The 115,343-nt window shown below is 69.8% G+C and carries 98 protein-coding genes, 1 tRNA gene and 1 pseudogene (2 of these 100 cut by a window edge); 51 read left to right on the top strand and 49 right to left on the bottom strand.

Annotation, left to right across the window (positions count from 1 at the left end):
- Positions 1-1,857, top strand: the 3' portion of a protein-coding gene (mutS, locus tag V2J18_RS14205) for a DNA mismatch repair protein MutS (RefSeq protein ID WP_336133116.1). The gene continues 687 nt to the left of window position 1, outside the view; the window shows 1,857 of its 2,544 coding nt (coding positions 688-2,544); its start codon lies off the left edge, out of view; the stop codon is at positions 1,855-1,857.
- Between the two features lie 106 nt (positions 1,858-1,963).
- Positions 1,964-5,326, top strand: a complete 3,363-nt coding sequence (locus V2J18_RS14210) for an AAA family ATPase (protein WP_336132079.1) — start codon at positions 1,964-1,966, stop codon at positions 5,324-5,326.
- 51 nt (positions 5,327-5,377) lie between these two features.
- Here the strand turns inward: V2J18_RS14210 and V2J18_RS14215 are convergent, their stop codons facing one another.
- On the bottom strand, positions 5,378-5,587 hold the full coding sequence (locus V2J18_RS14215; RefSeq protein ID WP_064750158.1) for a hypothetical protein: 210 nt from the start codon (positions 5,585-5,587) through the stop codon (positions 5,378-5,380).
- 507 nt (positions 5,588-6,094) lie between these two features.
- On the opposite strand from V2J18_RS14215, the gene katG reads away from it, so the two are divergent.
- Entirely contained in the window at positions 6,095-8,275 is a 2,181-nt protein-coding gene (gene katG, locus V2J18_RS14220; RefSeq protein WP_336132080.1) for a catalase/peroxidase HPI, read from the top strand.
- Between the two features lie 244 nt (positions 8,276-8,519).
- Complete coding sequence (locus tag V2J18_RS14225) at positions 8,520-9,149, top strand: DUF937 domain-containing protein (RefSeq protein WP_336132081.1); 630 nt, start codon at positions 8,520-8,522, stop codon at positions 9,147-9,149.
- A gap of 286 nt (positions 9,150-9,435) precedes the next feature.
- On the opposite strand, the gene V2J18_RS14230 is transcribed toward V2J18_RS14225, so the two are convergent.
- The gene (locus V2J18_RS14230) at positions 9,436-9,855 is read right to left on the bottom strand and encodes an RNA-binding S4 domain-containing protein (protein ID WP_336132082.1); all 420 of its coding nucleotides are present in this window, start codon (positions 9,853-9,855) and stop codon (positions 9,436-9,438) included.
- Positions 9,856-10,136: 281 nt separating this feature from the next.
- Here V2J18_RS14230 and V2J18_RS14235 point away from each other — a divergent pair, with 281 nt between their 5' ends.
- Complete coding sequence (locus tag V2J18_RS14235; RefSeq protein ID WP_336132083.1) at positions 10,137-11,654, top strand: MATE family efflux transporter; 1,518 nt, start codon at positions 10,137-10,139, stop codon at positions 11,652-11,654.
- 13 nt (positions 11,655-11,667) lie between these two features.
- On the opposite strand, the gene V2J18_RS14240 is transcribed toward V2J18_RS14235, so the two are convergent.
- From V2J18_RS14240 to ffh, 8 genes are all read right to left on the bottom strand, one after another.
- On the bottom strand, positions 11,668-12,033 hold the full coding sequence (locus V2J18_RS14240; RefSeq protein ID WP_141233645.1) for a hypothetical protein: 366 nt from the start codon (positions 12,031-12,033) through the stop codon (positions 11,668-11,670).
- Between the two features lie 233 nt (positions 12,034-12,266).
- Positions 12,267-12,665, bottom strand: coding sequence for a 50S ribosomal protein L19 (gene rplS / locus V2J18_RS14245; protein ID WP_064750152.1), 399 nt, complete (start codon positions 12,663-12,665; stop codon positions 12,267-12,269).
- A gap of 111 nt (positions 12,666-12,776) precedes the next feature.
- Positions 12,777-13,610: a tRNA (guanosine(37)-N1)-methyltransferase TrmD gene (trmD, locus tag V2J18_RS14250; protein ID WP_064750151.1), complete on the bottom strand. Its 834-nt coding sequence runs from the start codon at positions 13,608-13,610 to the stop codon at positions 12,777-12,779.
- Between the two features lie 85 nt (positions 13,611-13,695).
- The gene (gene rimM, locus V2J18_RS14255) at positions 13,696-14,211 is read right to left on the bottom strand and encodes a ribosome maturation factor RimM (protein WP_064750150.1); all 516 of its coding nucleotides are present in this window, start codon (positions 14,209-14,211) and stop codon (positions 13,696-13,698) included.
- 49 nt (positions 14,212-14,260) lie between these two features.
- A complete protein-coding gene (gene rpsP, locus V2J18_RS14260) occupies positions 14,261-14,518 on the bottom strand; it encodes a 30S ribosomal protein S16 (RefSeq protein ID WP_064750149.1) in 258 nt (85 codons plus the stop codon).
- Between the two features lie 536 nt (positions 14,519-15,054).
- Positions 15,055-15,984 (bottom strand): hypothetical protein, encoded by a 930-nt coding sequence (locus tag V2J18_RS14265; RefSeq protein ID WP_336132084.1) that lies wholly within the window; start codon positions 15,982-15,984, stop codon positions 15,055-15,057.
- 292 nt (positions 15,985-16,276) lie between these two features.
- A complete protein-coding gene (locus V2J18_RS14270; protein WP_336132085.1) occupies positions 16,277-17,191 on the bottom strand; it encodes a hypothetical protein in 915 nt (304 codons plus the stop codon).
- Positions 17,192-17,466: 275 nt separating this feature from the next.
- Positions 17,467-18,834, bottom strand: a complete 1,368-nt coding sequence (gene ffh, locus V2J18_RS14275; RefSeq protein WP_064750146.1) for a signal recognition particle protein — start codon at positions 18,832-18,834, stop codon at positions 17,467-17,469.
- Between the two features lie 147 nt (positions 18,835-18,981).
- Between ffh and V2J18_RS14280 the strand changes: the two genes are divergently transcribed.
- From V2J18_RS14280 to V2J18_RS14300, 5 genes are all read left to right on the top strand, one after another.
- Positions 18,982-19,773 carry a cytochrome C assembly family protein gene (locus V2J18_RS14280; RefSeq protein WP_064750145.1) on the top strand — a complete coding sequence of 264 codons (792 nt, stop codon included), beginning with the start codon at positions 18,982-18,984 and terminating at the stop codon, positions 19,771-19,773.
- Between the two features lie 329 nt (positions 19,774-20,102).
- The gene (locus V2J18_RS14285; RefSeq protein ID WP_064750144.1) at positions 20,103-20,561 is read left to right on the top strand and encodes a MarR family winged helix-turn-helix transcriptional regulator; all 459 of its coding nucleotides are present in this window, start codon (positions 20,103-20,105) and stop codon (positions 20,559-20,561) included.
- 3 nt (positions 20,562-20,564) lie between these two features.
- Complete coding sequence (locus V2J18_RS14290; protein ID WP_064750143.1) at positions 20,565-22,088, top strand: efflux transporter outer membrane subunit; 1,524 nt, start codon at positions 20,565-20,567, stop codon at positions 22,086-22,088.
- The gene (locus V2J18_RS14295; protein ID WP_336132086.1) at positions 22,085-23,278 is read left to right on the top strand and encodes an efflux RND transporter periplasmic adaptor subunit; all 1,194 of its coding nucleotides are present in this window, start codon (positions 22,085-22,087) and stop codon (positions 23,276-23,278) included. The genes V2J18_RS14290 and V2J18_RS14295 overlap by 4 nt, the downstream gene beginning before the upstream one ends.
- A 222-nt stretch (positions 23,279-23,500) precedes the next feature.
- Complete coding sequence (locus V2J18_RS14300; protein ID WP_064750141.1) at positions 23,501-25,078, top strand: DHA2 family efflux MFS transporter permease subunit; 1,578 nt, start codon at positions 23,501-23,503, stop codon at positions 25,076-25,078.
- 95 nt (positions 25,079-25,173) lie between these two features.
- On the opposite strand, the gene V2J18_RS14305 is transcribed toward V2J18_RS14300, so the two are convergent.
- A complete protein-coding gene (locus V2J18_RS14305; protein WP_336132087.1) occupies positions 25,174-26,901 on the bottom strand; it encodes an enoyl-CoA hydratase-related protein in 1,728 nt (575 codons plus the stop codon).
- A 372-nt stretch (positions 26,902-27,273) separates the two neighbouring features.
- Between V2J18_RS14305 and V2J18_RS14310 the strand changes: the two genes are divergently transcribed.
- Positions 27,274-27,486 carry a hypothetical protein gene (locus tag V2J18_RS14310; protein WP_064750140.1) on the top strand — a complete coding sequence of 71 codons (213 nt, stop codon included), beginning with the start codon at positions 27,274-27,276 and terminating at the stop codon, positions 27,484-27,486.
- Between the two features lie 385 nt (positions 27,487-27,871).
- On the top strand, positions 27,872-28,294 hold the full coding sequence (locus V2J18_RS14315; RefSeq protein ID WP_336132088.1) for a glutaredoxin family protein: 423 nt from the start codon (positions 27,872-27,874) through the stop codon (positions 28,292-28,294).
- A gap of 134 nt (positions 28,295-28,428) precedes the next feature.
- On the opposite strand, the gene V2J18_RS14320 is transcribed toward V2J18_RS14315, so the two are convergent.
- From V2J18_RS14320 to murJ, 13 genes are all read right to left on the bottom strand, one after another.
- The gene (locus tag V2J18_RS14320; RefSeq protein ID WP_336132089.1) at positions 28,429-29,037 is read right to left on the bottom strand and encodes a hypothetical protein; all 609 of its coding nucleotides are present in this window, start codon (positions 29,035-29,037) and stop codon (positions 28,429-28,431) included.
- Entirely contained in the window at positions 29,034-30,449 is a 1,416-nt protein-coding gene (gene radA, locus V2J18_RS14325) for a DNA repair protein RadA (RefSeq protein WP_336132090.1), read from the bottom strand. The genes V2J18_RS14320 and radA overlap by 4 nt, the downstream gene beginning before the upstream one ends.
- 152 nt (positions 30,450-30,601) lie before the next feature.
- Complete coding sequence (locus tag V2J18_RS14330) at positions 30,602-30,898, bottom strand: hypothetical protein (protein WP_141233643.1); 297 nt, start codon at positions 30,896-30,898, stop codon at positions 30,602-30,604.
- A 357-nt stretch (positions 30,899-31,255) separates the two neighbouring features.
- Positions 31,256-31,918 (bottom strand): hypothetical protein, encoded by a 663-nt coding sequence (locus V2J18_RS14335; protein WP_336132091.1) that lies wholly within the window; start codon positions 31,916-31,918, stop codon positions 31,256-31,258.
- A gap of 350 nt (positions 31,919-32,268) precedes the next feature.
- Positions 32,269-33,729 (bottom strand): hypothetical protein, encoded by a 1,461-nt coding sequence (locus V2J18_RS14340; RefSeq protein WP_336132092.1) that lies wholly within the window; start codon positions 33,727-33,729, stop codon positions 32,269-32,271.
- Between the two features lie 159 nt (positions 33,730-33,888).
- Positions 33,889-33,964 (bottom strand) — tRNA-Thr (locus V2J18_RS14345).
- A gap of 136 nt (positions 33,965-34,100) precedes the next feature.
- Entirely contained in the window at positions 34,101-35,099 is a 999-nt protein-coding gene (locus tag V2J18_RS14350; RefSeq protein ID WP_336132093.1) for a glycoside hydrolase family 16 protein, read from the bottom strand.
- 162 nt (positions 35,100-35,261) lie between these two features.
- Positions 35,262-36,416 carry a hypothetical protein gene (locus V2J18_RS14355; protein WP_336132094.1) on the bottom strand — a complete coding sequence of 385 codons (1,155 nt, stop codon included), beginning with the start codon at positions 36,414-36,416 and terminating at the stop codon, positions 35,262-35,264.
- 169 nt (positions 36,417-36,585) lie between these two features.
- Positions 36,586-37,536: a 4-hydroxy-3-methylbut-2-enyl diphosphate reductase gene (gene ispH, locus V2J18_RS14360; RefSeq protein ID WP_064750131.1), complete on the bottom strand. Its 951-nt coding sequence runs from the start codon at positions 37,534-37,536 to the stop codon at positions 36,586-36,588.
- Between the two features lie 112 nt (positions 37,537-37,648).
- Complete coding sequence (gene lspA, locus V2J18_RS14365; protein ID WP_336132095.1) at positions 37,649-38,161, bottom strand: signal peptidase II; 513 nt, start codon at positions 38,159-38,161, stop codon at positions 37,649-37,651.
- A gap of 109 nt (positions 38,162-38,270) precedes the next feature.
- A complete protein-coding gene (ileS, locus tag V2J18_RS14370) occupies positions 38,271-41,129 on the bottom strand; it encodes an isoleucine--tRNA ligase (protein ID WP_064750174.1) in 2,859 nt (952 codons plus the stop codon).
- Positions 41,130-41,215: 86 nt separating this feature from the next.
- On the bottom strand, positions 41,216-42,205 hold the full coding sequence (locus V2J18_RS14375) for a bifunctional riboflavin kinase/FAD synthetase (protein WP_064750129.1): 990 nt from the start codon (positions 42,203-42,205) through the stop codon (positions 41,216-41,218).
- A gap of 112 nt (positions 42,206-42,317) precedes the next feature.
- Positions 42,318-43,949: a murein biosynthesis integral membrane protein MurJ gene (gene murJ / locus V2J18_RS14380; RefSeq protein ID WP_336132096.1), complete on the bottom strand. Its 1,632-nt coding sequence runs from the start codon at positions 43,947-43,949 to the stop codon at positions 42,318-42,320.
- A 139-nt stretch (positions 43,950-44,088) separates the two neighbouring features.
- Between murJ and rpsT the strand changes: the two genes are divergently transcribed.
- A complete protein-coding gene (gene rpsT, locus V2J18_RS14385) occupies positions 44,089-44,361 on the top strand; it encodes a 30S ribosomal protein S20 (RefSeq protein WP_064750127.1) in 273 nt (90 codons plus the stop codon).
- A gap of 280 nt (positions 44,362-44,641) precedes the next feature.
- Here rpsT and cgtA read toward each other — a convergent pair whose 3' ends face one another.
- From cgtA to rplU, 3 genes are all read right to left on the bottom strand, one after another.
- The gene (cgtA, locus tag V2J18_RS14390) at positions 44,642-45,709 is read right to left on the bottom strand and encodes an Obg family GTPase CgtA (protein WP_336132097.1); all 1,068 of its coding nucleotides are present in this window, start codon (positions 45,707-45,709) and stop codon (positions 44,642-44,644) included.
- Positions 45,710-45,888: 179 nt separating this feature from the next.
- Positions 45,889-46,149 carry a 50S ribosomal protein L27 gene (gene rpmA, locus V2J18_RS14395; protein ID WP_064750125.1) on the bottom strand — a complete coding sequence of 87 codons (261 nt, stop codon included), beginning with the start codon at positions 46,147-46,149 and terminating at the stop codon, positions 45,889-45,891.
- Positions 46,150-46,161: 12 nt separating this feature from the next.
- Entirely contained in the window at positions 46,162-46,482 is a 321-nt protein-coding gene (gene rplU, locus V2J18_RS14400) for a 50S ribosomal protein L21 (RefSeq protein ID WP_336132098.1), read from the bottom strand.
- A 294-nt stretch (positions 46,483-46,776) separates the two neighbouring features.
- On the opposite strand from rplU, the gene V2J18_RS14405 reads away from it, so the two are divergent.
- From V2J18_RS14405 to V2J18_RS14425, 5 genes are all read left to right on the top strand, one after another.
- On the top strand, positions 46,777-48,249 hold the full coding sequence (locus V2J18_RS14405; RefSeq protein WP_336132099.1) for an OmpA family protein: 1,473 nt from the start codon (positions 46,777-46,779) through the stop codon (positions 48,247-48,249).
- 926 nt (positions 48,250-49,175) lie between these two features.
- Positions 49,176-51,266, top strand: coding sequence for a S8 family peptidase (locus V2J18_RS14410; RefSeq protein ID WP_336132100.1), 2,091 nt, complete (start codon positions 49,176-49,178; stop codon positions 51,264-51,266).
- Positions 51,267-51,365: 99 nt separating this feature from the next.
- Positions 51,366-52,265, top strand: coding sequence for an OmpA family protein (locus V2J18_RS14415; protein ID WP_336132101.1), 900 nt, complete (start codon positions 51,366-51,368; stop codon positions 52,263-52,265).
- Between the two features lie 267 nt (positions 52,266-52,532).
- The gene (uvrA, locus tag V2J18_RS14420) at positions 52,533-55,454 is read left to right on the top strand and encodes an excinuclease ABC subunit UvrA (protein WP_064750120.1); all 2,922 of its coding nucleotides are present in this window, start codon (positions 52,533-52,535) and stop codon (positions 55,452-55,454) included.
- A gap of 203 nt (positions 55,455-55,657) precedes the next feature.
- Positions 55,658-56,047, top strand: a complete 390-nt coding sequence (locus V2J18_RS14425; protein ID WP_261370249.1) for an acyl-CoA thioesterase — start codon at positions 55,658-55,660, stop codon at positions 56,045-56,047.
- A gap of 359 nt (positions 56,048-56,406) precedes the next feature.
- On the opposite strand, the gene V2J18_RS14430 is transcribed toward V2J18_RS14425, so the two are convergent.
- Positions 56,407-57,102, bottom strand: a complete 696-nt coding sequence (locus tag V2J18_RS14430) for a copper chaperone PCu(A)C (protein ID WP_261370246.1) — start codon at positions 57,100-57,102, stop codon at positions 56,407-56,409.
- A gap of 165 nt (positions 57,103-57,267) precedes the next feature.
- On the opposite strand from V2J18_RS14430, the gene V2J18_RS14435 reads away from it, so the two are divergent.
- Positions 57,268-58,026: an enoyl-CoA hydratase/isomerase family protein gene (locus V2J18_RS14435; RefSeq protein WP_336132102.1), complete on the top strand. Its 759-nt coding sequence runs from the start codon at positions 57,268-57,270 to the stop codon at positions 58,024-58,026.
- A gap of 127 nt (positions 58,027-58,153) precedes the next feature.
- Here the strand turns inward: V2J18_RS14435 and V2J18_RS14440 are convergent, their stop codons facing one another.
- From V2J18_RS14440 to V2J18_RS14455, 4 genes and pseudogenes are all read right to left on the bottom strand, one after another.
- Complete coding sequence (locus V2J18_RS14440; protein WP_336132103.1) at positions 58,154-59,497, bottom strand: substrate-binding domain-containing protein; 1,344 nt, start codon at positions 59,495-59,497, stop codon at positions 58,154-58,156.
- Between the two features lie 1,084 nt (positions 59,498-60,581).
- Entirely contained in the window at positions 60,582-61,448 is an 867-nt protein-coding gene (locus V2J18_RS14445) for a sulfurtransferase (RefSeq protein WP_425606111.1), read from the bottom strand.
- Positions 61,430-62,271: pseudogene (locus V2J18_RS14450) on the bottom strand (NUDIX hydrolase). The gene V2J18_RS14445 and the pseudogene V2J18_RS14450 overlap by 19 nt, the downstream one beginning before the upstream one ends.
- Before the next feature lie 148 nt (positions 62,272-62,419).
- A complete protein-coding gene (locus V2J18_RS14455) occupies positions 62,420-63,106 on the bottom strand; it encodes an FKBP-type peptidyl-prolyl cis-trans isomerase N-terminal domain-containing protein (protein WP_064750116.1) in 687 nt (228 codons plus the stop codon).
- 240 nt (positions 63,107-63,346) lie between these two features.
- Between V2J18_RS14455 and V2J18_RS14460 the strand changes: the two genes are divergently transcribed.
- The 17 genes from V2J18_RS14460 to V2J18_RS14540 all read left to right on the top strand — a co-directional run bounded on the left by V2J18_RS14460 (position 63,347) and on the right by V2J18_RS14540 (position 79,228).
- Positions 63,347-64,129 carry an enoyl-CoA hydratase/isomerase family protein gene (locus V2J18_RS14460; RefSeq protein ID WP_064750115.1) on the top strand — a complete coding sequence of 261 codons (783 nt, stop codon included), beginning with the start codon at positions 63,347-63,349 and terminating at the stop codon, positions 64,127-64,129.
- A gap of 11 nt (positions 64,130-64,140) precedes the next feature.
- Entirely contained in the window at positions 64,141-64,572 is a 432-nt protein-coding gene (locus V2J18_RS14465) for a hypothetical protein (RefSeq protein WP_336132105.1), read from the top strand.
- Between the two features lie 359 nt (positions 64,573-64,931).
- The gene (nth, locus tag V2J18_RS14470) at positions 64,932-65,564 is read left to right on the top strand and encodes an endonuclease III (protein WP_425606112.1); all 633 of its coding nucleotides are present in this window, start codon (positions 64,932-64,934) and stop codon (positions 65,562-65,564) included.
- 145 nt (positions 65,565-65,709) lie between these two features.
- Entirely contained in the window at positions 65,710-66,984 is a 1,275-nt protein-coding gene (locus V2J18_RS14475) for an OprO/OprP family phosphate-selective porin (RefSeq protein ID WP_064750113.1), read from the top strand.
- Between the two features lie 148 nt (positions 66,985-67,132).
- Positions 67,133-68,200 (top strand): phosphate ABC transporter substrate-binding protein PstS, encoded by a 1,068-nt coding sequence (gene pstS, locus V2J18_RS14480; protein WP_064750112.1) that lies wholly within the window; start codon positions 67,133-67,135, stop codon positions 68,198-68,200.
- 541 nt (positions 68,201-68,741) lie between these two features.
- Positions 68,742-69,824, top strand: coding sequence for a phosphate ABC transporter substrate-binding protein PstS (pstS, locus tag V2J18_RS14485; protein WP_336132107.1), 1,083 nt, complete (start codon positions 68,742-68,744; stop codon positions 69,822-69,824).
- A 332-nt stretch (positions 69,825-70,156) separates the two neighbouring features.
- Positions 70,157-71,131: a phosphate ABC transporter permease subunit PstC gene (pstC, locus tag V2J18_RS14490; RefSeq protein ID WP_336132108.1), complete on the top strand. Its 975-nt coding sequence runs from the start codon at positions 70,157-70,159 to the stop codon at positions 71,129-71,131.
- Positions 71,131-72,036: a phosphate ABC transporter permease PstA gene (gene pstA, locus V2J18_RS14495; RefSeq protein ID WP_064750107.1), complete on the top strand. Its 906-nt coding sequence runs from the start codon at positions 71,131-71,133 to the stop codon at positions 72,034-72,036. Before pstC ends, pstA begins: the two co-directional genes overlap by 1 nt.
- Positions 72,029-72,883, top strand: a complete 855-nt coding sequence (gene pstB, locus V2J18_RS14500) for a phosphate ABC transporter ATP-binding protein PstB (RefSeq protein WP_425606027.1) — start codon at positions 72,029-72,031, stop codon at positions 72,881-72,883. The genes pstA and pstB overlap by 8 nt, the downstream gene beginning before the upstream one ends.
- Before the next feature lie 127 nt (positions 72,884-73,010).
- Positions 73,011-73,715 carry a phosphate signaling complex protein PhoU gene (phoU, locus tag V2J18_RS14505; protein ID WP_064750103.1) on the top strand — a complete coding sequence of 235 codons (705 nt, stop codon included), beginning with the start codon at positions 73,011-73,013 and terminating at the stop codon, positions 73,713-73,715.
- Positions 73,716-74,027: 312 nt separating this feature from the next.
- Positions 74,028-74,543, top strand: a complete 516-nt coding sequence (locus tag V2J18_RS14510; protein ID WP_336132109.1) for an RNA polymerase sigma factor — start codon at positions 74,028-74,030, stop codon at positions 74,541-74,543.
- Positions 74,544-74,717: 174 nt separating this feature from the next.
- Positions 74,718-75,194, top strand: coding sequence for an HvfA family oxazolone/thioamide-modified RiPP metallophore (locus tag V2J18_RS14515; protein WP_064750098.1), 477 nt, complete (start codon positions 74,718-74,720; stop codon positions 75,192-75,194).
- A 16-nt stretch (positions 75,195-75,210) separates the two neighbouring features.
- Complete coding sequence (locus V2J18_RS14520; protein ID WP_486624507.1) at positions 75,211-76,068, top strand: HvfB family MNIO-type RiPP peptide maturase; 858 nt, start codon at positions 75,211-75,213, stop codon at positions 76,066-76,068.
- Between the two features lie 15 nt (positions 76,069-76,083).
- Positions 76,084-76,860, top strand: coding sequence for an HvfC family RiPP maturation protein (locus V2J18_RS14525; RefSeq protein ID WP_336132111.1), 777 nt, complete (start codon positions 76,084-76,086; stop codon positions 76,858-76,860).
- Between the two features lie 56 nt (positions 76,861-76,916).
- On the top strand, positions 76,917-77,597 hold the full coding sequence (locus V2J18_RS14530) for an HvfX family Cu-binding RiPP maturation protein (RefSeq protein ID WP_336132112.1): 681 nt from the start codon (positions 76,917-76,919) through the stop codon (positions 77,595-77,597).
- A gap of 102 nt (positions 77,598-77,699) precedes the next feature.
- Positions 77,700-78,347, top strand: coding sequence for a ribonuclease T (gene rnt / locus V2J18_RS14535; RefSeq protein ID WP_336132113.1), 648 nt, complete (start codon positions 77,700-77,702; stop codon positions 78,345-78,347).
- A gap of 263 nt (positions 78,348-78,610) precedes the next feature.
- Positions 78,611-79,228, top strand: a complete 618-nt coding sequence (locus V2J18_RS14540; RefSeq protein WP_064749941.1) for a glycoside hydrolase family 19 protein — start codon at positions 78,611-78,613, stop codon at positions 79,226-79,228.
- Between the two features lie 48 nt (positions 79,229-79,276).
- On the opposite strand, the gene sugE is transcribed toward V2J18_RS14540, so the two are convergent.
- The 3 genes from sugE to rnr all read right to left on the bottom strand — a co-directional run bounded on the left by sugE (position 79,277) and on the right by rnr (position 83,385).
- Positions 79,277-79,588, bottom strand: coding sequence for a quaternary ammonium compound efflux SMR transporter SugE (gene sugE / locus V2J18_RS14545; protein ID WP_064749942.1), 312 nt, complete (start codon positions 79,586-79,588; stop codon positions 79,277-79,279).
- A gap of 320 nt (positions 79,589-79,908) precedes the next feature.
- Entirely contained in the window at positions 79,909-80,664 is a 756-nt protein-coding gene (gene rlmB, locus V2J18_RS14550) for a 23S rRNA (guanosine(2251)-2'-O)-methyltransferase RlmB (RefSeq protein ID WP_064749943.1), read from the bottom strand.
- 285 nt (positions 80,665-80,949) lie between these two features.
- Positions 80,950-83,385, bottom strand: coding sequence for a ribonuclease R (rnr, locus tag V2J18_RS14555; protein WP_064749944.1), 2,436 nt, complete (start codon positions 83,383-83,385; stop codon positions 80,950-80,952).
- 343 nt (positions 83,386-83,728) lie between these two features.
- On the opposite strand from rnr, the gene V2J18_RS14560 reads away from it, so the two are divergent.
- Positions 83,729-85,102 carry a trypsin-like serine peptidase gene (locus V2J18_RS14560; protein WP_336132114.1) on the top strand — a complete coding sequence of 458 codons (1,374 nt, stop codon included), beginning with the start codon at positions 83,729-83,731 and terminating at the stop codon, positions 85,100-85,102.
- Positions 85,103-85,432: 330 nt separating this feature from the next.
- Here the strand turns inward: V2J18_RS14560 and V2J18_RS14565 are convergent, their stop codons facing one another.
- Entirely contained in the window at positions 85,433-86,383 is a 951-nt protein-coding gene (locus V2J18_RS14565; protein ID WP_336132115.1) for an MBL fold metallo-hydrolase, read from the bottom strand.
- A 299-nt stretch (positions 86,384-86,682) separates the two neighbouring features.
- Here V2J18_RS14565 and V2J18_RS14570 point away from each other — a divergent pair, with 299 nt between their 5' ends.
- Both V2J18_RS14570 and V2J18_RS14575 read left to right on the top strand, forming a co-directional pair.
- Entirely contained in the window at positions 86,683-87,306 is a 624-nt protein-coding gene (locus tag V2J18_RS14570) for a CGNR zinc finger domain-containing protein (protein WP_336132116.1), read from the top strand.
- Positions 87,307-87,350: 44 nt separating this feature from the next.
- Complete coding sequence (locus V2J18_RS14575) at positions 87,351-88,244, top strand: TolB-like translocation protein (RefSeq protein WP_336132117.1); 894 nt, start codon at positions 87,351-87,353, stop codon at positions 88,242-88,244.
- On the opposite strand, the gene V2J18_RS14580 is transcribed toward V2J18_RS14575, so the two are convergent.
- A complete protein-coding gene (locus V2J18_RS14580; RefSeq protein WP_336132118.1) occupies positions 88,241-90,061 on the bottom strand; it encodes a monovalent cation:proton antiporter-2 (CPA2) family protein in 1,821 nt (606 codons plus the stop codon). The genes V2J18_RS14575 and V2J18_RS14580 overlap by 4 nt on opposite strands.
- A gap of 170 nt (positions 90,062-90,231) precedes the next feature.
- Here V2J18_RS14580 and V2J18_RS14585 point away from each other — a divergent pair, with 170 nt between their 5' ends.
- Positions 90,232-91,398 (top strand): polysaccharide deacetylase family protein, encoded by a 1,167-nt coding sequence (locus tag V2J18_RS14585; protein WP_336132119.1) that lies wholly within the window; start codon positions 90,232-90,234, stop codon positions 91,396-91,398.
- A gap of 304 nt (positions 91,399-91,702) precedes the next feature.
- Entirely contained in the window at positions 91,703-92,173 is a 471-nt protein-coding gene (locus V2J18_RS14590; protein WP_064749949.1) for a hypothetical protein, read from the top strand.
- A 79-nt stretch (positions 92,174-92,252) separates the two neighbouring features.
- Here V2J18_RS14590 and asnB read toward each other — a convergent pair whose 3' ends face one another.
- Both asnB and V2J18_RS14600 read right to left on the bottom strand, forming a co-directional pair.
- Positions 92,253-93,938 (bottom strand): asparagine synthase B, encoded by a 1,686-nt coding sequence (gene asnB / locus V2J18_RS14595; protein WP_336132120.1) that lies wholly within the window; start codon positions 93,936-93,938, stop codon positions 92,253-92,255.
- Positions 93,939-94,064: 126 nt separating this feature from the next.
- The gene (locus V2J18_RS14600) at positions 94,065-94,196 is read right to left on the bottom strand and encodes a hypothetical protein (protein ID WP_261370241.1); all 132 of its coding nucleotides are present in this window, start codon (positions 94,194-94,196) and stop codon (positions 94,065-94,067) included.
- A 187-nt stretch (positions 94,197-94,383) separates the two neighbouring features.
- On the opposite strand from V2J18_RS14600, the gene V2J18_RS14605 reads away from it, so the two are divergent.
- Positions 94,384-96,801 (top strand): penicillin acylase family protein, encoded by a 2,418-nt coding sequence (locus V2J18_RS14605; RefSeq protein WP_336132121.1) that lies wholly within the window; start codon positions 94,384-94,386, stop codon positions 96,799-96,801.
- A 221-nt stretch (positions 96,802-97,022) separates the two neighbouring features.
- Here V2J18_RS14605 and dapE read toward each other — a convergent pair whose 3' ends face one another.
- The 6 genes from dapE to map form a co-directional block, all read right to left on the bottom strand.
- Positions 97,023-98,174: a succinyl-diaminopimelate desuccinylase gene (gene dapE / locus V2J18_RS14610; RefSeq protein ID WP_064749952.1), complete on the bottom strand. Its 1,152-nt coding sequence runs from the start codon at positions 98,172-98,174 to the stop codon at positions 97,023-97,025.
- The gene (locus tag V2J18_RS14615; protein WP_336132122.1) at positions 98,171-98,530 is read right to left on the bottom strand and encodes a Spx/MgsR family RNA polymerase-binding regulatory protein; all 360 of its coding nucleotides are present in this window, start codon (positions 98,528-98,530) and stop codon (positions 98,171-98,173) included. Before V2J18_RS14615 ends, dapE begins: the two co-directional genes overlap by 4 nt.
- A 67-nt stretch (positions 98,531-98,597) precedes the next feature.
- A complete protein-coding gene (locus tag V2J18_RS14620; RefSeq protein WP_336132123.1) occupies positions 98,598-99,092 on the bottom strand; it encodes a hypothetical protein in 495 nt (164 codons plus the stop codon).
- Between the two features lie 8 nt (positions 99,093-99,100).
- A complete protein-coding gene (dapD, locus tag V2J18_RS14625) occupies positions 99,101-100,075 on the bottom strand; it encodes a 2,3,4,5-tetrahydropyridine-2,6-dicarboxylate N-succinyltransferase (protein ID WP_336132124.1) in 975 nt (324 codons plus the stop codon).
- Entirely contained in the window at positions 100,002-102,647 is a 2,646-nt protein-coding gene (gene glnD, locus V2J18_RS14630; RefSeq protein ID WP_336132125.1) for a [protein-PII] uridylyltransferase, read from the bottom strand. The genes dapD and glnD overlap by 74 nt, the downstream gene beginning before the upstream one ends.
- A complete protein-coding gene (gene map, locus V2J18_RS14635; RefSeq protein WP_064749957.1) occupies positions 102,644-103,420 on the bottom strand; it encodes a type I methionyl aminopeptidase in 777 nt (258 codons plus the stop codon). Before map ends, glnD begins: the two co-directional genes overlap by 4 nt.
- Before the next feature lie 438 nt (positions 103,421-103,858).
- Between map and rpsB the strand changes: the two genes are divergently transcribed.
- Together rpsB and tsf are read left to right on the top strand one after the other, a co-directional pair.
- On the top strand, positions 103,859-104,677 hold the full coding sequence (rpsB, locus tag V2J18_RS14640; protein ID WP_064749958.1) for a 30S ribosomal protein S2: 819 nt from the start codon (positions 103,859-103,861) through the stop codon (positions 104,675-104,677).
- A gap of 171 nt (positions 104,678-104,848) precedes the next feature.
- A complete protein-coding gene (tsf, locus tag V2J18_RS14645) occupies positions 104,849-105,730 on the top strand; it encodes a translation elongation factor Ts (RefSeq protein ID WP_336132126.1) in 882 nt (293 codons plus the stop codon).
- A gap of 195 nt (positions 105,731-105,925) precedes the next feature.
- Here the strand turns inward: tsf and V2J18_RS14650 are convergent, their stop codons facing one another.
- Together V2J18_RS14650 and V2J18_RS14655 are read right to left on the bottom strand one after the other, a co-directional pair.
- On the bottom strand, positions 105,926-106,153 hold the full coding sequence (locus V2J18_RS14650; protein WP_141233616.1) for a hypothetical protein: 228 nt from the start codon (positions 106,151-106,153) through the stop codon (positions 105,926-105,928).
- A gap of 206 nt (positions 106,154-106,359) precedes the next feature.
- On the bottom strand, positions 106,360-107,052 hold the full coding sequence (locus tag V2J18_RS14655) for an AIM24 family protein (protein ID WP_064749963.1): 693 nt from the start codon (positions 107,050-107,052) through the stop codon (positions 106,360-106,362).
- A 296-nt stretch (positions 107,053-107,348) separates the two neighbouring features.
- Here V2J18_RS14655 and pyrH point away from each other — a divergent pair, with 296 nt between their 5' ends.
- Positions 107,349-108,071, top strand: coding sequence for a UMP kinase (pyrH, locus tag V2J18_RS14660; RefSeq protein ID WP_064749964.1), 723 nt, complete (start codon positions 107,349-107,351; stop codon positions 108,069-108,071).
- 91 nt (positions 108,072-108,162) lie between these two features.
- On the opposite strand, the gene V2J18_RS14665 is transcribed toward pyrH, so the two are convergent.
- A complete protein-coding gene (locus tag V2J18_RS14665; protein ID WP_336132127.1) occupies positions 108,163-109,878 on the bottom strand; it encodes a M56 family metallopeptidase in 1,716 nt (571 codons plus the stop codon).
- Between the two features lies 1 nt (position 109,879).
- Positions 109,880-110,266 (bottom strand): BlaI/MecI/CopY family transcriptional regulator, encoded by a 387-nt coding sequence (locus tag V2J18_RS14670; RefSeq protein WP_336132128.1) that lies wholly within the window; start codon positions 110,264-110,266, stop codon positions 109,880-109,882.
- 200 nt (positions 110,267-110,466) lie between these two features.
- On the opposite strand from V2J18_RS14670, the gene V2J18_RS14675 reads away from it, so the two are divergent.
- The 6 genes from V2J18_RS14675 to rseP all read left to right on the top strand — a co-directional run.
- On the top strand, positions 110,467-111,528 hold the full coding sequence (locus V2J18_RS14675; protein WP_336132129.1) for a cation diffusion facilitator family transporter: 1,062 nt from the start codon (positions 110,467-110,469) through the stop codon (positions 111,526-111,528).
- 203 nt (positions 111,529-111,731) lie between these two features.
- Positions 111,732-112,289: a ribosome recycling factor gene (gene frr / locus V2J18_RS14680; RefSeq protein ID WP_064748795.1), complete on the top strand. Its 558-nt coding sequence runs from the start codon at positions 111,732-111,734 to the stop codon at positions 112,287-112,289.
- A gap of 150 nt (positions 112,290-112,439) precedes the next feature.
- Positions 112,440-113,204, top strand: coding sequence for a polyprenyl diphosphate synthase (gene uppS / locus V2J18_RS14685; RefSeq protein ID WP_064748794.1), 765 nt, complete (start codon positions 112,440-112,442; stop codon positions 113,202-113,204).
- Positions 113,201-114,052: a phosphatidate cytidylyltransferase gene (locus V2J18_RS14690; protein ID WP_064748793.1), complete on the top strand. Its 852-nt coding sequence runs from the start codon at positions 113,201-113,203 to the stop codon at positions 114,050-114,052. The genes uppS and V2J18_RS14690 overlap by 4 nt, the downstream gene beginning before the upstream one ends.
- 7 nt (positions 114,053-114,059) lie before the next feature.
- Entirely contained in the window at positions 114,060-115,238 is a 1,179-nt protein-coding gene (locus tag V2J18_RS14695; RefSeq protein ID WP_336132130.1) for a 1-deoxy-D-xylulose-5-phosphate reductoisomerase, read from the top strand.
- Positions 115,239-115,276: 38 nt separating this feature from the next.
- Positions 115,277-115,343, top strand: the beginning of a protein-coding gene (rseP, locus tag V2J18_RS14700; RefSeq protein ID WP_336132131.1) for an RIP metalloprotease RseP. It continues 1,295 nt past the right edge of the window; the window shows 67 of its 1,362 coding nt (coding positions 1-67); it begins with the start codon at positions 115,277-115,279; the stop codon falls past the right edge of the window.

Below are 115,343 nucleotides of genomic sequence, written 5' to 3' on the forward strand. Positions count from 1 at the left end.
TATGTCGAGGAAACCCAGAAACAGCGCCTGCCGCATCTGACTTCGATCGCGATCGAGTCCGGCGACGGCGCGATCGCGATGAACGCCGCGACCCGGCGCCATCTGGAACTGGACAGCCGCATCGACGGCGACAGCCGCACCACCCTGCTCGGCGTGCTCGACAGCACGGTCACGCCGATGGGCGGGCGCTTGCTGCGGCGTTGGCTGCACCGCCCGCTGCGCGATCGCGACACGCTGCGCCATCGCCATCAGGCGGTAGCGACGCTGATCGAATCGCGCGTCGGGGACGAGGTGCGCGAGCGCTTCCGCGCGCTCGGCGACCTGGAGCGCATCCTCTCGCGCATCGCCCTGCGCAGTGCGCGCCCGCGCGACCTGTCGACCCTGCGCGACGGCCTCGGCCTGCTGCCGGACGTGCGCGGCCTGCTCTCGCCGCTGGACGCGCCGCGGCTGGCCGCGCTGTGCGCCGAACTCGGCGAGCACGACGAGCACGCGCACCTGCTGGCGCAGGCGATCGTGCCGCAGCCGCCGGTGCTGGCCCGCGACGGCGGCGTGTTCGCAGCCGGCTACGACGCCGAACTCGACGAACTGCGCACGCTGTCGACCAACGCCGACCAGTTCCTGGTCGACCTGGAAACGCGCGAACGCGCCAGCAGCGGCATCCCGACCCTCAAGGTCGGCTACAACCGCGTCCACGGCTATTACCTGGAAATCAGCAAGGCCCAGGCCGACAAGGCGCCGACCCACTACACCCGCCGCCAGACCCTCAGCAACGCCGAGCGCTACATCACCGAAGAACTCAAGCAGTTCGAGGACAAGGTGTTGTCGGCGCGCGAACGCGCGCTGGCGCGCGAGCGGCTGCTGTACGAACAGCTGCTGGACGCGCTCAACGAACGCCTGGAACCGCTCAAGCGCTGCGCCGCGGCGCTGTCCGAGCTGGACGTGCTGTGCGCTTTCGCCGAGCGCGCGGCGAGCTTGGACTGGTCGCTGCCGGAATTGAGCGAGCAGCCCGGCCTGCGCATCGAACGCGGCCGCCATCCGGTGGTCGAGGCGGTGCGCAAGGAACCGTTCGAACCCAACGACCTGATCCTCGACGAGGCCAACGGCCGCCGCATGCTGGTCATCACCGGCCCGAACATGGGCGGCAAGTCGACCTACATGCGCCAGAACGCGCTGATCGTGCTGCTGGCCCACATCGGCAGCTTCGTGCCGGCGGCGCGGGCGACGATCGGCCCGATCGACCGCATCCTGACCCGCATCGGCGCCGGCGACGACCTCGCCCGCGGCCAGTCGACCTTCATGGTCGAGATGAGCGAGACCAGCTACATCCTCCATCACGCCACCGACCGTTCGCTGGTGCTGATGGACGAGATCGGCCGCGGCACCTCGACCTACGACGGCCTGGCCCTGGCCGAGGCTTGCGCGCGCCATCTGGCCCACAGCAATCGCGCCTACACCCTGTTCGCCACCCACTACTTCGAGCTGACCGCGCTGGCCGAGCCTGGCAACGGCATCGCCAACGTCCACCTCGACGCGGTCGAGCACGGCGAGCAACTGGTGTTCATGCACGCGGTCAAGGACGGCCCGGCCGACCGCAGCTTCGGCCTGCAGGTCGCGGCGCTGGCCGGCCTGCCCAAGTCGGTGGTCAAGCAGGCGCGCGGACGCCTGGCCGAACTGGAACAGCAGGGCCGCGACACGCCCAAGCCTTCGTTCGCCCAGGCCGCGCTCGACGCGCCGCAGCAGTTCGGATTGTTCGCGCCGTCCTCGGCCGCGCTCGACGCGCTGGCCGCGGTCGATCCGGACGAACTCACCCCGAAGCAGGCGCTGGAAGCGCTGTACCGGATCAAAGCGCTGAGCTGAGCCGCCGCGCCCGGCTTGGCCCGGGCGGGGTTTCGCCTCCTGCGTTCGCAGTCCCCGGCGCGCGGCCACCGCTACACTGATGCCCGGAACGGACACCGGAGCGCTCGTGGAAGCCTTGTTATTCGTGGTCGGCGTGGTCGCCGGCCTGATTCTCGCCCGTCTCTACCGAACGCCGCCGCCGGCGAATGCGCAATCGGCCCTCGCCGCAACCGGCGACGCCGGCGACGACGACACCGCGCATGCCAGCGCCGATGAGGGCGAGAACGGCGATGCCACGGCGCCGGTCGCGCAGACCGGCGAGGAAACCCCGCAGGACCGCCTGTTCGCGCTGATCCGCCGCATCGATGCGGTCGACGAACGCATCCAGCGCCCGCAGGACCTGCTCGCCCTGGCCGAATTCCACCAGGGCGCCGACCTGCTCGCCGGCGAGGCCTTCAGCGCCGAGGAACTGCTGCGCCATCTCAACGGCAGCGGCTACGTGCTGCAGTCGATGATCGCCAAGGCCCTGCCGCGACGCACCGACGTGGCGCTGGACGCGGTCGTCGACCACGCCGGCCAGTTCGGCGGCTATCCGCTGCACTTCCTGCTCGAACACCTGCAACGGCAGCCGGACGCAAGCGCCTTGCCGCGGCTGATGCGGTACGCGCAGGCCTGGTGGTGGGACTTCGCCCCGACCCGGCAACAACTGCGCGACTACCTGCAATGGGCCGCCGCCTTCCCGCCGGCGCCGGCGCCCGAGGGCCTGGACGAACTCGACGAACAACAGGCCGCGCACTTGCGCGAGCTGCTGCAGAAGTTCCAGTCGCCGCTGCTGCAGCCCTTGCTGGACCGGCTCGACGGCATCGCCGGCGCGCGCCGCGAGACCCGCGTGCTCGGCGCCTTCGGCCGGGTCAATCCCAGCCCCAAGCCGGCCGTGCGCATCGTCCACGATGCGCTGGCGCAGCAATTGCAACGCCTGCGCGAGTCCTTCGACGGCGACGGCGGCGGCTCGGTGCTGGTGGTCGGCGAACACGGCGTCGGCAAGACCGTGCTGGTCGACTTGCTGGTCGAACGCCTGCAAGGCGACGGCTGGCTGGTGTTCGAAGCCTCGGCGGCGGAGGTGCTGTCCGGGCAGAGCTACATCGGCGAACTGGAAGGGCGCGTGCGCGAAATGCTCGCCGTGCTCGACCGCCGACGCGCGCTGTGGCGCGCGCCGGAGTTCTTCGACCTGCTGGCCAAGGGCGCGCACTCGCGCGACCCGCGCGGCCTGCTCGACCTGGTGCTGCCGGCGATCGAGCGCGGCCAGCTGCGCTTGATCGGCGAGGTGACCCCGCGCCAGTTGGCCGAACTGTTGGTCGCGCGTCCGGTGATCAAGCATCACTTCGAACTGCTGCAGCTGGCGCCGCTGGACCCGGCCGCGCTGGCGCCGATCGCCGGCGAATGGGCGCGCCTGGAAGCCGCGCGCCTGGGCCGCGAAGTCGCCGACGAACGCACCCTGGCCGAAGCCGCGCGCATGGCCGCGCAGTACTTCCCCGAGCAGCAGGAGCCCGGGCGCCTGCTGCGCCTGCTCGGCGACGCCCTGCAGGGCGCGCTGAACCAGCAGCCGCCGGCGCTGCCGCTGGACGGCGAGCGCCTGTTGGCGACGGTGGCCGAACGCAGCGGCCTGCCGCTGGACATCGTCGACGACCGCCAGAGCCTGGACCTGGAGCGGCTGCGCGGCTTCTTCCGCCAGCGCGTGCTCGGCCAGGACGAAGCCGTCGACGCCCTGCTCGACCGCATCGCCCTGCTCAAGGCCGGCCTGATCGACAGCGCGCGGCCGATCGGCGTGTTCCTGTTCGCCGGCCCCACCGGCACCGGCAAGACCGAGCTGGCCAAGGCGCTTGGCGAGCTGCTGTTCGGCAGCGACGAGCGTCTGCTGCGGCTGGACATGAGCGAGTTCCAGTCCGAGGACTCGGCCTGGCGCCTGACCGCCGACGACGGCGGCGGCAGCGGCGGCGTGCGTTCGCTGACCGCGCGCATCCGCGAGCAGCCGTTCTCGGTGGTGCTGCTGGACGAATTCGAGAAAGCCCACCCCAAGGTCTGGGACCTGTTCCTGCAGGTGTTCGACGACGCCCGCCTCAGCGACCGCAGCGGCCACACCGCCGACTTCCGCCACAGCATCATCATCCTCACCAGCAACGTCGGCTCGACCATCTCGCGCAACGCCGGCCCCGGCTTCACCGCGGTGCGCGGCGGCTACTCGCGCGACGCGGTGGAGAAGGCGCTGTTCGAGACCTTCCGTCGCGAGTTCATCAACCGCCTCGACCGGGTGGTGCTGTTCAACCCGCTCGACCGCAGCCTGATGCGCGAGATCCTGCACAAGGAACTCAAGCGCGTGCTGACCCGGCGCGGCCTGCGCAACCGCGACTGGGCGGTGGAATGGGAGCCCTCGGCGATCGAATTCCTGCTCGACCGCGGCTTCACCCCCGATCTCGGCGCGCGCCCGCTGCGCCGGGCCATCGAGCACTACCTGCTGGCGCCGCTGGCGCGCAGCATCGTCGAACACCGCGCGCCGCAGGGCGACCAGTTTCTGTTCGTGCGCAGCGCCGGCGACCGGCTCGAGGTGCAGTTCATCGATCCCGATGCCTCGGCGCAGACCGCCGCGGCCGGGCGCGACCGCGCGACGGCGGCGGCGCTTGGCGATCTGCGCGACCTGGTCTATTCGCCGGCCGCCGGCACCGAGACGGCCGCTCGCCTGGACGCGCACTTGCAGCATCTGGAAAACGCCGTCGACGACGGCGACTGGAGCGCGGCCCGCGACGCCGACTACGCCCGCATGGCCCAGGCCGAATTCTGGTCGGCGCCCGATCGCCACGGCGTGCTCGACCGGATCGAACGCCGCGACCGCATCGAGAGCGCGCTCGACACCGCCCGCCGCCTGCACCGGCGCCTGCACCAGGACGGCGGCAACGACGAGTTCGCCGGGCGCCTGGCGCAGTTGCTGTTCCTGCTCGACCCGGCGGTCGCCGCGCTGCGCGCGCAGCGGCCGCAGGACGCACTGCTGGAAATCGACGCCGACGCGGCCGCGCAGCAGCGCCACGGCGCCGAGCTGCGCCTGTGGTGGCAGCGCCTGCTCGGCATGTACCTGGCCTGGGCGCAGCGGCGCAATATGCGGGTGGAAGTGCTGCGCCAGGATGCCGAGCGCTGCCGGGCCTGGCTCGCGGTCAGCGGCTTCGGCGCCTACGACCTGCTGCAGGACGAATCCGGCCTGCACGTCTACGAAGAGCAGGACGATGGCGTGACCCAGCGGGTTTCGTTGTCGGTGCAGGTCGCGCCCGACCTGCCCGGCCGCGCACGCACGCCGCAGGCGGCCGGCGACGGCGAACGGCGCATCGTCCGCCGCTACCGCCACGCCCCGTCGCCGCTGGTGCGCGATGGCGTGCGCGGCTGGCGCAGCGGCCGTCTCGACCGCGTGCTCGGCGGCGAGTTCGACGTGATCCAGAACGGTTGAGCCGCGACGGCGCGGCGCGCGGCGGACGCGGACGTCCGCCGCGCCGGTACATCAGCCGGTCTCGCAACCGGCCAGGCACTCGCGGTAGGCGCGGCTGCAATGGGCGCTGCTGCCGCCCGGCGGGACCTGCGCGCGGCAATCGTTCATCAATTCCTGGCAGGCGCTGTAGCAGTCGGGGTCGTAGGCCAACGCGGTGGCGCCGAAGCCCAGCCCGAACACCAGCGCGACGAACGCCGCCCGGGTCGCATCGATACGCTTCATTCCTGATCTCTCCTTAGACAGGGTCGGACGCCGGCCGGCGCCCGCGCCAGTATCGGCACCCGCCGCACCGCGATCCGCGACCGACTGCGCGGCCTGCGACGACGACGCGGCGACGCGATTCCCGCGCACGGTCACATCGCCGCAAACGCGGCGCTCGCATCATCGCCCGACGACGCGACCCGGCAAGTGTGCTCTGTCATAGCCCAGCCCTATCGGATACGTCGAAAGGATCGATTTCACATCGAGATCGCGCCGCCCTATCGTCCCGTTGTCCCCAAGACACGGACCGCCAGCGATGAGCCAGCAGGACGCACAACGTGTGTTTGCCCCGAACGCGGCTGTCGCCGTCGCTACGTGCTGCGCCGCAGCGAAACGCAGCGCCGCCGCGTCTATCGACGTCCTCCCTCCCCCCTCCTAGAACAACCGCGAGCGCGGCGTGCCGCCCGCTCGTCGGCGTCCGCTGCAACGATTCCCACCGTCGTCCCTTCACCGTCAAAGGCCTACACCATGTCGACTGAAAGCAAATGCCCGTTCAACCACGCCGCCGGCGGCGGCACCTCCAACCGCGACTGGTGGCCGAACCAACTCAACCTCAAGATGCTGCACCAACAGGGTCCGCAGTCCGATCCGATGGGCGAGGAGTTCGACTACGCCGCGGCGTTCAAGAGCCTGGACCTGGCCGCGGTGAAGCAGGACCTGCACGCGTTGATGACCGATTCGCAGGAATGGTGGCCGGCCGACTTCGGCCACTACGGCCCGTTGTTCATCCGCATGGCCTGGCATAGCGCCGGCACCTATCGCATCTCCGACGGCCGCGGCGGCGCCGGCGCCGGCCAACAGCGCTTCGCCCCGCTCAACAGCTGGCCGGACAACGGCAACCTGGACAAGGCGCGCCGCCTGCTGTGGCCGATCAAGCAGAAGTACGGCAACAAGATCTCCTGGGCCGACCTGATGATCCTGGCCGGCAACGTCGCCCTGGAATCGATGGGCTTCAAGACCTTCGGTTTCGCCGGCGGCCGCGCCGACGTGTGGGAACCGGAAGAACACGTTTACTGGGGCGCCGAAACCACCTGGCTGGGCGACAAGCGCTACAGCGGCGACCGGGTGCTGGAAAACCCGCTCGGCGCGGTGCAGATGGGCCTGATCTACGTCAATCCGCAGGGCCCCAACGGCAATCCCGACCCGATCGCCGCCGCGCGCGACATCCGCGAGACCTTCGCCCGCATGGCGATGGACGACGAAGAGACCGTGGCCCTGATCGCCGGCGGCCACACCTTCGGCAAGACCCACGGCGCCGGCCCCGAGTCGCACGTCGGCCGCGAGCCCGAAGGCGCCGAACTGGAGCAGCAGGGCCTGGGTTGGGCCAGCAGCTACGGCAGCGGCCTCGGCGGCGACGCCATCACCAGCGGCCTGGAAGTGACCTGGACCAGCACCCCGACCCAGTGGAGCAACGGCTTCTTCGCCAATCTGTTCGGCTACGAGTGGGAGCTCAGCAAGAGCCCGGCCGGCGCCCACCAGTGGGTGGCCAAGAACGGCGCCGGCGCCGACACCATTCCCGACGCCTTCGACCCGAACAAGCGCCGCGCGCCGACCATGCTGACCACGGATCTGTCGCTGCGCTTCGACCCGGCGTACGAAAAGATCTCGCGCCGCTTCTTCGAAAATCCCGACCAGTTCGCCGAGGCCTTCGCCCGCGCCTGGTTCAAGCTGACCCACCGCGACATGGGCCCGCGCGCACGCTACCTCGGCCCGGAAGTGCCGGCCGAAGCGCTGATCTGGCAGGACCCGGTGCCGGCCGTCGACCACGCGCTGATCGACGAGCAGGACGCGGCGGCGCTGAAGGACAAGATCCTCGCCTCCGGTCTGCCGATCGCCCACCTGATCTCCGCCGCCTGGGCCTCGGCCTCGACCTTCCGCGGCTCCGACAAGCGCGGCGGCGCCAACGGCGCGCGCATCCGCCTGGCGCCGCAGAAGGACTGGGAGGTCAACCAGCCGGCGCAGCTGGCCAAGGTGCTGTCGGCCCTGGAAGCGATCCAGCGCGACTTCAATGCCGCGCAGTCCGGCGGCAAGAAGGTCTCGCTGGCCGACCTGATCGTGCTGGCCGGCGCGGCCGGCGTCGAACAGGCGGCCAAGAACGCCGGCGTCGCGGTCAAGGTGCCCTTCACCCCGGGGCGCACCGACGCGACCCAGGAGCAGACCGACGTCGATTCCTTCGCCGTGCTCGAACCGGTCGCCGACGGCTTCCGCAACTATCTCGGCGGCAAGTTCGGCGCCAGCGCCGAGTCCTTGCTGATCGACAAGGCGCAGCTGCTCAACCTCAGCGCACCGGAACTCACCGTGCTGGTCGGCGGCCTGCGCGTGCTCGGCGCCAACGCCGGGCAGAGCCGGCACGGCGTGTTCACCCATCGCGCCGACACGCTCAGCAACGACTTCTTCGTCAACCTGCTCGACATGGGCACGGTGTGGAAGGCGACCTCCGACGCCAAGGACAGCTTCGAAGGCCGCGACCGCAAGAGCGGCGAACTGAAGTGGACCGCGACCCGGGTCGACCTGGTGTTCGGTTCGCACTCGCAGCTGCGCGCGCTGGCCGAGGTCTACGCCAGCGGCGACGCCAAGGAGAAGTTCGTGCACGACTTCGTCGCCGCCTGGAACAAGGTGATGAACGCCGATCGTTTCGAGCTGGCCTGATCGGGCCGCGACGGCGGGCGCGCTCATCGCGTCCGCAGCGCTTCCCCGTCGCGGAGCCGTGTCCGCGACCTCCGACGCCCGGCTCCGGCCGGGCGTCGGTTTTTCAGTCGACGCGAACGCCATCGATCATCGTCGAATGCCCGTCCATCGGCCGACTAATGTGCCAGCGAAAAAAAACCGCAAATCTCACCCCGCGCTCACTGGCGGGCGCTAGCATCTGGATTCCTCGCAACGGACCACCCCGATGAGCGCTTCGCTGACCGACGATCTCCTCAACCAACTCCAGGGCCAGCCGCTCGCGCAGCTGGGCAGCCAGCTCGGCCTGTCGGGGCCGCAAACCCAGAGCGCAGTCGGCGCGGCGCTGCCGTTGCTGCTCGGCGCGCTGGGCCGCAACGCCAGCCAGCCGCAGGGCGCGGAAGCGCTGTTCGGCGCCCTGCAACGCGATCATGCGGGCGGCGGCGGCAGCGGCCTGGACCTAGGCAGCGTGCTCGGCGCGGTGCTCGGCGGCGGCGGCGGCCGCCAGACCGACGGTGCCGGCATCCTCGGCCACATTTTCGGCGGCCGCGAAGAGGCCGCGGCGCAGGGCCTGGGCCAGAGCACCGGCCTCGGCGGCAACCAGGCCAGCGCCTTGCTGAAGATGCTCGCGCCGATCGTGCTGTCCTACCTCGCCCAGCGCATGCTTTCCGGCGGCAATCAGGCCGCGGCCTCGCCGCAGCAACTGGGCCAGGTGCTGGGCCAGGAGCATCAGCGCATCCAGCAGCAGGACGCCACCGGCGGCCTGCTCGGCGCGGTGCTCGACCAGGACGGCGACGGCCAGCTCGGCCTCGGCGACTTGCTCAAGATCGGCGGCAGCCTGCTCGGCGGCAAGCGCTGAGCCCCGCCTTCCGGCGCCCGCGCCGGAACTTGCCGAACGGCCGCCTTGCGCGGCCGTTCGCGCATCTGCGCGGCGCATGATCGGCTCGGCACGGTGCTGAAGTTTCTGGAGGCCGGCCGGCGCGGGCATGAGGGCCGGGGAGCGCGCAGGCGAACGAAAAGCGCGGCGAGCCCTGCCTACCGCCGTTCCGGCGAAGGCGCGAATCCAGGGCGCTATCGCGACATGGCTGCGAGGCCGGCGGATGCGCGCCGGCGCGGGCATCGCGGGCGAGACGCGCGGCGATGCCTCACATCGCGTCGATATCGCCCAACGCGCGGATCAACCGCCGCGCACGCTTGTCCGGCTTGGTTTCCGGCGCGCGATAACCGGTGCGCTCGGCCACGCGCATGGCGCGCGCCTGCTCGCGGGCCAGGCGCGAAGCTTCGCTTTCGGCGTAGAGCGTCTGCGCGACGCCGGCCGGGCCGCGGGTGTCGCTGAGGCCGAGCACGACGATCTCGAACGCTTCCTCGCCGCGCGCCACCCGCATCGCATCGCCGACGCGCACCGCACGCGAGGCCTTGGCGCGCTGGCCGCCGACCTCGACCTTCCCGGTCTCCACCGCCTGCCGCGCGAGACTGCGGGTCTTGAAGAAACGCGCGGCCCACAGCCATAGGTCCAGGCGGACCGACGCTTGCGGCGCGACTTTGGATTCGTGCTGGTCGCTCATCGTCGCGAACGATACCACCGCGATCGTGACCGGACAGCGGACACGCGACCGCAGGCGCGCCGCGGCGGACGACCGGCAATCGGGACGGCCGCCGCCGCGAGGGTCCCGCCGCCCCCGAGATCGCGCGCCATCGGCACGCAGCGCCGAAGACGAACGGTCGCGCGCCGCAGCCCGCGACGCCCGGTGAACACCGGTCACGTCCGCTCACGCATCGGCGCCTGCGGCCACGGTCCGCTCACCGCGTTGGCGGCATACTTCCGCATCCCCGCCCGGACCGCCTCATGTCCTCCAGCCACGCCCGCGGCAGCCATCTGCTGACCGAAGGCCCGATCGGCCGCACCATGATCTCGTTCGCGCTGCCGATCATGGCCGGCAACGCAGCGCAATCGCTCAACGGCTCGATCAATTCGATCTGGGTCGGGCGCTACCTCGGCGAGGCCGCGTTGACCGCGACCGCGAACGCCAACAACATCATGTTCTTTCTGATCGGCTCGATCTTCGGCATCGGCATGGCCGCGACGATCCTGATCGGCCAGGCCACCGGCGCGCGCGACCTCGCCCGCGCGCGGCGGGTCATGGGCACCAGCGCCAGCTTCTTCATCGGCCTGTCGGCGCTGATCGCCGCGGCCGGCTGGTTCCTCGCCGACCCGGTGCTGCGCGCGATGGGCACGCCGGCCGCGGCGCTGCCGCTGGCCGAGCAGTACCTGCAGGTGATTTTCCTGTCGATGCCGTTCCTGTACGCCTTCGCCTTCGTCTCCGCGGCGCTGCGCGGCGCCGGCGATTCGCGCACGCCGTTCCGCTTCCTGCTGCTGTCGGTGGCGCTGGACATCGCCCTCAACCCGCTGCTGATCTTCGGCTGGGGGCCGGTGCCGGCGCTGGGCATCGCCGGCTCGGCGGCCTCGACCTTCTTCGCCCAGGGCGTGAGCCTGGCGGCGATGCTGCTGCACCTGCGGCGCAAGCGCCATCCGTTGTGGCTGGGCCGGCAAGACGCGCACCTGTTGAAGATCGATCCCGACGTGCTGCGCGCGCTGATCGTCAAAGGCGTGCCGATGGGCCTGCAAATGGTGCTGATCTCGCTGGCGATGATCGCGATGATCTCGCTGGTCAACGCCCACGGCACCGTCACCGCCGCCGGCTACGGCGCCGCGCTGCAGTTGTGGACCTATGTGCAGATGCCGGCGATGGCGATCGGCGCGGCCTGTTCCTCGATCGCCGCGCAAAGCGTCGGCGCCGGGCGCTGGGACCGGGTCGGCGCGGCGGCCCGCACCGGCACGATGTTCAACTTCCTCATGACCGGCGCGTTGATCGCCCCGCTGATCCTGTTCGACCGCTATACCCTGGCGCTGTTCCTGCCCGAGGGCAGCGCCTCGTTCGAGATCGCCCGCCACCTCAACCACATCTCGGTGTGGTCGTTCCTGTTCTTCGGCGTCAGCTTCGTGATCTCCGGCGTGGTACGCGCCACCGGCGCGGTGATTCCGCCGCTGCTGATCCTCGGCTTCGCCCTGTGGGGCATCCGGGTGCCGTTCGCGACCTGGCTGCAGCCGACGCTGGGCACCGACGCGCTGTGGTGGAGTTTCCCGGTCAGCGCGCTGTGCTCGATGCTGATGTCGATCGCCTATTACCGCTGGGGCGGCTGGCGCAAGGCGCGGATGATGGCCGCGCCCGAGCGCGTCGCCGCACCAGCCGCCGCCCGCGCCATCGCCGCGCCGGCGGAAGTGCCGGCGCAGCCGCCGGCGCTGGTCGCCGACGCCAGCCCGGACGACGGCCGCATCGCCGCGGTAGCCGCCAAGGCCGACTGAAGCCGACGCGGATTCAGATCTCTTCCAGCGGCACGGTGAATACGCCGGCCTCGCCCTGCTCGTAAGCCGCGCGCCAGACCCGATAGCCTTCCAGGTCGTCCTCGCGCACCGGCATCGAGCCGATCACCCGCGGCTCGACCTCGGCCACGCGCGTGCCGACGATCGGGAAATGCCCCTCCAGCGGCCGGCTCTTGAGCTCGCGCACGTCCTCCAGGTGTTCGCGCAACACCTCGTCGCGGGCATGCACGGCGAACTTGCGCAGCGACAGGGCGTCGCGGCCGTCGGCCAACGCGTCGATGCGCAGCACCCAAAAGAAGCCCCACACGCCGTCGCTGCGCAGATAGGTGCAGATGTCGCCTTCGGACAAACCCGGATTCACGGTGCGCTCCTGCCGCGGGGGCGGCCTGATGGCGAACGCTGCGGGCGCAGACGCCGCGTCGGGAATCTAGCGCGAACCGGGGCGTCGCGCACAGCGTCCGCGCGCACCGGCCGTCGGCGCGGGCGCGCAGGCGAACCTTGGACGCCCGCCGCGGCCGCAAACGCGAACGGCCGCCCGAAGGCGGCCGTTGCGGGCGCCGCGCGATACGCGCGACGCAGGCTCTACGACGACGATTACTCGGCGGTCGGAGCGTTCTTGGCGCGCGCGTAGGCGGCCAGATCTTCCTTGATGCGCGCCTTCTTGCCTTCCAGGCCGCGCAGGTAGTACAGCTTGCCCGAGCGGACCTTGCCGCGGCGCTTGACGTTGACCGAATCGATCACGGCGCTGTGGGTCTGGAACACGCGCTCGACGCCGAAGCCGTGCGAGATCTTGCGCACGGTGAACGAGGAGTTCAGGCCGGCGTTCTTCTTCGCGATGACCACGCCTTCGTAGGCCTGGACGCGCTCGCGGTTGCCTTCCTTGACCTTCACGTTGACGACGACGGTGTCGCCGGGGCTGAACTCGGGCAGCTTGCGCTGGACCTGTTCGGCTTCGAAATTCTGCAGCAGGGTGTGGATCGACGGCTTGTTCATGGGTGCGGCCTGTTGGATTAGTTGTTGCGCGAGTGCACGTGGACCCGCGTCATGGCATGGGTACAGCTAAGCGGCTAATTATAGCGGCGTTTTTCCCCGGATGGCTAGGGCTCAGGCGCTTGCGCCCGGGTCCCGGCCGGTCTCGCCCGCGGCCGCGACGGCCGGATCGAGCCTGGAAACGGTTTCGGCCACGCCCGCGGCGGCCTGGGCAGCCAGTTCGGCCCGGTAAGCCGCCAGCAACTGGCGGTCGGCCTTGGACAGGGCAGCCTCGTCGAGCAGGTCCGGGCGGCGTTGCCAGGTCCGGCCCAGCGATTGCTGGCGGCGCCACTTGGCGATCAGGGCATGGTTGCCCGACATCAGCACCGCCGGCACCGCGCCCAACTCGTGCTCGACCGGGCGGGTGTAGTGCGGGCAGTCCAGCAGGCCGTCCTCGAAGCTGTCCTGGACCGCGGACTCGGCGTCGTTGAGCGCGCCCTCCTGCAGTCGCGCGACCGCGTCGACCACCACCGCCGCCGCCAGTTCGCCGCCGGACAGGACGTAGTCGCCGATCGACACTTCCTCGTCGACCTCGGCCTGGATCAGCCGCTCGTCGACGCCCTCGTAGCGTCCGCACAGCAGGATCAGGCGCTCATGCCCGGCCAGTTCGCGGACCTTGGCCTGGTCCAGGCGCGCGCCCTGCGGGCTCAGATAGACCACCCGCGCCGGCGTCGGGTCGGCCGCGCGCGCGGCGCGGATCGCCGCCCGCAGCGGTTCGATCAGCATCACCATGCCCGGGCCGCCGCCGAACGGGCGGTCGTCGACGCGGCGGTAATTGCCCTCGGCGTAATCGCGCGGATTCCAGCCGTGCAGCGCCAACAGCCCGCGCTCGCCGGCCCGGCCGACCACGCCGAACGCCGCGCATTGCGCGACGAACTCGGGAAACAGGCTGACGATGTCGATGCGCATAGGGCCAGGAGCCAGCGAAGAGGAGTCGGGAGACAGCCGCAGCGGAGCCGGTTTTCGCCGATTCCCGGCAGCCGTCCGCCGAGCGCTAGAAATCGGGGTCCCAGTCGACCGTGACCAGATTGGCCTCGAAATCGACCGACAGCACGTACTGCGGAATCACGAACGGAATCATGCGCTCGCGCTCGTCGTCGCGCGCGACCAGCACATCGTTGGCGCCGGTCGCGAACAGATGCGAGACGGTGCCCAGCGACACGCCTTCGGTGGTGACCACGCGCAGGCCTTCCAAGTCGACCCAGTAGTACTCGCCCGGCTTGGGCGGCGGCAGCGCAGAGCGCGGCACATAGATTTCGGTCCCGCGCATGGCCTCGACCGCGTCGCGGTCGGTCACGTCGGGAAAGGTGGCGATCAGGTACTTGCCGCTTTCGCGCCCGCGCACCCCGGACAATTCGCGCTCGCGCCCTTGCGGGTCGCGCACGGTCCAAGGCTGGTAGCGGAAGATCGCGGCGCGCGGCTCGGTCCAGGACTCGAGCTTGACTTCGCCGCGAATGCCGAAAGCGCCGAGCACCCTGCCCAACAGGATGCGGCGCGTCGTATCGCTCATGATGCGAAGGTCGGGCCGCGCCGCCGAAAACGGTGCGCGGCCCGCCGGATCAGGCGGCCGGAGCGGCCTTGGCGGCCTGCTTGTACAGGTCGGCGACCTTGTCGGTCAGCTGGGCGCCCTTGGAGACCCAGTGCTTGACGCGCTCGAGGTCGAGCTCGACGCGCTTCTCGTTGCCGGCGGCCACCGGGTTGTAGAAACCGACGCGCTCGATGTTGCGGCCGTCGCGGGCGCTGCGGCTGTCGGTGACGATGATGTGGTAGAACGGACGCTTCTTGGCGCCGCCGCGGGTCAGTCGGATCTTGACCATGAGGGTTGCTTTCCTGTGTTGCCCAGCCGTCGGAATGACGGGGTAAGCCGGAAAGTCTAACCGATTCGCGGGCTTAAGCAAACCTGCCGCCCTCGCCGGGGCCACAGCTCCGGTGCCCGCCTGCCGCCAACCGCCCGATGCCGGGCCCGGAGCGCCGGGCGTCCCTGCCCGGCCTCCCCGATCCACGCCCGGCCCACAGCCGCCGTCCCTGGCGCCCGTCCAGGCCGGGCGTCGCCGCCGGCTCCACTCCCTCGGAACCGGGCGGGCGGGTCTGCTGCCCCGCCCTCGCCGGCTCCCCCGGAGCCGGCGCATCGGCGTCCGCCCCCTCGCGGACGCCGACGCAGACCTGGCTGCGCCAGGTCGCGATGCTTTGGAGTCGCCGATGCAACGGCATTGCCGCGCGGTGCAGCGGCCTGGCCTGCGGCTGCGGTTCGATGACGACGCCCCCGATGCGCCCGTAGCCGCCGATGCAAACCATGCTGCGCGGACGCCGTTTCCGGGCACGAGAACCGCCGCGCCGCCGCGGCCGCGCGGGCTCAGGCCTTGTAGCGGAGGGTGCCGCGCAAGGCGGTGGCGCCGGCCTCACAGTGCTGCTCGAAATCCATCAGCAACTGGCTCACCAGGCCGCTGACCGGGTCGAGCTCGATCTTCTTGATCGTCGCGGTGCCGGAAATCCGGTTGCAGCCGCGGCCGTTGCCGCCGAAGTCGAAGCCCATCCGCACCGTATCGGCGAAACGCGCGATCGGGTACGTGCCCGGCGCCAGGGTCTTGCCGGTGGGCGCCTGCACGAACGCCATCCAGTCGTCGCGCTGGCCGGAGGCGGCATAGGTCAGATAGCGGTTGTTGCCCTGCAGGGCGAAAACGCTGGTGTCGCCGGCGTAGCTCTTCTTGATGCCGCCGCCGATGTAGTCGCCGACGTCGCTGTCCAGGCTCAGCGCCAGCGGTTGCACGTTGTAGCGCAGCACGCCCGCCAACAGCGGTGCGGTCTCGCGCTCGCAGCGCTGCAGCGCGGTGGCCTCCAGCGCGGTCACCGCGCCGTTGGCGTCGAACTCGATCTGCTGGATGTAGACCGAGCCCCAGGTTTCGTTGCAGCCGCGGCCGTTGCCGCCGATGTCGATGCCCGGCGACAGGCCGGTGCGGAACGCCGAGCGCTCGGCGTAGTAGTAACGGCCGCGCTGGAACTTCTGCCCCTGCGGCGCGGCCAGGTCGATGCGCCAGTTGTCGACGCCGGAGCGCACGTTCATCGACAACGCCTGGGCATTGCCGGACACGGTGATGGTCGAATCGGCGTGGGTGTAGACCTTGGACTGGCCGGCGCCGATGTAATCGCCGGCCTGGCTGACGTAGGAGTACAAGGCATCGGCGGCGGCGACCGGCGCGGCGGCGACGCCGATCAGGGCCAGCGCGAACGCGCCGGCCAGGCGGGAATTGCGGGAATTGCGGGAACTGCGCTGCTGCAAAGCCATGCGTACGACCTCCGTGTGTGTGCGCCGCGCGATGGCGGCGAGTGCATGCGGCTGCGAGACGACGGCGGGAAGAGGCGCGGCCTTGCCTGCGATGAGCGCGAAGGCCGGTGATCCGCGTCGTGCATGCACAGGATCGGTTGCGCGGGTCTCGCTGGCCGAGAACCGCACACCCGCTCGTCGGCGACCGCCGGCTTCGATGCGAAGCGCGGCCGCTACCCGCACGCCGCTTTCGATCAGGCACAAAAAAAGGCCGGCGCTTCCGCGCCGGCCTTCGACCGAGAGCCAGGGCCGGTCAGAGTTTGTGGCGGATGACGCCGCGCACTGCGTCGCCGTCCGCGCAGCGGTACTCGAAGTCCGCCCACAGCGCGGTCGCCGCGCCGGCGCTGCTGTAGCGCACGTCCTTGATCTGCAGGGTGCCGGACATGCCCTCGCACAGGAACGCGTGGTGGCCGCTACGCGAATACATATCCAGGCCCAAGGCATTGGCGCTGGCGACGGAAGCGAGCGCGTACGTACCCTTGAGCAGGCGCTTACCGGTAGGCGGCGTGAGTTTCAGACGCCAACGGTTCTGGCGTCCGTCGACCTCGTAGCTGAGCAGGCTGTCGGTTCCGTTCAGCGCGAACAACGACGTGTCGCCGGCGTAGCCCAGATCGACGTTCCTGACCGGATCGCTGAAGGTCCGCTTGAACTTAAACGACAGCGGCGCGACATTGTGGCTCATCACCACGGTCAGCAAGGGCATCACATCGTGGTCGCAGCGCTGCTGGACCACCGCCTCCAAACCCTTGATCGCACCGTTGCTGTCGAACGCGATCTGCCGGATCTGCACCGTACTCCAGGCATAGGTGCAGTAGCTGCGGTCGGTGGAAACATAAGCGCCGGCCGCGCGCCCGGTCCGCTCGCGGAAATGCTCGGCCAGGTAGTAACGCCCCGGCCGCAGCCGCTCGCCGGGCGGCGGCGCCAGGCGCACCGTCCACACCTTGTCGCCGGTGGAGATGTCGAGCGTCGCTTCGTAGGCCGTGCCGCGCAGTTGGAACTGGGCGTTGGCGTCGGTGTAGCTGCCGCGCTTGCCGTCGCCGATCACGTCGCCGGTTTCGCTGACATAGGCGAAGCTGGAAGCGGCCATGGCCGCCTGCGGCGCGCCGTACAGACCGGCGGCGGCGAAGCCGAGCGCGAGCGCGCCGCGGATGGGAAAGGATTGCATCATGCGTTGGATCTCCAAGTGAAATCGCTGCGATGCTTCGCGAGCGATGAAAGACGAACCGAAAGTGCGTCGGCGACGGCCGTCGCGGCGTCCCGAGCGAAGACGAAACGAGCGCGCCGTCGCGACGCGCAGCAAGTGTGCGCAGCGCGCGTCGCGACGCAAGCGACCCGACGCGTGCGGAGCGTGACGCCTCACCGATCGGCACAAACAAAAACGGCGACCCGAAAGCCGCCGTCGCGTTTTTGTAACGATGTGCGCCGGGTTCGCGGCGCGGCCGCTCAGCGGAACGGCATCCCGCCGCGGCCGCCCATCATCCCGCGCATGCCGCGCATCAAGCCCTTCATGCCGCCGCCGGAGAGTTTGCTCATCATCTTCTCCATCTGCTGATACTGCTTCATCAGCTTGTTGACGTCGGCCGGGGTCAGGCCGGCGCCCTTGGCGATGCGCGCCCGGCGCGAGCCGTTGAGCAGGGTCGGATTGCGCCGCTCCTTCTTGGTCATCGAGTTGATGATCGCGACCATCCGCGGCACTTCCTTGCCGGTGATCTGGTTCTTGACCGCATCGGGGATCTGGCCCATGCCCGGCAGCTTGTCCATGAGCCCGTGCAGGCCGCCCATGTTCTGCATCTGCTCGAGCTGGTCCTTCATGTCGTTGAGGTCGAACTTCTTGCCCTTGGCGACTTTCTCGGCGAGCTTCTGCGCCTTGTCCTTGTCGACCTGTTGCTCGACCTGCTCGACCAGCGACAGCACGTCGCCCATGTCGAGGATGCGGCTGGCGACGCGGTCGGGATGGAACACGTCCAGACCGTCGGGCTTCTCGCCGACGCCGATGAACTTGATCGGCCGGCCGGTCACGTAACGCACCGACAGCGCGGCGCCGCCGCGGGCGTCGCCGTCGGTCTTGGTCAGCACCACGCCGGTCAGCGGCAGCGCCTCGGCGAAGGCCTTGGCGGTGATCGCGGCGTCCTGGCCGGTCATCGAGTCGACCACGAACAGAGTCTCGACCGGCGCGACCGCGGCGTGCAGCGCCTTGATCTCGGTCATCATCGCTTCGTCGATGGCGAGGCGGCCGGCGGTATCGACCAGCAGCACGTCGACGAACGACTTCTTGGCGTCGGCGATCGCCGCGCGCACGATCTCTTCGGGCTTCTGCGATGCGCTGGACGGGAAGAACAGCACTTCGACCTGCTCGGCGAGCTGGCGCAGCTGTTCGATCGCGGCCGGACGGTAGACGTCGGCCGAGACCACCATCACCTTCTTCTTGCGCCGTTCGCGCAGGTGCTTGGCCAGCTTGCCGACCGTGGTGGTCTTGCCGGCGCCCTGCAGGCCGGCCATCAGGATCACCGCCGGCGCCGGCACGTTGAGGTTGAGGTCGGCGGCCTGCGAACCCATGACCGCGGTCAGCTCGTCGCGCACGACCTTGATCAGGGCCTGGCCCGGGGTCAGCGACTTGAGCACTTCCTGGCCGACCGCGCGCACCTTGATCCGCTCGATCAGGGCCTGCACCACCGGCAGGGCGACGTCGGCTTCGAGCAGGGCGATGCGCACTTCGCGCAGCGACTCGCGGATGTTCTCTTCGGTCAGACGGCCGCGGCCGCGCAGGCGCTCGATGGTGCCGGACAGGCGTTGGGTCAGGGATTCGAACATGGCGGAGCGGGGTCGCGGAATGGCGGGACCGGCAAGTATAGCGGCCCCGGCCCCTGGCCCGTGCGCTCGTGCTTGCCGCGACAACCGGCCGCCCCCGAATCGCGAATCCCAAATCCCGAATGCCCGCTCTTATGCCACACTCCGGCGATGACAATCGTTCTCATCGCGGTCGCCCTCTATCTCGTTGCGACCGGGCAGTTGGTCGCGGCCGTGCGCAACGGCGACGGCCGCAGCGCCCGGTGGTGGCTGCTGCCGGCCAATCTGGCCGTGCTCGGCCACGGCCTGGCGCACCTACTGGCCTGGCGCAACGCGGGTGGGGCCGATCTGCATTTCTTCGCCGCGCTGTCGCTGGTCGGCCTAGGCATGGCGGCGCTGACCGCGATCGTCGGCGCCTCCGGGCGCATGGCCGCACTCGGCGTGGTGGTGTTCCCGCTGTCGGCGCTGATGCTGGCCGGCTACCAGCTGTACGGCCATGTCCAGCACCCGGAGCCGCTGGACTGGCGCCTGCAATTGCACGCCTGGCTGGCCTTGCTGGCCTACGCCACCCTCGCCGTCGCGGCGCTGTTCGCGCTGATGCTGTGGCTGCAGGAACGCGCCCTGCGCCGGCGCGAGTTCCACCGCTGGTTGCGCGCATTGCCGCCGCTGGTGGAACTGGAAAGCCTGCTGTTCCGCACCATCGGCGTCGGCTTCGCGCTGCTGACCGCGACCCTGCTGACCGGGGTGCTGTTCGTCGAGAACCTGTTCGCCCAGCACCTGGTGCACAAGACCGTGCTCAGCGTGCTGTCCTGGCTGGCTTTCGGCGGTCTGCTGCTGGGGCGCTGGCGCTACGGCTGGCGCGGCACGGTCGCGGTGCGCTGGACCCTGGCGGCGATGATCCTGCTGGTCCTGGCCTTTTTCGGCAGCAAGTTCGTGCTGGAACTGGTGCTGCAGCGGGTCTGACCGCGGGTTCCGGCAGCCCGTGCCGGGGCAGCCCATGGCCGTGCGGTCGTGGCCGCCGAGGCAAACACCGCGGCCCCGCCCGCCCCCGACCTGGCCCGTTTTGGCGGTTCGGCCCTCCAGGAGCCGAGAGCGCTGCCGCCGGGGCCGGCGGCGGGCCGTCTTCGTCCCCGGCCCGGCCACACGAAATAATCGATTTAAATCAACACGTTAAAAGTAACGAAGCGTGTCGCGCAAATTAAGCACGATCGTTCGATGCTTGCTGAACGAGCCTATTGCAAGCTCAATATTTGCATTGACAAATATTTCGCGCGCACAGAACATGCCGCGCCATGACCACCCTGCCCCCGAACCAAGCCTGCTCGACCTCGAACCTCGGCCTGCTGTTCCGCCAGGTCCGCGATGCGATGTGGGCGCAAATGGAACGCGAGCTGGCCCAGGCCGGCCACGATCTGACCTTCAGCCAGTTCATCACCCTCAAGGAACTGGCCATCGGCACCGCCGGCGTCACCGAACTGGCGCGCGCCGCCCAGCTCAACCCCGGCGCCATGACCCGCCTGCTCGACAAGCTGGAAACGCGCGGCCTGGTCGCCCGCGTCGCCGATCCCGACGACCGGCGCGCGCTCAACATCCACCTGACCGAAGCCGGCGCCGCGATCTGGGCCGACATCGACGCCTGCGGCCGGCGCGTGCGCGAACGCGCCATGACCGGCCTCAGCGACGCCGACCGCGACCAATTGCACCGCCTGCTCGAACAGGTCCGCGACAACCTCACTTTCACCGGTTCCTGAGCCATGTCCCGCCACGACACTCGCCCGCGCCGCGGGCTGCCCTTCGTGTTCGCACCGCTCGCCGCGGCGCTGATCCTGGCCGGTTGCGCGAGCAGCCGCGGCCTCGCGCCCGAAGGCCGCGCGCTGGATGCCGACGCCCTCGTCGCGCAGCGCAGCTTCGCCGACGCCGCCCTGTCCGACGCCGCGTTCCCGCGCGCCGACTGGTGGACCGGGTTCGGCGACGCGCAGTTGAACGCGCTGATCGAAGAAGCCCTGGCCGGCAACCCCGGCCTCGACGCCGCCGACGCGCGCGTGCGCCAGGCCGTCGCCCAGGCCGGCCTCGCCGATGCAGCGCGCAAGCCGACGCTCGGCGCCAGCGCCCAGTACTCCGGCCTGCAATTGCCGGAGACCGTCGCTCCCGAACCGCTCGGCGGCAAGTACAGCGGCGTGGAAGTGCTGTCGCTGAGCTTCAAGTACAGCCCCGACCTGTGGGGCGGCCACCGCGCCCGTTGGCGGGCCGCGCTGGGCCAGGCCCGCGCCGCCGAGGTCGAAGCCCAGGCCGTGCGCCTGAGCCTGTCGTCGAACATCGCCCGCGGCTATGTCTCGCTGGCCCAGGCCTTCCAGGCCCAGGACGTGGCCCTGGCCGAGAAGCGGCGCGCCGAGCAGCTGCTCGCGCTCGGCCGGCAACGGGTCAAGGCCGGCCTCGACAATCAATTGCAGATCCGCAACGCCGAAAGCGCCAGCGCAGCCGCGGATCAACAGATCCAATCCGCGCAGCAGCAGATCGACTCGCTGCGCAACGCTCTCGCCGCGCTGCTCGGCAAGGGTCCTGACCGCGGCCTCGACATCGCCCGCCCCGGCGCGCTGGCCGCGCAGGCGCCGGCGGTGCCGGCGGTGCTGCCGAGCGAGCTGCTCGGCCACCGCCCCGACGTGGTCGCCGCACGCTGGCGGGTGGAAGCCGCTTCGCACGGCATCGAAGCGGCCAAAGCCGAGTTCTATCCCACCGTCAATCTCAGCGCGATCGTCGGCCTGGCCTCGGGCGGATTGTCCGACCTGTTCACCCGCGATGCGCGCTTGATCCAGGGCGGTCCGGCGATCAGCCTGCCGATCTTCGACGGCGGCCGACTGCGCAACCAGTTGGCCGGCCGCGACGCCGACTACGACCTCGCCGTCGCCAACTACAACCAGAGCCTGGTCGGCGCGCTGCGCGAAGTCGCCGACGCGTTGCAGGCGGCGCGTTCGCTCGACGGCCAATTGGCGTCCGCGCAGCAAGCGCGCGACGCCGCGCAGCAGGCCTGGCAGATCGCCAGCACCCGCTACCGCGCCGGCCTGGGCACCCAGCTCGATGTGCTCGCCGCGCAGCGGCCGCTGCTGCAGCTCGACCAGCAGCTCGCCGGCCTGCGCGCGCAGCGCCTGGCCGCCGGCATCGACCTCGACCGCGCGCTCGGCGGCGGCCTGCCGGTGCAGGCGTCCGATCCGGTCGCGCCGCTGTCCGAACGCAGCGATTCCTCTTCGATCCACGCCATCGCCAAGGCCCCCACGCCATGACTTCCGAAATCAACCCGCAAGCCGCGACCGCGGCCGTCGCCGCGCCGAACAACGGCAAGCGTCGCAAGGCGCTGCTGATCCTGCTCACCGTGGTGGTGGTCGCGGCGGTCGCCTGGACCGCGTACTACCTGCTGGTGCTGCGCTGGCACCAGGACACCGACGATGCCTACGTCCAGGGCAATGTGGTCAACATCACTCCGCAGACCCTGGGCACGGTGATCAGCATCGGCGCCGACGACGGCATGAAGGTGCGCGCCGGCCAGGTGCTGGTCCAGCTCGACCCCAACGACGCCCAGGTCGCCTACGACCAGGCGGTGGCGAATCTGGCCAACACCGTGCGCCAGGTGCGCGGCCTGTACAGCGCGGTCGACGCCGGCCAGGCCGATCTGGCGGCACGCCAGGTCGCGGTGCAGAAGGCCCGCGCCGACGTCAAGCGCCGCGAAGGCCTGGTCGCCGGCGGCGCGGTCTCGGCCGAAGAGCTGGCCCACGCCCGCGACGAGTTGGCTGCCGCCGAAGCGGCGCTGTCGTCCTCGCGCGGCACCCTGGCGCGCAATCGCGCCCTGGTCGATGCGACCACGGTCGCCAAGCAGCCGCAGGTCGCCGCCGCCGCCGCGCAGCTGCGCCAGGCCTATCTCAACCTGCAGCGCGCGGCGATCGTCGCGCCGGTCGACGGCTACGTCGCCAAGCGCAGCGTGCAGCTGGGCCAGCGCGTCCAGCCCGGCACCGCGTTGATGACGGTGATTCCGCTGGAGCAGGTCTGGGTCGAAGCCAACTTCAAGGAAACCCAGCTCGCCCACATGCGCATCGGCCAGCCGGTGGAGGTGCATGCCGACCTGTACGGCAGCGACGTGGTCTACCAGGGCAAGCTGACCAGCCTCGGCCTCGGCACCGGCAGCGCGTTCTCGCTGCTGCCGGCGCAGAACGCCAGCGGCAACTGGATCAAGATCATCCAGCGCGTGCCGGTGCGGATCGAACTGGACCCCAAGCAACTGGCCGACCATCCGCTGCGCCTGGGCCTGAGCATGCACGTCGACGTCAGCATCCGCGACCAGGCCGGCGCAGTGCTCGCCAGCGCGCCGCCGGCCAAGCCGGTCCTGAGCACCGACGCCTATGCCAAGCAACTGCACGACGCCGATTCGATGATCGACAAGATCGTGCGCGAGAACCTGCCGGGCGCGCAGCACGGCTGATCCCTTCCCCGCGGACGACGCCCTCCCCCTCGTCGCGCTTCGTCCGCCGTTCGCGCCGCATCGCGGCGAACCGGTCTCCTCCCCCGCCGGATTCGCCTTCCCCTGCGACAGCGCGCGAACTCCGAAGCCGCCGTTCCGGCCTCGCGCCGGAACGGCGGACTAAGGACCGCGGCGAAGCGCCTTCGCGTCCGCCCGCGCCCCTCCGACTGCACAGGCCGATCCATGTCCGCCACCACCGCCCCCGCCGGACCCGCCGCCGCCCCGGCGCCGCAAGCCGGCTTCCGGCCGCCGAACATGCCGCTGACCACGCTGGGCCTGGCCCTGGCGTCGTTCATGCAGGTGCTCGACATCACCATCGCCAACGTCTCGCTGCCGACCATCGCCGGCAACCTCGGCGGCAGCAGCAGCCAGGCGACCTGGGTCATCACCTCGTTCGCGGTCAGCAACGCCATCGCCCTGCCGCTGACCGGGTTCTTCACCCGCAAGTTCGGCGAGCGCAAGTTGTTCATGTGGGCGACCCTGCTGTTCGTGATCGCCTCGCTGCTGTGCGGCCTGGCCAACAGCATGGGCCTGCTGGTCGCCGCGCGCGCGCTGCAGGGCTTCGTCGCCGGGCCGATGTACCCGGTCACCCAGGCGCTGCTGATCTCGATCTATCCGCCGCACAAACGCGGCCAGGCCATCGCCCTGCTGGCGATGGTGACCGTGGTCGCGCCGATCGCCGGCCCGATCCTCGGCGGCTGGATCACCGACAACTACAGTTGGGAGTGGATCTTCTTCATCAACGTCCCGATCGGCATCTTCGCCAGCCTGGTCGTCGGCAGCCAGTTGCGCGGCCGGCCGGAGAAGCTGGAAAAGCCGAAGATGGACTACATGGGCCTGATCACCCTGGTGATCGGCGTCGGCGCGCTGCAGGTGCTGCTGGACCTGGGCAACGACGAAGACTGGTTCAACTCGAGCAAGATCGTGATCCTGGCCATCGTCGCGGCCATCGCCCTGGCGGTGTTCGTGATCTGGGAGCTCACCGAGCGCGACCCGATCGTCAACCTGCGCCTGTTCCGCCATCGCAACTTCGCCAGCGGCACCGCGGCGATGGTGCTGGCCTATTCGGCGTTCTTCGCGGTCGGCCTGCTGGTGCCGCTGTGGCTGCAACGCAACCTGGGCTATACGCCGATCTGGGCCGGCCTGGCGACCGCGCCGATCGGCATCCTGCCGGTGCTGTTGACGCCGTTCGTCGGCCTGTACGCGACCCGCTTCGACCTGCGCATCGTCGCCAGCCTGGCCTTCGTGGCGATGGCCTTCACCAGCTTCGTGCGTTCGGGCTTCAACCTCGACGTGGACTTCCAGCACGTGGCGATGGTGCAGTTGTGGCAGGGCCTGGGCGTGGCGCTGTTCTTCATGCCGGTGCTGACCATCCTGCTGTCCGATCTGGAACCGCACGAGATCGCCGCCGGCTCCGGCCTGGCCACCTTCGTGCGCACCCTCGGCGGCAGCTTCGCCGCCTCGCTGACCACCTGGGGCTGGAACCAACGCAGCACCATCCACCACGCCGAGCTCACCGAGCACATCGGCGCCTACGATCCGGCGATCCGCCAGACCGTGGACCTGCTCGGCCGCGGCGACCTGCAGCGCGGCGCGGTCTCGCTCAACCAGATGATTTCCCAGCAGGCGGCGCAGATCGGCTTCAACGAGATCTTCCACCTGCTCGGCATTCTGTTCCTGGTGGTGATCGCGTTCGTCTGGTTCGCCAAGCCGCCGTTCACCGCCAAGGCCGCCGGCGGCGCGGCGGCGGGCGGTCACTGAGCGCGCGCGTCCCACGAACCGCCGTGGGCGACGACCACGAAACAGGCCGGGCATCGCCCGGCCTGTTTCGTTTCGGCCGCGACCGCGCCGGGCGCCTAGGCCGGCACCTGCGCCGGCCGGGCCGACGTCGGCGCCGAATGCGCCGCGGCGGCCTCGCACGCGGCCGTGTTCTTGCGCACGAAACGCCGCCGCGCCTCGTGATAGCTGCGGTCGGCGCCGAAGAAATTGCGGTACATGTGCGCCAGTTCCTCGGCGCCGTAACTCTCCAACGGCTTGCGCCGTTCGTCGGCGGCGCGGTGGCGGCGCTTGAGCGCGACCGCCTTGCGCCACGCCGTCGGATCGGCCAGGCGTTCGGCGCGTTGTTCGACGTGCGCGGCGAAGTCGGCGACGCCGGTGCCGAACGCGGCATCGATCAGGCCGATGCGTTCGGCCGCGCCGGTGCCGAGCGGGCGCAGCTCTTCGGTGAGCTCCTGCGCCATCGCCTGGCCGACCCGGCGCGGCAGCAGGTAGGTCCAGTACTCCGAACCGTACAGACCGCCCATGCCTTTGTAGTGCGGGTTCATCACCGCACCGCGACGCGCCCAGACCTGATCGGCGGCCAGGGCCAGGATCACCCCGCCCGCCCCGGCGTTGCCCTGCATCGCCGAAATGACCAGGTGCGATTCGGTCAGCACGATCTCGCGCACCAGGGCGTTCATGGCCAGGATGTTGCGCCACGACTCCAGCGCCGGATCGGCCGCGGCCTCGATCGCGTTGAGGTGGATGCCGTTGGACCAGATGTCCTGGCCGCCCATCAGCACGATCGCCCGGGTCGGACGCCGCCGCGCCTGCAGGAAGGCGGTACGCAGGCGATCGCATTGCCCGGTCGACATGGCGCCGTTGTAGAAATCGAAATGCAGGTAGCCGACCGCGCCGATTTCGCGATAGCGGATCTGGCGATAGGCGCGGTCGCGGCGCGCAGCGACCGAAGTCGCCGGCCGCGGCGGACGCTGGGCGACGCCGGCCAGGCGGCGTTCGCCGAGTACCCGGGTGGCCGGCAGCTTGATCCCGTCCTTTTCGCGCAAATGGCTCAGCCACAACGCGCCGTCGCCGGTGCCGACGCAGACCGCGCCTTCGCGCCGTCCGAGCAATTCGCCCGGACGGCCGCGCAGCGAGGGTTCGATATGGGCGCCGAAGGCGTGGCAACGCAGCCCGGCCAGTTCGACCCGCGCGCCCGGCGCGCTGTCGGCGCTGCGGATGCGGTCGTGCAGACTCGCGGTATCGCCGTGCCAGTCGATCTCGCGGTCGCTGGCGCGGATGCCCGGGCGCAGCCGGCCGCGCACGTCGGCGCGAGCGTAATCCAGCGCCTGCGGCCGATAGTCGCCGCTCTCGAAGCGTTCCACCGCTAGCAGCAACGCGCGCAACGCCGCGTCGGCGACCTCGTGCCGGTACAGCTGGCTCTTGGGCACCGCGCGCATGGCGAAGCCGGCGCTGGCCCAGATGTCGCCGGCGTCCATTTCCTCGGCCGCCTGCAGCACGGTCACGCCCCAATCCGGCTCGCGTTCGAGAATGGCCCAGTCCAGCGAGGACGGACCGCGGTCGCCGACGATGCCCGGATGCACGATCAGGCACACGTGCCGGCGCCAGATGTCTTCGGGAATCGCCGACTTGAGCATTGGCGCGACGATCAGTTGCGGCCGTTCCCGCGCCACCGCCGCGCGCATCGTCGCCGCGTCGGCGGCGACCTGCACGGCGACCTGATGGCCGAGATCGCTCAGCTCGGCCCAGGCGCGTTGCGCCAGGCCGTTGTACGCGGTGCACAGGAACAGGATACGCAACGACATCGCACGCTCCTTGTCACGACGAAGGCTCGAATGTCCGCCAACTCTCGTTCACGATCCTGAGCGCCGATCACAAATCGCGCGCCTTGGCGTTTCGAACGCGATGACCGGACCGATCCGGTCGACGAACGCGATCGCGCTTGCGGCACGGTGCGCAGCCTGACCGTGCGCATCGCCATACTTCGTTTGCCGATCCGCCGCACCTATCGAAACTGACAGTAGCCAAACGCGGCCGCCCCGGCCGATGCTCGCCGGGCCCACACATCGTCATCCTCGCGGCGCCCGGGACGCAGCGTCGCGATCGTTCGGACCGCGTCCGGGAACCGGCCGCCACACGGCCCCATCGCCCACGACGGGCAATCAAGGAGAGCATCGATGTTGAAGCGTGCAAGCAAGCTGTTGGGCATCTGCGCATTCTGTTTCGGCGCGGCGTTTTCGATGAGCGCGTTCGGCGCCGGCGGCTGCCAGTCGTGCTGGGACAACTGCCAGGTGCAGTTCGACCAGTGCATGGATTCGGGCAGCCCGGCCTACGTCTGCCAGACCAACTGGCGCCACTGCGGCCTGTCCTGCGGCTGCGACATCCCCTGAGCCCGATCCGGCGCGGGAGGCCGCGCGCCTCTCGCGCCGTCGCGCGGCAGCGTGCTGCGGCGCAACGAAGCCGTATCGCGCCGCGGCGGCCGGCAACCACGCCGGCCGCCGCGGCGCACGCAACAGCCGACTGCGTCGCGGATCGCCGCGACCGCCGTCGCGAATCGGTGCGGCGGTGCTATAAACGCAGAGCCCGCCGACGGGCACAGGGAGCAAGCGCGATGTTCGAGTCAGGCCGGATCGCCGACGCCACGGGTCGTGTGCGCAGTCTCCGATCCATCCTGCCGCACGCCGCCACCGCGACGCCCGCAACGGCGCCGCCCCTCGCCCCTGACTCCACCACCCGCCGGCGCGCCGACGCGCCGGCTTCTCTTGAGGACAAGGAATGAGCTTCAAGTCGATACTCGGCACCATCGCCATCGTGGTCGTGGCGCTCGCGCTCGGCGTGGGCGCCGGCACCCTGGTCAAACGCACCGGCCTGATCGGCGACGGCGGCAACGGCGGCGCGATGGTGGAACAAGGCGATTACTCGCAGGTCTATGCCAATGCCGGCGGCGAAGTGGTGCTGTACTCGCTGTCGACCTGCCCCTTCTGCCACAAGGCCAAGGAACTGCTGCAAAAGCAGAACGTGCGCTTCGTCGAGCGCGTGATCGACCAGGACGAAGCCGCACGCAAGGAAGCCGACGGACTGAAGATCAAGAGCGTGCCGGTGATCTACGTCGGCAACCAGAGCCTGCACGGCTACGACGAGGCCAAGCTGGTCGAAATCCTGGCCGCGCACGCCAAGAGCGCCAAGCCGGCCGCCTGAGCCGGCCGCCTGAGCCGGCGCGCGCCTCGCGCCCCTGCGGGCCGCCGCGGACCGCGGGGCCCGCTGCGCGGCGAGGCCGCGGCTGCGTCGCCGCACGGGCCCTGCCTGGCCGCACCGCTATGTCGCCGGCGGCCTCAGGCCAGCCAGCGCAAGCCGAGTGCGAAACCCGCCCCCAGCGCGGCGCCGCCGATCACTTCGGCCAGGCGATGCCGGCGCATGCGCAACCGCGCCCAGCCCAGCAAGGGCAACGACGCCAGCCCGATCGCCGCCGCCGTCGGCGCCAGCGGCCACAATGCGACCGCCGCGAAACTCAGGCTGGCCATGTGCAGCGACAGCTTGATCCAGCGATTGAGCAGCGCGGCCGCGACCAGCATCGCCGCGACGGCGACGATGCCGTGGCCCAGCACTGCGGCGCGGCCGCGCATCCACCACCAGACCAGCGCCAGCACCCACAGCAAGAGCAGATAAAGCACCGGCCGCTCGCTCGGATGCGAGGCATCGACCGTGCTCCAGCGGCCGCTGCGGTGACGCTGCCAGACGAACAGCCACACCACCGCCACCGCCGCGCCGACCGCGGCCATCGCCGCGGCGAACGCCTGCGGCACCAGCGCGCGCACGCCCAACACGGTCAGGGCCAGGAACACCGCGAAGGGGTGCAATGCGATCGACACCGCGCGCGCCAGCGCGAACGCCGCGCCGGCGTCGGCGCGGCCGCCGTCGCGCGGGCCGGGCACCGGGTTCACGCCGCGTCCAAGGCCTCGGACAGCCGTTCGACCGCGATCACTTCCATCTCGCCGATGCGGCCGCCGCGCGGCGTGTTGCCCTTGGGCACGATGGCGCGCTTGAAGCCGTGGGTCGCCGCTTCCTTGAGCCGGTCCTCGCCGTTGGGCACCGGCCGGATCTCGCCGGACAGGCCGACCTCGCCGAAGGCCACGGTCTGCTCGGCCAGCGGCTGGTCGCGCAACGAGGACAGCACCGCCAGCAGCACCGGCAGGTCGGCGGCGGTTTCCTGCACACGGATGCCGCCGACCACGTTGACGAACACGTCCTGATCGCCGACCGCGATGCCGCCGTGGCGGTGCAGCACCGCCAGCAGCATCGCCAGCCGGTTCTGCTCCATGCCGACCGCGACCCGGCGCGGGTTCGACAGCGGCGATGAGTCGACCAGCGCCTGCACCTCGACCAGCAACGGCCGGGTGCCTTCGCGGGTCACCATCACGCAGCTGCCCGGCTGCGGCCCGCGGCTGCCGGAAAGGAAGATCGCGGACGGATTGGGCACCTCGCGCAGGCCTTTGTCGCTCATCGCGAACACGCCGAGCTCGTTGACCGCGCCGAAGCGGTTCTTGAACGCGCGCAGCACGCGGAAACGGCTGCCGCTCTCGCCTTCGAAGTACAACACCGCGTCGACCATGTGCTCGAGCACGCGCGGACCGGCGATGCCGCCTTCCTTGGTCACGTGGCCGACCAGGAACACCGAGGTGCCGGTCTCCTTGGCGTAGCGCACCAGCCGCGCCGCGCTCTCGCGCACCTGGCTCACCGAGCCCGGCGCCGCGCCCAGCTGCTCGGTCCACAGGGTCTGCACCGAGTCGGCGACGATCAGCGCCGGCCTCATCGAGGCGGCGTGCTCGAGAATGCGCTCGACGCAGGTTTCGGCCAGCGCATGCACACCGTCCAGCGGCAGGCCCAGGCGCGCGCCGCGCCCGGCCACCTGCGACAGCGATTCTTCGCCGGTCACGTACAGCCCGGGCATGCTCTGCGCCATGCGCACGATCGCCTGCAGCAGCAGGGTCGACTTGCCGATGCCCGGGTCGCCGCCGACCAGCACCACCGCCCCGGGCACCAGGCCGCCGCCGAGCACCCGGTCGAACTCGCCGATGCCGGTGCCGACCCGCGCCTCTTCGCTGTGGCGCACGTCCTTCAGCGCGGTCACCGCCGGCGCGTCGGCGCGGCCGGCCCAGCCGGCGCGGCGCGAGGCGGCAACGCTGGCCCCGGCGCCGGCCTTGGCCGCGGGCTCGACCACGAATTCGCTGAGCGTGTTCCAGGCCCCGCATTCGCCGCACTGGCCCTGCCACTTGCTGTAGTCGGCGCCGCACTCGGCGCAAACGTAGGCGGTGCGGGCCTTGGCGGCGGCGGATTTGAGCGGGGTCTTGGACATGGCGGACGGCAACGGCACGGGCGAAGCCGCACTTTAGCCGCTGCCGGTCGCAGCGCGCGAGACCGGCAGGCGCGGTCGCGGCAAAGCCTTACCCGGCGTCGGGCCGGATCGCCGCGGCGAGCGCCGGTCCGCGAAACGGACCGGCCTGCGGCTCAGGCCGCCATCGGCTGGTTCGGCCGGTGCTGTTCGGGATAGATCGCCTGCAGGTGCTGCTGCGGCATCGCCAGCAGACCGCTGACATCGTTGGAGGCGACGATGCTGTAGCCGCGCGCGTCGATGTCGTTGGCGATCGCATGCCAGTCCAGCTTGGGCATGGCCATGCGGGTGTCGATGGTCCAGCCGAAACGCAGCGCACCGAGCGCCTTCATTTCGTCCAGGGGCAGCCAGCTGTCGGACGGCGCGACCACATAGCCCTCGTCGTCGCCCACTACGAATACGTCTACGCGCATTTTTGTCGGTGCCTTTGCTGTATGCGTTGCAAGCCGGCGCATGGTGTCGATCCACCCGATAAAAAGGAGTGAAGAAGGAATGGCCAATTGGTGAATCCAGGCAGCCGCCTGAATGATGGATGCCGATTCAATGCAGACATGTGACAAGGCCGGCGGAAGCGTAGTGTGACCGTCGCGGCTCTCACCGGCCGCGACGGCGCGCGCCGCGCAGATGCGGATTCATCGTTCGCAACCGCCGATGAACCGGCGGCGGACGCAGCGCGCGCTGCCGCATGCCTGCCGGCCTGCGGCGGGACCGTCGCCGCGGCCGGTGCGCACGCCGCCGCAGCGCATCGCGGCGGCGTGCGCCCGCTCCCCTCACTCGATGCAGCTCTCGATCCGGGCGCGGCCGACGTCGAGAAATTCCGCCAGCGCATCCAGGTGTTCCGGGTGGTCGCGCAGCCGGGCTTCCTTCGGCGCGATCACCACCAGCTCGAAGCGGCTGAGGTAGGTCGGGTTCTGCACCAGTTTGTAGCCCCAGGTCAGGCCCGAGCCGGCGACTTTGCCGGTGCCGGTATCGAGCGCGTACTCGGCGAAGCGAGTGGCGGTGGGGCTGTCGAGTACTCCTTCCGACAGCCCGTCGGCCGCCTCGCGCGGCGTGTCGATCAACCAGCATTCGGTCGCCGCCAGGCGCCGTACCGGCTGCCCGGCGTAGTGCGGCGAATGTGCGCCGATGAACATGTTGGCCTCGCCGTACAGGCAACGCCCCAACAACGAGGCGCCGGGCTCCGGCTCGCGCTTGTGCACGCTCCAGCGCCCGGCCTGGGCGTGCGCGAACAACGCCACAGGCGACTGGATCAACTGGATCAGGCCGACCGCACTGGAATGCAGCGCCGCGCGCGTGTACGACACCCGGCCGTCGATTCCGTACTCGACCGCGGCGCCGGTCGCGAACACGTTCTCAGGCGCAGCGACATAGGGACGCAAGCGCAACCCGAACTTGCCGACTTGGTAAACCTGCTCGGAACCGTAGTGGCTCATGGGCGCGCCCGCCGTGGAAGTCGAAGACTCGGCCCGGCCGTCCAGGAATCGGGCACCTGGACGAGTCCGACCGCACTCCGCCTTAGCTAACGCCTGAGGCACACGGACGTGAATCGTGCGGACGGCGAGGGCCGCTGCGAACGGCGGCAAAGCTTGGCCGCATTGCCGCGACGTTCAGCCGAGCATTCGCGGGCGTGCCACGGTGCGGTTGACGATCAGCGGCGTACCGCGGAGACGGTGCAGCGCCGATCGACCGGCACCCGATGTCCGAATCGGCGGTCGATGCCGGCTCTGCGCCCGTCGGTCGTCCGCTGGACGCGCGCCCGGGGGCCGGAACGCTCGCTATCGTTCTACCGGCGATCCGCCGCAGCCGGTTCGCCGCTGCGGTATTCGAAGCGCACCTCGCGCATACCGTCCTTCACCTGCGGCAGCGAAGGCTCCGCGCCGGTGCAGCCACGGTAGAGGCGACCTTGCAAGGCCATGGCCAGCGTCTGCAGCTTGACTGCATCGACCTGCGACCCATCGCGCACCACGACGCGATCGGGCAGTACCCAGGCCACCGCGTTGCCCTCCACGGAAGACGTCGCCAGCGCTTTCCGCGGCGCTCGCGCGCTCTGGGCCAGGGTTTCGACCGGCGGCGGCGACCAGCAGCTGCCGCTGCTGCCGATGTCCAGCCGCGCCAGCATGTCGCGCGCGAGCTGCTCCAGCGCCTGGCGCACCTGGGCTCGTCCGTATTTGGCGGTCTCGGCGCTGTAGCGAAACTTGATGGCATACATCCGATCCACGGCGAACACCATCGCCGAACTGAGCGCCTTGCCGTCGCGGACATAGGCGAAATCCAGCGCATAGGCGGCGATGCCCTCGTCCGCGGCGCTGAGGCCGGGCCCGAGCCCGCCGCCGTCGTCGTGCTCGATCGGCACGGAGAATCTGCTCAATGCCGTCATATCCTGCGGACCGGCCATCGACTTGCCCCAGGTATCGAGCAACGCCTGGCGTTCGGCCTCGGCCATCTTCGCCGTATCGGCAGCGGACGACACGCCGACGGGATAGAAATACACGTCGATCCAGCCGCTGTCGTCGCCAACGCGCTCGAACCGCACCGAAGCGCCGGCCTCCTGCCGGTCGTAACGCTTTTCCGCCCGCATCTCCCACTCGCCGGAACGAAGCGGATACACCACATGCGAGTGGCGAAGGAAACCGCCCAGAAAGGCCGGGCTGGACGGCTCCGGCACGGCCGCCGATCCGCTCGGCGCGGCGGCGGCCGCCTCCGCGCTGCCGCAGTTCTGCTCCACCTTCGGCGCCAGATAGGCCCGCAGCGTGCCCGCCTCGCGCTGGGCGATCAACGCATCCAAACGCGGCACCTTCGCCCTTGCATCCCGGGCGACGAATGCGGCGTAGGCGCGCAACGCGCTTTCGACCCCCGCCACTTGCTTGGCGAGCTCGCCGGCGTCGGCGCCGGCTTCGATCTGGAATGCGGCATTGCCGTAAATCATCTGCACCAACAGCTCGCTCTCGTGCGGCACGCCATCGCCGCCCGCGGCGGCGAAATCGAGCAGATCGCAAACCGCGATGGAGTAGTCGCGCGTCTGGATCGCCCATCGGGTCAGCCATCGGCGAAGTTCGGACGCGTCGGCGCGGTCGGGTGCCGCCTCCAGCTCGCGGGTGTATCGCACGACCCGCGCCTCGTCCGATTCCGACGACACTGCCGCTGCGGCGCCCGGCATCTGCGCGCCGGCGCCCGCCGAGGCGAGCAGCAAGGAAAATGCCAGCCCTGCGTGCAGCGCAAAGCCGCCCAATCGGTGCGATGTCATTTTGTTCGTCCTTGCCGGCGCGGGCCGCTGTCCCGTGCGGGAGATTATCGATGGATGCTCGGTCGCGAGCCTGACCCGCGGCATCGGCGCTCGTATTCCGTACGCGCCAAACAAAAAGGGCCTGCAGTCCGGACGGACAACGCAAGCCCTTGATTTTATTGGTGCCGGAAACAGGAGTCGAACCTGCGACCTACGCATTACGAATGCGCCGCTCTACCAACTGAGCTATTCCGGCGAAGGACGGCAATTCTAGGCGGCCGGGGCTTGAGCGGTCAATTCTGGCGGCAACAGGTTCGCGTCGCCTCGCCCGCGATCGGACTCGGCGATAAGCGAAGCTGGCCAGCCTCCGCCCGCTCCTCAGGCCACGACGGTCACAGCCCGCAGGGCGACGGCAAAGCCGGGCTCCGCTCTTTCACGCGATCGACGTGCGCCACGTTCCGGGCCCGCAGGCCGGCGACTTTCGCCTCCACCTCGGCGCTGGCCAGGGCGACATCCTGCTGGAAGAACACCCAGTCGATGTCCTCCTGGTACTCGCGCAGTTCCGGGGAATCGACCGGGCCCAGCGAGCCGTCCGCGCCCTTGGGCATGAACCACAGGTTGAAGTTGATCGACATGAAGTCTTCCGGGTACACGGCGCTGCTGTGCTCGGAGAACAGCTGGCCGTCGACGTAGTAGCGGACCTTGTCGTCGGCGACCGTCAGCACCAGGGTGCGCCAGCCGGCGTAGCTGCCCTGCTTGCGCGAGAACTCGTTCACCTTGGTCCACGGCTCCAGTTGGAACGTTTCCCAAGTGGTGGTCCACATCGCCGGCATGGTGTTTTCGCCCCAGCCGCCATTGGGCAGATATTCGAAATCGGTCTCGCTGTAGTCCTTGTCCATCGGCGCCTTGAGCGGGCTGATGGCGTAGAAGGTCTGGATCACCTCGTCGCCGTCCGGGCCGAAGCTCGGCGCATCGCGGAAGAAGATCCGCGCGGCGTAGGTGCCTTCGCGATACTTGCGCGCGTGGCAGAACTGGGTGTGGCGGGTGTTCTCGCCCGTGCCGTCGGTGACCGAGCTCATCCTCACCGCGCCGGCCTGGGTATCGGGAATGTCCGAGTGGAACGACAGGCCTTGCGCGGACCAGGTCGCGCCCTTGATGCCCGGATGGCCGGTTTCCGTCCTCACCTTCCAGCCGTTGGCCTGGAGCGCGGCCAGATCCGGATAGCTGAAATCGTCGAAAAAGACTGCGTCCGCCGCCGGCGCCGGCTGCGGGGCCGACGTTTGCGCGGGTTCGGAGGCCTGTCCGGCCGGGGCGCCGGTGTTCGAATCGCAACCGGCGACGGCGATGGATGCAGCGACGATGCTCGCGAGGAAAGTACGGTGCAGCCCCATGGTGTCGTCCTTTGTCGGTGACCGGTCGATGGCGATAGATCGAGCGGAGCAATCTCCCGCACAGAAGACAACGTTGTCAAATCGAGACATCGAACGACGCGAGACCGCCGATTCCGGGCGAACCCGAGCGCCCTTCCCTTCGCCGCGGCCGGGCCGCCGGCGCTACAGGTCCCAGGCGTTCCCGGCCAAGATTCGCCCGGTCAGCGCGGTCCCCGAGCGAGGCTGCAAGCGGAGGATGTCGCCGTCGGCTTCGACGCCGAAGCACTCGTTCGCGGTGAATTCCAGGCGCCGCACGCTGGCGGGCACGTCGCTCAGGCACAGCAGCCCCAGGTCGTCGCGCAGCAGCCATTGCAGCGGACGCACGGTGCCGGCCGAGCCGGCGCCGCGCAGCGCGACCCGGCCCTCGCCGTCGGGCAGCAAGCGAATTCCGCGTTCCCGCTCCGGCCGGTCGCGATGGCGCACCACCAGGGTCTGCCCGACCAGCCGCGCCCGCAGCCGCCGGGCGGCCTCGCGGGCCGGGGCCGACAGCCGGCGCGGGTCGCCGGCCAGCACACGGCCGTACGCGCCGCCACCGTTGCTCATGCGCCAGGCCATGCGATCGCCGGTGAGCCGGACGCTGCGGCAATCGCCCTGCTCGGGCGAGCGTTCTTCCACCCCGATGCACAGGCCGCGCTCGGGCGTGAAGGTCCATCGGAACGAGCGCAGCGAGGCGCCGGCGATGCGATCCGCGCTATTGCCGGGGTCCGGCACCAGCATCTGCCCGCGGCCGCCGGGCTCGAAACGGTAGGCGCCGGATTCGGTACCGCTTGGTCTGTCGTCGCCCAGCACCGCTACGACGAAGGTGCGGCCGATCAGGGCTTCGACCGCGTCCCGTCCGGCGAGCGCGCGCACCGGACGCTGCAGCCAGCGCTGCTCCAGGTTCCAGGCATCGCCGGCCAGCACCTGTCCGGTACCGGCGCGCCCGTCTTCGCCGGTCCAGCTCGCCCGGTCGCCGTCGACCGCGACGACGCGGCAATCGGCCTCGCGGTAAGAACGTTCGGGGGCGTGGGTACAGAACCGGCCGTCCGAGCGCGAATACCACTTCAGCGGTCGCGGCGGTCCGATCCGATCGCCGTCGCGCGACGCGCTCCAGCCGCTGCCGTCGTAGGCGAAGAAGCTGGCCGTATGCGCTTGCACGCCTGCGGCTTCGACCAGGGTGTTCTCGGCCAGGGCGTAGACCGGCGCGATCGCCGCGCCGGGGGCGCGCTCGGCGGCGTGCAGCAGCGGCACGGCCGCAGCCAACAATGCCGCCATCGGCCGGCGCATCGCGTCGAACATCGGTCCTCTCCCTGGGCCATCGTGGTCGCGCCGCCGGTGCGGCGCCGATCGCGGCATTCTGCCGCCTGGCCGCTCCGCGGGGAAATCCGGCCTGCGGGTTGGGGCGATTCTTTGGCTCTTGCTTTTGCCAATCCCTAATCCCTAATCCCTAATCCCCAATCCCCAATCCTCAATCCACCAACTGCAGGCGCAATTCCTTGGGCAGGGCGAACACCATGTCTTCCGGTTCGCCGTCGAGTTCGGAAACCCGCTCCGCGCCGAGTTCGCGCAGGCGCTCGATCACCCCGCGCACCAGCACCTCCGGCGCGGACGCGCCGGCGGTGATGCCGATGCGGCGGCGGCCTTCGACCCACTTGGGATCGATCTCGACCGCACCGTCGATCAGATGCGCTTCGACGCCGTCGCGCTCGGCCAGTTCGCGCAGACGGTTGGAATTGGAGCTGTTCGGCGAGCCGACCACCAGCACCAGGTCGCAGTGCTGGGCCAATTCGCGCACCGCGTCCTGGCGGTTCTGGGTGGCGTAGCAGATGTCGTCCTTCTTCGGCCCCTGCAGCGCCGGGAACTTGGCGCGCAAGGCCTCGATCACGCCGCGGGTGTCGTCGACCGACAAGGTGGTCTGGGTGGTGTAGGCCAGATTCTCCGGCTGATCGACCACCAGCCGGGCGACGTCGTCGGCGTCCTCGACCAGATAGATCCGGCCCGAACCGGCCTCGCGCCGCCACTGGCCCATCGTGCCTTCGACTTCCGGGTGGCCTTCATGGCCGATCAGGACCACGTCGCGACCGGCGCGGCAATGGCGCGAGACTTCCAGATGGACCTTGGTCACCAGTGGGCAGGTCGCGTCGAACACCTTCAGCCCGCGCCGGTCGGCCTCGGCGCGCACCGCCTTGGACACGCCGTGGGCGCTGAAGATCACGGTCGCGCCGTCGGGCACTTCGTCGAGTTCCTCGACGAAGATCGCGCCGCGGTGCTTGAGGTCGTCGACCACGAAACGGTTGTGCACCACTTCGTGGCGCACGTAGATCGGCGCGCCCAGGGTTTCGATGGCGCGCTTGACGATTTCGATCGCGCGATCGACGCCGGCGCAGAAGCCGCGGGGGTTGGCGAGGATGACGTCCATGGGGGCGATTGTACTCCCGTCGGCAAGCGGGCGCTTTCGGCGGCCCGGCGGAAAGAAGCCGGGGGCGGGCAATCGGAAACGAGTCCGCCGTTCGCGGCCGACTCGTTTCTGCTTACTCGCTGCCCGCTTTCTCGGGCTTGCTGAACAACCCGTAAGCCGCGATCCCGATCGCGCCGGCGACGATCGCCGAGTCGGCGATGTTGAACGAGGGCCAATGGTAGTCGCGCCAGTACCACTGGATGAAGTCGACCACATGGCCGTGCATCAGCCGGTCGATCACGTTGCCGATCGCGCCGCCGATCACCAGGGCGTACGGCAGCGCGGTCTTCCAGTCGCCGCGGCGGGTGCGCGACAGCCAGAACCCGAGCAGGCCGCTGATCGCCACCGCCAGGACCATGAAGAAGTACTTCTGCCAGCCGCCGGCGTCGCTGAGGAAGCTGAAGGCCGCGCCGGTGTTGTAGCTGCGGTACCAGTTCCAGAACCCGTCGATCACCGGCACCGGCGTGTACTCGGGCAGCGAGGCCAGCACCCAGGCCTTGCTCCACTGGTCCAGGGCGATGACCGCGATCGAGACGATCAGCCACGGCAGCGCGCTCTTGTCGGGTCGGTGGGCGGTATGGGTCATCGGTGAGGCATCCGCAGAAAACGACTGAAAGGGTGGAGCTCGCAAGCGAGCGGCGAAAGCGGACCGGCCGTGCTCGCGCGCGCCCTCGGACGCGCGCGAGCACGGGGGCTCAGAACCAGCGCCGGTCCTCGCCCTCGCCGGCCACGTTGCTCACGCAACGGCCGCACAGCTCCGGATGCGCCGCGTCGGCGCCGACGTCGGCGCGGTAATGCCAGCAGCGCACGCACTTGCTCTTGGCGGTCGGCGCGGCCAGCACGGCGATGTCCTTGATGCCGTCGTCGGCGATCACTTCGACGTCGCCGCTGATGAACAGGAAACGCAGTTCGTCGGCCAGCGGCGCCAGCCAGTTCTGGTCGGCGACGCCACAGCGCAGCGAGATCTCAGCCTCGAGCGCGGCGCCGATCTCGCCGGCGGCGCGCATCGGCTCCAGCACCTTGGCCACGCCTTCGCGCAGCGCCAGCAGGCGTTCGAAATCCTCGGCCGACAAGGGCGCATCGGCCGGCAGCAGGGCCAGGCCGTCGTACCAGGTCGCGAACAACACGTTGCCGGCGCGCGCGCCGCGCTCGGTGGCCGCCGGCAGATGGCGCCACATCTCGTCGGCGGTGAAGGCCAGGATCGGCGCGATCCAGCGCACGAAGGCCTCGGCGATGCGGTACATCGCGCTCTGCGCCGAACGCCGGCCGAGCGAGTCCTCGCGCATCGTGTACAGGCGGTCCTTGGTCACGTCCAGGTACAACGACCCCAGGTCGACGCTGCAGAAATTCGACAGCAGCTGCACGATCTCGGCGAAGTCGTAGCGCTCGTAGGCCGAAGCGATGCGGTCCTGCAGTTCGGCGGCGCGATGGACGATGTAGCGGTCCAGCGCGACCATGTCCTGCAGCGCGACCAGGTGGTGCGCCGGATCGAAGCCGCTGAGGTTGCCGAGCAGGAAGCGCGCGGTGTTGCGGATGCGGCGGTAAACGTCGCCGTTCTGCTTGAGGATCTTGTCCGACACCGACATCTCGCCGCTGAAGTCGGTCGCCGCGACCCACAGGCGCAGCACGTCGGCGCCCATCGCGTCGATCACCTTCTGCGGCACGACCACGTTGCCCAGCGACTTGGACATCTTCTTGCCGTGCTCGTCGACGGCGAAGCCGTGGGTCAGCACCTGCCGGTACGGCGCCGCGCCGTCCATCGCCACGCCGCTGAGCAGCGCGCTGTGGAACCAGCCGCGGTGCTGGTCGGAGCCTTCCAGGTACAGGTCGGCCGGCTTGCGCAGGCCGTCCTGCGGCCGCTGCGCGAGCACGCACTCGTGGCTGGTGCCCGAATCGAACCAGACGTCGAGGATGTCGTTGACCTTCTCGTAGTCGCCGGCCTCGTCGCCGAGCAGTTGTTCGGCGGTCATCGCGTACCAGGCGTCGACGCCTTCGCGCTCCACCGCATCGGCGACCTGGCGCATGATCTCGACCGTGCGCGGATGCGGCTGGCCGCTCTCGCGATGGAAGAACAGCGCGATCGGCACGCCCCAGTAGCGCTGACGCGAGATGGTCCAGTCCGGACGCCCCTCGATCATGTTGTAGATGCGCGCCTCGCCCCAGCCCGGGATCCAGGTCACGCCCGGGATCGCCGCCAGCGCGTCGCCGCGCAGGCCGGCCTGCTCCATCGAGATGAACCACTGCGGGGTGGCGCGGAACACCACCGGCGTCTTGTGCCGCCAGCAGTGCGGATAGCTGTGCTTGAGCCGGCCGGCGGCGAGCAGCGCGCCGCCCTCGCGCAAGATCTGCAGCAGCAAGGCGTCGCTCTTGAAGATGTGTTGGCCGGCCAGCACGTGCTCGCCCACGCCCGGCGTCGACGGCAGGTACTTGCCGCGGCCATCGACCGGATTGATCTGGGCCGCGCTGTAGCGCTCGATCAGGCCGTACTTCAGCGACACCGCATAGTCTTCCTGGCCGTGGCCGGGCGCGGTGTGCACCGCGCCGGTGCCGGCGTCGGTGGTGACGTGGTCGCCGAGCAGCACCGGGATCTCGCGATCGGCGTAGAACGGATGCCGCAGGCGCAGGCCTTCGAAAGCCTCGCCCTTGTGCGAGGACCAGTCGCGGGTCTCGACGCTGTGGCCCTGCTTGAGCGCTTCCGGCGCGGTGATCGCGGCGAGCACGCCGCCGATCAGTTCGCTGGCGACCAGCAGGTACTCCGGACGCTGCGCCGACTCCTTGAACAAGGCCGCTTCGCTGGGCTCGATCCGCACCAACGAGTACTCGACCTGCGGCCCCATCGACACCGCCAGGCTGGCCGGCAGGGTCCACGGCGTGGTGGTCCAGATCGGCACCGACAGGGGCGCGCCGTCGTCCTCCAGGCCGAACACCTCGAACACGCGCTTGCGGTCGAGCACCGGGTAGCGCACGTAGATCTGGGTCGATTCCTTGTCCTGGTATTCGATCTCGGCCTCGGCCAGGGCCGAGCCGCAGTCGAAGCACCAGTGCACCGGCTTGGAGCCGCGCACCAGATGGCCGCGTTCGACGATCTTGGCCAGCGAACGCATGATGTCCGCCTCGTAGCGGAAATCCATGGTCCGATAGGGATTGTCCCAGTCGCCGATCACGCCCAAGCGCTTGAAGTCGCGGCGCTGCAGCTCGATCTGGCTGGCCGCGTATTCGCGGCACTTGGCGCGGAACTGGGCGGCGTCGAGCTTGTCGCCGACCTTGCCGAACTCCTTCTCGACCTTGGTCTCGATCGGCAGGCCGTGGCAGTCCCAGCCCGGCACGTAGGGCGCGTCGAAGCCGGCCAGCAGCTTGGACTTGACCACGATGTCCTTGAGCACCTTGTTGACCGCGTGGCCGATGTGGATCTCGCCGTTGGCGTAGGGCGGGCCGTCGTGCAGGACGAAGCTGCGCTCGCGGTCTTTGACCTGTTCGCGAATCCGCTGGTACAGGCCCTCGCTTTCCCAGCGCGCCAGGGTCTCCGGCTCGCGCTTGGGCAGGTCGCCGCGCATCGGGAACTCAGTCGCCGGCAGCAGCAGGGTCGCCTTGTACGGGTTGGCGGGGGCGGATTGGTTCGGATCGTTGGTCACAGCGGGTCTCAGGCAGGTGGGGTCGCGGCCGCGCGCACGGCCGGCGACGGCGCGCCGACGCGCGGAGCGTCCAATCGCAACAGCGCGCGGGCCTGTTCGGCGTCGCGGTGCATTTGCTCGGTCAGGGACGGCAGATCGGGGAACTTCAGTTCGGGACGCAGGTGGGCGACGAACTCGACCTCGATCCTGCGACCGTACAGGTCGCCGTCGAAATCGAACAGGTGCGCTTCCAGCAAAGGCTCGACCCCGGCCACGGTCGGCCGGGTGCCCAGGCTCGACACCGACGCCCGCGGACGGTCGCCGACGCCGTGCACCCAGGTCGCGTAGATGCCGGACAGGGCCGGCGTCTTGCCGGCGAAGCGCAAGTTGGCGGTGGGAAACCCCAGCGTGCGGCCGAGCTGCTGGCCGCGCACCACCCGCCCGCCGATCGCATAGGGACGGCCCAGCCAACGCGCCGCGGCGGCGAAGTCGCCGGCCAGCAGCGCCTCGCGGATGCGGGTGCTGGACACGCGCTCGCCGTCGAGCAGCACCGGCTCGATTTCGTGCGCGGAAAACCCGCCCGCCTCGCCCATCCGCCGCAACAGCGCGATGTCGCCGCCGCGGGCCTTGCCGAAGCGGAACTCCGGGCCGACCCAGACTTCGCGCGCGCCGACGCGCTCGATCAACACCCGGCGCACGAAATCCTCGGCGCTGAGGCTGCTGAGCGCGCGGCCGAAGCGCAGCAGGCCGACCCGGTCCACGCCCAGGTCGAGCAGGCCCTGCGCCTTGGCGCGCGGCAACAGCAGCCGCGGCGGCGGAGCGGCCGGGGCGAAGAACTCGCGCGGCAGCGGTTCGAAGCTCAGCGCGACTGCACCGAGGCCCTGCGCCCGCGCGCGCGCGATCGTGTGGCGCACCAGCGCGCGATGCCCGAGGTGCAGGCCATCGAAGGCGCCGATGCAGACCACACTGCCGTGCGGGCAGACCTGCCCGCCTTCGACGTCACGAAACAGCCTGCTCATTGGATCTGGCGTGGGGACCCGGGCCGGCCGGGTTCAGCTCGAAGGATGAACCCGGAAGTATAGCCGCCGGCCGCGACTCTCAACGGTACGGACTGCGGCGGCACGCGCGGGCTCAATGCCCGCGCAGATCGCGCGGACGGATGCCCTGCAGCCACAGCGCCGCGCCGTAGGCCGCGCCGCCGGCGCCGACCACCACCGCCAGCTTCCAGGCCCGCTCCCACCACGGCCAACCGGTCCAGCCGGTCCAGACCCACAGCAGCGCCAGCACCACCGCGCTCAGGGCCAGGCTGGCGACAGCGATCTGGCGCAGGAAGCGGCCCCAACCGGGCTGACGCCGATACACGCGGGCGCGGCGCAGATACCAGGCCAGTTGCAGCGCGTTGACCCAGCCGGCGATGGCGATCGCCGCGGCCAGGCCGGCATGCGCGCCGGGCACCCGCCCCAACGCCTGGGTCAGGCTCGCCCCGGACGCCAGCGCGGCGCGGCCGGCGTCGGTGCAGTACACCGCGGCCAGCAACAGACCGACCGTGCTCAGCAGGTTCACCGCCACCGACACCACCGCGGCCTTGACCGGGGTCTTGGTGTCCTGGCGCGAATAGAACGCCGGCGCCAGCACCTTGACCAGCAGGAACGCCGGCACCGCCAGCGACTGCGCCATCAGACTGAGCCGGATCATCGCGGTGTCGCCGGCATTGAGCCGGCCGTACTGGAACAGCGCGGCGATCAGCGCCTCGGCGCACAGCACCAGGCCCAGGCAGGCCGGCACGCCGATCAGCAGGCACAACCGGAATCCCCAATCCAGGCCCTTGGAATAGCCTTCGCTGTCGGTCGCGGCATGGCGCTTGGACAGGTGCGGCAGGATCACCGTGCCGATCGCGACCCCGAACATGCCCAGCGGAAACTCCAGCAGACGGTCGGTGAGATACAGCCAGGTCACGCTGCCGGCGATCAGGAACGAGGCCATCGCGGTGTTGAGCAGCAGATTGAGCTGGGCCACCGACGAACCGAACAGGGTCGGCACCATCAACCGCATGATCTTGCGCACACCCGTATGCGCCCCGCCCCAGCGCGGCCGCGGCAGCAGGCCGAGCTTGGCCAGCGCCGGCAGCTGGAACGCCAGCTGCAGCACGCCGGCCACGAACACGCCCCAGGCCAGGGCCAGCACCGGCTCGATCCCGAGCGGGGCCATGACCGTGCTGGCGCAGATCGCGGCGGCGATCATCGACAGGTTCAGCAGCACCGGCGACAGGGCCGGAATGGCGAACTTCTCGTAACTGTTGAGCACCCCGCCGACCAGCGAGGCCAGGGAGATGAACAAGGCATAGGGGAACGTGATCTGCAGCATTTGGGTCGCGAGGCGGAACTGCTCGCTGCCCGGCTCGAAGCCGGGGGCGAACACCGCCATGACCCAGGGCGCGGCGAGGATCACCGCCGCGGTCAGCACCAGCAGCGCCGCCGCCAGGGTGCCGGTGACCCGGTCGACCAGTTCCTTGACCGCGGCCTGGTCGTGCTGCTGCTTGTATTCGGCCAGGACCGGGACGAAGGCCATCGAGAACGAGCCCTCGGCGGACAGCCGGCGCATGAAGTTCGGAATCCTGAACGCGACAAAGAACGCGTCCATGGCCGGGCTGGCGCCGAATTGCCAGGCGTAGACCTGGTCGCGGACCAGTCCCGAAACCCGGGAAATGAAGGTCATCGCGCTGAACACCAGCGACGACCGCAGCAGCCCCCCGCCCCGGCTCATCGGCGGCCTCCACTGGAGTTGACGCAACCCACTGAATCGGCCATACTTTTGGGTCTGATTTTCCGCAACTGCGATTTCAACCGTAGTTCCTCGTCCAGTTTCATCACGCTTTCAACCAAATAATTCCAGGAATCCACCCGTGGCAAACATCAAGTCCGCCAAGAAGCGCGCCAAGCAGACTGTCGTGCGTAACGCCCGCAACGCCAGCCAGCGTTCGATGCTGCGTACCGCCGTCAAGAAGGTGCTGAAGGCCCTCGGCGAGAACGACGCCGCCGGTGCCAAGTCCGCGTTCGACGTCGCTCAGCCGATCCTCGACCGCTTCAGCGCCCGTGGCCTGATCCACAAGAACAAGGCCGCTCGCCACAAGAGCCGCCTGGCCGCGCGCATCAAGGCGCTGGCCACCGCCGCCTGATCCGCCGCCCATCCGGGCAGCGCGACGCAAAAACCCGGCCTCGGCCGGGTTTTTGTTTGCCCGATGCTTTTGCGCCCCACCCTCTGCCGCGCAGGCGCAAGCCGCCATCGTCGCGACGCATGCGCGACGAACGCCGACGCCCCGCCGAAGAAGCGCCGAGGCCGGCACCGCATGCCGCATCGCCGCTCTCGGTGCAGCGGAGTCGAAGCCGGGCGCGACGACGCCGCGGCGCGCGATGCGCCGCGACGGAGACGACGGATTGGAGCGCCGAGCCCGAGGCTCAGGGCACATGGCCGCCGGCGGCGTTCGCGGCCTCCAGGGCCTCTTCGCGCTGGCGGTCGAAGAACGCCATCACGTCCTTCATGATCGGCCAGGTCCCCTCGCGGCCGATCGCCGACACCAGGTACCAGCTGTCTTTCCAGCCGAGCTCGTCGATCACCGCCTGGGCCGCGGCCTGCCGCTCCTCTTCCAGCAACAGGTCGGCCTTGTTGAGGACCAGCCAGCGCGGCTTGGCCAGCAACTCGGGGTCGTGCTTGCGCAGCTCGCTCTCGATCGCGCGCACCTGCTCGGCCGGCGACACACCCTCCACCCCGCCCTCCATCGGCGCGATGTCGACCAGGTGCAGCAGCAGACGAGTGCGCTGCAGATGACGCAGGAACTGCGCGCCCAGACCGGCGCCGTCGGCGGCGCCCTCGATCAGGCCCGGAATGTCGGCGATCACGAAGCTGCGGTGCGCTTCGACGCTGACCACGCCCAGGTTCGGATACAAGGTCGTGAACGGATAGTCGGCGACCTTCGGCGTCGCCGCCGAGACCGCGCGGATCAGAGTGCTCTTGCCGGCGTTCGGGAAGCCGAGCAGGCCGACATCGGCGAGCAGCTTCAGCTCGAGCTTGAGCTCGCGCTCTTCGCCCGGCAGGCCCGGCAGCGCCTTGCGCGGGGTGCGGTTGACCGAGCTCTTGAAGTGCATGTTGCCGAGCCCGCCCTTGCCGCCGCGCGCGACCAGCAGGCGCTCGCCGTGCGCGGTCAGATCGCCGATGACCTCGTCGGTCTCGACATTGGTGACCACGGTGCCGACCGGCACGGTAATGACCAGATCCTCGCCGCCCTTGCCGTACATCTGCCGGCCCATGCCGTTCTCGCCGCGCTTGGCGCGGAACTGCTTCTGGTGGCGGAAATCGACCAGGGTGTTGAGGTTTTCGTCGGCCTGCAGATACACGCTGCCGCCGTCGCCGCCGTCGCCGCCGTCCGGCCCGCCGAGCGGGATGAACTTCTCGCGACGGAAGCCGACGCAGCCGTTGCCGCCGTTGCCGGCGATGACCTGGATTTCAGCTTCGTCTACGAGTTTCATTGGAGTGGCAATTCGGGATTGGGGATTCGGGATTCGTAAAAGCAAAAGCCTGCCGGAAACATTGTAGGGACACGGGCGCGGAGAATCGCTCTGCGAATCCCCAATCCCGAATCCCCAATCCCGGCCAAAAACGAAAAGCCCCGCCGAAGCGGGGCTCCTCGCGTCGCGTCGCGCCGGAATTACTCGGCGGCGACGATGCTGACGGTGCGGCGCTTCTTCGGGCCCTTGGTCGAGAACTCGACCTTGCCGTCGATCAGCGCGAACAGCGTGTGGTCGCGACCCAGGCCGACGCCGCTGCCGGCGTGGAACTGGGTGCCGCGCTGGCGCACGATGATGTTGCCGGCTTCGATGGCCTGACCGCCGTAGATCTTCACGCCCAGGTACTTCGGGTTGGAGTCGCGGCCGTTGCGGGTGGAACCTACGCCCTTTTTATGTGCCATGGCTGCTGCTCCTTACTTGTTGTCGCCACCGGCGATGCCGGTGATCTCGATTTCGGTGTAGTGCTGACGGTGGCCCATCTGCTTGCGATGGTGCTTGCGGCGGCGGAACTTGACGATGCGCACCTTGTCGGCGCGGCCGTGGCCGACGACCTTGGCGGTGACGCTGGCGCCCTTGAGCGCGTCGCCGATCTTGATGCCTTCGCCGTCGCCCAGCATCAGGACGTTGTCGAACTTGATTTCGCTGCCGGCTTCGACGTCCAGCAGCTCGACGCGGAGCGTCTCGCCTTTCATCACGCGGTATTGCTTACCGCCGGTGACCAGTACTGCGTACATGACCAGATTCCTCTGTAGTTATTTTGGTCCTGTCGGCCCGGACCGGGCGGACAGAAGCGGAATTTTAGTGGAACTCCCCGCCCCGGGTCAAACCCGGGAGTCTCCGGATCACACTACCCGGGAAAAAACCCTTGTAAAAAAGCACACTTACGGCGTTTTTGCGACCGTTCGTCCGCCCTCCGCCACCGTTTGGTAAAAAGCCCGTCGCCGCCCCCTTCAGCCCCCCTGCCCCGTGATACATCGGCGGCGCGCATCGGGGTTCGTGATGCGCATCCCACCTTTATGGAAAGCACTATGCGCATCGACCTTCTGAACTCCCTTGTCGGCGACGTCGCCCACCGCTTCGGCCTGAGCATGGACCAGGCCCGGCAACTCGCCGGCGTGCTCATCGCCCTGATCTTCGACGAGAAGCGCGGCGGTTTCGCCGGCTTCGTCCATCTGTTCGAGAGCAAGGGCCTCGGCAGCCTGGTGCAGTCCTGGATCGGCACCGGGCCGAACCAGCCGATCAGCGCTCCCCAGGTCGAGCGGGCGTTCGGCGCGCCGCTGATCGGCGCCATCGCCGGCAAGCTCGATGCCCCGGTGCCGGCCACCGCCGGCGCGATCGGCGCCCTGCTGCCGGGCCTCATCAACGAGCTGACCGAGGGCGGCAAGGCCCCGACCGGCATTCCCGAAACCCTGCGCTACTGGGTGGCCAGCATCGCCGACTGGCTCGGCGACCTCGGTCGCTTCGGCTGGGGCGCCCTCGCCGCGGGCGCGGCGGCGGTCGGCGGTGCGGTCGCCGGCGGCGTGCGCGCGGTCGGCCACGCCGCCGACACCACCGTCGACGCGGCGGCCGGCGTGGCGCGCAAGACCGGCCGCGGCCTGGCCGCGTTCCTGCCCTGGCTGATCCTGCTGCTGGCCTTGCTCGCGGCCCTGGCCTGGTTCAAGGGCTGCCAGCGCCAACGCGAAGCCGCGGCCGACGCCTCGGTCTCGACCAGCGCCCCGCTCGGCGCTGAGCCGGCCGCGACCGCGCCGGTCGCGCAAAGCAACGCGCGCTTCAGCTTCGAGAACGCCGAAGGCAAGGCCCGCATCGGCGGCCAGGTCGCCAGCGAGGCCGAAAAGACCAAGCTGCTCGATGCGATCAAGGCCACGTTCGGCGCCGGCAACGTCGAGGGCGACCTGGTCGTCGACGCCGGCACCGCGCCGGCCGGCTGGCTCGATCGCCTGATCGCCTTGCTGCCGGACCTGAAGGCGCGCGGGGTCAAGCTCGGCTTCGACGGCGACAAGATCGACATCGACACCTCCGCGTTGCCGGAAGCCGAGCGCTTCGCCCTGTCGCAGAAGCTGCGCAGCGGCTTCGGCGGGTTCGAGATCAGCGGTCTGTGGGACCAGGCGATGGCGGCGCTGTCTTCGCTCAAGGCCGGCTTCAGCGCCGACGACCTGGTCAAGGCGCTGAACCTGTCGGCGATCTACTTCGACACCGGCTCGGCCAGCATCACCCGCGACAGCTACGAAACCCTGCGCAAGGCCGCCGAAGCGATCAAGGCCGCACCGGCCGGAACCCGCATCGAAGTCGGCGGCCACACCGACGCCACCGGCGACGCCGCCGCCAATCTGCAGTTGTCGCTGGAACGCGCCAATGCGGTCACCGCCAAGCTGGTCGAGCTCGGCGTGCCCGGCGAACAACTGGTGGGCAAGGGCTACGGCCAGGACAAGCCGATCGCCGACAACGCCAGCGAAGAAGGCAAGGCGCGCAACCGCCGCATGGAATTCACCGTGCTGCGCTGAGCCGCGCATGCGCCGGCATCGCATCGATCGGTAGCCGGCGCGCGATCGCTGGTACCGCAGAGGGCGCCGCAAGGCGCCCTCTGCATTGGGGCGGACAGCGCATTCCCTGACGATCGACAGCGCATGCGCCTGCGCGACAGCGCAGACGCGCGCACCGAGATGTTCCCGCACGGACGCGGTTCGCGCCGCCGATCCGCTCGTCGCTCGCCGCCGCGCCGTCGGCTTGCGACGGATACGCCTAGGGTTTCCCCTAGATCGCCGTCGATCGCTTCGTCGACGCATCGCGCAGCGCGCTTCGCGGAGACGTTCGAGCGCACTCGCACGAGACGACGCAGTTCACAGATCCGAAAGAAAATTAGGCGATCCGGAAAAAGATTCGCGCCTTGTCGCCGCATCCTGACGGCCGCGAAAACCCCTTGTTTTCTCCTGTTCAAACGACGCCCGCGCGAGCCCGCGTTGCGCGCCCGATACGTCGCGGTGTGCGCTCAGTCGCATTCATGCGCGTTACACGATTTGCATGACACTTGCACGCGACCGAGAAGCTCCATTAGCTTCGGTCGCGAGCGACTTGCAAGGGGTCGCGCGACAAGGAACAGCGGCATCGAAGGCGCCCGCACGACCCGGGCGACGATGCGGCGGTCGCGTTGTCTCGGGGACTTCCTGCACGTGGCCCGATAGCCAGACCGCCATTCCGCATTGCGCGCGCAAGCACCGCTTGCGCGCAAGACGACGCACTCCGACGTGACGATTCCGCGCAGCGATGCGCGGCTACGGGCGCGTGCGTCCGCGATGCCATGCAGCCGCGACGGCGGCTGCGCAACGCAAACCCGCGACGGCGCGGATCCGTAGCGCCGCCGCGGTCCAAGGCCCGACGCTGATGGGGATGCGAAGGGGATCATGCACAACGAAGATCAAGGATGTTTGTCATGACTCGCAAAGCTCGTTCGTTGAAATGGACCGCGTTGGCCCTGGCCACCGCGGTCGTGGTCGCACCGGTGGCCTACTCCGGCGGCAAGCTGCAGGCCTTCAACAAGGTCCACGGCCCGGCCGCGACGACGTCGAAGAAGGCGGTTAAGAAGGCTGCCGCCGAGACCTACAACCGCTTCATCGTGACCCGCGCGCCCGGCGCGAACGCCAAGCTCAGCGCCGCCGCGGTGAACCAGCAGTACGCCGACGCCGCGACCAAACTCGGCATCGCGATCCGCCCGCTGCGCACCCTGGCCACCGGCGCCAGCCTGATCCGCACCGACAGCAAGCTCAGCGCCGCCCAGGTCAAGGACCTGGCGATCGAGCTGATGAAGGACCCCAGCGTGATCGCGGTCGAACCGGACGTGCGCGTGCAGCGCCTGGCGGTGCCGAACGATCCGGGCTATGCCCAGCAATGGCACTACAAGAACGGCCCCGGCGGCCTCAATCTGGAACCGGCCTGGGACCTCAGCGACGGCGACGGCATTGTGGTCGCGGTGCTCGACACCGGCATCACCCCGCACAGCGATCTGAACGCCAATATCGTGCCGGGCTACGATTTCATCGACCTGGATCCGGACGGCACCGACGCGACCGCGGTCGACGGCGACGGCCGCGATCCGGACCCGAACGATCCGGGCGACTGGCACGACGGCGAATGCAACATCTTCGGCATCCCCGAAGACAGCAGCTGGCACGGCACCCACGTCGCCGGCACCATCGCCGCGGTCAGCAACAACAGCCTCGGCGTGGCCGGCGTGGCCCACGGCGCCAAGGTCCAGCCGGTGCGCGTGCTCGGCAAGTGCGGCGGCTGGTCGTCGGACATCATCGACGCGGTGACCTGGGCGTCCGGCGGCACCGTCGACGGCGTGCCGGCCAACCCGACCCCGGCCGAAGTGATCAACCTCAGCCTCGGCGGCAGCGGCGCCTGCAGCGTGGCCTGGCAGACCGCTTTCGACGGCGCGCGCGCGCGCGGCACCACCGTGGTGGTCGCGGCCGGCAACTCCGGCGCCGACGTGGACGGCTTCTCGCCGGCCAACTGCAACAACATCGTCGCCGTATCCGCGGTCGGCCCGACCGGCGCGCTGGCGAGCTACTCCAACTTCGGCGTCAAGGTCGACGTGGCCGCTCCCGGCGGCACCGGCGCGGCCCCGGCCGCCGACAACATCCTGTCGACCCTCAACCTGGGCACCCAGGGCCAGGCCGGCGAAGGCTATGCCTGGATGGCGGGCACCTCGATGGCGGCGCCGCACGTCGCCGGCGTGGTCGCGCTGATGCAGTCGGCGGCGCCGTCGCCGAAGACCCCGGCCGAGATCGAGAAGATCCTGGTCAACACCGCCCACGTCGGCGGCCTGCCGGGCGCCTGCAGCTGGGACAAGTACTGCGGGTCGGGCATCGTCGACGCCCGCCTGGCGGTCGCCGTCGCCGCCGGCAGCGAACCGCTGCCGCCGGATCCGCAGGCGCCGGAACCCGAGCCGCCGACCGAGCTGGAGAACGGCATCACCGTGACCAACATCGAGGTCGCGGCCAACGGCACCGTCAAGTACCAGCTGCTGGTCCCGAACGGCGCCTCCAACCTGCTGTTCGCCATGTACGGCGGCACCGGCGACTCGGACATCTACGTCAAGTACGGCGCCGAGCCGACCAGCACGTCCTACGACTGCCGTCCGTTCACCGCTTCCAACAACGAGACCTGCTTCTTCCCGACCCCGAAGGGCGGCGTGTGGTACGTCCACGTGAAGGGCTACCGCGCTTCGGCCGGCATCTCGCTGTACCCCAGCTTCGTCGACGCGAATTGGCCGCGCCGGGTCGAGGCCAAGGCCAGCGCCCTGCCGAACCACCGCACCTCGGTCAACCTGTCGTGGGAGAAGGGCAAGAAGAACATCGACATCTACCGCAACGGCGCGATCCTCAAGACCGTGCGCAACACCGGCGCCAACACCGATACCTTCCGCATCATCGGCAGCGGCACCATGAGCTACAAGATCTGCAACAACCAGACCCAGGAATGCGCGGATCCGGTCGAGATCCAGTACAACTCCAGCAAGTGATCGCCGCCTAGGCGAGGCGAAGGGCCCGGATCGCCGGGCCCTTCGTTTTGCGGCCCCGCGCCGCCCTCACGAATTCCGTACCAGCACCGCGGAGATTTCATGCGCACCACCCCGCCCGTCTTCCGTTCCGCCCCCCTTTCCGTGGCCCGCTCCGGCCTGCTGCTGATCGCGCTCAGCGTCGCGCTGGCCGGCTGCAACCGCGCCCCGCGCGACGCCGAAACCGCCGCGGCCGCCGACAAACCCGCCGTCGCCGCGCCGGTTCCGCGCTTCGACGCCAAGCTCAGCCTGGTCAACAACAACGGCGCGATCCGCTACGACGGCGTGGTCGACAGCGAGGCCACCCGCAAGGCGCTCGGCGTCGCCCTGGCCCAGGCCTACGCCGGCCAGATCGGCGGCGACCTGCAGGTCGACAAGGCCGCCAAGCCCGCGCCGTGGCAGGACCAACTGCCCCAGTTCGCCGCCGCCCTCACCATGCCCGGCGCCGCGGTGCGCTTCGAAGGCAACCTCATCGAACTCAGCGGCCAGGCTTCCGACGCCGACCGCGCGGTCTTGCTCGAACAGGCCAAGCAGCGATTCCCGGGCTATCGCTACGCCGGCCTGTTCGAGGGCGTCGGCGATGCGGCCGCCTCGCCCGACGCCGCGGCCCAGGCGCTGGCCGCGCTGCAGCCGGGCAAGGCCGACGGCCCGGCCGTGGCCAAGGCCCTGAACCAGATGTCGGTGCGTTTCGAGGACGGCGGCGCGCGCATCCAGGCCTCCAGCCTCGACATCCTCAGCCGCGCCGGCAAGGCATTGCAGGCCGCGCCCAAGGACGCCCGCTTCCAGATCGTCGGCCCGGGCGGCGGCGCCGGCCAGCCGGCCGACAACGAGGCGCTGTCGCGCCAGCGCGCCGAAGCGGTCAAGGTCCAGTTGATCGTCGCCGGCGCCAACCCGGGCGCGCTGGAGACCCGCGGCGAACCCGGTGCCGCCGCGACCCCGCTGCGGTTCCAGGCCCTGCCCTGAGCCAGGCTGCAAACTGAACGAGACAGCCGGGCCGGCCCCCTCGCGGGCCGGCCCGTTCGCGCACTCGCGGCCGCTGCGGCGGACCCGCCGCCCCAGCCCTGCGCCGCCGCGCCGGCGCAAAGCCCGCCGCCACGGGCCCTGCGTGACATCGAGGGTGACGCCTGCGGACCTTCCGTTGCGCGGATTTGCCCCCATCTCCCCCACTCGATACGCTCCTCTGTTCGCCGTCGCGCCTCGCGCCGGCGACCCTCCCCTTGCAGGCACCCGATGGCGCTGGACTACATCCGCATCCGCGGCGCGCGGACGCACAACCTCAAGAACATCGATCTCGATCTGCCGCGCGACAAGCTGATCGTGATCACCGGACTGTCCGGTTCGGGCAAATCGTCGCTGGCCTTCGACACGATCTACGCCGAAGGCCAGCGCCGCTACGTCGAATCCCTGTCGGCGTACGCGCGGCAGTTCCTGTCGGTGATGGAAAAGCCCGATGTCGACCACATCGAAGGCCTGTCGCCGGCGATCTCGATCGAGCAGAAATCGACCTCGCACAATCCGCGCTCGACCGTGGGCACGATCACCGAGATCTACGATTACCTGCGCCTGCTGTACGCGCGGGTCGGCTCGCCCCGCTGCCCGGACCATCACTACCCGCTGGAAGCGCAGACCGTCAGCCAGATGGTCGACCAGGTCCTGACCCTGGACCCGGAGCAGCGCTACATGCTGCTGGCGCCGGTGATCCGCGAGCGCAAGGGCGAGCATGCGCAGGTATTCGAGCAACTGCGCGCGCAGGGCTTCGTGCGCGTGCGGGTCGACGGCGAGTTGTACGAGATCGACGCGGTGCCGCCGCTGGCGCTGCGGGTCAAGCACACCATCGAGGCGGTGGTCGACCGCTTCCGCCCGCGCGATGACATCAAGCAGCGCCTGGCCGAATCCTTCGAGACCGCGCTCAAGCTCGGCGACGGCATGGCCCAGGTCATGTCGCTGGACAAGGCGGATTCGGCGCCGCTGCTGTTCTCGTCCAAGTACAGCTGCCCGGTCTGCGATTACTCGCTGCCGGAGCTGGAGCCGCGGCTGTTCTCGTTCAACTCGCCGGTCGGCGCCTGCCCGACCTGCGACGGCCTGGGCGTGGCCGAGTTCTTCGATCCGGGCCGGGTGGTCACCCATCCCGAGCTGTCGCTGGCCGCCGGCGCGGTGCGCGGCTGGGACCGCCGCAACGCCTACTACTTCCAGTTGATCCAGTCGCTGGCCAAACACTACAAGTTCAGCGTCGACGCGCCGTGGCAGTCGCTGCCGGCGCCGGTGCAGAAGGCGGTGCTGTACGGCAGCGGCGACGAGACCATCACCTTCACCTACCTCACCGAGAACGGCGGGCGCAGCCAGCGCAAGCACCGCTTCGAAGGCATCGTGCCGAACCTGGAGCGGCGCTACCGCGAGACCGAATCGGCGGCGGTGCGCGAGGAGCTGGCCAAGTACATCAGCCAGCGCCCCTGCCCCGAGTGCGCCGGCGCGCGCCTCAACCGTTCGGCGCGCAACGTGTTCGTCGCCGAGCGGCCGCTGCCGGAGCTGGTGGTGCTGCCGGTCGACGAGGCGCTGTCGTTCTTCAAGGCGCTGGAACTGCCGGGCTGGCGCGGCGAGATCGCGGTCAAGATCGTCAAGGAGATCGTCGACCGCCTGCGCTTCCTGGTCGACGTCGGCCTGGACTACCTGACCCTGGAACGCAAGGCCGACTCGCTGTCCGGCGGCGAAGCCCAGCGCATCCGCCTGGCCAGTCAGATCGGCGCCGGCCTGGTCGGGGTGATGTACGTGCTCGACGAGCCCTCGATCGGCCTGCACCAGCGCGACAACGAGCGCCTGCTCGGCACCCTGACCCGGCTGCGCGACCTCGGCAATACGGTGATCGTGGTCGAGCACGACGAGGACGCGATCCGCCTCGCCGACCATATCGTCGACATCGGCCCCGGCGCCGGCGTGCACGGCGGCGAAGTCGTCGCCCACGGCAGCTTCCAGGACGTGCTCAAGGCGCCGCGTTCGCTGACCGGCCAGTACCTCAGCGGCAAGCGCAAGATCGAGATCCCCAAGCAGCGCCACAAGCCCAACCCGAAGTCGATGCTGCATCTGCGCGGCGCGACCGGCAACAACCTCAAGGACGTCGATCTCGATATCCCGGCCGGGCTGTTGACCTGCATCACCGGCGTGTCCGGCTCGGGCAAGTCGACCCTGGTCAACGACACCTTGTACGTGATCGCCGCCAACGAACTCAACGGCGCGGCGCAGACGCCGGCGCCGTACAAGTCGGTGGAGAACATCGAGCTGTTCGACAAGGTGGTCGACATCGACCAGTCGCCGATCGGCCGCACCCCGCGCTCGAACCCGGCCACCTACACCGGCCTGTTCACCCCGCTGCGCGAGCTGTTCGCGCAGGTGCCGGAAGCGCGCGCCCGCGGCTACTCGCCGGGACGCTTCAGCTTCAACGTGCGCGGCGGCCGTTGCGAGGCCTGCCAGGGCGACGGCCTGATCAAGGTCGAGATGCACTTCCTGCCCGACGTCTACGTCCCCTGCGACGTCTGCCACGGCAAGCGCTACAACCGCGAGACCCTGGAGGTCCTGTACAAGGGCTTCAACATCAACGACGTGCTGGAAATGACCGTCGAGGCCGCGCTGAGCCTGTTCGAGGCCGTGCCGAGCATCGCCCGCAAGCTGGAAACGCTGATGGACGTCGGCCTGAGCTACATCAAGCTGGGCCAGAGCGCGACTACCCTGTCCGGCGGCGAGGCGCAACGCGTCAAGCTGTCCAAGGAACTGTCGCGCCGCGACACCGGCCGCACCCTGTACATCCTCGACGAGCCGACCACCGGCTTGCACTTCCACGACATCGAGCACTTGCTGGCGGTGCTGCACCGTTTGCGCGACGACGGCAATACCGTGGTCGTGATCGAGCACAATCTCGACGTGATCAAGACCGCCGACTGGGTCGTCGACCTGGGTCCGGAGGGCGGCCATCGCGGCGGCACCATCCTCGCCACCGGCACGCCGGAACACATCGCAGCCCTGCCGCACTCGCATACCGGCCGCTTCCTCGCGCCCTTGCTCGGCCTGCCCGCAGCCGACAGCGCGCACAAGAAACCTGCCGCCAAGCCGGCAAAATCCGCCACCAGCGCCACGCGCGCCAAGAAGAAGTCCGCTGCATGACCGATACTCCGTCCACGCCGGCCGCCGGCAAGAAAAAGCCGGCGCCGCGCAAGCGCGCCCCGCGCAGCCGCAAGAAACCGGAAGCGGCGGTGGCCGGCGCCGAAACGGCGGCGCCCGCCGCGCCGGCGACCGAAACCGCCCCCGCTCCGGCCGCCGCGCCCGCAGCGCCCCTGTCCGCCGCCGTCGCGGCCGTACCGACGCCGCTGATCAAAGTGCCGCTGTCGGTGCGCTGGCGCGACCTGGACGCGTTCAACCACGTCAACAACTCCAAGTACCTCAGCTACCTCGAGGAAGCGCGCCTGCGCTGGATGATGACCCTGCCCGGCCACGGCATGGACGACCATGTCGCGCCGGTGGTCGCCGCCGCACACCTCAATTACCGCCGGCCGATCGAGTGGCCGAACGAAGTCGACATCGAACTGTTCGTCGAACGCTTGGGCACCACCAGCGTCACCGTCGGCCACCGCATCGTCGGCGCGCAGGACCCGACCGCGCTGTACTGCGACGGCAACGTCGTCGTGGTCTGGATCCATCGCGAAACCGGCCAGGCCGCCGCCCTGCCGGAAGCCGTGCGCACGGCCTGCAATTCCTGAGTCCGGCGGCGCTGCGCGGCCCCGCACCGCGCAGCGTTTGCGCCCAGATCGCGGCTGGCCCGCGCAGGAGCGGCGCGAGCCGCAATCGGGTCGCGTAGAACCGGCATCGCCGCCGTCATCGATCGACACGGCGGCGCCCGTCGAAATACGGATAGCGCAAACCGCGATCGCGCAACGCCGACGCCTAGCCGCGCCGTGTTTCCGCGCAATCGGCGCGGACGTGCCTCGCGTTCCCGCGACGCGCTCCGGGTTCAGCGATCCGGCCTGATCTTCGCGGGCGCGGCCGCAACAACGCGGTCGCGGCTGAGGCCGCGGCTACAGGCGAAGCACCGGGGGCCCTCGACGAGCCGGCGCCGCGCTCATGGCGCCGGTTTACGCACCTCGAACTCGCCGAACAGCGTACCGCCGTCCTTCAGCGCGAACTCCACCGCCACCCGGCTGCCCGCCTTCAACGGCGCGCGCGGCTGCATCAGCATCAGATGCAGGCCGCCCGGCTTGAGCACCGCCGCACCGTCGGGCGCGATGCGCAGTTCCGGCACCGGCCGCATCTTGCTGACCCCGTCGACCAGCCGGGTCTCGTGCAAGCTCACCTCGCCGAACGCCGCGCTCTTCGCGCCGACGATCACCACCGGCGCCGCGCAGCGATTCTCGATCCGGCCGAAGCCGGCCATCATCGGCATCTGCATCGGCGGCAACCGCAACCAGCCTTCGCGGACCTGCGCCGCGCAGCCCTTGGCCGGCGCGGGCGATTTGGCGAGCGTCGACAGCGGCGCCGCGAGCGCGAGCGCCAGACCGAGTCCGATAGCGATGCGAGAAGCGTTCATGGGGCCCATCATACCCGCGGACATCGTCGCGTCGATGAAGGCCGGCAGGCGGCGCCGGGCGGCGGTACGGCCCGCGGCGACGAACGCGGGGCCGCCCGTCGCTCCGGACATGGCGCCGCAACGGCGGCCACGGCGCGACGGCTTCGCGGCGGACCGTACCGAACAGCGCATCGCCGAATCGTTCGCGCGCAGCCATGTCGATGCGAAACCGCACCCCGCCACGGTTCGCATCACCGGACCCTTGCCGCGCCGAAGCGATTGGGAGATCGTGTCGTCCCGTCAGCCGGCGAGCAGAAAGGCCCGCGCCATACCGTGTCCGGGTGAGCCGCAACCGCCGACGGCAAAGCCGAACCGACCTACGCCGTGCGCCAGCGCCCGCCCCCAGGACATCACACCATGAGCTTCGTAGAGACCCAGACCCACGGCGACATCGTCGAGATCCGCCTGAACCGCGCGCCGGTCAATGCGCTCGATCCGCAACTGTGCAACGAGACCCGCGAAGCGATCGACAAGGCGGTCAGCCACGGCGCACATGGCATCGTCCTCAGCGGCGGGCCGAAGGTGTTCTCGGCCGGCCTCGACGTGCCGTATCTGCTCTCGCTCGGCGGGCGCAAGGACCACCTGCTGCTGGCCTGGCAGGCGTTCTTCGGCCTGGCCCGCGCCCTGGCCTCCTCGCCGGTGCCGGTAGTCGCCGCGATCGGCGGCCACGCTCCGGCCGGCGGCTGCGTGCTGGCGTTGTGTTGCGACTACCGGATCATGGCCTCCGGGCCGTTCCGCATCGGCCTGAACGAAACCGAGGTGGGCCTGGTCGCGCCGGAAGGCATCCAGCGCCTGATGCGGCGCGTGGTCGGCACCTACCGCGCCGAGCGCCTGTTGGTCGCCGGCGAGTTGGTCGATGCCGAAACCGCGCTCAACATCGGCCTGGTCGACGAACTGGTGGAGATCGAACACGTCGCCACCCGCGGCCGGGTCTGGCTGGAGCAACTGCTGAGCTTGCCGCGCAGCGCGATGCTGCACACCCGCGCCCTGGCCCGCGCCGACCTGGTCGATGCGCTGCGCCCCGAGCACATCGAACTCGACCGCTTCATCGAGGCCTGGTACGGGGTCGACACGCAGACGGCGCTGCAGGCCCTGGTGGCGAAGCTGCGCAAGTAACCAAGCCGGATGCCGGCGCAGCGGAATCGGCCGCCGCGAGCCGGCGATCGGCAGCAGCCAACCTCGCTTCCGAGCGTTTTCGGCTCCGTTCCTGCCGACGTCCTGCGTCCGTCCGCCAACGCCCGGCTCACAGCATCCAGATCTCGACCCGCTCGTTCCGGTAGCGCGCGCCGGGACTGCCGGCCGCGGCCAGCGGCAGCGCGGTGCCCATGCCGCGCGCCTGCTCCACCCGCAGCCCGCGCGTCATGAGCTCCTGCGCAACCAGATCGGCGCGGTCGTTGCTCATCATCATCGCCGCCATGCTGGAGCCCGCGCTGGCGTCGGCGAAGCCCACCACCAGCAAGCGCCGGCCCCGGTTCGGCGGCAGTTGCATGAAACGGCGCAGGCGGTCGAGGTCGCGCACCGTGCGGCTGTCGTAGACGCTGGCGGCCACTCCGCTTTCGCCGCCGCCGGCGAAATTGAAACGCAGGCTCAGCGGCAACCGGACCGCGTCGGCGACCAGTTGCCGGTACTCGGCCGGTCCCAGCATGGTGCGGCGGACACGGCCGGGAACCAGCGTCATCGCCACATGGCCGCTGCGCGCCACGGCGCGCTGGCCCGAGCGGGCCATCGCGTACAGGGCGAAGCTGCGGCTCAAGGCGCCCATCATCTGACCGCCGTAGAAATACAGGCGCCGAGTCAGCGGATAGTCCTCGGACAGTATCTCGGTCTGGGTCGGCGCCACCGCCCGGCCGCCGTCGGCGATCGCCAACGGACGCGTGCCGGCGCCGTAGTGCGCGCCGATCGGAATCAGGCCGATCGCGTTGCGGTCGGCGGCGACTGCGGCGACCAGGCGCTCGGCATCGACGTGCAGCTGCGCCTCGCCGAATGCGGCGCCGCGCATGACCCGCTCGTTCATCAGGTCGCGCACCGCGCCGGCGGCCGGAAGCAGATGCAAATGCACTTCGCCGGCCGCGGCGCCGAATTCGCGCCAGTCGCGCGCCTGCCCCGAAAACAGCCGCCGCAGCTGCGTCACGTCGAGACGAACCAGGGGGTGGTCGCGCGCGACCACCACCGCGACGCCGTCGAGCGCGACCGCGAACTCCTGGTCCTGCGACGCGAGGTCGCCGAGTTGCCAACCGGCCTCGAGTTCGGCCGCGTTCGGGCGCCGGGTCATCATCGCGATCTGCGCACGGCCTTCGACCAGGTCGGCGAAGCCGCGCGCCGAATCACTGGACGCGATCTCCACCACCAGCGGCAGCCCGTCGCGCACCGCGTGGATTTCAGTCAGCTCGACGCGCGGACGACTGCGGCGGATGCCGGTGTAGCCGATATCGCGCAGCCAGGACTCGGCCACCGCCGGCGTCAACGCATAAGCCAGCGTATGCGAACCGTGGATGCGGACGCGTTCGGCATCCTGGGCCTGCACGACGAGCGCCGGCGCGAATAACAGTGGCCACAACACGAACGAGCGCAAAAACGGGCGCAGCATGATGCGCACTCCCCCTGTAAGAGTGCGCGCAAGAATGGGCGTGGCCTGTGACGCAGCGATTACGCGACTCCAAGCACATTAATGACGAAATGGAATGCGCTTATTTCGTCAAGTCGCAACACAGCGCGGGTGGGGATGCCGTCAGGGCACGGCTGCGGGTTGTCGGCGATGCCGCGCCAAAATTCCGTCTTCGCACTGCGCTTGCTTGGCACGCCGACAGCGGCCGAAGAGTCGCTGCACAGTCCCTATCGCGACTTCCGTCGCTCTTGCAGAGACACGGGAAGCGCGCGGCAAGAACGAAGCATGACGGTCGCGGCTTGCGCCGCTCCTACCCCTCGAGCGGTAACGCAACGAAGTCCGTTGCGTTTGTGCTTCTGCTTCTGCTTCTGTTGTCGTTGTCGTTGTCGTTGTCGTTGTCGTAAAGAGCTTGGCGCCGCAGCGATCTCGCGAGAACGCCCTGAAGCCCCGCAGGGAGGCCCGCAGGGAGGCTGGCCGTGCGCAGCCAGGCCAGGGACGGCCTGTGCGAGCAGCCCCGCGCAAGCCACGTCCCATAGTGGCTCTTGATCCGAAAACAGCCACGGCGTTTTCTTTGGTTACTTTTGGCCGAGGAAATCCAGTAGGACGTTGTCGCCTTGGACAAAGAAAGTGATCCGGTCGTTGCGGACGGACGCTTTGTTTTGAAGCTTGTGTCCATAGACGCCGGCGCTACGGTTTCGGGCTTCGATCGATGGCGAAGGCGTCGATTTCTCTGCGCGCCCCGGGGTCGCGGCTTACGCCGCTCCTACAGGGGGGGGGCATAGGACGCGGACGAAGGGGTGCTTTGAAGCTTCAGAGGCCGGCGAACGATACGCGCCGCGAGACCGAAAGGGCGCGGTCGCGGCTTGCGCCGCTCCTACACAGGGGCAGGCGACAACGCGCGGCTAGAGTGAAGGATGGCGGTCGCGAGTTGCGTCGCTCCCAACCCGTCGCGACGGTTTCCGGCTTCGATCGATGACGTCGGCGTTGGGTTCTCTGCGCGTCCCTTGGTCGCGGCTTGCGCCGCTCTTACAGGGCGGGCAGGAACGGACGGAGAGCGGCCGCAAGCTCACTCGGCGCCGGTCGCGACCGGGCGCTGCGGGTCTTCGATCCAGCCGCTCCACGAACCGGTGTACAGCGCCGCGCCGTCGAAGCCGGCGTGCGCCATCGCCAACAGATGATGGCAGGCGGTGACGCCGGACCCGCACATCGCCGCAACCTCGCTCGGCTCACGGCCGTCGAGCAGCGGCGCGAACTCCTGCGCCAGCGCCTCGCGCGACTTGAAGCGGCCGTCGGCCAGATTGCCGGCAAAGGCCCGATTGCGCGCGCCCGGCACGTGGCCGGCGACGCGGTCGAGCGGTTCGACTTCGCCGCGGAAACGCTCGCCGGCGCGGGCGTCGATCAGCAGGCCGCCGGAATCCAGCAGCGCGCGCACGTCCTGCGCGTCGAGCAGGCGGCGATGGTCGTAGTCGGCCTGGTAATGCGTCGGCTGCGGCACCGGCACCTGCGCATCGGTCGGCAGGCCGAGCGCGGTCCAGCGCTGCCAGCCGCCGTCGAGCACGGCGACGTGCCGGTGGCCCAGCACGCGCAGCAGGAACCATAGCCGCGCCGCCGCCAACGCGCCGTCGGCGCTGTCGTAGGCGACGACCTGATGCTGCGGGGTGATGCCCCACTCGCCCAGGCGTGCGGTGAAATCGGCCGCGTCCGGCCAGGGATGGCGTCCGCCGCCGCGCTTGCGATGGTCGGACAGGTCGCGGTCCAGGTCGGCGTAGCGCGCGCCGGGGATGTGCGCATCGCGATAAGCCTGCTCGCTGGCCGCACGGTCGGTCAGCGAGGTGCGGGTATCGATCACGATCAGATCCGGGCGGCCGAGCGCGGCGGCGAGCTCTTCGGCCGATACCAGGGTGGTCCACTGCATCATCGGATCGTCTCCAATCGTTGCCGCAGGTTCAACAGCATCGAAGCGGTCGCACCCCAAATGCGCTGGCTCGGCCAGCGGTACTCGAGCACGTGACGCGCGCGCCCCTTGTAGTCGAGGGTGCGGGTGGTGAGGTTGCCGGGGTCGAGCAGGAACGCCAGCGGCACTTCGAACACCTCGGCGACCTCGTTCGGATCCGGCTGCGCGACATAGCCCGGATCGATCGTCGCCACCAACGGCAGCACGCGGAAACCGGTGATGGTGACCAGCGGGTCGAGAAAGCCCAGCGGCGCGATCAGCGCGCCCGGCACGCCGATCTCCTCTTCGGTTTCGCGCAAGGCCGCAGCCACCGCGTCGGCGTCGTCCGGCTCGATGCGGCCGCCGGGGAAGCTGACCTGGCCGCCGTGCTGGCGCAGGCCGTCCGTGCGCCGGGTCAGCAACACCTGCACGCCGTCGCCGCGCGGCACCAGGCCGACCAGCACCGCCGCCTGCGCGCGCAGCGCGTCCTCGGGCAGCAGACCGCTGAGGTCGTCGAGGTTCCAGCCGTCGCTCTCCGGCGCGGCATCCAGCGGATGCAGCGCCGCCAACAGGCGGATGCGGGCGCGCGAGTCGGCGACGAGGAAATCGGCGCCGAAGCCGCCGGCGGGCGCGGCCCCGCTCATCGCCGGCCCGTTTCGCGCAGCGGCAGCACCTGCTCCATCAGGCGCAGGCGCTCGTCGTCGTTCATTTGCGACCAGCGCGCGATCTCGGCCGTGGTGCGCAGGCAGCCCTGGCACAGGCCGTCGTCGCCGAGTTGGCAGATGCCGATGCAGGGGCTCAGCACCGCGCGGAAAGTCGTCATGTCGTCCACTCTGGCCATGCGGCCATTGTGCCTCGCGGCGCCGCCCGGAGCAGCCGGCGCGCTCGGCGAATGCAGCGGCCGGCCGGGCCGGCCGCAAAAACGACTTGCGCCGGACGAGCCGGCGCAAGTGGGTACTGCTGAGCGGGTCTTACTTGACGCTGACCAGCTTGATCTCGAACTGCACCGCAACGTTCGGCGGGAACGGGGTGCGCGGGTCGGCGCCGTAGGCCTTGTCGGCCGGCAGGGTCACTTCCCACTTCGAGCCGGTCGGCATCTGCAGCAGCACTTCGCGCATCGCCGCCATCTCGATCTCGCTGACCTTGATCGCCGGGATCGAGTTGGCCGGACGCGCCTGCGCCGGACGCTCGCCGAACGGGAACGGGCCGGCGACTTCCAGGGCCACGGTGCTGGCCTGGGTCGGCTTGGCGCCGGTGCCGTTTTCGATCACGCGATACTGCACGCCGCTCGGCAGGGCCTTCACGCCGGCCTTGGACTTGTTGGCGTTGATGAAGGCGTCGCTCTTGGTCTTGTTTTCGGCGGCGGCCTTGTCCCACTCGGCCTTGGCCTTGTCCTGCTGGCGCTTCTGCATGTTCTGCACCGCAGTGCGCAGTTGGTCGACCGGCACCGACGGCTGCTTCTTGGCGTAGCCGTCCTGCAGACCCTTGACGATGGTGTTCACGTCGACCTGTTCGCCGCTTTCCACGGCATTGCGGCCGAGGTCGTAACCGAGCGCATAGCTCAGCTTGCCCTTCTCGGTAGAAGTGTCCTGCGCGACGGCGTTGCCGGCGGTCAGAGCCAGGGCCGCAACGGCGGCAGCAATCAGACGCAACTTCATTCGGTGGAATCTCCGCTAATGGCACGGGGCGACCTGCGCCGCCCCGATCGGCTGGGGACATCGTCAACCTGTCCCGATTTGAAAGCCCTGGCTCGGTCGTATGCGGCCGACAGGACGGGTTAGGATACCGGCGGCAGCGCTTAACCGCCACTGACGCCGCCCCGCTGTGACCGCGCCGCGGGCGCAGAGTTCCGTGGCCGCCGCGCCCGTTCCCCTTTCCCGAACTCCAACGGCCATCACATGACCGAATCGCCCCTGCTGATCGCCGATCGCGGCGCCGTGCGCCAGATCACCGTCAATCGCCCCGACAAGCTGAACGCGCTCAACGCCGCGACCCTGGACGCCCTGCTGGCCGCCTTCGAAGCCGCCGCGGCCGATCCGGCGGTACGCGCGGTGATCCTGACCGGCGCCGGCCCCAAGGCCTTCGTCGCCGGCGCCGACATCGCCGAAATGAACGGCCTCAGCCCGGTCCAGGGCCGCGATTTCTCCCTGCGCGGGCAGAAGCTGATGCGCCGGATCGAGAAAATGCCCAAGCCCGTCATCGGCATGATCAACGGCTTCGCCCTCGGCGGCGGCCTGGAACTGGCGATGGGCTGCCATCTGCGCATCGCCGCCGACAGCGCCAAGGTCGGCCAGCCCGAAGTCAATCTGGGCCTGATCCCCGGGTTCGGCGGCACCCAGCGCCTGCTGCGCCTGGCCGGGCGCGCAGCGACCCTGGAGCTGTGCCTGCTCGGCGCGCCGATCGACGCGGCCCGCGCCCAGCAGTTGGGCATCGTCAACCGGGTGGTGCCGGCGGCGGAGCTGGAAGCGGAAACCTACAAGCTGGCCGACCAGCTCGCCGCCTCGGCGCCGCTGGCCCTGCGCGGCGTGCTCGACTGCGTCGCGGTCGGCGGCGAATGCGGGATCGAGGAAGGCCTGGAATACGAAACCGCGCAGTTCGGCCTGATGTTCTCGACCGAGGACATGCGCGAAGGCACCGGCGCGTTCCTGGAACGCCGCAAGCCGGCCTTCGCCGGCCGCTGAGCCGCGCCGCAATGACCGCGCCCGTGTCCTGCCGCTGCGGCTGCGTCGCCGACGCGGCCGCCGCGCACGCGATCGTCCTGGCCCTGACCGCGGACGATCTCGACCGGGCCCTGGAGCTGGGCCTGGCCGGCCCGCTCGCTCCCGACTGCGCGCAGTGCGCACCGGAGTGCCGCCAGCGCCTGCGCACCGCGCGCGACGCGCGCCTGCGTGCGCTGGCCGCGCGCGAGCGCTACCGGGCACGCGAAACCCGCTTGCAGCGCCGCGCCGCCGAACGGGCCGCGCAGCGCACCGGTGCACCGGCGGCGGCCGCCGCGGCCGCAGAAGCCTCTGCGCCGCAGGCCCCTGTGGCCACGGCCGCACCGCCACGCCCCGCGCTGCCCGCCGCGGCCGCCGCGGCCTTGGCCCGGGCCAAGGCGAAAGCCGCCGGCCGGCCGCCGGACTGAACCGTTCCCCCGTCCACTGCCTTCGCATCGACCGCATGCCCAAGCCCGCCTCGCGCCAGCGCCCCGCACGCCCCTCCGCCTCCGCCGCTGCCGGGCCGAAGGCCGCTCGCTCCGCCGAAGCCGCCGTGCCCCGGCCGGCGACGTCCAAAGCCGCAGGCTCCGGAACCGGCGCGGTCAAAGCGGCCGCGACGCGTGCTGCGCCGCCGAAGTCCCGCGCATCGCAGCCGAAGGCGGCGACAGCCCGTCCGTCAGGGCCGCGCACAGCGGCCAAGCCGGGCGGGTCGGCATCGAGCCCGGCCTCCGCCAAGCCGCGCGCCGCCAAGCGCGTGCCGCGGTTGAGCCCGATCGAAGCCGAGGAGATGTTCTCGCGTTTGCGCGAACTCAATCCGCACCCGACCACCGAGCTGGACTACGCCACGCCGTTCGAATTGCTGGTCGCGGTCGCGCTGTCCGCGCAGGCCACCGACGTCGGCGTCAACAAGGCCACGCGCAAGCTGTTCCCGGTCGCCAACACGCCGCAGGCGATCGCCGCGCTCGGCGTCGAAGGGCTCAAGCCGTACATCGCCACCATCGGCCTGTTCAATACCAAGGCGGCGAACGTGGTGGCGCTCTCGCAACAACTGCTGGAACGCCACGGCGGCGAGGTGCCGCGCGACCGCGCCGCGCTCGAAGCCCTGCCCGGCGTCGGCCGCAAGACCGCCAACGTGGTCCTCAATACCGCTTTCGGCGAACCGACCATGGCGGTCGACACCCACATCTTCCGCGTCGCCAACCGCACCGGCCTGGCGCCGGGCAAGGACGTGCGCGCGGTCGAGGACGCGCTGCTGAAAGCCGTGCCGGCGGAGTACCTGCAGGACGCGCACCACTGGCTGATCTTGCACGGACGTTACGTCTGCAAGGCGCGCAAGCCCGATTGCCCGCACTGCGCGATCCGCGACCTGTGCCGCTTTACCGACAAGACGCCGGGCGAGCCGGAGCCCGTAGCCGCCTGATTCGCAAGGGAATCGGATTCGACGCACGGCGGTTGCGCCGGCGTCATCGCGCGGTCACGCCGGCGAAATAAGTCAGATCTGTCACATTTACGCAACTTTCACACCCTAGCCTGCGCGCCATCACTCCACGCCTCAGGGCTAGACCATGAAACTCTCGCGTAACACCCTCGCCGTAGCGTTGCTCGCCGCGCTGGCCGCTCCGGCCGCGCATGCCGAAGTCGCGCTGGACGTCATCGGCGACTCCGAAGTCTCCTTCGAAGGCCTGCTGCAGGCGGATTACAACGATTTCAACAGCGACGTCCTGAACCTCAACGCCGACCTGCCGGACGGCAAGGACAACGACAACGAGCTGCGCCGCGCCGAACTGGTGCTCAAGGGCAAGGGCCCGGGCAACATCGAGTGGGTCGCCGGCTACGACGCCAAGGCCGACAAGTTCCTCGACGTCAACCTCAAGTACAAGCTCGGCGGCGACAGCAACCACTACATCCAGGTCGGCCAGTTCAAGCAGCCCAACAGCCTGGAAGAGCTGTCCTCGACCAAGAACAACGACTTCGTCTCCAAGGCGATGGTCACCAACACCTTCGGCGTCGCGCGCCGTCTCGGCGCCGCCTACAGCTACGGCAGCAACGACTGGAGCATCACCGCCAGCTATTTCGGCCGCGAGCTGACCCGCAACCTGGCGCACGGCGCCGGCTTCGGCCTGCGCGGCACCTTCGCCCCGATCAACGAGAAGGGCAACCTGCTGCACTTCGGCCTGTCCTACGTCGACCTCGACACCGACGCCGACACCGCGCGCATCCGCACCCGTCCGCAGGCCGACCTGGCCGCGGGCCGCCTGGTCGACACCGGCAACATGCTCAACGTCGACCGCCAGAACACCATCGGCGCCGAAGCGCTGTGGGTGCGCGGTCCGTTCAAGCTGCAGGCCGAGTACATGCGTTCGGAATTCGACCGCTACGCGACCCGCGCCAGCTCGCAGCCGGGCAAGAAGTTCACCGGCGACAGCTGGTACGTCAGCGGCGTGTGGAACATCACCGGCGAAACTTGGGGCTACAAGGCCGGCGTGCCGACCACCCCGCTGCCCGACGAACCCGCCAGCGGCATGTGGCAGGTCGGCGTGCGCTACGACAAGATCGACCTCAACGACGGCTCGCTGCGCCCCGGCGCGACGCCCACCGCGGCGCCGATCGTCGCCGGCGTGCTCGGCGGCGAAATGGACGCCTGGACCGTCGGCGTGAACTGGTACTGGCGCTCGAACTTCAAGTTCATGCTCGATTACTCGATGGTCGACAGCTCCAAGTACATCGGCCGCACCAGCGCGACCTATTCGCAGAACCCGCGCTACAACAACCGCACCTTCAACCGCGTGGTCGACGACAGCCCGAACATCATCACCGCGCGCGTCCAGTTCTACTGGTAATCGGTCCCGGTCCTCTCTCCCCCTCCGATCGGCGACGGTCGTTACGGGCGCGGCGCTGCCGCGCCCTTATTTTTCCCGCGCCACGGCCCGTGCCGTGTCACCCGGCTGTCACATAAGTGCCTCGCGGCGGTCATTGGACCGTTATGAAATGCGCCGCAACGGTTACGTGCCAGCCGTCTCTTTTCAGGAGCCCACCGTGTTCAAGTCCCTGTCCTTCCGCCTGAGCGCCATCGCCGTCGCCAGCGCGCTCGCCGTCACCGCGCAGGCCGCCGACGTCACCGGCGCCGGCGCTTCCTTCGTCTATCCCGTGATGTCGAAGTGGTCGGCCGACTACGCCAAGACCACCGGCAAGAAGGTCAACTACCAGTCGATCGGCTCCGGCGGCGGCATCGCCCAGATCAAGGCCGCCACGGTCGATTTCGGCTCCTCCGACGCGCCGCTCAAGCCCGAGGAACTGAGCAAGTTCGGCCTGGCCCAGTTCCCGTCGGTGATCGGCGGCGTGGTGCCGGTGATCAACGTCCCCGGCGTGGCTTCCGGCGCGATGAAGCTGGACGGCGAAACCCTCGCCAACATCTTCCTCGGCAAGGTCACCATGTGGAACGACCCGGCGATCGTCGCCCTCAACGGCGGCCTCAAGCTGCCGGCGAAGAAGATCACCGTCGTCCACCGCTCCGACGGTTCGGGCACCACCTTCAACTTCGTCAACTACCTGTCCAAGGTCAGCGGCGAGTGGAAGAGCTCGGTCGGCGAAGGCACCGCCGTCAAGTGGCCGACCGGCATCGGCGGCAAGGGCAACGAAGGCGTGGCCGCCTACGTCAAGCAGATCCAGGGCGGCATCGGCTACGTCGAGCTGTCCTACGCGCTGCAGAACAAGATGGCCTATTCGCGCCTGAAGAACGCCGACGGCAAGTTCGTGCTGCCGACCGACGAAACCTTCTCCGCCGCCGCGGCCAGCGCCAAGTGGGCCGACGCCAAGGACTTCTACCTGGTCATGACCAACGCACCGGGCGAGAACTCCTGGCCGATCACCGCGACCAACTTCATCCTGATGTACAAGCAGCCGAAGAACGCCGCCGGCGCCAAGAACGCCAAGGAATTCTTCCGCTGGGTCTACGCCAACGGCGACGCCCAGGCCAAGTCGCTGGACTACGTGCCGCTGCCGGACGCGCTGGTCAAGCAGATCGAGACCTACTGGTCGGCGAACATGAACTACTGATCGGTTCGGAGGCGACCGGACCGGGGGGTTATCGGTCGCCGCCAGGGGAAGCAGATCGCGCAACGGGCCTTCGGGCCCGTTGTTGTTTTGGGGATTGGGGATTGGGGATTGGGGGTTGGGGGTTGGGGGGTTGGGGGGTTGGGGGTGGAACGCCAAGACGGCGTCGCTGTGAAGGCGGGGCCGGGGATTTCAGCGCGCCGCTCCCTGCCAAGCCCCGGGGCCCGGGCGCTCGCGGCACACGACCGGCCGGGGTCGCCTTGCGCCCGGATCGACCGCCCTGCCTGCGGCTAAACGGATTCCCGGCACGCCAGGCCCGCGCGACGCCTCCCGAATCGCGGGTGCCGCCGTCACGCTCAAAGCCGGACTCCGGGCCTTTTGTGACCGCCAGACAGCAGCCCCCTCCGCCAAACCGCGACCTCCGGCACCCGGAACCGCGCTTCGCTACAGATTCGTTACCGATCCATGTCATAGCGGTGTAACAAAAAGATCATCAAATGGCGCCACCCAGCCGGCGCCCACGCCGGCCCCTCTTGGAGCAGCCATGAAATCGCCGGCCCGTACCGCCGTCCTGTCCCTCGCCATCGCGCTCGCCACCGCAGCCTGTTCGGGCAATCAGTCCCCGACCCCGGCCGGCGACGCCAAGACCGAAGCGGCCGCTCCGGCCGGCGACCAGGTCGCCGCGCAGATCACCGGTGCCGGCGCCACCTTCATCTACCCGCTGCTGTCCAAGTGGTCGGACGACTACCACAAGGCCACCGGCGCCAAGGTCAACTACCAGTCGATCGGCTCCGGCGGCGGCATCGCCCAGATCAAGGCCGGTACGGTCGACTTCGGCTCCTCCGACAAGCCGCTGGCCAGCGACGAGCTCGCGGCCGCCGGCCTGGGCCAGTTCCCCTCGGCGATCGGCGGCGTGGTGCCGGTGGTCAACGTCGACGGCATCGCCCCGGGCCAGTTGCGCCTGACCGGCCCGCTGCTGGGCGAGATCTTCCTCGGCACGGTGGCCAAGTGGAACGACGCCAAGATCGCCGCGGCCAACCCGGGCGTGGCCCTGCCCGATCTCAAGATCAACATCGTCCACCGCTCCGACGGCTCGGGCACCACCTTCAACTTCTCCAACTACCTGTCCAAGGTCAGCCCGGAGTGGAAGAGCAAGGTCGGCGAAGGCACCTCTGTGCAGTGGCCGGGCGGCGTCGGCGGCAAAGGCAACGAAGGCGTGGCCTCGTACGTGAAGCAGATCAAGGGCTCGATCGGCTACGTCGAACTGGCCTACGCGCTGCAGAACAAGATGGCCCACACCCAGCTGCAGAACGCGGCCGGCCAGTTCGTCCAGCCCAGCGCCGAGGCCTTCCAGGCCGCCGCCGCGACCGCGGACTGGGCCAACGCCAAGGACTTCAACCTGGTGATCACCAACGCCGCCGGCGAGAAGTCCTGGCCGATCACCGCGACCAATTTCATCCTGATGCACAAGCAGCCCAAGGACGCCAAGCGCAGCGCCGACACCCGCGCTTTCTTCAAGTGGGCGTTCGAGAACGGCCAGGCCCAGGCGCAGTCGCTGGATTACGTGCCGCTGCCGGCGGAGCTGGTCAAGCAGATCGAGGCGTACTGGAGCGCGGAGTTCAAGTGACGAACCGGCCCGCGCGGGCGGGGGCATCGAACGCTGGGGCGCAGTGCGCCCTGGCCGGGTCGGAAAGCCTGCAGCGCGACACAGGTTGACGCAAGCCAGGCCGCAATGAAGCGCTGCATCCCCGTGTTCGCGGGGACGACGGCAGGTAACGCACGCAGCGCTCGGAGTATCCGCACTCCGGAATCCACGGTCTTTGCTCCGCCCGATCGCGGGCAAAGCATCTGATCCATCCAAGGCACCGCCTCAGGCACCACCGCCAGTCGCACCCGCAAACGCACCACCCGCTCGCAACCCCTTCCCCACGCGTGGCCCCGCCGGACTTTCACCCGCCAATGAACGCGACCGCCCTACCTGCCGCTCCGACCGCGCCCGCCGCGCGCGACGTCAAGGACGCGCGCAACGACCGCCTGTTCCGCTACGCGCTCACCGCTACTGTCGTCTTCGTCCTGTTCGCCCTCGCCAGCGCAGCGCTGTCGATGCTGTGGGGCGGCCGCCACGTGCTCGCCCATGAGGGCCTGAGCTTCTTCGTCACCGCCGAGTGGAATCCGGTCGAGGACAAGTACGGCGCGCTGGTGCCCATCTACGGCACCGTAGTCACCGCCCTGATCGCGATGCTGATCGCGGTGCCGGTCAGCTTCGGCATCGCCTTCTTCCTGACCGAGGTCGCGCCGCGCTGGGCGCGCGGGCCGATCGGCACGGCGATCGAACTGTTGGCCGGCATTCCTTCGATCATCTACGGCATGTGGGGCCTGTTCGTGCTGGTGCCGGTGATGACCGAGTACGTCACCCCCTGGCTCAACGACCATGTCGGCGCCTGGCCGGTGATCGGCAAGCTGTTCCAGGGGCCGCCGCTGGGCATCGGCATGCTCACCGCCGGCATCGTCCTGGCGATCATGGTGATCCCGTTCATCTCCTCGGTGATGCGCGAGGTGTTCCTGACCGTGCCCACCCGGCTGAAGGAGTCGGCTTACGCGCTGGGCTCGACCAAGTGGGAAGTCAGCTGGGACATCGTCCTGCCCTACACCCGCTCGGCGGTGATCGGCGGCATCTTCCTCGGCCTGGGCCGCGCGCTCGGCGAGACCATGGCGGTGGCGTTCGTGATCGGCAACTCGGTCAACTTCTCGGCCTCGCTGCTCGAACCCGGCACCACCATCGCCGCGCTGATCGCCAACGACTTCGGCGAAGCCACCGAGACCTACCGCTCGGCCCTGCTGCTGCTCGGCTTCGTGCTGTTCATCGTCACCTTCGTCGTGCTCGCCGCCGCGCGGTTGATGCTGCTGAAACTCTCGCGCAAGGAGGGCACCTGATGAGCGCCGCTACCGCTACGGCCGACCCGGCCCTGCAGCAACGCCACCGCACCGCCGACGCCCTGTACCGCCGCCGTCGCCTGGTCAACGCCGCCTCGGTGCTGCTGGCCTGCGCCGCCGCCGGCTTCGGCCTGTTCTTCCTCGGCTGGATCCTCTACACCCTGATCGCCAAGGGCCTGGGCGGGATCGACTGGGCGCTGTTCACCCAGAACACGCCGCCGCCGATGCAGGAAGGCGGCCTGATGAACGCCTTCTTCGGCAGCGCGGTGATGTGCGCGATCGCCATCGCGATCGGCACCCCGCTGGGCATCGCCGCCGGCACCTGGCTGGCCGAATACGGCGCCGGGCGCAAGATCGGCACGGTGGTGCGCTTCGTCAACGACATCCTGCTGTCGGCGCCGTCGATCGTGCTCGGCCTGTTCGTCTACACCCTGGTGGTGATGCAGACCGGCGGCAACTTCTCCGCCCTGGCCGGCGCGATCTCGCTGGCCTTCATCGTCCTGCCGGTGGTGGTGCGCACCACCGACGAGATGCTGCGCCTGGTGCCGGCGCAGATGCGCGAAGCGGCGCTGTCGCTGGGCGTGCCGCAGTGGAAAGTGATCGTGCAGGTGCTGTACCGCAGCGCCTCGGCCGGCATCGTCACCGGCGTGCTGCTGGCCCTGGCGCGCATCTCCGGCGAAACCGCGCCGCTGCTGTTCACCGCCTTCGGCAACCAATACTGGAACCACAACGTGCTGCAGCCGATGGCCAGCGTGCCGGTGGTGATGAACCAGTTCGCCGGCAGCCCGTACGAAACCTGGCAAACCCTGGCCTGGGCCGGCGCCCTGGTGCTCACCTTCTTCGTCCTGATCGTCAGCCTGCTCGCCCGCACCCTGGTGCTGCGCAAACGGATCTCCAATGACTGACCTGTCCAACCTCTCCGCCGCCCGTACTCCGGCCGCCATGAACGAGACCCGCCTCACCGTCGCCACTCCGGAGCGCGCGGCCGCCGCCGCCGCGCCGGTGAAGCTCGCCGCGCGCGGCCTGAACTTCTACTACGACAAGTTCCACGCGCTGAAGAACATCGACTTGGAGATCCCGGAAAAGCGCGTCACCGCGCTGATCGGACCTTCCGGCTGCGGCAAGTCGACCCTGCTGCGCATCTTCAACCGCATCTACGCCCTGTACCCGAAGCTGGAAGCGCGCGGCGAAGTGCTGCTGGACGGCGAGAACATCCTCGACGCGCGCTATCCGATGAATCGGCTGCGCAGCAAGGTCGGCATGGTCTTCCAGAAGCCGGTGCCGTTCCCGATGACCATCTTCGAGAACGTGGCCTACGGCATCCGCCACCACGAGAAGCTGTCCAAGTCGGAAATGAACGATCGCGTCGAACAGGCCCTGCGCCAGGGCGCGCTGTGGGACGAGGTCAAGGACAAGCTGGGCCAGAGCGCGCTCGGCCTGTCCGGCGGCCAGCAGCAACGCCTGTGCATCGCCCGCGCCGTGGCCTTGCGCCCGGACGTGCTGCTGCTGGACGAACCGACCTCGGCGTTGGACCCGATCTCGACCAGCCGCATCGAGCAGTTGGTGGAGGAGCTGAAGAAGGACTACACCATCGCGATCGTGACCCACAACATGCAGCAGGCCGCGCGCGTCTCCGACTTCACCGCCTTCATGTACCTTGGCGACCTGATCGAGCACGGCGCGACCGAACAGATCTTCTCGCAGCCGACCAAGCAGCAGACCGAGGATTACATTACCGGCCGGTTCGGTTGAACCGGCCGGGATTGGGGATTGGGGATTCGGGATTCGCAAAAGCGGCCCTCTCCCACCCCGATCCGGAGCCGTTGCTGTTGCAGTCGCCTTTCACCAATCCCTAATCCCGAATCACGAATCCCCGCCCATGACCATGCACGACCATATCGTCAAAAGCTACGACGACGAGCAGCGCCGCTTGCTCGACGAAACCCTGCGCATGGGCGAGATGGCGGCGTCGCAGTTGGAAGCCGCGTTGGACGTGGTGCAGCGCCGCGACGACAAGGCCGCCGAGCGCATCATCGCCAACGACGAGGCGATCGACGCGCTGGAGCAGGAAATCAGCCACGACGTCATGAAGCTGGCCCTGCGCGGGCCGATGGCCCGCGACCTGCGCGAGATCCTGGCGGCGATCCGCATCGCCTCGGACATCGAGCGGGTCGGCGACTACGCGGCCAACGTCGCCAAGCGCTCGACCGCGTTGAATCTGGCGCCGCCGCTGCCGCACGTGGCCGGGCTGCACGCGCTGGGCACCCTGGCGGTGGCGCAGCTGCGCGACGTCCTGGCCGCCTACCGCGACAACGACGTCGAACTGGCCCAGCGGGTGCGCGCACGCGACGCCGAAATCGACACCGCCTACACCGGCCTGTTCCGCGAACTGCTGACCTACATGATGGAAGACGCGCGCAGCATCACCGCCTGCACGCATCTGCTGTTCATGGCCAAGAACATCGAACGGATCGGCGACCACGCCACCAACATCGCCGAGAACGTCTGGTTCCTGGTCAAGGGCGAGCAGCCGCTGCCGCCGCGCGAGAAGCGCGACGACACCAACACCGCCAGCCCGGTCTGAACCGGTGGGCGGGCGCCGCGCGCGCCCGCCCGCGTTGCGCCGCAACATAATCCGGCCCGCGTCGTAACTCCGGCAGAGAGCCGGCCGCATTCCGTCGCCGCCTCGCCGCAGCGCCATCGCGTCGGCCATGAATCGCGGTTTCGCCGCGATAGCGCGCATGCAAGCGGTTTCTGTGCCTTGGGACTGAATCCGCTCTGAACAAAACGCGACGCCGGTCGCGTTGCGCGAACCCATTCGCCCCCTCCCCCCCTCTTGGTACATGCCCGCAACGCGGCGGCGCGGTGTATTTTGGCAACCCGGAGGAGGACCGGCATGACCCTGCTGATGGCCAACGGAGATTTGGCGGCGGCCCGCTCGGGCGATCGGGCGGCGCTCGAGCGCGTCTTGACGCATTCGCGCCAGGACCTGCGCCGCTACGCCGAATTCCACTGCGTCATCAACGACGTCGAGGACGCGGTCCAAGAAAGCCTGATCACCGTCTCGCGCAAGCTGCGTGACCTGCGCATGCTGGAATGCTTCGTGTCCTGGACCTTCCGCATCGTCAAGCGCGAATGCAACCGGCTCAAGCGCGCCAGGCGCCTGCTCAGCGGCGAGCCGATCGGCGAGGAGATCATGCCGGTGGTGACGCCGGAACCGGCCGAGTGGCGCCACGATGTCGCCGCGGCGCTGGAATCCCTGCCCGCCCACTACCGCGAGATCATTCTGCTGCGCGATCTGGAAGGTCTGACCGTCGAGGAGATCGGCGCGCGCCTGCGGATGACCCGCGAGGCGGTGAAGTCGCGCCTGCACCGCGCTCGCGTGCTCGCCCGCGAGTACCTGCAGCCTTGACCTCGCCCAGGCCGCCGCATGGCACCCGGCGACGCCGGATTGCGTATGTTTCTGTTGATCCGCTCCATCGCCTTTCCCGCAACGCCGAATTCAACGCAAACCACGGACCCGACCCGTCGGACCGTCATCCCAACCGGCGGAACCCCGCCGACATCGCCACGTAGGAGTGATTCCATGTCCAAGCAAATCAAGAAGCCCGTCGCCCTCGCCCTCGGCGCCACCCTGATCGGCGGCCTGAGCCTGTCGGCTTCCGCGTTCGCGATGACCGACCTGTCGCAGGGCTACCTGCTGGGCGCGCAATCGGCGCAGACCGCCGACAAGGCCGCCGACGCCAAGGCCACCGACGCCAAGAAGGCCGAAGGCACCTGCGGCGCCGACAAGAAGGCCAAGGAAGGCAGCTGCGGCGGCGACAAGAAGGCCGCCGAGGGCAAGTGCGGCGAAGGCAAGTGCGGCGCCGACAAGAAGCACGCCGAAGGCAAGTGCGGCGAAGGCAAGTGCGGTGCCGACAAGAAGGCCGGCGAAGGCAAGTGCGGCGAGGGCAAGTGCGGCGGCGACAAGAAGGACGCAGCCAAGCCCGCCGCGGCCAAGCCGGCGGCCAAGAAGGCCGGTGAAGGCAAGTGCGGCGAAGGCAAGTGCGGCGGCTCGGTCTGATCGCAGCGCGATGACGATGGACGGCTCGCGTCCCTTGAAACCGGATGCCGTCGGCCTCGGCCTGCGGCGGGCCCTGCTGGGCCCGCTGCAGTCCGCCGCGGACGGAGATTTCGATTTCCTCGAATGCGCACCGGAAAACTGGATCGGCGTCGGCGGCCGCTACGGCGAAGCCCTGCGCGAACTCAGCGCGCGCCATCCGCTGCTCTGCCACGGCCTGTCGCTGTCGCTGGGCGGCACCGAGCCGCTGGACGAGACCTTCCTCGCCCGGGCCCGCCGTTTTCTCGACGAACACCGCGTCGTCTGCTACAGCGAGCATCTGAGCTATTGCAGCGACGACGGCCACCTCTACGACCTGCTGCCGATTCCGTTCACCGAAGAAGCCGTGCGCCACGTCGCCGCGCGCGTCCGCCGCACCCAGGACCTGGTCGGGCGCCGGATCGCGATCGAGAACGCCTCCTACTACGCCGCACCGCACCAGGAGATGAGCGAGATCGAGTTCACCCTCGCCGTGCTCGCCGAAGCCGACTGCGATCTGCTGCTGGACGTCAACAACGTCTACGTCAACTCGATCAATCACCGCTACGACGCGCGCGCCTTCCTCGCCGCGATGCCGGCCGAACGCGTCGCCTACCTGCACGTCGCCGGCCACTACGACGAAGCCGAGGATCTGAAGCTCGACACGCATGGCGCGCCGGTCAAGGACGCGGTGTGGTCGTTGCTCGGCGAGGCCTACCGCTTGTTCGGCCAACGCCCCACCCTGCTCGAGCGCGACTTCAACTTCCCGCCCTACGAAGAACTGCTCGGCGAACTCGGCCAGGTGCGCCGCCTCCTCGTCGAGGCCGCGCCCGCCGCGGCCCGCCGCGCCCGCGGCTGAGTCCAGGCACCGCCCATGAACGACGCTCCTTCGCGCCTGCGCGCGCAACAATTCGAATTGACCCGCCACCTGCGCGACCCGCAGGCCAGTCCGGCCCCGGCCGGCCTGGAAGACCGCCGCCTGGGCATCTACCGCGACCTGTTCTTCAACAACATCGAAGGCCTGCTGGCGGGCAACTTCCCGGTCATCAGCCGGCTGCTCGGCGACGAACGCTGGCCGCGCCTGGTGCGCGACTTCTACCGCGACCATCGTTGCCGCACCCCGCTGTTTCCTGAGATCGCGCGCGAGTTCATGCGCTATCTGGAGCAGCGCGACGCCATCGGCGACCCGCCGTTCCTGACCGAGCTGGCGCATTACGAATGGGTCGAACTGGCCCTGCAACTGAGCGAAGCGCAGCCCCCGCGCGACGACGCCGGCATCGCCGACGCGGACCTGCTGGAGCACGCACCGCAGTTGTCGCCGCTGGCCTGGCCCCTGGCCTACGCCTGGCCGGTGCACCGCATCGGCCCCGGCTTCGTCCCCGAGCACGCGCCGCAGACGCCCAGTCTGCTGTTGCTGCGCCGCGAGGCCGACGGCGAAGTCCGGTTCTCCGAGCTCAGCCCGCTGGCCTATCGCCTGGTCGAACGCATCGGCGAAGCGCCGCAGCTGAGCGCACGCGAACAACTCACCGCCCTGGCCGCCGAAGCCGGCAGCGACGACCCGGCCGCGTTCCTCGAACTCGGCCACGGCCTGCTGCGGCAGATGCGCGCCAATGCGGTGATTTTTTTCTCCGCCGCGAATCCTGCCGCCTGATCGGCGCCTCTTATCGGTAAAGCGCCGGCATTTCCGGCGCGACCGTGGAGTGCCTCATGCCGTCGTTGTGCCTGTTGAGATCCTGCCTGTCCCTGCGCGACCGCCTGGACGGCGTCGGCGCCTGGCTGGCGCCGGTGGGCTTGCGCCTGATCCTGGCCTGGGAGTTCTTCGAATCGGGGCGCGAGAAGCTCCATGGCGAGAACTGGTTCGGCGAGATCATGGCCCAGTTCCCGTTCCCGTTCGACCGCGTGCCGGCCACGCTCAGCTGGTCGCTGGCGACCTGGTTCGAACTGCTCGGCGCGATCGCGCTGTTGCTCGGCCTGGCCACCCGGTTCGCCGCCGCCTCGCTGTTCGTGCTGACCGTGGTCGCCACCGCCGCCGTGCACTGGCCGCAGGACTGGATGGGCCTGGCCCAGCTCGCCCAGGGCTATGCGATCAGCGACAGCGGCGGCGGCAACTACAAGCTGCCGTTGATCTTTCTGGTCATGCTGTGGCCGCTGATTCTCGGCGGCCCCGGGCGCCTGAGCCTGGACGCCTGGCTGGCGCGGCGCACGGCGTTGCCGGCGACCGCCGCGCAAGCCGATTTGTTCGGTTGGGGCCTGGTCCTGGCGCCGTTCGGCCTGCTCGTGGCGATGCTGCTGCCGGCGCCGGGCCTGGCCCTGGCCGGACTCGGCGCGGTGGCGCTGATCGCCGGGGCGCGCCTCGGGCCGCGCCACGCCGTCGCGACAACGAGCTGAACCCGCTGCGCTCGCCGCGGCCGGAACGCCGCGGCGGCCGCCGCCCGCCGTCGCGGCGGCGTACGGACGAAGGCTCAGCATCAACCTGCTAGGCTTTCGCCCATGATCGAAACCGGCCCCCTCGCTCCCGCCCCCGTCGCGCAGCCCACCCTCGCCACCCGTTTCCGCGGCTATCTGCCGGTGGTCGTCGACGTCGAGACCGGCGGATTCGACTGGAACAGGCATGCCCTGCTGGAAATCGCCGTGCAGCCGCTGGAACTCGACGGCGACGGCCTGCTGGTGCCGGGCGCGGTCGCCAGCGCCCACGTGGTGCCGGCTCCGGGCACCCTGATCGACCCCAAGTCGCTGGAAGTGACCGGTATCGACATCGACCACCCCTTCCGCGACGCCAAGCCCGAGCGGCAGGCGCTGGAGCAGGTGTTCGCGCCGGTGCGCGACGCGGTCAAGCGCCACAGCTGCCAGCGCGCCATCCTGGTCGGCCACAACGCCCATTTCGACCTCAATTTCCTCAACGCCGCGGTCGCGCGCAGCGGCCACAAGCGCAACCCCTTCCATCCTTTCAGCGTGTTCGACACCGTGACCCTCGCCGGCGTCGCCTACGGCCAGACCGTGCTCGCCCGCGCCGTGCAGGCCGCCGGCCTGCAGTGGAACGCGCAGGAAGCGCACTCGGCGGTCTACGACACCGAGCGCACCGCCGAGTTGTTCTGCAAGATCGTCAACGCCTGGCCGGCCGGCGCCGCGCGCGGCTGAGCCTGCCACGGCAGAACGGCATCGATCACCGATAAAGGCGTTCGCGTACCTCTCATGGCAGTACGATAGCGCAGCTGAGGCCGTCGCCGAGCGCTATCGGCTCGATTGACGCGCGTTCGCGTTCGCGTGCCGATGTTGCGCGCGCGCAACATGCCGGTCCTGGCCGTCCGCCTCGTGCGGCCTCGTTTCCTGGAGTGCGAGCGGCGCTGCGCCGCCCGATAACGGCCCGCGACGCGGGTCGCGGCCCAGGACGGGAGGACAGGATGTTCGCTTTCGACGACGAGCAGTTTCTCGACGGTTATCGCCGGCGCTTCGGGCCGCTGCGCGAGGATTTGGTGCAGGCGCTGCGTTTCCTGATGGGGCGCATCGAGCAGGACCGCAGCTTCACCGACAGTGCGGTGCACCGGCAGCAGATCGCCTATTGCATGGCCACCTTCAAGTGGGAGACCGCGCATACCCTGCGCCCGATCGACGAGTTCGGCGACGATGCCCGCTTCGAACGGCTGTACGGCGCGCACACCCGGATCGGCAAAGCGCTGGGCAACACCAAGCCCGGCGACGGCGCGCGTTATCACGGCCGCGGCTACGTGCAGCTGACCGGCCGCACCAACTACGAACGCGCCGGCAAGCTGCTCGGCGTCGACCTGCTGGGCAAGCCCGACGACGCCAAGAAACCGGAGATCGCCTATGCGATCGCGATGGAAGGCATGAAGAAAGGCTGGTTCACCGGCAAGAAGCTCGACCACTACTTCAAGCCGGGCCAGGCGCCGAACTACGAGGAAGCGCGGCGCATCATCAACGGCATGGACAAGGCTCAGACCATCGCCGACATCGCCCGCCGTTTCGACGAATTGTTCGCCAGCGCGTTGGAGCCGGCCTGAGCGGAGATCGCGCCCGCGCCGTCGCGACGACGGCGCGGGCGCAGGCGCTCAGGCGAGCTTGAGGCCGATCAGGCCGGCGACGATCAGGACCACGCTGGCCACGCGCAGCGCATTCGCCGGCTCGTTGAACAGGACGATGCCGAGGATCACCGTGCCGACCGCGCCGACGCCGACCCAGATCGCGTACGCGGTGCCGACCGGCAGCGATTTCATCGCCAGGCCGAGCAGGCCGACGCTGATCGCCATCGCCGCAACGGTGCCGACCGAAGGCCACAAGCGGGTGAAACCTTCGGTGTACTTGAGGCCGATCGCCCAACCCACTTCGAACAGGCCGGCGAGAACGAGCAGAATCCAGGGCATGACGCAGCTCCCATGCAGATGGGGCCGTCCCCTGACGAAAACGCGCGCCCCTGGCGGGCTGCGCGGACCCGGGTCGTCCCGGATCGCGGCGCAGTATATCGGCGCCCGACACGAGCGGAGCGCAGCGGCATCCCCGGGGTCAGCGGGGGGTTACAGAGGAGGACGGCGCGTGAAGGCGCGAGGAAATGCCGCGCGCAGGCGCCGAACGGGGCTGCGGGCGGGCGCCGACGCTTCTCGTTCTTGCGCATCCCTTCTACCCGCCGCGTGCGTCCTGCCCGCCGGCGTGCCGCGCGCGCCGACCGTCCTGCGGGCGCCCGGCCTCAGCCGCGCTGGCGCACCGCTTCGAACAGGGTCACGCCGGCGGCGACCGAGACGTTCAGGCTTTCCACGCCACCGGCGGCGTTGCCGCCCGGCATCGGGATCTTGACCAACTGATCGCAGGTATCGCGCGTCAGGCGGCGCAGGCCGTCGGCTTCGCCGCCCAGCACCAGGGCGACGTTGCCGCGCAGGTCGATCGCGTACAGCGAGGCCTCGGCTTCGCCGGCCAAGCCGTAGATCCACACGCCCAGCTGCTGCAGGTCGCGCAACGCGCGCGCCAGGTTGGTCACCGGAATCACCGGAATGCTATCGGCGGCGCCGGCCGAGGTCTTGCGCACGGTGGCATTGACCTGCACCGACTTGTCCTTGGGGATGATCACCGCGGTAGCGCCGGCCGCGGCGGCGCTGCGCAGGCAGGCGCCGAGGTTGTGCGGGTCCTGCACGCCGTCGAGCACCAGCACCAGGGCACGGCCTTCGGCGGCCTCGATCAGCCCTTCCAGCTCGTTCTCGTTCCAGGTCTTGGCCGCGGCGTAACGCGCCACCACGCCCTGATGACGCAATCCGCCGACCACGCCGTCCAGCGCCTGGGTCGCGACCCGGCGCACGTCGATGTCGGCGCGGCGCGCGGCGGTCTCGATCTCGGCCAGGCGCGGGTTCTTGGCCCCGGCTTCGATCAGGACCTCGCGCACGTTCTGCGCATCGTGTTCGATCGCGGCGGACACGGCATTGATGCCGGCGATCCATTGTTTCTGGCTCATGGGACTTCCGTGGGGCTGGGAGGCCGCGCGACGGCTGGAACGGCGGCGCGGCGGGGGCGGACGGCAATTCTAAGCTACCCGGCCGCACCGGGCCCGGCCCGGCGCGGTTGGCGGGATCGGCGCCGAGGCGGGTTCGAAGCCGATCTCCCTGCCTCGCCAGGGCCGACGAAACCGGTTCACGCACGGCGCTCGCCCCCTTTGCGTGAGGGGGCGATGGTCCGGCTATGACCGGGCGGGCCGCCGCCTCGAACGCACGAGGACGGGGAAGGACGCGAAACCGACGGTTCAGTACTTCTGCTTGGCCCGCTTCGCGGGCTGCCCGCGCGGCGGCAGCGGCTTGACCCCGCGCTCCTCGACCAGCCGGAAATCGATCTTGCGGTCTTCCACGCTGGCCTTGAGCACGATGATCTCGACCCGGTCGCCGAGCCGGAATTCGCGACCGGTGCGCTCGCCCTGCAAGGTCTTGCGGATCGGATCGAAGTGGTAGTAGTCGTGCGGCAGCTGGGTCACGTGGACCAGGCCGTTGACCTTGGACTCGTCGAGCTCGATGAACAAGCCGAAGCTGGTCACGCCGCTGATGGTGCCGGCGAACTGGCCGCCGACGTGCTGCTCCATCCACGCCGCGCGGTAGCGCTCGTCGACCTCGCGCTCGGCCTCGTCGGCGCGGCGTTCGCGTTCGGAGCACTGCAGCGCCAACGCGGCCATCTGCCGCGGCGAGTATTCGTAGGACGCCGGCTTGGCCCCGCTCAGGGCATGCTTGATCGCGCGATGCACGAGCAAGTCCGGGTAGCGCCGGATCGGCGAGGTGAAATGCGCGTAGGCTTCGAGCGCCAGGCCGAAATGGCCGACGTTCTCCGGGGCGTACACCGCCAGACTCTGGCTGCGCAGCAGCACCGACTCGATCAGCGCCGCGTCGGCGCGCTCGCGGATCTTCTTCAGCAAGGCGGTGAAGTCGCGCGGCTCGACCTGGGTCCAGGGCGGCATGCGCAGCTTGAACTCCTTGAGGAACTCCTGCAGGTCGGCGTACTTCTGTTCCGGCGGGCGCTCATGGATGCGGAACGGCGCCGGCACCTGGCGCGCGATCAGGTACTTCGCCGCCTCGACGTTGGCGGCGATCATGCACTCCTCGATCAGCTTGTGCGCGTCGTTGCGCTGCAGCATGCCGGCCTGCACCACTTCGCCGTCCTTGCCGAGCACGAAGCGCACTTCGCCGGATTCGAACTCGATCGCGCCGCGTTTGGCGCGCGCCTTGGACAGCACGTGGTACAGCTGGTGCAGGCGCTGGATATGCGGCAGCAGCGAGCCGATCTGAGCCTGCGCCTCGGCCTTGGCCTCCTCCGGCACGTCGCCGACCGCGTTCCAGACCTGGGTGTAGGTCAGGCGCGCATGCGAATTCATCACCGCTTCGTAGAACTTCGATTCGCCGACCTGGCCGTCGCGGTCGATCTGCATGTCGCAGACGAAGCACAGCCGGTCGACCTTCGGGTTCAGCGAACAGATGCCGTTGGACAGGGTCTCCGGCAGCATCGGCACGACGAAGCCGGGGAAGTACACCGAGGTCGCGCGCTTCTGCGCCTCTTCGTCCAGCGGCGTGCCCGGCCGCACGTAATGCGAAACGTCGGCGATCGCGACCACCAGGCGGAAGCCGTTGCGGTTGCTCTCGCAATACACCGCGTCGTCGAAATCCTTGGCGTCCTCGCCGTCGATGGTCACCAACGGCATCGCGCGCAGGTCGACGCGACCGGCGGCCACCGATTCGGGCACGGTCAGCGGCACCGCGGCGGCTTCGTCCAGCGTGGCCTGCGGGAACTGGTCGGGAATCTCGTGGCCGTGGATCGCCGCCTGCACCGCCAGCGAGGCGGTCAGCTTGTCGCCGAGCACGGCCAGCACGCGGCCGATCGGCGGTCGCTTGGGATCGGGCGCCTGGACCAGTTCGCACACCACCAACTGGCCGTTGTGCGCCTCCATGCGCGCGTCCGGCGGAATCTGCACGTTGCGCTGGATGCGGCGGTCGTCGGGCACCACGTAGCTGATGCCCTGCTCCAGGGTAAAACGGCCGATCAGGCGATTCAGGCGCCGCTCCAGCACTTCGACGATCGCGCCTTCGCGGCGACCGCGACGGTCGACGCCGGTGACGCTGACCAGCACGCGATCGCCGTGCATGGCCTTGCGCATTTCGAACGGCGGCAGGAACAGGTCGTCGCCGCCGGCCTCCGGGCGCAGGAAGCCGAAGCCGTCGGGGTTGGCGATCACCACGCCGGGAATCAGGTCCATCTGCGCCGCCGGAGCGAATTCGCCCTTGCGGTTCTGCAGCAGTTGGCCGTCGCGCAGCATCGCGCCCAGGCGCTTGGCCAACGCTTCGGCGCGATCGGGGTCGGTCAGGTGCAGGCGTTCGGCCAGATCCTCGGCGGTGAGCGGGCCGTCGGCCGCGATCAGGGTCTGCAGGATCAGCTCGCGGCTGGCGATCGGCTGCGCGTAGCGCATCGCTTCGCGCTCGGCATAGGGATCGTGGTAGGCGGGCGCTCGCGGCGCATCGGCCGGAGCCGAGGATTTCTTGCGCGGGCTCTTGGCCGGCCCGTGCTGGAGATTCTCCGGCAGCCAGGCCGGGCGCGGGGTCGCGCTCTTGCGGCTGCGCGGGGCGGCGGACTTGCCGGCGGTGGTATGGGAAGGGGTCTTGCCGCCGGTCTTTCCGGTCTTCTTGCTCTTCGGTTTTTTGGTCATGGCGGCTATGGTCGCACATTGCCATGAACGCGGCGTCGGGGCCGGCCCCGGCGGTCCGGCCGTCCGACGCACGGTCGCAAGCCAGGCTCGCGTTGCGCTGCGTCAAAGCACGCTGCGCGAAACGCCTGCCGGGCGCGCCACGGCACATGCCGATGTGCAAAGGCGCGCACAGATCCTCCGCACCGATGTTCCCCCGCCCGCTTGCGCTCGCGGCGCTTGCGCGAAGCCCCGACCACCGCACAAAACCGGCCTGCGGCGCGGCTTAGGGTCGCCTCGTCCGCGGCTTGCGCGGACCGGCGGCTGCCCCGCCGACCTCCCTCCAGACCTCCAAGGAAATCGCACGATGATCCGCAAGAACGCGCTTTGCCTCGCGCTGCTCGCCGGCCTGTCCGCTGCGTCGGCTCACGCTGCACCGCCGGCGGCGGCCGAAATGGATTCGGCGCCGGTCGTCGAAGCTCCCTCGGCCGCCGCCATGGGCGCGGCCGAATTCGTCCTCTCGGCCAAAGCCGGCGCGGTGCGCCCGGTTAGCCTGATGCGTCCCACCGATCTGGAACGTTCGGCGCTGAAGCAGCGCCGCGTACAGCAGGACAAGCACGGCCAGCCGCTGGAAATCGGCTTCGCCCGCGATGTCGCCCGCAGCGACATCGATCTGCGCACGCTCAACTGGCGACCGCTGGCCGACGGCGGGCAGGCGGCGCGCCTGGAGCTGCGTTCGGAAACCGCCGTGGCGCTGCGCGCCGGTCTGTCGCTGCGCGGCGCCGGCGCGGCGGCGGCGCTGTTGCACTTCGCCGGCAACGACGGCCGCGTGTTCGCCGCCCGCGGCGCCGAGTTCGCCGGCCCTGCGATCGGCTGGTCGCCGCTGGTGGCCGGCGACACGCTGAACGTGGAAATCGTCCTGCCCAAGGGCGTGCGCCGCGACGGCCTGCGCCTGAAGGTCCCGCAGCTCTCGCACCTGGACGTCAGCCCGGTCGCCAGCGAACGCGAGTTCCAGGCCCTGGTCGGCGAAAGCGACTACTGCGAGAAGGACATCGTCTGCCGCACCAGTCCGCCCTCGGGCTTCGTTTCCACCGCCAAGTCGGTGGCGCGCATGACCTTCACCAGCGGCGGCGGCACCTACCTGTGCACCGGCACCCTGCTCAACAACAATCACTCGCCGAAGAAGCGCCTGTTCTGGACCGCCGCGCACTGCATCAGCACCCAGACCGTGGCCAATTCGCTGCAGACCTACTGGTTCTACGACGTCACCACCTGCGGCGGCAGCACGGTTAATCCGGCCTACACCACGCTCAGCGGCGGCGCCTATCTGCGCCACGCCAACCGCACCCGCGACACCGCCCTGCTGGAGCTGAAAACCGCGCCGCCGGCCGGCGCCGTCTACGCCGGCTGGTCGAGCTCGGCGATCGCTTCGACCGGCACCGCGATCGAGGGCATTCACCACCCCGCCGGCGACGTCAAGAAATACTCGCTGGGTTCGGTGACCGGCCTGTCGACCTCGATCGACGGCAAATCGCCGCTGTATCGCGTGGTCTGGAACACCGGCGTCACCGAAGGCGGCTCCTCCGGCTCGGGCCTGTTCACCGTGACCGGCAGCGGCGGCTATCAACTGCGCGGCGGCCTCTACGGCGGCTATTCCTACTGCAGCGCGCCGCGCGATCCGGATTACTACTCGCGCTTCTCGGACATCTACTCGAGCGTGTCGAGCTACTTCAACCCGTGACCGGCCCCGCGCCGTCCGCCGCCGTGCGCGGCGGGCGGCGCATCGCTCGCCCTCCTGCAGGAGCGGCGCAAGCCGCGGCACCCGCAGAGAGGTACGCGAGCGCGACCGGCCCAGCGAGGAGTCGTTTGTTGCGCGCCTGGGCCGGACGATCAGGGTTTCGGGTACGGGCGTGGCATCTCGCCGTTCCGGTCGTCGCGGCTGACTCCGCTCCTACAAGCGGGTTGCGCCGGGCACGCAACCGCGGCGGTCACAGGATTGTGCAAGAAAACGGAACGGCCGCTGCGCAGGCAGCGGCCGTTGCTTGCACCGATCGGTCGACAGCGGCGGCGATCAGGGCCAGGGCATCTCGCCCTTGGCGACCTTGGCGCTGATCTCCAGCGACAGGTCGCCGCCGAGCTGCGGGTAGCGCTGCTTCATCGCCGCGATCAGCGCGTTGGCGTCCTGGGCCTTGGCCGCTTCCTCGTCGAAGGCGCGGATGTAGCCGGCGCTGAAATGCACTGCGTCCAGAGTCTGCGCCGAACCCGGCGCGAAGTGGCCGGGAATCACTTTCTCCGGCTTCAAGGCTTCGATCTTCGCCAGCGTCGCCAACCAATCCTGGTGCGACTTCGGCGTCTGCGTGTCGGCCATGAACAAATGCTCGCCGGCGACCACCGGCACGCCGCCGGCGACAGTGCGGATCGACGGTATCCAGACGAAGCTGCGGTCCGGGCTGGGGCCGTCGAGGCCGACGATCTGCAGGCTCTGCCCTTCCAGCTCGATGCGGTCGCCCTGCAGCACCTCCGGCACGACGATGCGCTTGGGCGCGTCGGCGCCGAGCTTGGGGCCCCAGTACGCCAGCTTGGCGGCCTGGGTGCTGCGGATGTGCTCGACCGTCGGCGCGGTGGCCAGGATCTTGGCTTCGGGGAAAGCGGTCTGCAGGGTGTCCACGCCGAAGTAGTAGTCCGGATCGCCATGGCTGATGTAGATCGCGCTCAGGCGCTTGCCCGACGCCTTGATCCGCTCGACCAGTCGGCGCGCGTCGGCGGCGGAGAACTGAGCGTCGATCAGCACGGCGTCCTTGGCGCCGGTGACCAGCACCGAGGCGACTTGGAACAGCCCCTTCTCGCCGGGGTTGTAGACCTCGGTCTGCAGCGGCGCAGCGGCGGGTTCGGCGACGACGGGGACATCGTCCGCCGCCGCGGTAGCGCCCGGCGCGACCGGCTCGGCCTCGCGTTGGCAGGCGATCAGGCCCAGGCTCAGGCAGGCGGCACCCAGAGCGGGAAACAAGCGGGTTCGGATCATGGACATGGCCTCGTAAGAATCGTGGTCGGACGGAGCAACGGATTCGGCGCAGCTGCGGCCGGTATACCGGCGCCGGCGCCGAGGGCGGGTGACCGGAGCGATGGCCGGCATGCGAGGCAGAATAATTGACCGAAACAGCGCCAAAAATGGCGCACAAGTCGATTATCTGTTGCTTATATCGGACATATAAGCCGTCGGCGACCGCCCCTCCTGGTTCGCGATCCGATCAAAACCCTTCAATTCGATATTGCAGGTTACAAGCGCCCGTTCTACGCTGCGCTCATCCACGAGGGAACGCCATGCGCCTGGAACCCCACGACTTCCGCCCCGCCGATCTGGTCGGCGGCGATCCGGCCCTGGACCTGGTCAACACCGTCACCGCGCGCGACAGCGAGCCGCGCGATTGGCTGGACGGCTATCCGGCCCTGCTCGACTGGGCCGCGCGCAGCGGCGCCTTCGCCGAGGCCGACCTCAGCCGACTGGACGTCCTGCGGCGCGAATCGCCGGCCCAGGCCGCGGCGGCGTTGGCCCGTTGCAAGCAACTGCGCGAGGCCTTGTGCGAAGTCTTGTACGCGTCGGCCGGTGGCCGCGCGCCCGACGCGAGCGCGCTGGACGCGATCGATCGCGCCCGCCTGGACGCCTCGCGCGCTGCGCGCCTGGTGTCCGACCGCGGCCGGCTGCGCACGCAGTGGTCGCCGCAGCGCTCGGGCCTGGACCTGATCGCACACGTCATCACCGCCTATGCGATCGACCTGCTCAAAGACCCGCGCATCGACCGCCTGCGCGTCTGCGACGGCCGCGACTGCGGCTGGGTGTTCGTCGACACCTCCAAGAACGGCCGCCGCCGCTGGTGCGACATGGCCACCTGCGGCAACGTCGCCAAGGCGCGCCGGTTCCAGCAGCGTCATCGCGACGCCGAATAGGCGCCCCCATGCGCAGCCCGCCCCTCCGGTTTCATCGATCGTCGATGGCGCTCGCCCTGCTGGTCGCCGTTGCCGTCTGCGCCGCACCGTCCGCGGCCGGACCGGTGCCGATGCGCTGGACCCCACCGGCCTTGTCCAGCGACGAGTACGAATCCTCGCCCACGTTCAGCCCGAACGGCGAGGACATCGTGTTCATGCGCAGCGACCGCAACTTCGCCCGCTGGCGGCTGCTGCACTCGCGCTGCGAACGCGGCCGCTGGTCGCCGCCACGCGCACCGGCGTTCGCCAGCCCCGAGGCCGGCATCGACGCCGACCCGGCCTTCAGCCCCGACGGCCGCCGGCTGTACTTCGTGTCCTCGCGCCACGACCCGCGTCGTGAGGATCTGGATATCTACGTGGTCGAGCGCCGCGGCGAACGCGGCTGGTCCGCGCCGCGGCGCCTGCCGGCGCCGGTGAACTCGCCGGCCTCGGAGCTGCTGCCGCGCCCGGGCGCCGACGGCCGGCTCTATTTCGGCTCCAGCCGCGACGGCGGCCACGGCCAAGGCGATCTGTATGTCGCGCAAACCGATGCCGCCGGACGCTGGACGGCGGTCAATCTCGGCGCACCACTGAGCAGCGCCGCCAACGAGTACGAGGCCGACGTCTCGCGCGACGGCCGCCGGCTGATCGCGGTGATCGACCGCGGCGACCGCTCGCACCTGTACCGGTTCGAGCGCGAGCGCGGCGCCTGGCGCGAACGCGGCCGCCTGCCCGCGCGCGAAGACGTGTTCCAGGTCGGGCCGTTGCTGTCGCCGGCCGGCGACCGGTTGCTGTTCGCCCAGGCCGACGGCGAGCGTTCCGGCGAACTGTTCCTGCTCGATCTGGTCGACGCGCCCGACCGGCGCTGGCCGCCTGCCTGCGGTGGACCGCCGTCTCCGCGGCGCAGCGGCAGCGACTAGCTCGCTGGACCGGCGGCCGGCGCTTCGGCCCCGGCCGCGCCCGCGCGCGGCTTGGGCGCGATCAGCGGGGTCTGCTGCATGTTGCCGTACAGCAGCGGCACGCCGGCGCGGGTGCCGCCGACCAGTTCCAGTTCGAAGCGCTCGGCGTCGCGGCGGCGGATGTCGGCGACCACCTCGCTCGCTTCGTCGGCCGGCACCCCGAGTTCGACCAGTGCGGCCTCGCCGAAACGCATCGCCGACTCGAAAGTTTCGCGCACCTGCAGATCGACGCCGGCATTGACCAGCTCCAAGGCGTGCTCACGGTCGAAACTGCGCGCCAGCACCTTGGCCTGCGGGAACTGGTGGCGCACCAGTTGCACCGTGGTGGTCGCCGCGGCGCGGTCGTCGATGCAGATCGCGATCAGCTGCGCGGTGTCGGCGCCGGAGGCGTGCAGCACGTCCAGGCGGGTGCCGTCGCCGTAGTAGACCTTGAAGCCGAAGCTCTGCGCGCTCTGGATCATGTCCACGTCGGTGTCGATGATCGAGACCTCGACCCCGCGCGCCAGCAGCGATTGGCATACCACCTGACCGAAGCGGCCGAAGCCGACCAGCAACACGCTGCCGCTGAGCCCGTTGGGCTCGTCCACGCCTTCCAGCGACAACGCCGCCTTCGGCGCCAGCCGGCGCAGCAGCAGGATCGCGATCGGAGTCAGCGCCATCGACAGCACCACGATCGCGGTCAGGTTGGCGCCGGTCTCGGCGTCGAGCAGGCGCGCGCCGACCGCGGCCGAGAACAGCACGAAGGCGAACTCGCCGCCCTGCGCCATCAGCACTGCGCGGTCCAGCGCCTCGGTGTGGCAGGACTTCAACGCCCGCGCCACGCCATAGATGCAGACGGCCTTGGTCAGCATCAGGATCAGCACGCCGCCGACGATCAGCGGCCAGTTCGCCGCCACCACGCGCAAATCCAGCGACATGCCGACGCTGAGGAAGAACAGGCCGAGCAGGATGCCGCGGAAGGGTTCGACATCGGCTTCGAGCTGATGGCGGAAAGTCGATTCCGACAGCAGCACGCCGGCCAGGAAGGCCCCCATCGCCATCGACAGCCCGCCGACCTGCATCAACAGCGCGGCGCCCAGCACCACCAGCAAGGCGGCCGCGGTCATGACCTCGCGCGCCTTGGCCGCGGCCAGCAGCCGGAACAAGGGGTTCAACAGCCAAATGCCCGCGGCGAGCAGGGTCGCCAGCGCGGCCAGGGCGACGCCGATGTCTGCCCAGCGCGAACGCGCCGCGCCGTCGGCGACCGCGTCGGCCGGCGCCATCAGCGCGACCAGGGCCAACAGCGGCACGATCAGCAAATCCTCGAACAGCAGGATCGAGACGATGCGCTGGCCGCGCGGCAGGGCCAGATCGCCGCGCTCGCCGAGGATCTGCATCACGATCGCGGTCGACGTCAGCACGAATCCCATCGCGCCGATGAAGGCCACCACCGGCGGAAACCCGAACAGCAGCCCGACCCCGGTCATCGCCGCCGAACAAGCCAGGATCTGCACGCTGCCGAGGCCGAAGATCTCGCGCCGCAGACTCCACAGATGCGAGGGCCGCATCTCCAGGCCGATCAGGAACAGGAACATCACCACGCCGAGCTCGGCCACGTGCAGGATCGCCTGCGATTCGGCGAACAAGCCCAGGCCGAACGGACCGATCGCCAGGCCCGCAGCGAGGTAACCGAGCACCGAGCCCAGGCCGATGCGCTTGAAGATCGGCACCGCGACCACCCCGGCGGCCAGCAGCACCACCACCTTCACCAGTTCGCTGCCCTGCGCTTCGGCCGCCATCGCCCACCTCGCTTGCCTATCGATCGTATCGGTCGTATCGGTCGGAGCCGCGCGGCGGCGCGCTCCACTGCGACAGCCTAGCAGGCGCGCCGATGCAGTCTAAGCCGGGCCTTCGCCGTCGCCGCGTTGCTATGATCGCCGCCTGCCGACCGCCATCGAAGGACTCGATCATGCTCCGCTGCGCGCGCTCTCTGGCCCGGGCCGTCGTTCCGTTCGCCGCCGGCGCGCTGGCCGCAGCGGCATTGGCGGCGGCGTCGCCGGCACGCGCCGCGGGGCCGGCCCACATCGCCGCCTCCGATCGCAGCGCCTGGCCGCAGCCGCTGAACGCTCCGGCCGCGTTCGACCGCGCCTCGCGCGCCGAGATCCTCGCCTTCGCCCGCCAGCTCGCGCTGAGCGAGACGCTCGACGACGCGACCTTGCGCGCGCGCCTGGGCCTGAAGCAGATCGACCGGCCGGCGCTAGAACGCATCCGCGGCCGCTTCTGGCAACGCCTGGCCGCGGGCTACCGCAACGCGCTGCGCACCTGCTCACCCCCGGACGCATTCTGCGCGCCGGCCAGCGACGCCGCGGCGCTGCGCGGCCTCGCCCTGCGCTTCGAGGCCGCGCCGGAGCCGGCCTACGCGGCCTGGTACGCCGACGCGGCGCGCTTCCATCGCGTCTACCTCGATGAGCAATTGCGCCTGGCGGCGCTGTTTCCGCGGGTCAGCAGCGAAATCGACACCTACTCGGCGATCGAGTCCGACGGCAGCGAGCTCGGCGACCGCCGCTTCCTGCTCAGCTTCGACGACGGCCCCACCCCGTCCGGCGGCAACACCGACCGGCTGCTGCGCACCTTGCGCGAGTTGCGGCTGCAGGGCACCTTCTTCGTCCTCGGCGAATCGCTGCAGCGGCGCAGCGACGACGCCGCCCGGCTCTACGCGGGCATGTGCGTGGCCTCGCACGGCTGGCAACACCAGTCGCACGCGCGCTGGCCGCAATGGCAGGACTCGGTGAGCCGCAGCAGCGCCCTGGTCGCGCAACGCGTCGGCGCCGGCTACGTGCCGTTGTTCCGCCCGCCCTATGGCCAACGCCTGGCCGACAGCGGCGCGTTCTTCCGCGCCCAAGGCCTGCGCGTGGCTTTATGGAACATCGACAGCCAGGACTGGAACCCCAAGGTATCGGCCGACGCGGTCGGCCAGCGCCTGCTCAGCCTGATGCTGCTGTGGCGGAGCGGCACGATCCTGTTCCACGACGTGCACGACAAGGCCCGCCAGGCGCTGCCGTGGCTGCTGCAGCGGACCCGCGGCGCCGGCCTGGAGTGGGTGGACTGCAAGCGCTACCCCGCGGCCGCGGGCTGAGCGCAACGGCACGCGCTCGCGCAATCGGCCTGCACGGCCGCCGCCGACGCTCGCGCGGCATCGGCGGCCATGGCCGAAAAACGCGACGAAACCGCGCTCGCTGCGACGGTTTCGCTGGACGCCGCGCGAGTTTTTAGAACTGTCGCGCGGCCGTCAGAACGTCGCATCCGCTGCGTCGACGCGGGCTCAGAATGCGCTTCGGCCCGCCACTGCAGGCGTGCCGTTCCCAACCGCGACGGACCTGCGGCGGCGAACATCCGCTGTCGCTCCGCGCGCATTCAAACCATCACGCAAGGATCTGCGTATGACCAAGCATCGCTCGCTCGCGGCTTTCGCCGCCACCGCCCTGCTCATGCTCGCCGCGCCGCTGGCCTCGGCCGCCACGCCGCCGCCGGACGCCGAAGATCACGTCCGTATCTGCAATGCCTACACCGCCGACCTGTGGCTGGATTTCGGCAACAGCGGCAGCACCGCCACCGTGGTCGCCAAGGCCAGCGTGCGCCCGAGCTTCAGCCCGCCGGCGCCGGCGCCGGCCTGGTACATCGTCACCGCCCAGGTCTCCGGCCGCAGTCACGACGGCGTCCCGGTGACCACCGATTCGCAGTCGCTGGACGGCGCCTACAGCTTCCCCGGCACGCCGGCGCGCAAGGGGCTGACCGTGTTCCGCAGCTCGACCTGCGAACTGACCGGCAAGGCGATCGTCGAAGTCGCCTGTCCGAACGGCGGTTCCGACATCAAGACCCTGACCGTCAGCTGGCCGCGCTGCGGCACCTGATCGGCGCGGCGCCCGCAGCGATGCGGGTACCGTATCGCTCTCGCATCGGGCGCCAACAAGGCGCCCGATGCTTTTCCGTTCAAACCAACGCGGCCTGGTGCACGCCCGCCACCGCTCGTCCGGACGGGTCGGCGGCATTGGCGAAGGCCGCATCCCAGGCGATCGCCGCCGGCGACGAACAGGCGATGGACTTGCCGCCCGGCACGGTCTGCGCGCAGGCCTCTCCGGGGAAATGGCGTTCGAAGATGCTGCGGTAGTAGTAGGCTTCCTTGGTCTGCGGCGTGTTGATCGGAAAACGCACCGCCGCCGCGGCGAACTCGCGGTCGCCGACCTGGGCCTCGGCGTGCGCCTTGAGACCGTCGATCCAGCCGTAGCCGACACCGTCGCTGAACTGTTCCTTCTGCCGCCACAGGATTTCCTTGGGCAGGTAGCCTTCGAAGGCCTCGCGCAGGATCGACTTCTCGATCCGCCCGGCGGCCTTGTCGACCATCTTGGCCTGCGCGTCCATGCGCATCGCCACGTCGAGGAATTCCACGTCCAGGAACGGCACCCGCGGCTCCACGCCCCAGGCCATCATCGATTTGTTGGCGCGCAGGCAGTCGTAGCTGTGCAGCGCGTCGAGCTTGCGCACCAGCTCCTCATGGAACTCGCGCGCGTTCGGCGCTTTATGGAAATACAGATAGCCGCCGAAGATCTCGTCGGAGCCTTCGCCGGACAGCACCATCTTCACCCCCATCGCCTTGATCCGCCGCGCCAGCAAGAACATCGGCGTGGAGGCGCGGATGGTGGTGACGTCGTAAGTCTCGATATGGGCGATCACGTCCGGCAGCGCGTCCAGGCCCTCCTCGAAGGTGTAGGTGAAACCGTGATGGACCGTGCCCAGCGCCTGGGCCGCGATCTCCGCCGCGGCCAGGTCGGGCGAGCCCTGCAGGCCGATGGCGAAGGAATGCAGCCGCGGCCACCAGGCCTCGGCTTGGTCGTCCTCCTCGATCCGGCGCCGGGCGAAGCGCGCCGCGCAGGCCGCGACCAGCGAGGAATCCAGCCCGCCGGAGAGCAGCACACCGTAGGGCACGTCGCTCATCATCTGCCGATGCACCGCGCGTTCGAACGCCTCGCGCAGTTCCTGCAGCGACACATCGACCCCGCGCACAGCCTCGTATTCGCGCCACGGCCGCTGGTAATACTTCACCGCCACTCCGACCTCGCTGTCGTAGTAATGGCCCGGCGGGAACGGCGCGACGTCGTCGCACAACCGCGCCAGCGCCTTCATCTCCGAGGCTACCCACAGCCGGCCATCGGCATCGTGGCCCCAGTACAGCGGGCATACGCCGATCGGATCGCGCGCGATCACATAGCGACCGCGCGCGGCATCCCACAGGGCGAAGGCGAAGATGCCGTTGAGCCGGCCCACCCATTCGCTGATCTCGCCGCCTTCGCGGTACAGGGCGTTGATGACCTCGCAGTCGGACTTGGTCTGGAACGCGTACGCGGTGCGCAGTTGCTGTTCCAGCTCGCGGTGGTTGTAGATCTCGCCGTTCACCGCCAGCGCCAGTTCGCCGTCGTCCGAGCGCAGCGGCTGCGAGCCGCCGGTGGGGTCGACGATGGCCAGCCGCTCGTGGACCAGGATCGCGCGCGGATCGACGCTGACCCCGGACCAGTCCGGGCCGCGGTGGCGTTGGCGCGCCGACAGCGACAAGGCCAGCGGGCGCAACGGACGCAAGTCGGCGCCGGGGCGCAGATCGAACAGACCGAGAATCGAGCACATCGGGGCATCTCCAGGAGGGTTGAGCGGCGGTTCGGGTGGGTGAAAGTCGTTTCGGGGGCCTGAAACGCAAGAAGCCCGCACTTCGCAGTGCGGGCTTCCTGAGCGAGTTAGCGTGTGTTGCGCGCGCTAATCGCCGGCCCGCGGGAGGCTGGCGTTATTGCGGTTATTGTTGTTGGCGCGCACGTCGGCCACGGCCGCGCAGGCACGGCCGGCGCTGGCGGCGCGGCGGCGGTCGGCGGTGGCGGACGGGAAAGTCATGAGCCGATCCTGCTTGAGGACGGCGCCGGATGCAAGCGCCCCCGACCGACGGCGCCCGGAACCGCGACCCGCCGCCCCAATCCCCAATCCCCAATCCCCAATCCCCAATCCCGAATCCCCAATCCCGAATCCCCAATCCCGAATCCCGAATCCCGTTCCAAGCTAAGCTCGGCCACGGAGGACCCCCATGGCCAAATGGATCAAGCGCGCCCTGCTCGCGCTGTTGTGCCTGTCGTTGATCGGCGTCGTCGCGGCCTGGTGGCTGCTGCGCGGCAGCCTGCCCCGCCTGGAAGGCGAACTCGCCCTTGCCGGCCTGTCCGCACCGGCGCGCGTGCAGCGCGACGCGCTCGGCGTGGTCACCGTCGAAGCCGCGAACCAGACCGATGCCGCGCGCGCGCTGGGCTTCGTTCACGCCCAGGAACGCTACTTCGAGATGGACCTGCTGCGCCGCACCGCTGCCGGCGAGTTGTCGGCGCTGTTCGGCGAGCGCGCGCTCGACTTCGACCGCCGCCATCGCGTGCACCGACTGCGCGCCCGGGTGCAGCGGCATCTGGCCGAATTCTCCGGCGATCAGGCCGCGCTGCTGCAAGCCTATGCCGACGGCGTCAATGCCGGCCTGCGCGGGCTGTCGCGCAAGCCCTGGCCCTACCTGCTGCTGCGCAGCGAACCCGACCCCTGGACCGTGGCCGACTCGGCCCTGGTCGGCTATGCCATGTATTTCGACCTGCAGGGCGGCGACAACGCGCGCGAGCTGGCGTTGTGGCGGATCCGGCCGCACGTGCCGCCGGCCCTGTTCGCGCTGCTGACCAACCCCGGCAGCGCCTGGGACGCGCCGCTGTACGGCGCGCCGTTCGGCGACGCGGCATTGCCCAGCGCCGAGCAGTTGGACTTGCGCCAACTGCCGGCGCCGGCCTCGGCCAGGCTGATCCCCTTGCCCTTCCTCGACGAAATCGGCAGCAACAACTTCGCCGTCGCCGGCAGCCTGACCGCCGACCGCCGCGCCATCGTCGCCGACGATATGCACCTGGGCCTGCGCGCGCCCAACATCTGGTTCCGCGCACGCCTGCGCTACCCGGACCCGCGCGCGCCGGGCGGCCGCACCGACGCTTCCGGCTTCACCCTGCCCGGCCTGCCGGCGGTGGTGGTCGGCAGCAACGGGCACGTCGCCTGGGCCTTCACCAACAGCTACGGCGACTGGGCCGACTGGTCGCTGCAGCCCGGCTGCGCCGGCGACGCCGGGCCGGCGACCTGCGCCGGCCTGAGCGTGCACGAGGAAACCATCGCCGTCGCGGGCCGCGCGCCGGAGAAGCTCATCGTGCGCGAAACGCCGTGGGGCCCGCTGCTGCACGACAACGCCGACGGCAGCGCGCTGGCCCTGCGCTGGAGCGCGCACCTGCCCGGCGCGCTCAATCTCGGCCTGGCCGAGCTGCAGCGCGCGGGTTCGGTCGACGAGGCGCTGCAGGCCGCGCGGACGGTGGCGATGCCGGTGCAGAACCTGGTGGTGGGCGATCGCGGCGGCAAAATCGCCTGGCGCCTGCTCGGCCCGATTCCCGAGCGCGAGGGCTCGTGCAGCACCGATGCGCTGGCCGAGAACGCCGATGCCGACGGACGCCCTCTGCAGGCGCCGACTTGCCCGCCCTGGGCGATCCAGACCGCCGACGCGCCGGACCTGGTGGCGCCGCCGTCGGGCCGTTTGTGGACCGCGAACACGCGCACCCTCGACGGCCTGGAACTGGAGCGCATCGGCCAGGGCGACTATGTGCTCGGCGCGCGCGCCGGCCAGATCCGCGACGGCCTGTTCGCCAAGCAGCGCTTCGGCGAACGCGACCTGCTGGCGATCCAGCTCGACGACCGGGCGCTGTTCCTGCAGCGCTGGTGGCGCCTGTTGCAGGCGCAAGGCGAACGCGCGAAGCGAGCCGGCGGCTCGCCTGCGCTGGCCGCGCTGGCCCAGGCCTCGCAGCGCTGGGAGGGCCGCGCAGAACCGGGCTCGGTCAGCTATCGCATGGTGCGCAACTGGCGCCGCGCGGTGTTCACCCGCATCGCCAACGGCCTGACCGCACCGGCGCAGGCGGCGCTGGGCGCTCAGTTCGAAATGCCCGACCTCAAACAGCTCGAAGGGGTGATCTGGCCGTTGTTGAGCCAGCGCCCGGCGCATCTGCTGCCGCGCAACGAATCGTCCTGGGACGCGCTGCTCGAGCACGCCGCGCAAGATGTGCTGGACGAACTTAAAGTGTCGCCGGGCCCCGGCGCCGCCGCGCAATTGGCCCGGCATACGTGGGGCGAGCACAACACCGCCTCGATCTGCCATCCCTTGGCGTCGGCCTTGCCCGGCTTCGCCCGCAGCGCCCTGTGCATGCCGCCGGATCGCTTGCCCGGCGACGCGGCGATGCCGCGCGTGCAACGGCCCAGCTTCGGCGCGTCCGAGCGCATGGTGGTGTCGCCGGGCCACGAGGCCGACGGCATCGTGCACATGCCCGGCGGCCAGAGCGGCCACCCGCTGTCGCCGTTCTGGGGCGCGGGCCACGACGACTGGGTGCACGGGCGGCCCACGCCGTTCCTGCCGGGGACAGCGAAATACACGCTGCGGTTGCGGCCGATCGAGTGAGCCGCCGCGGCAAGACCGAGTCCGGAATCCAAACGGCCGCCGCGCTCGGCCGCATCGCGGTCGCGGCTTATGACCGCAGGAAATCCCTGAGGGACACCGCTCCCACCAGGGGCGGCCGGCTTTCTGTGGGAGCGGCGTAAGCCGCGACCGGCGGGCGTCGACACCTCTCGATGTCGACCTGCGCGCAACCGCAACGAAGCGATCGCGCGCCGCCGCCCGTCTCAGCCGTTCTCGACCAGCAAGCGCTCGATCAGCGCCAGATACAGCTCCGGCAGGGCCTCCAAATCGGCGACCGAGACGTTCTCGTCGACCTTGTGGATGCTGGCGTTGACCGGGCCGATCTCGATGCAGTGCGCTCCCAGCGGCGCGATGAAGCGCGCATCGGAGGTGCCGCCGCCGGTGCTCTCCTCCGGCGCGGCGCCGGCGAAGCGGCCCAGCACTTCGCGCGCCGCGGCGCGCAAAGGCCCTTCCGGAGTGTAGAACGGCTCGCCGCCGCGGAACCACTGCAAACGGTATTCCAGGCCGTGCGCCTGCAGTACCCGCTCGCACTCGCGCTCCAGCCGCTGCGCGTCCCAGTTCGGGTTGTAGCGCAGGTTGAACAGCACCTGCAGTTCGCCCGGGATCACGTTGTTGGCGCCGGTGCCGGCGTGGATGTTGCTGATCTGCAGCGTGGTCGGCGGAAACGTCTCGTAGCCCTGATCCCAACTCCGGGCGGCCAGTTCCGACAGCGCCGGCATGGCCTGGTGGATCGGGTTGCGGGCCTTGTCCGGATAGGCGACATGGCCCTGTACGCCGATCACGCTCAGCGTCGCCGACAAGGTGCCGCGACGGCCGACCCGCAACAGGTCGCCCAGCGTGCGCGTCGACGAAGGCTCGCCGGTGACGCACCAGTCGATGCGCTCGCCGCGGGCCCGGAAGGTCTCGGCGACCTTGCGCACGCCGTCGATGGCGTCGCCTTCCTCGTCCGAGGTCAGCAGCAAGGCGACCCGGCCGCGGTGGCCGGGATGGCGCGCGGCGAAGCGCTCCAGCGCGACCACGAACGCAGCCACGCTGCCCTTCATGTCGGCCGCGCCGCGTCCGTACAGCACGCCGTCGCGGATCTCGGGGCGGAACGGATCGCTGGCCCAACTGTCGGCCGGGCCCGAAGGCACTACGTCGGTGTGTCCGAGCAGGACCAGGGTTGGCCCCTCGCCCGCCCCATGGGTCGCCCACAGGTTGTCGACATCGCCGTAACGCAGGTGCTCGCAGGCGAAGCCTGCGCGCTGCAGGCGCTGCGCGATCAAGTCCTGGCAGCCCAGGTCCTGCGGAGTCACCGAAGCGCGTCCGATCAGCTCGCAAGTCAGCGCCAGGACGTCGCTGGACGCGGCGCTCACGAGCCGATCCCGAAGCGCTGCTTGAAGCCGTTGTCGCTGAAGCCCTGGCTCACCTTGCCGTCGTCGGTGACCACCACCGGCCGCCGGATCAGCTGCGGATACTCCTTCAACAGCAGCTTCCACTCCGCATCCGAGGCCGGCTCCTTGCGGTTCGGCGGCAGGGTCCGCCAGGTGGTCGAGGACTTGTTGATCAGGCTGTCCCAGCCGCCGAGCTGGTTTTTCCACTCGATCAGCGTTTCCGGGCTCTGCCGGTTGTCGCGATAGTCGACGAAGGCGTGGGCGACGCCGAAGCGGTCGAGCCACTTGCGGGCTTTCTTGCAGGTGTCACAGTTGTTGAGTCCGTAAACGGTAGTCATCAGATGCTGTCCATCAAATGCGACCCGATCGGAAATCGGTTCGCCGGTTGCTGCCGAGCTGCATCGCCTATGCTGCCCGAGGTTTCATGACTTCGGTATCGGCCTGCAGTCCTTGCGCCTGGCGCACGCGCGATTGCAACTGTTCGGCCAGCCGGTGTCGACCAAAGAAAAGCGGCCAGGGGCCCATCGGGACGAATACGATCCGTTGCGCGAACGCGTCCGGCACCTCCAGCCACAAGGTCAACACGGTCGGTCGCCCAAACCGGCTGCAATCGACCTGGACGATGCTGCGCAAAGCGACCCGCAGTTCGCGCTTGCCCTTGCGCACGATCAGCGCATCGCCGGCGTCGCTCACCTCGTCGGCGAAGCGCCAGGACTCCATGCCGAACATGAAGCAGGCGACCAACCCTATCGCAGCGAAGACGATCAGCGCGCCCCACATGCCGTTGGACCACGCCAACGTTATCGCGGCCGCCGCCAACCCGAGCAACCAAACCGTCGGCCCGACCCACTTGTAATAGAAGGTCGAGCACGAGGAAATGCGCCGCGGCTCCGCCGGCATGTCCGGCCTCAATCCGCCAAGCCGCGCAGCAATTCGTTGATGCTGGTCTTGGACATCGTCTTCGCGTCGACCTGCTTGACGATCACCGCGCAGTACAGCGAGTGCGAACCGTCCTTGGCCGGCAACTGGCCGGACACCACCACGCTGTACGGCGGCACGTAGCCGTAGGAAATCTCGCCGGTGGCGCGGTTGTAGACCCGGGTGCTCTGGCCCAGGAACACGCCCATGCCGATCACGCTGTGATGGCCGACCACGAAGCCTTCGACCACTTCCGAACGCGCGCCGATGAAGCAGTGGTCCTCGATGATGGTCGGCGAGGCCTGCAGCGGTTCGAGCACGCCGCCGATGCCGGCGCCGCCGGACAGGTGGCAGTGCTTGCCGATCTGGGCACAGGAACCGACCGTGGCCCAGGTATCGACCATGGTGCCTTCGCCGACGTGGGCGCCGATGTTGACGAAGCTCGGCATCAGCACCACGTCCTTGCCGATGTAGGCGCCGCGGCGGGCGATCGCGCCGGGCACGACGCGCGCGCCGAGCTTGCGGAAGTCGCTTTCGCCGTAGCCTTCGAAACGCGCCGGCACCTTGTCCCAGAACGGCGCCGGGTCGGCCTCGACCACCTGCATGTCGTTGACCCGGAAGTACAGCAGCACCGCTTTCTTCAGCCATTCGTTGACCTTCCAGCCGCCCGCGCCGTCCGGCTCGGCGACGCGGAACTCGCCCTGCTCCAGGCCGGCGATGACCCGCTCCACGGTCGGCCGGGTCGAGCCTTCGATCTCGTCCGGGGTCAGCATCGTGCGCCGCTCGAAGGCGCTGTCGATCATGAACTTCAGCTCGTCGGCGCCCGGCGCTTCGTGGCTCTTCTTGGCCGTCTTCTTCGCGGTCTTCTTGGTGGTCTTCTTGGCGGGGGGCTCATCGACAGTCTCCTTCGAGGCAGGCCAGCAATGCGTCGCGCAGGGCCTGCTGTTGCGTTTCGTCGAGCGCACGGTCGCGCCCGTCGGTGATCTGGAATACGTCCTCGGCGCGCTCGCCGAAGGTGGCGATGCGCGCGTCGTACACGCGCAGGCGCTGTTTGCGCAGGGTCTGGGCGACGTCGGCCAGCAGGCCCGGCCGGTCGGTGCAGACCAGGCTCAGCGTGGTTCGCGCCGGCGCCGCGCCGTCGTGCTTGCGGTAATCGGAAAACTCGATCTGCGGAGCGATGCGGAAATGGCGCAGATGGCGCGGCTGGGCGCGACGCGCCGGCTGGATCCGCTCCAGTTCTCCGGCCAGGGCCGATTCCAAGCGGCGCTCCACGTCTTCGGCGGTCGGCGGCTGGCGCGGATCGGTCGGCACCACTTCGAAGGTATCGAAGATCGCTCCGTTGGGGCCGTCCAGCACGCGCGCCTGCTGGATCGCCAGGCCGAGCCGGTCCAGGGTGGCCACGATCGCCGCGAACAGGCCGTCGCGGTCGGGCGAATGCACGAACACTTCCAGCGCGCCGGCGTGCGCGCCGCCGTGGGCGCTGACCGGACGCGCGCGCACCCGCGTGTCGCCGAGCGCGACCCCGCGCAGCGACGAGGCCTGCCAGGCGATCTGGTCGGGACGACCGCGCTGGAAGGCGATCTGCGGCATGCGCGCGAACAATGCAGCGATTTCCTCGTCGCGGGCGCCGAACGCGGCCAGCATGGCCTGCGCTGCCTCGCGCGTTTCCGCGGCGCGCTCGGCGCCGGCGACCGGATGCTCCAGCCCGCGCCGCAACGCCAGCCGGGTCGCGGTGTACAGATCCGCCAGCAAGCGGTCCTTCCACGCATTCCACAGCTTGGGCGACGTGCCGGCGATGTCGGCGCAGGTCAACAGGTAGAGATGGTCCAGGTGTTCGCGGTCGGCGACCTTGACGGCGAAGCGATGGATCACCTCCGGGTCGGCGATGTCCTGCTTCTGCGCGGTCATCGACATCAGCAGGTGATGGCGCACCAGCCATTCGATCAGCGCGGTGTCGGATTCGCTCAGGCCCATGACCGCGCCGAACACGCGCGCGTCCTCGGCGCCGAGCTCGGAATGGTCGCCGCCGCGGCCCTTGGCGATATCGTGGAACAGCCCGGCCAGCAGCAGCAGTTCCGGCTTGCGCAGGCGCGGCCAGACTTCGTGGGCGATGCTGAAGCGCTCGTCGGCGACGCCGGAAGCGAAACGGGCCAGGTTGCGCAGCACCGCCAGGGTGTGCTGGTCGACCGTGTAGACGTGAAACAGGTCGAACTGCATCCGCCCGGAAACTTTCGAGAAGGCCGGAATCCAGCGTCCCAGCACGCCCAGCCGGGCCATGCGCTCGAGCGCGTGCACCGGATGCGGGCCGCGCAGCAGCTTGAGGAAGCGCTCGCGCAACGCCGGCTCGGCGCTATCGAAGCCGGGCACCTTGGGCAGGGCCTCGGCCAGCGCGCGCGCGGTCTGGGAGTGCAGGCCGCGGATGCGGTCGTGGGCGGCCCAGGCGGCGAACAGGGCGAAGATCTGATGCGCGTCGCGCGGCCAGTCCGGTTCGCGCGCGGCGATGTAGTCGCGGCGCAGCTCGAAGGCCTCGTACGGCGTCTCCAGTGGCTGCGGCTGGGCCTCGCCCTCGATCTGTTCTTCGAAGCGCTGCAGCAGGCGCTCGCCGATCCGCAACACCAGCGCGGCGCTGCGGTAGAAGCCCTGCATCATCTGCTCGACCGCCAGGCTGTCGGCGTGATCGACGTGGCCCAAGCGTTCGGCGAGCAGTTTCTGGTAATCGAAACGAAGCCGCTCCTCGCGCTTGCGCGCGACCAGATGCAGGCCGAAGCGCAGCCGCGACAGGGCGCGGCGCTCGCGCTCCAGGGTGGACAGCTCGTCGGGGCCCAGTTGGCCGATCGACAGCAGCGATTCCAGGTCGGCGGTACCGATGATGCGCAGCGCCATCCAGTGCAGGGTCTGCACGTCGCGCATGCCGCCCGGGCCTTCCTTGAGGTTGGGCTCGAGGTTGTCGGCGGTGTCGCCGTAGCGGGCGTGGCGCTGGCGCAGTTCGTCGCGCTTGGCGAGGAAGAAATCGCGCGCCGGCCATACCTGCGACGGCGAGATCGCCGCCTGCAAGGCCATCTGCGCGACCGCGTCGGCGACGATCGGGCGCGCCTCCAGCATCGCCGTCATCACGGTCAGGTCGGCCGCGGCCTCGGTGCATTGCGCGGCCGAGCGCACCGCATGGCCGACCGGCAGGCCGGCGTCCCACAGCGCGGCGAAGAACGCGCCCAGCGCTTCGGCTTGGGCGGCCTGGGCCTCGGACTCGGCCAGCACCAACAGGTCGATGTCCGATTGCGGAAACAGTTCGCCGCGGCCGTAGCCGCCGACCGCGAACAGCGCCAGGCCGGCGCCGTGATCCAGATGCCGGCGCCAGGCCGCACGCACCTGCGCGTCGACCGCGTCGGCACGCGCGCGCAACAGGCGGTCGATGTCGGCTTCGCCGTCGCGGTCGAAACGTTCGGCCAGGGCGGCGTCGACCGCGGCCAGGGCCGCGCGGATCGCCGCCGGGGTGCCGGCTTCGGGCGCGGCGCCGTCGGCCGCGACGGGTGCGGTCATAAGTCGTTGTCGTCGCCGGGCACGCGGGTCAGGATCTCGACGCCGTCTTCGGTCACCGCGACGGTGTGCTCCCACTGCGCCGACAGCTTGCGGTCCTTGGTGACCACGGTCCAGCCGTCCGGCAGGGTCTTATGCCGGTAGGTGCCTTCGTTGATCATCGGCTCGATGGTGAAGGTCATGCCGGGCACCAACTTGAGCCCGGCGCCGGGCTGGCCGACGTGCAGGACCTGCGGGTCCTCGTGGTAGACCCGGCCGATGCCGTGGCCGCAGTAATCGCGGACCACGCTGAAGCGCTCGGACTCGGCATAGGTCTGGATGACGTGGCCGATGTCGCCCAGGGTGATGCCGGGCCTGACGATGCGGATGGCGCGGAACATCGCCTCGCGGGTGACCTCGACCAAACGCTTGGCCATGACCGACGGCGTGCCGACGTAGTACATGCGGCTGGTGTCGCCGTGCCAGCCGTCCTTGATGACGGTGACGTCGATATTGACGATGTCGCCGTCCTTGAGGATCTTGCCGTCGCTGGGGATGCCGTGGCAGATGACGTTGTTGACCGAGGTGCAGACGGTCTTGGGGAAGCCCTTGTAGCCGACGTTGGCGGGAATCGCCTTCTGCACGTTGACGATATGATCGTGGCAGATGCGGTCCAGTTCGCCGGTGCTGACGCCCGGCTTCACGTGCGGCGCAACGACCTGCAGGACTTCGGCGGCCAGGCGGCCGGCGACGCGCATCTTCTCGATGTCTTCGGGGGTTTTGAGGGTGTAGGCCATGGCCGGGATTATCGCCTATTAACGCCCCGGCCATCACGGTTCGCGGACCGCCGCGGATGCGATGCAGTGTGCCGCGGGCCCTCATCGATCGCGGCCGGCGACCGTCTCAGAGAAATATGAGATTGTATTTTTCGCCCTACCCCCTACGGTCGGCCTGGCCGGATTTGCCCTGCCGGCCGGCGCGGCTTACAATTCCGCGGCTTTGCGGCCGGACCGGGTTCCCGGATCGACCGCGCCGTCCACGCCGGACGTCATCGGCGAATACACACCTGACGCCCCAATTCGTGCCGGGGTGCCGCGGAACGGCCCAGCCGCTCCACGGTTCGGACACGGAAGCGCCAGGGAGGCCCAACCCCGGAACCATCGCCACGGAGCTCCGCTCCGGGCAGCGCCCTCACTTATCGCGGCGCCGGTTCCACTGCCTTCGGAGTCATCGCAATGCCCCAGATCACCATGCGCCAGATGCTGGAAGCCGGCGTCCATTTCGGCCACCAGACGCGCTACTGGAACCCCAAGATGGGTCCGTACATCTTCGGCGCCCGCGGCAAGATCCACATCATCAACCTCGAGAAGACCGTTCCGCTGTTCAACGACGCGATGAACTTCATCTCGGGCATCGCCCAGAAGCGCGGCACCATCCTGTTCATCGGCACCAAGCGCTCGGCGCGCGAGTCGATCAAGGAAGAGGCCGAGCGTTGCGGCATGCCGTACATGACCCAGCGCTGGCTCGGCGGCACCCTGACCAACTTCCGCACCGTCAAGCAGTCGGTGTCGCGCCTGAAGGAACTGGAAGCCGGCGAAACCGACGGCACCTTCATGAAGATGGTCAAGCACGAAGTGCTGGGCCTGCGCCGCGAGCGCGCCAAGCTGGAAGCCTCGCTGGGCGGCATCAAGGACATGAACCGCCTGCCCGACGCGCTGTTCGTGATCGACATCGGCCATGAAGACATCGCGATCAAGGAAGCCAAGAAGCTCGGCATCCCGGTCATCGCCGTGGTCGACACCAACTACGATCCGGCCCTGGTCGACTACGCCATCCCGGGCAACGACGACGCCATCCGCGCCGTGCAGCTGTACGCCCGCGCCGCCGCCGACGCCGTGCTCGAAGGCAAGGCCGCCGCTCCGCAGGTCGGCAGCGTCCGCGAGGAAGAGTTCGCCGAAGCCGCCGAAGAAGGCGCCGCCAAGGACGACCGCAAGGCCCCGCGCGGCCGCGCGCCGGCCAAGAAGGGCGGCAAGAAGGACGACGCCGCGGAGTAATCCCCGCCGTCGCTTCAGCGTCACGCAGCCGCGCCATAGTGCGCGGCTGCGGCATCCGCATCCCGCTCCTGCAGGGGCGGCGCAAGCCGCGTCCTTCGCAGGATCTCGCCCGCGAACGCTCGCGGCTTATGCCGCTGCTGTGCGGGCAACACGAACACCCGAGGTAACCCCATGGCTGAAATCACCGCTTCCCTGGTCAAGGAACTCCGCGAGCGCACCGGCGCCGGCATGATGGAGTGCAAGAAGGCCCTGACCGAAAACAACGGCGACATCGACGCCGCCGCCGAGTGGCTGCGCAAGTCGGGCCTGGCCAAGGCCGACAAGAAGGCCGGCCGCGTCGCCGCCGAAGGCCGCATCGCCGTCGCCCAGAACGGCGGCAAGGCCGTGCTGGTCGAGATCAACTCCGAAACCGACTTCGTCGCCAAGGACAGCAACTTCCTGGCCTTCACCGACACCGTCGCCCAGGTCGCGCTGACCTCCGGCGCCGCCGACGTGGAAGCCCTGAAGGCCGCCAAGGTGCCGTCGGGCGAGACCGTCGAGGAAACCCGCGCCGCGGTCATCGCCAAGGTCGGCGAAAACCTGCAGGTCCGCCGCATGGTCGCCATCGACAGCGCCAACAACGTCGCCGCGTACGTGCACGGCGGCAAGATCGGCGTGCTGATCGAGCTCAAGGGCGGCGACGCCGACCTGGCGCGTGGCCTGGCGATGCATGTCGCGGCGATGAACCCGCCGCACATCAAGGCCAGCGACGTGCCGGCCGCGTTCGTCGAGAAGGAAAAGGAAATCGAGCTGGCCAAGATGTCCGAGAAGGACAAGGCCAAGCCGGCCGACATCCTGGAGAAGATCATCGGCGGCAAGATCGCCAAGATCGTCAACGAAGTCACCCTGTACGGCCAGCCTTACGTGCTGAACACCGACCAGACCGTCGAGCAGGTGGTCAAGGCCGCCGGCGCCGACGTGGTCAGCATGCAGCGCCTGGCCGTGGGCGAAGGCATCGAGAAGCAGGTCGACGACTTCGCCGCCGAAGTCATGAAGCAGGCCGGCCTGGCGTAAGCCCAGCCGCTGCGAAGCGACACGAAAAAGGCCGCGGATTCCGCGGCCTTTTTCTTTGTTCGGGATTCGGGATTCGGGATTCGGGAGTCGGGCAACGGTGGATTCGCCTGCTGTCGCGCCTGCGCAGGCGGGCATCCAGGGCTTCATCGCGGCATGCCTCCAAAGCGCCTGGATTCTCGCCCTCGCCGCATCGCCTCACTCGATCGGCGGACAGGATTCGGAGTAGTACGAACTCTGCGACAGGTACACCCACTGCCCGCCGGTCCAGCGGTACTTCATCGTCACGATCTCGTAGGCCCAGCCGCGGTCTTCGCAACGGGTCTGGGTCACGATCTCGCCCTCGACCGGGTCGGCCTGGGCCACCGGCAGCAACAGCAGCAGGCCCGACAGGCCCAGCGCGCGCAACGCATTCCGATACGTCATCACACCCCTCCTGGGAACGGCGAACGTCTCGCCGACGTCGATCTTAACCAGACCGGGGCGCAGCGCCCGGGGCGCGCCTGTCAGATCCGACAGGCCGGTCGCGGCGGCGGCGACCGCCGTCGCCAGGCCGCGAACGGAGGGCGCGGGCAAGAAAAAGGCCGCGTCGACGACGCGGCCTTTCGGACCCGGCGAACCCGCGGTCGGACTCAACCCTGCTGCTGGAAATACACTTCTTCGTACGGCTGCACCACGACCCAGCCGGTGCCGGCGAACTTGAGCTGCACGCTCTCGCCCGAACCGCGGCCGAGCAAGGTGCCGAACGAAATGTCGGTGACGATGTCCGGGCTCAGTCCGCCCGACCAGGCCACGGTCGCGTTCGGGTCGGTGAACACCGGCTGGTCCGGGGTCACCGCCAGGGTCAGCGGCTCGTAGTGCGAGGTGATCGCGACCACGCCCTGGCCGCTGAGCTTGATGTTGAACAGGCCGCCCGAGACCATGCCGGCGACCTTGCGCATCATCTTGATGTCCGAAGCGATGCCGTCCTCGTAGGCCAGCACGTCGTTGCCGTTGACGAAGATCGACTCGCCGTTCAGGCGCAGCAGGGTGATCTTCTTGCCGGCGTCGGCGATGTAGACCCGGCCCTGGCCTTCCATCTTCATCAGCTGGGTGCCTTCGCCGCTGATCGCCTTCTTCAGCAGGTTGCCCAGGCCCTGCTCGAGCATGCCCTGGCGCACGAACTTGACCCCGCCGCGGTAGGCGACCATCGAACCGGCCTTGGCCCAGACCCGGCCGTTGAGCTTGACTTCCAGCAGGTGCGAGCTTTCCAGTTCGAACGCCTCCGGGCTGAGGTCCTTCTGCTTGGAGGATTCAAGGAATTCGTTGAGGTTCTTGATCGACACGGTCCATCTCCTTGGGTGGTGCGCGGCGCGCGCCGCGGCGGCGCCGGCGCGATGCGGCGGTCCCGCCATGGGACCGGCGGCCGATCATACGGGATCACCGCGGCACGTCGATGGCCGATACGGTCTCGATCGGCGCGCGACCGCGGTCGCAGGCCGCCCGCCCCGCCGCGGGCGCCGGGCGCTCGCCGCTTTCCCCAATCGCAGCCAAATCCGCCGCGATCGGCGCGATTCCGCACGCCGCAGCATGGAGGGCTTGGGCTACAATTCCGCCGCCCGTCGCTCCCCCGAGAAATCCCATGTCCCAGCTCGCCTATCGCCGTGTCCTGTTGAAACTTTCCGGCGAGGCGCTGATGGGCGACGAGGACTACGGCATCGATCCCAAGGTGATCGGCCGCCTCGCCCGCGAAGTCATCGAAGTCCAGCAGGCCGGCGCCGAAGTCGCGCTGGTCATCGGCGGCGGCAACATCTTCCGCGGCGCCGGCCTCGCCGCCGGCGGCATGGACCGGGTCACCGGCGACCAGATGGGCATGCTCGCCACGGTCATCAACGCCCTGGCCATGCAGGACTCGCTGGAGAAGCTCGGCGCCAAGGTGCGCGTCATGAGCGCGATCAAGATCAACGACGTGTGCGAGGACTACATCCGTCGTCGCGCCATCCGCCATCTGGAAAAGGGCCGCCTGGCGATCTTCGCCGCCGGCGTCGGCAGCCCGTTCTTCACCACCGATTCCGGTGCCGCCCTGCGCGCGATCGAAATCGGCGCCGACCTGCTGCTGAAGGCGACCAAGGTCGACGGCGTGTACGACAAGGACCCGAAGAAGCACAGCGACGCGGTGCGCTTCGACAAGCTCAGCTACGACGAAGTGATCAGCCGCGACCTGCAGGTCATGGACACCGCCGCGTTCGCGCTGTGCCGCGACAGCGAGCTGCCGCTGCGCATCTTCGACATGGGCCAGCCGGGCGTGCTGCTGAAGATCCTGCGCGGCGAGAACATCGGCACCCTGGTGCAGGGCCGCGGCTAAGCCGACGCCCCGCCCCGCTCGCGACGGCCGCCTCCGGGCGGCCGTTCTCGTTCAGGGGCCGGCATGCGCGACCGCTTCCGGCCCGGCCGGCTCAGCCTTCGCGGCTGATTTCGCGCGTCGCCTGGGCGGCTTCGCGCGCGGCCTGCTCGGCTTCTCGGGTCGCCGCCGCGGCTTCGCGCAAGGCCTGCGCGGCGGCGCGCCGGGCCTGCTCGGCGATGCGTTCGGCCTCCACTTGCCCGCGGGCCGCCTGGCGCGCCTGCCGCTCGGCGCGGGCCGCCTCGCGCGTCGCCATCGCCTGCGCGCGCTGCCCCTCGCGGCGCGCCTGCTCGGCGGCCCGTTCGGCCGTCGCCTGTTCGCGCGCGGTCCGATGCGCCTGCTGTTCGGCCTGGGCGGCGTGCTGTCGCGCCATCGCCTGGGCCCGCTCGGCGACGCGCCGCCCCTGCTCGGCTTCGCGCCGGCCGTGCTCCGCCGCGCGCTCGCCTTCGATCCGGGCCGCGCGGGCGTGGCGTTCGGCCTCGCGCGCCGTTGCCTCGGCGTCGCGCCGGGCGCGCTCGCCGGCGAGTTCGGCCTCGCGCGACTCGCGCATCATCCGCTGCAGCCGTTCGCGCGTCGCCGGATCGACGACCTCGCTGTAGGCGCCGTCGTCGCCGATGCGGTAGTAGCGCTCGCCGCGCACCGCCCAACGGCGCTCCGGCACGCCCGCGCCGCGTTCGGTAATGCGGGTTTCATCGGCGCCTTTCCCGGCGCGATCCGGGCTTGCCTGGGCCTGTGCCGGCCGGGGCGCGGCGTCGGCGGCGGCGATCCGGTAGGGGGCCAGACCGAACGCGGCGACCGCGGCGGTCAGGCACAGGGCGAGCAGGCGCGAAGTCGGAGCGGCGTTCTGCAGCATGGTCAATCTCCTCTTGAGGATCAGATAGGTCGGCGAAGCGCTGGCCAGCCCCGCCTGCGGGCGCGGCCCCAGGCCCAGGCGCAGCAGCAGGCGGCCGTAGTCCTGCGCCGGATAGCGCCGGCTGTCGAGCACCGCCGCGTCGACCGCGGCCTCGCGCGCCAGGGCGTACTCGCGCGCGATCAGGTGCGCGAGCGGATGAAAGAAAAACAGCCATTGCGCCGCGGCCGGCACCCAGCCCCACCACAGGTCGCCGCGACGCAGATGTTCCAGTTCGTGGTGCAAGGCCATTTCCAGTTCGGCCTCGCTCATCGTCGCCAGCCGCGCCTGCGGCAGCAGCACGGTCGCCGGCCATGGGCCGAGCAGTTGCGGCGATTCGATCTGCGCCGACACGCGCAGCGCCGGCATCCGGCGCAGCCCCAGCGCGACGCCGAGCCGGCGCCACAGGTGCGCCACGCCGGCATGCTCGCAAGGCTGCGACGCGGCCAGCCGGCGGCGCACGCTGCGCCAGGCCCGCAGTTGCACCGCCGACATCGCCAGGCAGCCGGCCAGCCACAGGCTCGCCAAGGCCAGCGACCAAGCCGGCAGCGCTGCGCCGACATCGGGCGCCGCCGGCACCGCTGCGCCGGCGGCGAGCGCGAACGGCACCCGCGCCGACCAGGGCGCGGCCGCCGGCAGCGTCTGGCCGATCGCCAGCGACGGCCACCACGCCGGCGCCGACAACGCCAGCGGCGTCGGCCAACACAGCCCGATCAACAACTGCAGCGCCGTCAGCCACCACAGGCGGCAGCGCGCCGCCGCGCTCAGGCCCGGCAGCCAACGGCAGGCCGCCCACACCAGCGCCACCAGCAGCAGCGACTGCAGGCTCGCCGCGGCGAGGCGCGCGATCAGCTCCGACGCCCAGGTCCCTGCGTGGCTCATGTCAGCGCTCCTTGCGCCGCGACTGCAGTTGCGCGACCAGTTGCTCCAGTTCGCCGAGTTCCTGCTCGCTGACCTCGCCACGCTGCGACATCCAGGCCACGAACGGCGACAGCGAACCTTGCAGGGTATTGGCGACGAACTGGCCGACCGCCGAGCGCATGACATCCTCGGTCGCGGCCACGCTGGCGTAGCGGTACACGCCGCCGACCTTGCGCCGGCGCAGGAAGCCCTTGGCGCGCAGGCGCTCCATCATGGTCAGCACGGTCGAGCGGGCCAGACCGCGGGTCTGGCCGTAGTCGGCCGCGACCTCGCCGACCGAAGCGTCGTCGCGTTCGTCCAGGTAATGCAGCAAGGCCAGCTCCTGGTCGCCGATGGATTTACGGTTCATGCGCCCTCCTGACTACGTCTGTAGTCAGAGTGCTTTTGACTACAGACGTAGTCAAGCGGCCGAAAGTCATGGGCCGGACGCCCCGCGCCGCTCTGGCCGCCCGCTCCGATATCCGATTCCGTGCCCGCCTGCCGGGTTTAAAGCCGCGCCGCGACGGCCTGTAATAGTGTTCGCGGGCGGGCGCGTGACAGCATGACCGCATGCATTCCCACGGCCACCACCACGCTCACGGCGGGACCCGCGCCTTCGCCGCGGTCACCCTGATCAACCTCGCCTACACCGCGCTGGAGGCCGGCTACGGCTTCGCCACCAACTCCCTGGCCCTGCTTTCCGACGCCCTGCACAACCTCGGCGACGTGCTCGGCCTGGGTCTGGCCTGGGGCGCCGCCGTCCTGGCCCGGCGCAGTCCCACCGATCGCCACACGTACGGCTGGCGCCGCGCCACCCTGCTCTCGCCGTTGGCCAATGCGCTGCTGCTGGTCGGCTTCTCCGGCGCGCTGGGCTGGGAGGCGATCCGCCGCTTCGGCGCGCCGCCGCAGATTCCCGCGCTGCCGGTGATGGTGGTGGCGGCGATCGGCATCGCGGTCAACCTCGGCGCGGCCTGGCTGGTGCGCGACGGTCACGAGCACGACCTCAACCGGCGCGGCGCGTTCCTGCACTTGATGGCCGACGCCGCGGTGTCGCTGGCGGCGGTGCTGGCCGGCGCCGGCATGTGGCTGAGCGGCTGGGCCTGGCTCGACCCGGCGATCGCCCTGCTGATCGGCGCGGTGGTCGCGGCCGGCGCGTTCGGCCTGCTGCGCGAAAGCTTCGATGCGGCGATGGACGCGGTGCCGCGCGGCATCGACCGCAGCGAAGTCGAAACCCTGCTGCGCGCGCAGCCCGGCGTGGAGGCCGTGCATCATCTGCACATCTGGTCGCTCGGCGCCGGCGAGATCGCGATGACCGCGCACATCGTGCGCCCCGACGACAGTGACCACGACGCCTTCATCGACCGCCTCAATCGCGAACTCGACCGCCGTTTCGGCATCAACCACCCGACCCTGCAGGTCGAGCACGGCCGCGCCTGCGAGCACGACCGCCACGATCGCGCGCCGCACGGCGCGTTCGATCGCGCCCACGGGCATCACGGCCACCGCCACGAGCACCACGATCACGGCGAGCACGACCACGACCGTCCGCACGATTGCGGTGCCGGCCACGAGCACGGCGGCGGCGAGCCGCCCGCGCACCGTCACGGCCACCGATCCGCGACTTCGCGCTGAGGTCCATGCTGCATCGCAGCGAATCGCGGCCGACGCCACGGGCGGCCCTCGCGCGGCCGCTGGCGGCGCAAACCGTGACCCTCGACGCCCACCCTGCGCCCCGGCCGGGCTGCGCGCGCGCCCCTCGGGGCGGCCTTCCGGCCCGCAAAACCCGCCCGAGCCCATATAATCCCGCGATTACCGCCATAGGACCGGAGCCGGCGATGCTCAACGACATCAAGAAAGACGCACAGAACCGCATGGCCAAGAGCGTCGAATCCTTCCGCCACGACCTGACCAAGGTCCGCACCGGGCGCGCCTCGACCGCGCTGGTCGACCACCTCAAGGTCAATTATCACGGCTCCGAGATGCCGCTGAACCAGGTCGCCAGCGTCCAGGTCAGCGATGCGCGCACCCTGACCATCACGCCGTGGGAGAAGCAGATCGTCGGCGCGGTCGAGAAGGCCATCCTGGCCTCCGACCTCGGCCTGACCCCGAACACCGCCGGCACGGTGATCCGCATCAACCTGCCGGCGCTGACCGAAGAGCGCCGCAAGGAACTGACCAAGGTCGTGCACAGCGAAAGCGAGAACGCCAAGGTCGCGGTCCGCAACATCCGCCGCGACGCCAACCATCAGGCCAAGGAACTGCTCAAGGACAAGAAGGTCACCGAGGACGAGCTGCGCCGCTTCGAGGACGAGATCCAGAAGGTCACCGACAGCGCGATCAAGGACGTCGACGGCGTGGTCAAGGCCAAGGAACAGGAGCTGATGGCGGTCTGATCCCGCCAGGCGCCGCGCGCGGGTTCGACTGAACTTCCGCGCGCTGCGCCGGTCCAGTTCCGGGTCCCGCACGCGGGCCCGGCTTCGCCCGGCCGCCAGCCCCCGTCAACGGCCGACCGTCCGCTTACCGAGATCCCCGTCATCGGCGCCATGCCCAACGAGCCCGCCCCCTCGCCCGCCCGCATTCCGCGCCATCTCGCCGTCATCATGGACGGCAACGGCCGTTGGGCCGAACGCCGGCGCCGGCCGCGCATCATCGGCCACCGCGCCGGCGCCCGCACGGTCAACATCTGCATCGATTTCTGCATCGCCCGCGGCATCCAGGCGCTGACCCTGTTCGCGTTCTCGAGCGAGAACTGGGGCCGCCCGGAAGACGAAGTCGGCGGGTTGATGAAGCTGTTCCTCAACGCGCTGGAACGCGAGGTCGAGGAGTTGGACCGCCGCGGCGTGCGCGTGCGCTTCATCGGCGAGCGCGACCGTTTCTCGGACAAGATCCGCGAACGCATGGCCGCCGCCGAAGCCCAGACCCGCACCAACGCGACCCTGCACCTGACCATCGCCGCCAGCTACGGCGGCCGCTGGGACATCGTCCAGGCGGCGCGTTCGCTGGCCGCCGACGTCGCCGCCGGCCGGCTCGCCCCGGAAGCGATCGACGAAGCCCTGTTCGCCTCGCGGGTCAGCCTGGCCGACCTGCCGCCGCCGGATCTGTTCATCCGCACCGGCGGCGACACCCGGATCAGCAACTTCCTGCTCTGGCAGCTGGCCTATACCGAACTGTGGTTCACCGAAGCGCTGTGGCCCGAACTCGACGAGACGATGCTGCAACGCGCGTTGGACGAGTTCGGCGGCCGCGAGCGGCGCTTCGGCCTGACCGGGGCGCAGATCGCCGCCCAGCCCAAAGAGACCGTTGAATGACCCGAACCCGCCTGCTCGCCGCGCTGGTCATGGCGCCCGTCGCGATCGCCGCGATCCTGCTGCTGCCGACGCCGTGGATGATCGCCGTGGCCGCGGTGCTGTTCCTGGCCGGCTTGTGGGAGTGGTTCGATCTGGCCGAGATCGAGGACACCTTGTCGCGCACGGTGCTGCTGGTCGCGCACCTGGCGCTGATGGTGACCATCGTCTGGGCTTCGCGCGGCGGCGGCATGGGCGCGGTGCAGGCGCCGTCGATGGTGTTGTTCAAGATCGCCTCGCTGGTCGGCGTGGTGTGGTGGCTGCTGGCGCTGTTGTGGCTGCAGCGCTTCCAGTTCGCCAGCAATCACGAGACCTATGCGCGCGCGTTCAAGCTCGCCGCCGCGGCGCTGAGCGTGATTCCGGCCTGGTGCGCGCTGGCCTGGATCCACGCCGAAGCGCCGAACGGCCATTGGTGGCTGCTGACCGCGCTGGCCGTGGTCTGGGCCGCCGACACCGGCGCGTATTTCGCCGGGCGCAAGTTCGGCATGCTCAAGCTGGCCCCGCGGGTCAGCCCGAACAAGACCGTCGAAGGCCTGATCGGCGGCGCCGTGGCCGGCGTCGCGGCCGGCGTGGGGTTCTCGTTGCTCGCCGGCGCCCGCACCGACCAACTGCATTGGGTCGCCCTGGTGTCGCTGGCCGCGGTGCTGTTCTCGGTGGTCGGCGACCTGTTCGAAAGCCTGCTCAAGCGCCATGTCGGGGTGAAGGATTCCGGCCATCTGATTCCGGGCCACGGCGGCATTCTCGACCGCATCGACGGCGTGCTCGCTGCGCTGCCGGTGTTCGCGCTCGGCAAGGCCATCTTCGGGTTCTGATCCGGCCATGACCGCTCCCGCCCGCAAAGTCGCCGTACTCGGCGCCACCGGTTCCATCGGCACCTCGGCGCTGGACGTGATCGCGCGCCACCCCGAAGCGCTGCGCGCCAGCGTGCTCGCCGCCGGCGGCCGGGTCGACGCCCTGCTCGCGCTGTGCGAGCGCCATCGCCCCGAACACGCGGTGATCGCCGACGAGCGCGGTTTCGCCGCGCTGCGCGACGGCCTGCGCGAACGCGGCCTGTCCACCCAGGCCCACTGCGGCGATCAGGCCCTGGTCGAGCTGGTCGGCTCGGACGCGTGCGACACCGTCGTCGCGGCGATAGTCGGGGCCGCCGGGCTGACCTCGACCCTGGCCGCGGCGCGCGCCGGCAAGCGCCTGCTGCTGGCCAACAAGGAATCGCTGGTGCTGGCCGGCGAGCTGCTGATGGATGCCGCCGCCCAGGCCGGCGCCTGCATCGTGCCGATCGACAGCGAGCACAACGCGATCTTCCAATGCCTGCCCGACGCCCACGCCCATGCCGGTCTCAAGCGCATCCTGCTGACCGCGTCCGGCGGGCCGTTCCGCGGCCGTACACGTTCCGACCTGACTGACGTGACTCCGGAACAGGCCGTGGCCCACCCCAAGTGGTCGATGGGGCCGAAGATCTCGGTCGACTCCGCGACGCTGATGAACAAGGGCCTGGAAGTCATCGAGGCCCACCACTTGTTCGGCGTCGGCGGCGAACGCATCCAAGTGCTGGTGCACCCGCAGAGCCTGGTGCATTCGCTGGTCGAATTCGTCGACGGCTCGACCCTGGCCCAGTTGGGCCTGCCCGACATGCGCACCGCGCTGGCGGTGGGCTTCGCCTGGCCGCAGCGGATCGACTCGGGCGTGGCCGGGCTCGACCTGTTGGCTCATGGCCGGCTCGACTTCGAACGTCCCGACCTGGACGCCTTCCCCTGCCTGCGCCTGGCCTTCGAGGCACTGGCCGCCGGCGGCACCGCGCCGGCGGTGCTGAACGCCGCCAACGAGGTGGCGGTTTCAGCGTTTCTTCAGCGGCGCATCGGTTTCCTAGCGATACCGGCGCTGGTCGAGGACACCCTCGCCGCGCTTCCCTCCCAACCGGCCAGTTCGCTGGCGTCGCTGCGCGATGCCGACCAACGGGCCCGCCGCCACGCCGAGCAGGCGATCGTCCAACGAGCCTGAACCATGGCAGCAGCCCAGCCACCGACGTCGAGGCAGCCATGAGCGAGATCCTGGGGTCGCTGTGGTGGCTGATCATCAGCATCGGCGTGCTGGTGACCATTCACG

It is taken from the genome of Lysobacter firmicutimachus (genome assembly GCF_037027445.1).
Lineage (GTDB): Bacteria > Pseudomonadota > Gammaproteobacteria > Xanthomonadales > Xanthomonadaceae > Lysobacter > Lysobacter firmicutimachus.

Coding starts and splice junctions, on each gene's coding strand:
- nth (WP_425606112.1), top strand. CDS start 64,932: ATGTTCTCGCGTTTGCGCGAACTCAATCCGCACCCGACCACCGAGCTG.
- tsf (WP_336132126.1), top strand. CDS start 104,849: ATGGCTGAAATCACCGCTTCCCTGGTCAAGGAACTCCGCGAGCGCACC.
- trmD (WP_064750151.1), bottom strand. CDS start 13,610: ATGCGCATCGACATCGTCAGCCTGTTTCCCGAGTTCGTCGCGCAATGC.
- V2J18_RS14215 (WP_064750158.1), bottom strand. CDS start 5,587: ATGAAGCGTATCGATGCGACCCGGGCGGCGTTCGTCGCGCTGGTGTTC.
- rnr (WP_064749944.1), bottom strand. CDS start 83,385: ATGACCAAAAAACCGAAGAGCAAGAAGACCGGAAAGACCGGCGGCAAG.
- V2J18_RS14290 (WP_064750143.1), top strand. CDS start 20,565: ATGTCCCGCCACGACACTCGCCCGCGCCGCGGGCTGCCCTTCGTGTTC.
- V2J18_RS14405 (WP_336132099.1), top strand. CDS start 46,777: ATGCGCATCGACCTTCTGAACTCCCTTGTCGGCGACGTCGCCCACCGC.
- V2J18_RS14620 (WP_336132123.1), bottom strand. CDS start 99,092: ATGCCGGCGGAGCCGCGGCGCATTTCCTCGTGCTCGACCTTCTATTAC.
- uvrA (WP_064750120.1), top strand. CDS start 52,533: ATGGCGCTGGACTACATCCGCATCCGCGGCGCGCGGACGCACAACCTC.
- V2J18_RS14575 (WP_336132117.1), top strand. CDS start 87,351: ATGGCGCTCGCCCTGCTGGTCGCCGTTGCCGTCTGCGCCGCACCGTCC.
- rpsP (WP_064750149.1), bottom strand. CDS start 14,518: ATGGTCAAGATCCGACTGACCCGCGGCGGCGCCAAGAAGCGTCCGTTC.
- V2J18_RS14665 (WP_336132127.1), bottom strand. CDS start 109,878: ATGAGCCACGCAGGGACCTGGGCGTCGGAGCTGATCGCGCGCCTCGCC.
- murJ (WP_336132096.1), bottom strand. CDS start 43,949: ATGAGCCGGGGCGGGGGGCTGCTGCGGTCGTCGCTGGTGTTCAGCGCG.
- V2J18_RS14300 (WP_064750141.1), top strand. CDS start 23,501: ATGTCCGCCACCACCGCCCCCGCCGGACCCGCCGCCGCCCCGGCGCCG.
- rplS (WP_064750152.1), bottom strand. CDS start 12,665: ATGAACAAGCCGTCGATCCACACCCTGCTGCAGAATTTCGAAGCCGAA.
- V2J18_RS14615 (WP_336132122.1), bottom strand. CDS start 98,530: ATGACTACCGTTTACGGACTCAACAACTGTGACACCTGCAAGAAAGCC.
- V2J18_RS14580 (WP_336132118.1), bottom strand. CDS start 90,061: ATGGCGGCCGAAGCGCAGGGCAGCGAACTGGTGAAGGTGGTGGTGCTG.
- V2J18_RS14430 (WP_261370246.1), bottom strand. CDS start 57,102: ATGCGAACCGTGGCGGGGTGCGGTTTCGCATCGACATGGCTGCGCGCG.
- pyrH (WP_064749964.1), top strand. CDS start 107,349: ATGTCCCAGCTCGCCTATCGCCGTGTCCTGTTGAAACTTTCCGGCGAG.
- V2J18_RS14225 (WP_336132081.1), top strand. CDS start 8,520: ATGAGCGCTTCGCTGACCGACGATCTCCTCAACCAACTCCAGGGCCAG.
- V2J18_RS14375 (WP_064750129.1), bottom strand. CDS start 42,205: ATGAGCAGGCTGTTTCGTGACGTCGAAGGCGGGCAGGTCTGCCCGCAC.
- ffh (WP_064750146.1), bottom strand. CDS start 18,834: ATGTTCGAATCCCTGACCCAACGCCTGTCCGGCACCATCGAGCGCCTG.
- V2J18_RS14270 (WP_336132085.1), bottom strand. CDS start 17,191: ATGATGCAATCCTTTCCCATCCGCGGCGCGCTCGCGCTCGGCTTCGCC.
- V2J18_RS14440 (WP_336132103.1), bottom strand. CDS start 59,497: ATGCTGCGCCCGTTTTTGCGCTCGTTCGTGTTGTGGCCACTGTTATTC.
- V2J18_RS14650 (WP_141233616.1), bottom strand. CDS start 106,153: ATGACGTATCGGAATGCGTTGCGCGCGCTGGGCCTGTCGGGCCTGCTG.
- glnD (WP_336132125.1), bottom strand. CDS start 102,647: ATGACCGCACCCGTCGCGGCCGACGGCGCCGCGCCCGAAGCCGGCACC.
- V2J18_RS14515 (WP_064750098.1), top strand. CDS start 74,718: ATGTCCAAGCAAATCAAGAAGCCCGTCGCCCTCGCCCTCGGCGCCACC.
- V2J18_RS14605 (WP_336132121.1), top strand. CDS start 94,384: ATGGCCAAATGGATCAAGCGCGCCCTGCTCGCGCTGTTGTGCCTGTCG.
- asnB (WP_336132120.1), bottom strand. CDS start 93,938: ATGTGCTCGATTCTCGGTCTGTTCGATCTGCGCCCCGGCGCCGACTTG.
- lspA (WP_336132095.1), bottom strand. CDS start 38,161: ATGACCCATACCGCCCACCGACCCGACAAGAGCGCGCTGCCGTGGCTG.
- V2J18_RS14295 (WP_336132086.1), top strand. CDS start 22,085: ATGACTTCCGAAATCAACCCGCAAGCCGCGACCGCGGCCGTCGCCGCG.
- V2J18_RS14310 (WP_064750140.1), top strand. CDS start 27,274: ATGTTGAAGCGTGCAAGCAAGCTGTTGGGCATCTGCGCATTCTGTTTC.
- V2J18_RS14570 (WP_336132116.1), top strand. CDS start 86,683: ATGCGCCTGGAACCCCACGACTTCCGCCCCGCCGATCTGGTCGGCGGC.
- radA (WP_336132090.1), bottom strand. CDS start 30,449: ATGTCCAAGACCCCGCTCAAATCCGCCGCCGCCAAGGCCCGCACCGCC.
- V2J18_RS14355 (WP_336132094.1), bottom strand. CDS start 36,416: ATGTTCGACGCGATGCGCCGGCCGATGGCGGCATTGTTGGCTGCGGCC.
- rnt (WP_336132113.1), top strand. CDS start 77,700: ATGATCGAAACCGGCCCCCTCGCTCCCGCCCCCGTCGCGCAGCCCACC.
- V2J18_RS14560 (WP_336132114.1), top strand. CDS start 83,729: ATGATCCGCAAGAACGCGCTTTGCCTCGCGCTGCTCGCCGGCCTGTCC.
- pstS (WP_064750112.1), top strand. CDS start 67,133: ATGCGCCGCAACGGTTACGTGCCAGCCGTCTCTTTTCAGGAGCCCACC.
- V2J18_RS14675 (WP_336132129.1), top strand. CDS start 110,467: ATGCATTCCCACGGCCACCACCACGCTCACGGCGGGACCCGCGCCTTC.
- rlmB (WP_064749943.1), bottom strand. CDS start 80,664: ATGAGCCAGAAACAATGGATCGCCGGCATCAATGCCGTGTCCGCCGCG.
- ileS (WP_064750174.1), bottom strand. CDS start 41,129: ATGCGCGGCGACCTGCCCAAGCGCGAGCCGGAGACCCTGGCGCGCTGG.
- pstB (WP_425606027.1), top strand. CDS start 72,029: ATGACTGACCTGTCCAACCTCTCCGCCGCCCGTACTCCGGCCGCCATG.
- V2J18_RS14315 (WP_336132088.1), top strand. CDS start 27,872: ATGAGCTTCAAGTCGATACTCGGCACCATCGCCATCGTGGTCGTGGCG.
- V2J18_RS14460 (WP_064750115.1), top strand. CDS start 63,347: ATGACCGAATCGCCCCTGCTGATCGCCGATCGCGGCGCCGTGCGCCAG.
- V2J18_RS14285 (WP_064750144.1), top strand. CDS start 20,103: ATGACCACCCTGCCCCCGAACCAAGCCTGCTCGACCTCGAACCTCGGC.
- V2J18_RS14465 (WP_336132105.1), top strand. CDS start 64,141: ATGACCGCGCCCGTGTCCTGCCGCTGCGGCTGCGTCGCCGACGCGGCC.
- V2J18_RS14590 (WP_064749949.1), top strand. CDS start 91,703: ATGACCAAGCATCGCTCGCTCGCGGCTTTCGCCGCCACCGCCCTGCTC.
- V2J18_RS14600 (WP_261370241.1), bottom strand. CDS start 94,196: ATGACTTTCCCGTCCGCCACCGCCGACCGCCGCCGCGCCGCCAGCGCC.
- V2J18_RS14565 (WP_336132115.1), bottom strand. CDS start 86,383: ATGATCCGAACCCGCTTGTTTCCCGCTCTGGGTGCCGCCTGCCTGAGC.
- frr (WP_064748795.1), top strand. CDS start 111,732: ATGCTCAACGACATCAAGAAAGACGCACAGAACCGCATGGCCAAGAGC.
- V2J18_RS14280 (WP_064750145.1), top strand. CDS start 18,982: ATGACAATCGTTCTCATCGCGGTCGCCCTCTATCTCGTTGCGACCGGG.
- cgtA (WP_336132097.1), bottom strand. CDS start 45,709: ATGAAACTCGTAGACGAAGCTGAAATCCAGGTCATCGCCGGCAACGGC.
- pstC (WP_336132108.1), top strand. CDS start 70,157: ATGAACGCGACCGCCCTACCTGCCGCTCCGACCGCGCCCGCCGCGCGC.
- ispH (WP_064750131.1), bottom strand. CDS start 37,536: ATGGACGTCATCCTCGCCAACCCCCGCGGCTTCTGCGCCGGCGTCGAT.
- V2J18_RS14435 (WP_336132102.1), top strand. CDS start 57,268: ATGAGCTTCGTAGAGACCCAGACCCACGGCGACATCGTCGAGATCCGC.
- V2J18_RS14695 (WP_336132130.1), top strand. CDS start 114,060: ATGACCGCTCCCGCCCGCAAAGTCGCCGTACTCGGCGCCACCGGTTCC.
- V2J18_RS14525 (WP_336132111.1), top strand. CDS start 76,084: ATGAACGACGCTCCTTCGCGCCTGCGCGCGCAACAATTCGAATTGACC.
- V2J18_RS14330 (WP_141233643.1), bottom strand. CDS start 30,898: ATGCGCGTAGACGTATTCGTAGTGGGCGACGACGAGGGCTATGTGGTC.
- V2J18_RS14335 (WP_336132091.1), bottom strand. CDS start 31,918: ATGAGCCACTACGGTTCCGAGCAGGTTTACCAAGTCGGCAAGTTCGGG.
- V2J18_RS14350 (WP_336132093.1), bottom strand. CDS start 35,099: ATGGGGCTGCACCGTACTTTCCTCGCGAGCATCGTCGCTGCATCCATC.
- V2J18_RS14340 (WP_336132092.1), bottom strand. CDS start 33,729: ATGACATCGCACCGATTGGGCGGCTTTGCGCTGCACGCAGGGCTGGCA.
- map (WP_064749957.1), bottom strand. CDS start 103,420: ATGGCCTACACCCTCAAAACCCCCGAAGACATCGAGAAGATGCGCGTC.
- V2J18_RS14415 (WP_336132101.1), top strand. CDS start 51,366: ATGCGCACCACCCCGCCCGTCTTCCGTTCCGCCCCCCTTTCCGTGGCC.
- V2J18_RS14520 (WP_486624507.1), top strand. CDS start 75,211: ATGGACGGCTCGCGTCCCTTGAAACCGGATGCCGTCGGCCTCGGCCTG.
- V2J18_RS14265 (WP_336132084.1), bottom strand. CDS start 15,984: ATGGCTTTGCAGCAGCGCAGTTCCCGCAATTCCCGCAATTCCCGCCTG.
- pstA (WP_064750107.1), top strand. CDS start 71,131: ATGAGCGCCGCTACCGCTACGGCCGACCCGGCCCTGCAGCAACGCCAC.
- V2J18_RS14585 (WP_336132119.1), top strand. CDS start 90,232: ATGCTCCGCTGCGCGCGCTCTCTGGCCCGGGCCGTCGTTCCGTTCGCC.
- V2J18_RS14475 (WP_064750113.1), top strand. CDS start 65,710: ATGAAACTCTCGCGTAACACCCTCGCCGTAGCGTTGCTCGCCGCGCTG.
- rpmA (WP_064750125.1), bottom strand. CDS start 46,149: ATGGCACATAAAAAGGGCGTAGGTTCCACCCGCAACGGCCGCGACTCC.
- uppS (WP_064748794.1), top strand. CDS start 112,440: ATGCCCAACGAGCCCGCCCCCTCGCCCGCCCGCATTCCGCGCCATCTC.
- rimM (WP_064750150.1), bottom strand. CDS start 14,211: ATGAGCGATACGACGCGCCGCATCCTGTTGGGCAGGGTGCTCGGCGCT.
- V2J18_RS14540 (WP_064749941.1), top strand. CDS start 78,611: ATGTTCGCTTTCGACGACGAGCAGTTTCTCGACGGTTATCGCCGGCGC.
- katG (WP_336132080.1), top strand. CDS start 6,095: ATGTCGACTGAAAGCAAATGCCCGTTCAACCACGCCGCCGGCGGCGGC.
- rplU (WP_336132098.1), bottom strand. CDS start 46,482: ATGTACGCAGTACTGGTCACCGGCGGTAAGCAATACCGCGTGATGAAA.
- pstS (WP_336132107.1), top strand. CDS start 68,742: ATGAAATCGCCGGCCCGTACCGCCGTCCTGTCCCTCGCCATCGCGCTC.
- V2J18_RS14670 (WP_336132128.1), bottom strand. CDS start 110,266: ATGAACCGTAAATCCATCGGCGACCAGGAGCTGGCCTTGCTGCATTAC.
- V2J18_RS14410 (WP_336132100.1), top strand. CDS start 49,176: ATGACTCGCAAAGCTCGTTCGTTGAAATGGACCGCGTTGGCCCTGGCC.
- sugE (WP_064749942.1), bottom strand. CDS start 79,588: ATGCCCTGGATTCTGCTCGTTCTCGCCGGCCTGTTCGAAGTGGGTTGG.
- V2J18_RS14530 (WP_336132112.1), top strand. CDS start 76,917: ATGCCGTCGTTGTGCCTGTTGAGATCCTGCCTGTCCCTGCGCGACCGC.
- rpsB (WP_064749958.1), top strand. CDS start 103,859: ATGCCCCAGATCACCATGCGCCAGATGCTGGAAGCCGGCGTCCATTTC.
- V2J18_RS14235 (WP_336132083.1), top strand. CDS start 10,137: ATGTCCTCCAGCCACGCCCGCGGCAGCCATCTGCTGACCGAAGGCCCG.
- V2J18_RS14455 (WP_064750116.1), bottom strand. CDS start 63,106: ATGAAGTTGCGTCTGATTGCTGCCGCCGTTGCGGCCCTGGCTCTGACC.
- V2J18_RS14305 (WP_336132087.1), bottom strand. CDS start 26,901: ATGTCGTTGCGTATCCTGTTCCTGTGCACCGCGTACAACGGCCTGGCG.
- V2J18_RS14510 (WP_336132109.1), top strand. CDS start 74,028: ATGACCCTGCTGATGGCCAACGGAGATTTGGCGGCGGCCCGCTCGGGC.
- V2J18_RS14230 (WP_336132082.1), bottom strand. CDS start 9,855: ATGAGCGACCAGCACGAATCCAAAGTCGCGCCGCAAGCGTCGGTCCGC.
- V2J18_RS14690 (WP_064748793.1), top strand. CDS start 113,201: ATGACCCGAACCCGCCTGCTCGCCGCGCTGGTCATGGCGCCCGTCGCG.
- phoU (WP_064750103.1), top strand. CDS start 73,011: ATGACCATGCACGACCATATCGTCAAAAGCTACGACGACGAGCAGCGC.